The organism is Herbidospora solisilvae (assembly GCF_009901565.1).
In the GTDB taxonomy this organism is placed as follows: domain Bacteria; phylum Actinomycetota; class Actinomycetes; order Streptosporangiales; family Streptosporangiaceae; genus Herbidospora; species Herbidospora solisilvae.
The window spans coordinates 1-115343 of sequence record NZ_WXEW01000010.1; the positions used below are offsets into that span (position 1 = coordinate 1).

The following is a 115343-nucleotide window of genomic DNA, read 5'->3' on the forward strand; positions in this document are numbered from 1 at the left end:
ACGGCGGTTATGGCGGAGGGGAAACACCCGGTTACATTCCGAACCCGGAAGTTAAGCCCTCCAGCGCCGATGGTACTGCACCGGGGACGGTGTGGGAGAGTAGGACACCGCCGGACAATCTTTATACGAAAGCCCGACCAGTACTGGTCGGGCTTTCGTCATTTCCGGGCAGGTCCGCATCACCTGCGAAGACTTGCTAGGCTGGCGTAGCCGGGCCACCCTGACGAACGGGTGGCCTTCGTCGCGTCAGAGGAATACGCGACCCCTAACAGTGCCCATACCGCGCACCCGCCTCGCAGCCAGAGACGTAGATCCGTACGCGGTGGAGCAACAGAGGATCAAAGTGAACAGAGAAGACGGGCGTGACGGCGCGGGCCGTGGCGATGAGCGAAACGACCGACCGGCCGGCGGCCGGGACGGCGACAGGTATGGCCGCGGCGGTGCCGACGGCAGAGGTGGCCAGGTAGACGGCCCGAACGACCGGGGCAACCGCCCCTTCCGCGCGAACAGCCGCGGCGGCTACCGCGACCGCGACGAGGTCCGCGGCGGCGGTGGCTTCGGCGGCCGCTACGGAGTACGCGACTCCCGCCCCCCGCGGTCGTCCGGCGACCGCGACGACCGCCCCCAGCGCTCCTACGGCGACCGCGACGACCGGCGGGGCTTCCAGAACCGCGACGACCGCCCCCAGCGCCCCTTCAACGACCGTGGCGACCGTGGCGACCGCCCGCAGCGCTCGTTCGGCGACCGTGGCGACCGCCCCCAGCGGCCTTTCAACGACCGCGGTGACCGTGGCGACCGTCCGCAGCGCTCGTTCGGCGACCGTGGTGACCGCCCCCAGCGGCCCTTCAGTGACCGTGGCGACCGTCCGCAGCGGTCTTTCGGTGATCGCGGCGACCGTCCCCAGAGGTCGTTCAACGATCGGGGTGACCGCCCCCAGCGTCCCTTCCAGGACCGTGGTGACCGTCCCCAGCGCTCGTTCGGCGACCGTGGTGACCGTCCCCAGCGGCCTTTCAGTGACCGTGGCGATCGTCCCCAGCGGTCCTTCAACGATCGTGGTGACCGGCCGCAGAGGTCCTTCGGTGATCGCGGTGAGCGGCCGCAGCGTCCCTACCAGGACCGTGGCGACCGTCCCCAGCGGTCCTTCAATGACCGTGGTGACCGTCCGCAGCGGTCGTATGGCGACCGGGATGACCGCCCGCAGCGGTCCTTCGGTGACCGTGGCGACCGACCCCAGCGTCCCTTCCAGGACCGGGGTGACCGCCCGCAGCGGTCGTTCCAGGACCGGGGTGACCGTCCCCAGAGGTCCTTCAATGATCGTGGCGACCGTCCGCAGCGTCCCTACCAGGACCGCGATGACCGTCGTGGTTTCCAGGACCGGGGCGACCGGCCCCAGCGGCCTTTCCAGGATCGTGGTGAGCGGCCGCAGCGGTCCTACGGTGATCGTGACGACCGGCAGTCCCGGCCGTTCCAGGACCGGGGCGACCGTCCCCAGCGGTCCTACGGAGACCGTGACGACCGGCCGCGTCGGTCGTTCGGTGACGATCGCCCGCAGCGGTCGTACCAGAACCGGGATGACCGGCCGCAGCGGTCGTTCGGCGACCGTGACGACCGGCGGGGTTCCCAGAACCGTGACGAGCGCCCTGTTTACGGTGACCGGGATCGGTTCCGGGGTGGCGACCGCCCGCAGCGGTCGTACCAGAACCGGGACGACCGGCCCCAGCGGTCGTTCCAGGACCGCGGCGACCGTCCGCAGCGGCCTTTCCAGGACCGTGACCGCCGGCCCTCCGGCGACCGGGACGACCGGCCGCGCCGCAGCTTCCAGGACGGTGGTGACCGGCCGCAGCGGTCGTTCGGTGACGACCGGGGAGGTAGCCGTACCCGCTATGGGCGGGAGGACGAGCCGCAGCGCGAGCGCGAGGTGCTGCCCGAGCTCGAGGCGGACATCACCGCGGAGGAGCTCGACCGCGAGGCCCGTGGCGAGCTGAAGTCGCTGCCGGGTGACCTGGCCGAGCTGGTGGCCAAGCACCTGGTCGCGGCGACGCGCGCCCTGGCGGCCGAGGACGCCGAGAAGGCCTACGAGCACGCCAAGGTCGCGCGCCGGTTCGCCGGACGCATCGGCGTGGTCCGGGAGGCGGTGGGCATCGCCGCCTACCACGCGGGGCAGTACGCCGAGGCGCTCAGCGACCTGCGGGCCGCCCGGCGGATGACCGGATCTGAGGCGTTCCTCCCGATCATGGCCGACTGCGAGCGCGGCATGGGCCGGCCGGAGCGTGCGCTCGACCTGGTCAAGTCCAAGGAGGCCGAGAAGCTCGACCGGGCGGGCAAGATCGAACTGGCCATCGTCGAGTCGGGCGCCCGGCGCGACCTGGGCCAGCTCGACGCGGCCGTCGTGACCCTCCAGCGCCTGACGGAACTGCGCGACCCGCAGCCCCGCGAGTGGTCGGCCCGCCTGGCCTTCGCCTACGCCGACGCCCTCGCGGCGGCCGGCCACGCGAGCGCCGCCGCCGACTGGTTCGGCCGGGCCGCCTCCTTCGACGAGGACGGCGAGACCGACGCGGCCGAGCGCTACGCCGAACTGACCGGCGCGGTGATCGAAGACATCGAGGAAGACGAGGGCGACTTCGACGACGACTTCGCCGACGACGCCTCGGACGACGACGATCTCGACGAGGAGTCCCCCGAGACCGCCTCGGCCGAGGACGACTCCGATGAGGACGACGATCTCGACGAGGAGTCCCCGGAGAACGCCTCCGCCGACGAGGATGACGACTTCGACGACGACGAGGACCTCGACGAGGAACCCGCCGGGAAGCAGGCCGCCGCCCCGGTGAAGGCCGGGGGCGACAAGCCGGCCGAGGAGGCCGGGTTCGGTCCGGCGTTCATCGAACCGGACTACGGCGACGTCCTCGACGGTCCGGCGGACAAGCCGGAGGCCTGATCAGGTCTTCGGGCGGTCGAGCCAGTGCATGATGCCCGTCAGGTTCGGCTCGGTGCCGCTGAGCATCTCGATGTGCTCAGCGGCCTTGTCGCCGGGAGCGGGCCGGGCATAACGGTCACGGGTGCGCTGGTCGACCATCGCCACGGCGTGGTCGAGGTCGAGCAGCTCGCCCTTGGCCTGCTTGGCCAGATCGACCCAGATCAGGAGTTCCTCGGCGGATCGCTCCAGAACCGATCCGACGTCGTCGACCGGGCCGTAGTGGCTGAACAGCAGCCGCTGCGGCCCGAGCGCTTCGAAGAGGGCGATCGACGCCAACGCCGTCTCGAGGTCGAAATCCGGCGGAGGCGTGGACGGTCGGACGTCCCCGGTGTCCGGGATGTACACCCCGGCGGCGTCCCCGACGTACAGATCACCCGTCAGCGAGTCGACCAGCCCGACGTGGTGCTTCGCGTGACCGGGCGAATAATGGCTGGTCAGCCGCCTGCCGTTGCCAAGGTCGATGGCCCCGGTGTCGCCGAGCGCCCGGATCCGGGCCGCGTCGGTCGGTTTCAGCATGCCGAAGAGGGTGTCGAGCCGCTCACCCCAGACCATCCGGGCACTGGACATCAACCGGGACGGATCGGCCAGATGCCGGGCCCCTTTCTCGTGTACGACGATCTCCGCAGCCGGGAACATTCCGGCGATGTCGCCCACCCCGCCCGCGTGGTCGAGATGGATGTGCGTCACGACGACCGTCGCGAGATCACCGGCTCCGACTCCGAGTGAGTCCAACGCGTCGCGGACGACCGGCGCCGAGGTCGACGTACCCGTCTCCACCAGGCATGGTCGATCGCCAAGGATCAGATATCCGGCGGTGATTCCGGCATATCCGGCCAGCCTCGTGTCGATTTCGTACACGTCTCCGCCGAGCGGGGTCACGTTTTCCACAGCTCACCTCAGAGCGAGAACGGGTTCTCACAGAACGGGACTCGAACAGCCGGTCCAGCAGCATAGTCACCGACAGTGGTGCCCGAGAGAAGGGGATCACATGTCAGTTGATCAAATGGTGAGCGCGCCCGCCCACCACAACGAGGTCATCCTGGTCGGCCGTCTGTCCAAGGCCCCGGAGGCCCGCCGGCTGCCCAGCGGCACCGAACTGACCCAATGGCGCCTGGCCGTCCGCCGCCACACACCCGACAACGAGAAGGGCCGCGCCGACGCCATCGAATGCGTGACCTACGACCCGATGGTCCGCGACTCCCTGATGGGCCTGACCGTCGACGACGTGGTGGAGGTCCAGGGCGCGCTACGCCGCCGCTGGTGGCGCGGAGGGAGCGCCTTCGAGGTCGAGGCCCGCTCGGTGCGCTTGGCCCATCGCGCCAGTACGGGGGATGAGGAGACCCCGCCGGGGTGAGGCCGACGGCGGGTTGGGGTGGCCGGGCGATTCGATGCTGCCGCTGAGGTGTGGCGAGCCCTTCTGGCCTGCGTATCCTTACGAGCTCCGCTCGCCAGTTCGGTTCACAAGTTCGGTTCGTCGGCTGGGGGTCGCCTACCGGATCGCGGAGCGACTTCGCTCGCTGGCCGGGCCTGCGGAGCGGTTTCCTTGCCATGGTCAGCTGCGGGCGAAGCGAAGTCGCCCGTCGGATGGCCGCGGGGCGTTTCCGGGAAGTGGTTTGCCGATGAAGGGAAGCCGCCCGGCGGGTCGTCCGTGAGCGGCTCCCGCGGGCTGGTCAGCCGGTGGCGAAGGTTCTCAGGACCAGGCCGGTGGCCGGTTTCGGGCTGAACGAAGTCGACTTTCTGGGCACTCGTTCGCCCTCTTCGGCCACGGCGAAGACGTCCGACGCGTCCAGGGGGCGCATCAGGACCGCCGTGCCGTTGGACTCGCCGGCCAGGCGGACGGCGGTGGTGTGGTCGTGGTGGACGATCTGGACGTTCTGCTCGTCGTCCTCGATGCCCCACACCTTCGGGAGGAGGAACTCGTTCAGGACGGCTGTGACCAGGGAGCGCCAGCGGGGCGAACGCTCTTTCGGCATGGCCAGGTTCAGCTGGAGGGGGTCGGGGTGGGTCAGGAGGTGGGCCGTCTGGCCTGCGGTGATGACATAGGCGGGGGAGTCCGCGTCGGCCAGGGCGGCGAGGGCCTCGTCCAGGCGGGGGTGGTCGGTGACCTGCCAGGAGCCCTTGGCACGGGCGACGGCCTCACTCAGGGGCAGGCCGGGGATCACGCGGTGGATCGCCTTGAGGTCCGGAGGGTAGGCCGTCGAGTCGACCAGGTAGGCGAGGCCGCCGTCCCAGGGGCCGGGTGCGTCGTGTTCGGCCTGGAGCTCCTGGTAGGTGGCGTAGCGGTGGTGGCCGTCGGCGATCATGGCGTGGTGGTCGGCCAGGTCTTCGGCGATCTTGTCGAGGGCGCCGGGGTCAGTGATCGCCCAGAGGCGGTGCCTGGTGTGTTCGCTCAGGTTGACGTCCACCAGAGGGGGTCTGGTCGCGGCCGTCTCCTCGACGAGGGCGGTGGCGGGGCCGCCGCCGGCGTACAGGAGGAAGATGGGTTCGAGGTTGGCCTCGGTGGTGCGCATGAGGGCCAGGCGGTCTGCCACGGGGCCGGGCATGACGTTCTCGTGAGGGAGGACGGCGTCGGAGCCGACGCCCACGGCGCCGATCAGGCCGCGCTGGACGAAGGTGGGGCCGCTCTGTTCGTACACATAAAGAGCGGGTTGTTCGTCGGCGGCCAGGATTCCCTCGCTGAGCCACGCGGCCAAGGTGTGGCGGGCCTCGGTGTAGTGGCCGGGGCCGGGAAGGATCAGGCGGACCACGTTGTTCGGATGGGCGTCAGCGAGCCGCCGGGCCTCGGCGGGGGAGATGAGGTCGTAGGGCGGCGAGGTCAGAGCGCTCAGATCGTCGGCCGTGTAGCGCACGCCACGGAACGGGCGCAGCACCAGTCCCGCCCGTTCAGATCTCTCCATATCGGGCATGCTGCCATAAAGGCCCGGACTCCCCACTGCCGCGGTGCCCGGTTGGAACCGAAATCGGAAGCAGGAGGCCATTGCGTGACACGGCATGATCAGAATGGAGTGGGCGATACGTCCGGCAGCCCGTCGGGCGACGTATACGAGTGGTACCAGCGCGGCATGAAGCTCCTCCAGGAGGGCAGCCCCGCTGCCGCCGCGGCGCTCCTGGAGCGCGCGGCCGACGCCGAACCCGATGCTCGGAGCATCCGCGAGGGCCTGGCTCGGGCCCAGTTCAACTCACGCCGGTACGAGGAGGCGGCCACCAGCTTCCGCTGGATCGTGGACGCGAACCCGGCCGAAGACTACGCCTACTACGGTCTCGGTATGGCACTTTGGCGAACCGGCGACATCGAAGGCGCCCAGGAACCCCTGGCCGTCGCTGTCGCGATGCGTCCCGACGAACGACACTACGTCTCCGCCCTCACCCAGATCCGGGCGACCCTGCGCGCGAGGCGCGCGTGAACCACCTGCTCGACGCGTACGACACCCTGCTCCTCGACCTCGACGGTGTGGTCTACCTGGGACGGCACGCCGTCCCGGGCGCACCGGAGGCGCTGGCCCTGGCCCGGGAGCGGGGCGTACGCCTGGCCTACGTCACGAACAACGCCTCCCGCACCCCGGCCGCGATCGCCGAACACCTGACCCACCTGGGGGTGCCCGCGTCGCCCGACGACGTGGTGACCTCCGCGCAGGCCGCCGCCCGCCTGGTGGCCGAACACGTGCCCGCCGGGTCGGCCGTGCTCGTCGTGGGCGGGATGGGACTGCGGTCGGCCCTGCGTGCTCATGGCCTGCGGCCGGTGACGACCGCGCTGGAGGGTCCGGCGGCGGTCGTCCAGGGCATCTGGGACGGGCTCTCCTACGGGCTGCTCAGCGAGGGGACGCTGGCGGTGCGGGGCGGGGCCTGGTTCGTGGGGGCCAACCACGACAGCACGATGCCGACCGATCGGGGCGAAATGCCCGGGAACGGGTCGATGCTGAAGGTCATTCAGACCGCCACGGGGGTGAGTCCGGTGGTGGCAGGGAAACCGGAGCCTCCCCTGCATCGGGAGTCGATGATCCGCACCGAGGCGCAACGGCCGTTGATCGTGGGCGATCGGCTCGACACCGACATCGAGGGCGCCAACCGGGCCGGGGTCGACAGTCTGCTGGTGCTGACGGGGGTGGCCACGCCGCTCGACCTGCTGACGGCCGAGCCGGTCCATCGGCCCACCCACGTGTCGGCCGATCTGTCCGGGTTGCATCAGCCCGCCGCTTCCGCGCGCGCCACTCAAGACGGGTTCGCGTGCGGTGGATGGGTGGCCTCGTGGGATGGCGGGCGGTTGCGGCTGTCCGGGAGCGGGGAGTCGATCGACGCCTTGCGGGCGGCTTGCGCTGCCACGTGGGCCGGCGTGGGGGACGGGAGAGCGGAGGAGGACGCCGTCAAGCCGGCGCTTCGGGCCTTCGGCTAGAGCCTCGCGTCGGGTTGTCCGACCGGTCGAGCAGCGTCGCCTTGCCGCTGCCGGAGCGGTCGGCGCCCCGCAGCAGGATGTCGTTCCCCGAGTTTCTTCGCGGGTGGCCGTGGTGATGAGGGGGCCGCCCTTTGCCGGGGTGCCCGTCGGTTTGCCGGAACAGCGTCTGCTGAGGGCTTGGGCCGCGCTTGCTTGCCGGGCGGGAGGGCGACTTCTCGGCTTGTGGTGCTTTCTTGTGGCTTGTTGATGCGCTGAGTCGGGTCGGTTGTGTTAGCGGGTGCGGGAATGGCGTCGTATTGGCGGAGTTGCTCGGGCTGGGATTCAGTGTGAGACATCGCGTTCGCGCGGTGGCCTAACGTGGCTGCCGTGCGGGCGGCTGCGAATGGTCTCTCTCCAAAGCCGGATCCGTTTCGTTGTGGCCTTCGGGACTTCAAACCTTTCCGAAGGGCCTGTCGCCACATGGTGATCAGAATGCGTGAGGCACGGAGTTCGAGTTACGAGAACTGAATGGAAGCGACGGCGGAATTCGGGAGTCCTTGGCGCCTTGTCCTGGCGGTCAGTGGGGACTGGAGGCGTCAGAGGAGCAGCGTGGATGGCGCAGGGCCGGCTGCGGCGACCGGCCACGTGTAGCTCGGATCCGCCGCTGGAGGTGCGGCGGGGCCTGCGGTGTCATGGCCGGCGTTCGCCCGGCTGACGCTGCTGCGGCAGCGGGTCCGCTCGGCGCTGATCGGGCCCGACAACCCGTCGGTGGTGAAGACGCCGCTGGTCATCGCGAAGCCCGGCCCGGCTTTGGCCACGTGGTGCAGGAGCATCGAGTACATAGTGCTTGCAAGGTCCAGGTGCACCGATTACGTGATGCCACCCGGCCCGTCCTCTTGGGGTCTGGCCGTCATGTGTTGCTTGGTGGCGAGGCGTTGTTCGGTCGGCTGCGCAGGCCGGCTGGTTTCCGACGTGTGCACTTCGGAGCAGGGTGACGGTTCTCTTGGAGGGTCTGTTCAGCGGCGGGCCGCGATGTGAATTCCACGCGTTGTCGTCACGGCCCTCGCGTGACGGGGCCGTTGTTCAGTCGGGATCGAGAGGGCGGAGGGTCTCCAACCAGGCGGGAGAGCTGTGTTGCGGCGCTTTCGTGACCGGTGCCTGTCCAGGGTGTTGGGGACCGGTCGTCGGTGAGGTGTCCTGGGCTGTGTCGCGGACCATTCGTGAACGAGGGGGCGGGAGGTCTCCAGCCAGGTGGGGCGGTTTCGTGACCGGCGTCTCGTGCGGGTTGTCGCGGACCGGTCGTCGGTGCGGTGGTTTGGGCCGTATCGCGGACCACCGCATCGGGCGTTCGGAGGTGAGGTCGAACGGGGGTTCAGAGGAGGCGGCGGAGGCGGAGGAGGTCGCCCAGGCTCGCGTCGATTTTGACTCTGCCGCCGAAAAGGGCTCGGGCCATGTCGAGTTCGCCGTTGACGAGGGCGATGAGGTCTTCGCTGCCCAGGGTGAGTTTCACTTCGGCCGGACGGCCGTCGGCCGGGGGGATCTCGGTGAAGGGGTCGAGGCCTTCGCGGTGAATGCGGCCGTAGAAGGTGACGTTCAGGTCGGAGATGCGGCATTGGAGCCGGCGCTCGACGACATGTTTGGCGCGGTCCTCGTCGCTGATCTCGTGGAACTGCTCGCCCAATTTGTCCAATGCGGCACGGCATTCTTCGATCGTCGCCATGCGTCATCCCCCTTAAGCCAGGACCGGTCAAATGCCCATCTACCAACGGACGGTAGCGTTCAACCTGAGTACTACGCGAAATCTGACACGTGGGGGCGTGTCAGGTGACAAGGGGGTTCGCATGGTGTTCCATACGCTGCGTGGCATCGTACAGATGGCCACGTCGCTCACCGAGACGGCCACGAGCAACGCTCGCGCCGCCGTCATCGACCTGCTCGACACGGACTCGTCGCGGTCCGCGAAGTCGCGGCGGTCGTCCCGGTCGTCGTCCCGGTCGGCGCGGTCGTCGAAGGGGATCCAGGAGTACGTCCGGTCAGGGGCCGACCAGGTGCTCGGGGCGTTCGACCTCGCGCGCAAGGACGAGGTCGACCGGCTGCGGTCGCAGGTCCGCGAGCTGGAGGGACGTCTGAAACCGGCCAACCGGGCCAACGGGTCGCGCTCGCGCACGTCCACCCGCGCGAAGGCGGCCTCGGCGCGGACGTCCCGGGGGGTGTCGGCCCGGGTGTCCGGGATGGCGGCCAAGGCCGACCGGACCATCTCGGCCATCACCGGCAAGGCCGCGTCGAGCGCCAAGAAGACGACCGGCGCGAAGTCATCGGCGGCCAAGCGGACGGCCAAGGCGGCCGCCTCGGGGTCTCCGGCCCGCCGGACGTCGGCGGCCCGCTCCGGGACGGCGCGGAAGGCCACGACCGCCCGCACCGCCGCGTCGCGGTCCAGGGCCGGTCTCAACGGCGCCGCGGCGTCGTCGCGGACGGCGTCCGGATCCACGTCCGCGCGCAGGGCGTCGTCGTCCCGTTCGGGTGCGTCGGCGACGGGTTCGGTCCGTCGGGCGTCGGTCTCCCGGACGGCCGGTTCCGCCAAGACGTCGGCCGGCTCGGCTCGCCGGTCGTCGGCTTCCGCGTCTACGGGTTCCGCGCGCAGGTCGTCGGCTTCCGCGTCGGCGGGTTCCGCGCGTAAGGCGTCCGGTTCCGCGGGTAAGGCGTCGGCCTCCCGGTCCGCCTCGGCCGGTTCGGTGCGCAAGGCCTCGGCCGCTCGCAAGGGGTCCGCCGCCACTCGTACCACGGCCGCTCGCAAGAGCGCGTCCGCCGCCGGGAACCGGATCGCGACGGCCGAGAAGGCCGCCGCGCGGATCGTCAAGGCCACCGGTTCCACCCGGGGCGCGCGGGCCGAGAAGATGGCCGCGCGCATGGCGCACGCCGTCGGGACGGCGCGCACGCCGGCGCACGCCGTCTCCCGGGCGGCCTCGCACGCGGCGAGCGTCGTGGCGGCCAAGGCGCCGGCCTCGACCGCGCCCGGCAAGGGCGGGAAGAAGTCCGCGAAGAAGGCGCTCGCCAAGAAGCCGGGCAAGAAGGCCGGCAAGAAGTCGTAGCGCCGCCGGGTGGGCGGCGGGCGACGTCGTCGGCCCGGTCCGCTACCGTCAAGGCGGCGGAGCGTCTGAGGCCCGTGTTCGGGAGCCTTGTTTCGGGTGCCTCGTGAGGCGTTTCGGGCAAGGGCCGCGTATCTGACACCGGAGGGGGCGCATGACCGAGATGAACTCGGCCGGCGGTGGGGAAGCCGTCGTGCCGGTGCAGGCCGCTGTGTCCGCAGATGCCGGTTCGCCGGCTGATGTCATGGCGACCCCGACAATCAACGTGGTGCCGGCCGTTGTCCCGGCCGGCACCCGACCGCCCGGCGCCGAGGCCGATCCGGAGGCGGCGGTCCGTGCCGCCGTCGAACGGCTCGCGGAGGCGCCGGTGGCGGCTCATGTGGAGGTGTACGAGCAGGTGCTCGGCACGTTGGAGGAGACCCTTGCCGCTGTGGACGACCGCCCGTGATCGATAATCCCCCCACCACGTCCCTCGCCAGGGGTGACCGTTGAGTCAGCGCCGCCGTCTCGACAGTGAGCTGGTGCGGCGCAAGCTGGCCCGCTCGCGGGAGCAGGCCGCCCAGCTCATCGAGGCGGGCCGGGTCACCATCGGTGGCCGGCCCGCCTCCAAAGCGGCCACGCAGGTCGACACCGCCGCCCCGATCGTGGTCGCCGAGGCCCCTGAGGGGCCCGACTACGTCTCCCGGGGGGCGCACAAGCTCATCGGCGCCCTCGACGTCTTCGCCGACCTCGACGTCACGGGGCGGCGCTGCCTCGACGCGGGGGCGTCGACCGGCGGGTTCACCGACGTGCTGCTGCGGCGCGGGGCCGCCCACGTGCTGGCGGTCGACGTCGGCTATGGGCAACTCGCCTGGTCGCTGCGGACCGACGAGCGGGTCACCGTGATGGAGCGGGTGAACGTCCGCGACCTCACCCCCGAGATGGTCGGGGAGCCGCCCACGCTCGTCGTCGGCGACCTGTCGTTCATCTCGCTGCGGCTGGTGCTGCCCGCGCTGACCGCGTGCCTGGCCGAGGGCGGGGAGCTGGTCATGCTGGTCAAGCCCCAGTTCGAGGTGGGGAAGGAACGGGTGGGGGCCGGAGGGGTCGTCCGCGACCCGGAGCTGAGGGCCGAGGCGGTGCGCGACGCCGCGGCGGCGGCGGAGCGGCTGGGGCTCACGGTCAAGGGGGTGACGGCCAGTCCGCTGCCGGGTCCTTCGGGCAATGTGGAATACCTGATCCGGCTGGGGAAGGGTTCCGGTCACGAGGCGGTCGCCGACGTGGCCGCCGCCGTCGCCCGTGCCGTCGAGGAGGGGCCACGATGAGTGACAGCCGATCGGTCCTGATCACCACGCACACCGGGCGTGACGCCGCCGTCGAGAGCGCCCGGCTGGTCATCGACCGCCTGCTCAAGGAAGGGCTGAGGGTCCGGGTCCTGGCCGACGAGGCCGACGAGGTGGCCCGGTCGGGCGTCGAGGTCGTGCCGGCCGACGAGCGGGCCGCCTTCGGCGCCGAGATCATCATCGTCCTGGGCGGCGACGGAACGCTCCTGCGGGCCGCCGAGATCTCCCGGCCCACGGGCGTGCCGCTGCTGGGCGTCAACCTCGGGCACGTCGGGTTCCTCGCCGAGGCCGAGGTGGAGGACCTCCACGTCGTCGTCGACCGGGTCGTCGACGGGCGGTTCGAGGTCGAGGAGCGCATGACCCTCGACGTGACCGTCCGCAACGGCACCGTGCTGGCGCGCACGTGGGCGCTCAACGAGGCGTCGGTGGAGAAGCGCGACCGCATGCTGGAGGTCGTGGCGGAGATCGACGGGCATCCGCTGTCCCGCTGGGGCTGCGACGGCGTCATCTGCGCCACGTCGACCGGGTCGACCGCCTACGCGTTCTCCGCCGGAGGGCCCGTCGTGTGGCCTCAGGTCGAGGCGCTGCTGGTGGTGCCCAACAGCGCCCACGCGCTGTTCGCGCGGCCGCTCGTGGTGGCCCCGACGAGCTCGATCGCGATCGAGCTGCTGTCGACGACCCACGCGGGCGTGTTGTGGTGCGACGGCCGCCGCCGCTTCGACCTGCCGCCGGGCGCGCGGGTGGAGGTCCGCAAGGGCACCCATCCGGTACGCCTCGCGCGCATGCTCGGCGTCGACTCCACGGGCGTGCCGTTCACCGACCGGTTGGTCGCCAAGTTTGGCCTTCCGGTGGAGGGATGGCGCGGCCGCGCCAGGCCCGCCTGAGGTCTGAGCGACTCGAAAATCTTGGCGAGTTGCGCGTAGGATCGCTTGCGACATTGACGTTGAACGGGAGGGACCAGTGCGGCCGAGGGTCGAGGAGGTCCGCATCCGGGGACTGGGTGTCATCGACGAGGCCGTCCTCGAGTTGTCACCCGGTTTCACCGTTGTCACGGGTGAGACGGGCGCCGGCAAGACCATGGTGGTGACCGGCCTGGGGCTGCTGTTCGGCGGCCGGGCCGACCCCGCGCGGGTCCGGCCGGGGGCCGACAAGGCGACCGTCGAGGGCACGCTCATCGTCGACCCGGCCGGCCGGGCCGCCCAGCAGGTGTTCGACATCGGCGGCGAGGTCGACGGCGGTGAGCTCATCATCTCCCGCACCGTCTCCTCCGAGGGCCGGTCGCGGGCCTGGCTCGGCGGCCGCACCGTCCCGGTCGGCACGCTGACGTTCCTGGCCGACGACCTGGTGGCCGTCCACGGGCAGATGGACCAGCAGCGGCTGCTCCAGCCCGGCCGCCAGCGCGCCGCGCTCGACCGCTACGCCGGAGACGAGCTGGTCAAGCCGCTGCGCGCCTACGAGCAGGCCTACAAGCGCCACAAGCAGGTCGGCGACCTGCTCGCCGAGCTGACCGGCCGGGCCCGCGAACGCGCGCAGGAGGCCGACGTGCTGCGGTTCGGCCTGGAGGAGATCGAGAAGGTCGCCCCCCTGCCCGGCGAAGACGCCGAGCTGAAGGAGGAGGCCGAGCGCCTCACCCACGCCGACACCCTCCGCACGGCCGCGACGACCGCCCACACCGCGCTGCTGGGCGACCCGATGTCGGGGCCGGAGGCGGCGCCCGACGCGGTGTCGCTCATCGGGCAGGCGCGGTCGGCCGTCGAGTCGGCCCGCGACTACGACCCCGCGCTCGCCGGGCTGGCCGAGCGGCTGGCCGAGGCCGGCTACCTGCTCAACGACGTCGCGACCGAGCTGGCCGCCTACGCCGAGTCGGTCGAGGCCGACCCCCAGCGCCTGTCGATCGTCCACGAACGCCGCTCCCAGCTCAACGGGCTGACCCGCAAATACGGCGCCGACGTCGGCGAGGTGCTGGCCTGGGCCGAGCGGGCGGCCGTCCGCGTCGGCGAGCTCGACGGCGACGACGACCGCATCGGCGAGCTGACCCGCGAACACGAGGAGCTGACCGCCCGGCTCGGCGAGCTGGCCGGTGAGCTGACCCGCATCCGCGAGGCCGCCGCCGAACGCTTCGCGGCCGCGGTGACCGAGGAGCTGACCGCGCTGGCCATGCCCCACGCCCGGGTCGCCGTCGTCATCGATTCGAGCGGCGACTTCGGCCCGACGGGGGTCGACGAGGTCGAGTTGCGCATGGCCCCCCACCCGGCGTCCCCGCCGCTGCCGCTGAACAAGGGCGCGTCGGGGGGCGAGCTCAGCCGCGTCATGCTGGCCATCGAGGTCGTGTTCGCCGGTGCCGACCCGGTGCCGACGTTCGTCTTCGACGAGGTCGACGCGGGCGTCGGCGGCAAGGCGGCCGTGGAGATCGGGCGGCGGCTGGCCAAGCTGGCCCGCACCGCCCAGGTCATCGTGGTCACCCACCTGCCCCAGGTGGCGGCCTTCGCCGACCAGCACCTGGTGGTTGAGAAGGACAGCGACGGCAGCGTGGTGCGCAGCGGCGTGGTGACCCTCGACCGCGAGGCCCGCAAGCGCGAGCTCGCCCGCATGCTGGCCGGCATGGAGGACTCCGAGCTCGGCCGCGCCCACGCCGAGGAACTGCTGGCCACGGCGGCCGCTGCGAAGTCCGCCGGCTGACGTTCCCGCGCACAATCCGGCGCCCCCCGATGGTCCGCGGGCGCGATCCGTGTCGTGATGGGCCGCGGTTGACGTGGAGGCTCCGTCGTCGCGGCGGGCCCCTGGGCGGGTGCTTGGCGCCGGATGCGGTGCGGTGGGATGACGGCGGGCGGTGCCGGGTGGGCGGAGCCGTAACGGAAATGAAAGAGCAGCTCAGCGCCGGGCGGCGGGAGAGCGGAATCACACCCCGCCTTAATCACATATCGGAAACTTGTCGGCGAATCTCGCGAAAGTCGGCCAGGCTGGAGTCACCGCGGGTGGCGGTCGCGCGGGGGTGTGCGGCCGATCGTCCGGAAAGGCCTCCCGCGACGGGTGACATCGGTTCGTGTTCTGGGCAGAGGTGGGCATCGTGCCCGGACGAGGCCGGATGGCGACATGGGGGACGGCGGCATGAGGGCAGGGTGGCGACAAAGCTGGCGGGTGCCGGGGTGTCGGGCCTTCATGGTCGCCGCCTCTGGCAGGATGGTCCCGATGAAGGTCTCGAGCGTCAGGGTTCCAGGCCTCCGCCGCCGGAAGGTCAGTGTCCTTCCCGGGGTGACTGCGACGGCGCGGATCGACCGGCGCACCAAGAGGCTCACCAAACGCCTTCGCCCGGGGGAAGTCGCGATCATCGATCACGTCGACATCGACCGGGTCAGCGCGGAGGCCCTCGTCGCGTGTGGCGTGGCCGTGGTGGTCAACGTCGCGGCGAGCGTCTCCGGCCGTTACCCGAACCTGGGGCCGCAGATCCTGCTCGAGGCCGGGGTGACCCTGGTCGACAACGCGACGCCGGAGCTGTTCGAGAAGGTCCGTGACGGTGACACCGTCCGGATCGCCGACGGCGTCGTCTACGTCGACGACGAGATCGCCGGCAAGGGCGAGGTGATGACCGCCGAGTCGGTCGAGGCCGCGATGGTCGAGGCCCGCGCGGGGTTGTCGGTCCAGATCGAGGCGTTCACCGTCAACACCATGGAGTACGTCCGCCGCGAGCGCGACCTGCTCATCGACGGCGTCGGCGTGCCCGACGTCCGCACCAAGCTCGACGGGCGGCACGCCCTGATCGTGGTGCGCGGTTACCACTACAAGGAAGACATCGCCGCGCTGCGGCCCTACATCCGCGAATACCGGCCGGTCATGATCGGGGTCGACGGCGGCGCCGACGCGCTGCTGGAGGCCGGTTACCGGCCCGACATCATCGTCGGCGACTTCGACTCGGTCTCCGACGAGGCGCTGAGCGGCGGCGCCGAGCTCGTCGTGCACGCCTATCCCGACGGCCGGGCCCCCGGGCTCGACCGGGTGCGCAAGCTGGGGCGCGACGCCGTCGTCTTCCCGGCCGCCGCCACCAGCGAGGACATCGCGATGTTGCTGGCCGACGAGAAGGGCGCCTCGCTCATCGTCGCGGTCGGCACCCACGCCACGCTCGTCGAGTTCCTCGACAAGGGGCGCGCGGGCATGGCCAGCACCTTCCTCACCCGGCTCCGGCTGGGCAGCAAGCTCATCGACGCCAAAGGCGTCAGCAGGCTCTATCGCAGCCGCATCTCCGCGGCGTCGCTGCTTCTCCTGGTGGCCACCACGATCGTGACGATCGGCGTGGTGCTGTTCGTCTCGCCGGTCGGCAAGATCTGGCTCGACGGGGCGCAGGACGTCTGGAACGGCTTCATCTTCTGGGTGGTCGGACTCTTCTCGTGATCGATTTTCGCTATCACCTCGTCTCCATCGTGGCGATCTTCCTGGCGCTGACGGTCGGCATCGTGCTCGGCAGCACCGTCATCCAGGACCCGATCATCGAGTCGACGCAGGTGACCGCCGAGACGTTGAAGAAGGAGAACCTGACCCTTCGGGCCGAGATGGCCGCGCAGCAGGCCCGCGAAGACGGCAACAACACCTTCGTCTCCTCCGCCACCGCCGAACTGGTCGAGCGCGACCTGGCCGGCGAGCGGGTCGTGGTCGTCGAGGCCCCCGGCGCCCCCACGGCGCTGCGCGACCCGCTGCGCGAGGTGCTGGAGCTGGCCGGCGCGACCTACACGGGCCGGGTGTCGCTCACCGACGGCTTCCTGGAGCCCGAGCAGGCCGGGGTCGTCGACGGGCTGGCCACCCAGCTCGCCCCGGCCGGGGCGGCCTTCCCCGAAGGCGCCACCCCCTACGACAAGGCGGGCACCGTGCTGGCCGCCGCGCTCGTGACGAACATGCGCCCGCAGGCGGGCACGGTCAACACGGCCACCTCGACGGTGCTCTCGGCCTTCCAGGAGGGCGGGTTCATCGCGGTCTCCGGCGAACCGGCCGACCGGGCCACCCTGGCGATCGTGGTCGCGCCCGCGCTGCCCTACGAGGGCGAGACGGCCGAGACGATGAACGGGGCGATCGTTTCGGTGTCCGGCGCCCTCGACAAGGCCGGGCTCGGTACCGTCATGACCGGCACCACCGCCGCCTCGGCGACCGGCGGCGTCATCGCCGCGCTGCTCGACTCGGGCGAGGAGACCTCCCAGGTCTCCAGCGTCGACACCCTCGACCTCCCCTCGGGGCGGATCGTCGTGGTCGACGCGCTCCGGGAGCAGCTCGGCGGGCAGTCGGGCGCCTACGGGATCGGCAGCGGCGCGACCGCGTTCGAGCCGGCCCCGGCCGTGCCCGCGATCACGCCGTCCGTCACCCCCTCTGCGATTCCGTCTCCCGTGGCCTCGTCCACGGGCTGACCCGGAAGGATCCGCCGTGACTCAACGTCCCCTGCTCCTCGCCCTGGCGGGGGCGGCGCTCGGCGCGGCCGCCGCGCGGGTCGCCTACACGGCCTTCACGAAGAAGCAGCCGTTCGGCGAGGAGAAGACCTGGGCCCGCGTCAACCATCGCGGCGAGCCCGTCACGCTGCTCGAAGGCCCGGCCTTCGCGGCCGGGGCCGGGGCCGCGCTGGCGCTCACCCCCGGTCTGCCCGTCAAGGTGAAGGCGGCCGGCGTGCTGACCTCCCTGGCATGCGGCGCGCTCGGCGCCTACGACGACGTGTTCGGCACCAGCGCCTCCAAGGGCTTCAAGGGCCACCTGTCCGCCCTGCGCCGGGGACAGGTCACCAGCGGCGCGGTGAAGATCCTCGGGATCGGCGCGACCGGGCTCGCCGCCGCCGCGCTGACCCGCCGGAACGTGGCCGACATCGCCATCGACGGCCTGCTGATCGCCGGGTCGGCCAACCTGGCCAACCTGTTCGACCTGCGGCCCGGCCGGGCGATCAAGGTCGGCCTGCTGGCCGGCGCGCCGCTCGCCGGGTCCCCCCTGGCCGCCGTGCCCCTCGGCGCGGCGGCGGCGCTGCTCCCCGACGACCTGGCCGAACGCGCCATGCTCGGCGACACCGGCGCGAACGCGCTCGGCGCGCTGCTGGGTCTGGCGGCGGCGCAGCAGCTCGGGAGGCCGGGACGGCTGGCCGTGCTGGGCACCGTCGCGGCGCTGACGGCCGCCTCGGAGAAGGTGTCGTTCACCAAGGTCATCGCGGGTAATCCGGTGCTGAACCGGCTCGACATGCTCGGGCGCCGCCCGGTGCCGCCTCCGGCCGAGGTCACCCGGCCCACCCCTTGACGGCCCGGGGGGTCGCGCGCGCGGCCCTGCTCATCGGCGTCATCACGATCGCGGCGCGGGTCACCGGCTTCGCCAAGCAGCTCGTGTTCGCCAAGACGGTCGGCACGGGCTGCCTGTCGACGGCCTATTTCACGGCGAACGCCGTGCCCAACCTGATCTTCGAGGTCGTGGCCGGGGGCGCGCTGGCGGGCATGGTCGTGCCGGTGCTCGCGGGCGCGGCCGAGCGGGGCGACCGCGAGACCGCGGGCCGGATCGCGTCGGGGCTGCTGACCTGGGTCGTCGTGCTGCTGGTCCCGCTGAGCGTGCTGGCCGCGCTGTTCGCGGGTCCCATCGTGTGGCTCTTCGTGCCCGGCACGATGGACGGGTGCGACGGCGGCGACGTCGTGGTGCTCGCCGCCCGCATGCTGGTCGTCTTCGCGCCCCAAATTCTTCTGTACGGTCTGGCGGTCGTCCTCTACGGCGTGCTCCAGGCCCACCGGAGGTTCGCCGGGCCCGCCCTGGCCCCGCTCGTGTCGAGCGTCGTCGTCATCGCCGCCTATCTGGCGTTCGTCCCGCTCGGCGGCACGATCGAGGTCGCCGGGCTGCCCCGGGCGGCCGAGCTCGTCCTGTCGGTCGGCACCACCCTCGGCGTGCTCACGCTCGTGCTCACCGTGGTGGGGCCGGTCGCCCGGCTCGGCCTGCGCTGGCGGCCGGTGCTCAGCTTCCCGCCCGGCGTCGCGCCCCAGGTCAGACGGCTCGCGGTGGCTGGGCTGAGCGCCCTGCTCGCCCAGCAGGCCGCGATGGCCGTGGTCGTCCGGCTGGCCAACGAGGGCGGTGCGGGGCGGCTGGCCGCCTACAACTACGCGTGGGCGATCTACCTGGTCCCGTACGCCGTCCTCGCGGTCCCCATCGCGACCAGCGCGTTCCCCGTGTTGTCGGCCCGCTGGGAGACCGGTGACGGGCGGGGGTTCGCGGAACTGGCCGCCCGCACCACCCGCGCGGTGATCCTCATCTCCGGCCTGGCGGCGGGCGCCCTGGCCGCCGTCGCCGCGCCGGTCGCCGAGGTCTTCCTGACGACCAGGTCGCAGGTCCCGCCCGGCCAGCTCACCCTGGGCATCGTCGCGTTCGCCCCCGGCCTGGTCGGCTACGGCCTGACGGCCCACCTGTCCCGCGTCCTGTACGCGGGAGGTCACGGCCGCCCCGCCGCCCGTGACCAGGTGATCGGCTGGCTCGTGGTGATCGCCGCCCAGGTCGCCCTGGTGCTCACCCTGCCCGCCGACTGGGCGGTCGGCGCGCTGGGCCTGGGCAGCACGATCGGCATGACCACCGCGGGCGTGCTGCTGCTCCTGGCGGTCCGCCGCGCCTACGGCCCCCTCGCCGGGCTCGGCCGGGCCGCGTTCGCCTCGGTCGGCGGCGGCGTGACGGGCGCGGTGGCCGGTTCGGCCGTCGTCTGGCTGATGGGCACTCCCGGCCTGTGGGGCAGTGTGCTGGTGGCGGGCCTGGCCGGGATCGTGGCGGCCGGTTCCGGCGGCGCGGTCGCGGCCGCGATCGACCGTGACGACCTCAGGGAAGTGATCAGACGGTGAAGATCCTGCTGACCCTCGGCACCAGCGCCGGAGGAGTGGGCCGCCACGTGCGCACCCTCGCCGACGGCTTCGAGGCCCGGGGACACGAGGTGGTCGTCGCCGGTCCGGCCGAGACCCGGCGCCGGTTCGGTTTCACCCAGACCTTCGCCGAGGTCCCGGTCTCCGACCGGCCCCACCCCGTCAACGACGCCCGGACGGTGGCCGTCCTGCGCCGGATCAGGGCCGACGTCGTGCACGCCCACGGCCTGCGCGCCGGCGCCCTGGCCGCGCTGGCCCGCCCGCGCCGCCTCGTGGTCACGCTGCACAACGCGGTCACCGCCGGGGGCGCGATCGGCGCGGTCTACGCGACCCTCGAACGGGTCGTCGCCCGGCGGGCCGACGTGGTCCTCGGCGTCTCGCCCGACCTCTGCGAGCGCATGACGGCGCTCGGCGCACGGGCCGTCGCCCCGGCCGTGGTGCCCGCGCCGCCGCTGGCCGACCTGCCCGCCACCACCGAGTTCGGCGGCAGGACGGTGCTGCTGACCGTGGCGCGGCTGGCCCAGCAGAAGGGGCTGGAGGTGCTGCTCGACGCGGCGGCGGGGCCGTATTCGGAGGACGTCGTCTTCGCCGTCGCCGGGGAGGGGCCGCTGCGCGAGGCCCTCCAGGAGCGGGTGACCCGCGAGAACCTGCCGGTGACCCTGCTCGGCCCGCGCGACGACGTGGCGGCGCTGCTGAAGGCCGCGACCGCCCTGGTGGTGCCGAGCCGCTGGGAGGGACAGCCGCTGACCGTCCAGGAGGCGCTGCGGGCGGGGGTGCCCGTCGTGGGCTTCGCCGTGGGGGGTGTGCCGCTGATGACCGGCGACGCGGGACTGCTGGTGACGCCCGGCGACGCCGGGGAGCTGCGGTCGGCGCTGCTGCGGCTGCTGGCGGACGACGGCCTGGTGGACGGGCTGAGGGCCGCCGCGCTGGCCCGGGGCCGGGCGCTGCCGGGCGAGGCCGACGCGGTCGAGGCCGCCTTGAAGAACTACGGCTGAGCGGGGAATCACCCGGGCTTGTTCCGGGTTGAGAGGAATAATTCGTTCAGGAAACCTGCCCCTGGGGTTCAGAAGCCCTTGGGCATGGTCTCTATACTGTTCGCGTTGGGGGGGAGTATCCCTTCGCGACGGTCCCGTCATCACGGTGTCAGCACCCGGGGCCGTCGGTCCGTGTCTGGAGGTTTTCCAGGGGCGGGAGAGACCTCCGGCAGTGTGTTTCGTCGCGCGCCGGAGGGATTAAGGAATTGGACATTCCCGTGTGGGGTTGGGCTGCCGTCATCATCGGCCTGCTCGTGGTCATCGCCATCGACCTGTGGGTCGTCGACCGAGGGGAGCCCAGAGAGTTCTCCCTCCGTCAGGCGGGATTCTGGGTGGGTCTCTACGTCGCGCTCGCCGTGCTGTTCGGGATCGGCCTGCTGATCTTCGCGGGCCCGCAGCAGTCGGGTGAGTTCTTCGCCGGTTACATCACCGAATACAGCCTGAGCATCGACAACCTGTTCGTGTTCTTCATCATCATGTCCAGGTTCGCGGTGCCGAAGGCCTACCAGCACAAGGTGCTGACGATCGGCATCCTGATCGCGCTGGTCATGCGCGGGTTCTTCATCGTCGTCGGCGCCGCCGCCCTCAACTCCTTCCACTGGCTCTTCTACGTGTTCGGCGCGATCCTCCTCTACACCGCGTACACGATGATCCGCGACCACAACAAGAGCGAAGAGGACTTCGACGAGAACATCCTGCTGCGCTACGCGCGCCGGGCGTTCCCCACCACCCCCGACTACGTCGGCTCCAAGATGATCGTCCGGGTCGACGGCAAGAAGATGGTCACCCCGATGCTGATCGTCATGATCGCCATCGGCAGCACCGACCTGCTGTTCGCCCTCGACTCCATCCCCGCGATCTTCGGTCTGACCACCGACGCGTTCATCGTCTTCACCGCCAACGCGTTCGCCCTGATGGGTCTGCGGCAGCTCTACTTCCTGCTCGGCGGTCTGCTGCAGCGCCTGGTCTACCTCAGCTACGGCCTGGCCTTCATCCTCGCCTTCATCGGCGTGAAGCTGATCCTCGAGGCCATGCACGACGTGGTCGACTGGGCGCCGAAGATCCCGATCCAGGTCTCGCTGAGCGTCATCATCGGCACGATGGTGATCACGACGGTGGCGAGCATCATCAAGTCCCGCCGCACCCCTCCGGTCGTCGACACGGACGCCGCCCCGGAGCAGGCGGAGCGCCACTAAGGCCTCGAAACCCCTCGGGGGTGCCGTGCTTGACGCGAAAGAGGACGGTTAGGGACTGTGGCATCGGTAACATAACTGCCTAAGTCGCAAATCCGTCCTCTAGTCGCAAAAGAGTACAAAGGCTCCTAGTGTCGAACGAAATGGAAAGTCCTCGCCCGCGCATACGGCTCGCGCGCGGTGTGTCGCCGTGGCTGGCTCCGACAGCGGCCGCGGCGGCCGTTACCGCGGCGCTGACCGCTCGGTCTCCCAAGTGGGCTCTCGCGGCGGTGCCGCTGACGGCCCTCACGGGAGGGATGCTCTGGTTCTTCCGTGATCCTGACCGTTCGCCCGGCGCCGGGAGGCTGCTCTCGCCCGCCGACGGCGTCGTGCAGAGCGTCGACCCCTGGCCCGATGGCCGCACCCGCGTCGCCATCTTCATGAGCCCCCTGAACGTCCACGTCAACCGCGCCCCCGCCGCCGGGACCGTCGTCTCGGTCGAGCACGTCGCGGGGGGCTTCGTGCCCGCGTTCAACAAGGACAGCGACAAGAACGAACGTGTGGTGTGGCACTTCGACACCGCGCTCGGCGACATCGAGATGGTCCAGATCGCCGGGGCCGTCGCGCGCCGAATCGTCCCCTATCTGCAGGCCGGCGCGAAGGTCGCCCAGGGCGACCGCGTCGGGCTGATCCGGCTGGGCTCCCGGGTCGACCTCTACCTGCCCGAGGGCGTCGAGCCCGCCGTGACCGTCGGCGACAAGACCGTGGCTGGGGTGACCCGCATTGACCGCGCCTGATATCAGGGCCGGAACCTGGTCCGTCGAAGAAGAGGAAGAACCGATAGGGCCGGTCGGCAAGGCGTTCCGCCTGTCGGCGGCCGACCTGCTGTCTCTGGGCAACGCGTTGTCGGGGTTCCTGTCGGTGGTCGTGCTGGCGTACAGCGCGATCGACCAGCTGAGGATGACCGGCAAGTTCGAGCCCGACCCCCGGTTCTTCGGGACCGCCGTCGTGCTGCTGCTCGTCGGCGCGACCTGTGACCTGTTCGACGGGCTGGTGGCCCGCCGGTTCCGGGCCTCGGCGATGGGCGCCGAGCTCGACAACCTCGCCGACGTGATCAGCTTCGGCTTCGCGCCGGCGTTCATGATCGTCATCTGGGGCGGTTTCGACGCCCCGCTGCCCCTGTGGCTCGTGCTGGCCGCCGCGGCGTCGGTGCTGCTCGCGGGGGTGACCCGGCTCGCCCGGTTCGCCTGCGTGAAGACCAAGAGCGGCGACTTCATGGGCCTGCCCATCCCCATGGGCGCCATGACGATCGTCTCGATCGTGCTGCTGTTCCAGCCGACGATCTGGACGGTCCTCGGCATCTTCGCCACGTCCTACCTGATGATCAGCCGGATCGAGTACCCCAAGCCGAAGGGCAACCTGGCGGCCGTCGTGCTCGGCTGGATGATGATCAACGTGGCCTGCCTCACGATCTGGGCGGCCGGTCTGCCCGGCGGCGACCAGCTCATCCAGGTCGGCGCGATCATGCAGATCGCGATCGTGTCGGCGATCCCGCTGCGGGTGCTGATGTTCAAGCGGGCCCAGCGCAAGGAACGCCGCGCCGCCGACTCGTGACGGGGCGGCTGTTCCGGGGCGGCGCCGCCGTTGTTGAATGGGCACATGGCGACCGCCCCGCGTGAGCTGACCCGGTCCTACTTCCTCGGCAAGCTGGCGCGTGAACTCGAACAGCGCGGCTTCGACGTCACCCTTCGGCTCGATCCGCCGTCGCTGAAGGTGAGCGACCCCGAGGCCGCCCTGCTCAACGAGACCGTCGACTGCGTCTCGCTGCAGGGCGGCTGGTTCTACCGGTGGTCGTGGGGCGAGGTCGTCGAGAGCGCCGAGGAGCCCGACGCCGCCGCCACGCTCATCGCCAGGGTGCTGGGCGCGCGCTGACCTACCAGCCGCGCGCCTTCCACTCGGGCAGCGCGGGACGTTCGGCCCCGAGCGTGGTGTCCTTCCCGTGGCCGGGATAGACCCACGTCTCGTCGTCGAAGCGGTCGAAGATGCGCTCCACCACGTCGGTGTAGAGCTGGGTGAACCGCTCCGGGTCCTTCCAGGTGTTGCCCACGCCGCCCGGGAACAGCGAGTCTCCCGTGAAGACGTGGCCCGGGTAGTAGAGGGCGATCGAGCCCGGCGTGTGGCCGCGCAGGTGGATCACCTCCAGGTCGGTCACCCCGACGGTCACCCGGTCGCCGCCGTCGACGGGACGGGCCTCGACCGGCAGCGCCCCGGCGTCCTCACGGCCCGCCACCACGGTCGCGCCGGTCGCCCTGACGACCTCCTCCAGGGCGCCCCAGTGGTCGCCGTGCTGGTGGGTGGTCACGATCACGCTGATGGGCTGCCTGCCGATCAGCTCCAGGATCCTCCCGGGCTCGGCGGCGGCGTCGATCAGCATGCCGTCGCCGGTCTCCCGGCAGCGGATCAGATAGGTGTTGTTGCCGAAGTCGCCGACCTCCATCTTGGCGATGGTGATCTTCTCCAGCTCCCGGACGTCGGCCGGGCCGCCCTTGGACACGTCTCCCGTATAGGTCATGAGATCACGCTAGGCCGTCGGGGGCCGACCGGACCATCCAGGGCGGGGGAGCCGGGAAGCCGTCGGGGGTGTGCCGGCCGATCAGCCAGGCGACGAGCTCCCGCTTGGTGGCCCGCAGGTCGGGGCCGTCGGCCCCGGTGATCGTCTCGCCGGTGTCGGTCGCGGTCAGGCTCCGGTACGTCGGCTCGTCCGCCAGCGCGGGGGAGTCGCGCCACTCCCAGTGGACGTAGCGGTCGGGCCAGTCGCGCCAGGTGTAGGCGGTGCCGAGGTCGCCGTGGTGGATCTCGACCTCGCGCAGGCGGCGCATGACGATGTACCAGGCGGGGTGTTCGGGCGGGCGGGTGCCGCTGATCAGGGCGTTCCACCGGTCGTCGGGGACCGCGTCGGCGGCGGCGGCGAAGCGGGCGGTGCTCTCCTCCAGGTCGGCGAGCTGCTCCTTGGCGGGCCTGGCGTAGCCCGCCTCGATGCCGGCGTCGCGTTCGGCGGCGTCGCGGTACTGCGGGGTGACCACGCCCGTGCGGGCCCAGGTGAGCAGGTTGACCAGGGAGTCGGCGTTGCGGGCGACGTGGGTGACCACGTGGCCGCGGGTCCAGCCGGGCAGGGCCGAGGGGGCGCGCATCTCGTCGTCGGACAGGGCGGCCACGGTGGCGATCAGCCGGGCGTCGGCGGCCTGGAGCTCCGCCCGGTAGTCGTGAAGGAGGGACATGGCTTCATCCTCGTCCACGGGACAACAGGTTTGACCGCCTGCATACTCTGGATGAGCAGGGGGAGACCGGCCGGGCCGGTTTTTGTCGGTGGCGGCGGATAGCCTGCCCGACGCACACCTGTAGACCCCAACGACCATCGGGAACGCTGTGGCTGACCGTCTCGTCGTGCGTGGCGCACGCGAACACAATCTGAAGGACGTCTCTCTCGATCTCCCCCGAGACGCCCTGATCGTCTTCACCGGGCTGAGCGGCTCCGGCAAGTCCAGCCTGGCCTTCGACACGATCTTCGCCGAGGGCCAGCGGCGCTATGTCGAGTCGCTGTCGGCCTATGCCCGGCAGTTCCTCGGCCAGATGGACAAGCCCGACGTCGACTTCATCGAGGGACTGTCCCCGGCGGTCTCGATCGACCAGAAGTCGACCAGCCGCAACCCCCGCTCGACCGTCGGCACGATCACCGAGGTCTACGACTACCTGCGGCTCCTGTGGGCCCGCATCGGCAAGCCGCACTGCCCGACCTGCGGGCGGCCGATCGCCCGGCAGACCCCGCAGCAGATCGTCGACCGCGTCCTGGAGCTGGAGGAGGGCACCCGCTTCCAGGTGCTCGCGCCGGTCATCCGGGGCCGCAAGGGCGAATACGCCGAGTTGTTCCGCGAGCTCCAGACCAAGGGCTACGCCCGCGCCCGCGTCGACGGCACGATCATCCGCCTGGAAGAACCGCCGACCCTCAAGAAGTACGAGAAGCACGACATCGAGGTGATCGTCGACCGGCTGGCGGTCAAAGACTCGGCCCGCCGGCGCCTGACCGACTCGGTCGAGACCGCGCTGCAGTTGTCGGGCGGCACGATCACCCTCGACTTCGTCGACCTGGAGGCCGACGACCCCAACCGGGAGCGCTTCTACTCCGAGCACCTCTACTGCCCCTACGACGACCTGTCGTTCGAGGAGCTGGAGCCCCGGTCGTTCTCGTTCAACTCGCCGTTCGGCGCCTGCCCCGAGTGCACGGGCCTGGGCACCCGCATGGAGGTCGACCCCGAGCTGGTCGTCCCCGACCCCGAGAAGACCCTCGGCGACGGCGCGCTGACCCCGTGGGCGGGCGGCCACACCAGCGACTATTTCGAGAAGCTGATGGAGGGCCTGGGCAACGCGCTCGGGTTCGACCTCGACACCCCGTGGGAGAAGCTGACCCGCGCCCAGCAGAACGCCCTGCTCCACGGGCACAACGAGCAGGTCCACATCCGCTACAGCAACCGGTTCGGGCGCCAGCGCTCCTACTACACCGACTTCGACGGCGTGATCCCGTGGATCCAGCGCCGCCACGCCGAGTCCGAGAGCGACGCGGTGCGGGAGAAGTTCGAGGGCTACATGCGGGAGATCCCGTGCCCGGCGTGCAAGGGCCGCCGCCTCAAGCCGGTCTCGCTCGCGGTGACCGTCGGCGGGTCCTCGATCGCCGAGGTCGCGGGCCTGTCGATCGGCGAGTGCGCCAAGTTCCTGGCCGGGTTCAAGCTCTCCGAGCGCGACATGCAGATCGCCGAGCGGGTGGTCAAGGAGATCAACGCCCGCCTGGGCTTCCTGCTCGACGTGGGCCTCGACTACCTGACCCTCGACCGGGCCGCCGGCACCCTCGCCGGCGGCGAGGCCCAGCGCATCAGGCTCGCCACCCAGATCGGCTCGGGCCTGGTCGGGGTCCTCTACGTCCTCGACGAGCCCTCGATCGGGCTCCACCAGCGTGACAACATGCGCCTGCTGGAGACCCTGATCCGGCTGCGCGACATGGGCAACACCCTGATCGTCGTCGAGCACGACGAAGACACCATCGCGGCGGCCGACTGGGTGGTCGACATCGGCCCCGGCGCCGGCGAGCACGGCGGCCAGGTGGTCGTCTCGGGCACCGTCGAAGAGCTGCTGGCCAGCGAAGAGTCGCTGACCGGCGCCTACCTGTCGGGGCGGCGGGCCATCGCGGTGCCCAAGAAGCGCCGCAAGCGCGACCGCAAGCGCCAGCTCGTGGTGAAGGGCGCCCGGGAGCACAACCTCGGCGGCATCGACGTCGAGTTCCCGCTCGGCGTCTTCACCGCCGTGACCGGGGTGTCAGGGTCGGGCAAGTCGACGCTGGTCAACGACATCCTCTACAACTCCCTGGCTAAGGAGCTCCACGGCGCGAAGACCGTGCCGGGGCGGCACTCCCGGGTGACCGGGGTCGACCAGCTCGACAAGGTCGTCCACGTCGACCAGTCGCCGATCGGGCGCACCCCGCGCTCCAACCCGGCGACCTACACCGGGGTGTTCGACCACGTCCGGAAGTTGTTCGCGCAGACGACCGAGGCCAAGATCCGGGGCTACCAGCAGGGCCGGTTCAGCTTCAACGTCAAGGGCGGGCGCTGCGAGGCGTGCGCCGGCGACGGCACCATCAAGATCGAGATGAACTTCCTGCCCGACGTCTACGTCCCGTGCGAGGTCTGCCACGGCGCCCGCTACAACCGGGAGACGCTGGAGGTCCACTACAAGGGCAAGACGATCGCCGAGATCCTCGACATGCCGATCGAGGAGGCGCTCGACTTCTTCGAGGCCATCCCGGCGATCAGCCGCCACCTGCGCACCCTCAACGACGTCGGCCTCGGCTACGTCCGCCTGGGGCAGCCCGCCACCACCCTGTCGGGCGGCGAGGCCCAGCGCGTCAAGCTCGCCTCCGAGCTGCAGCGGCGCTCGACGGGCCGCACGATCTACGTGCTCGACGAGCCGACCACCGGCCTCCACTTCGAGGACATCCGGCGGCTGCTGGGCGTGCTGGAGCGGCTGGTCGACGCCGGGAACACGGTCATCGTGATCGAGCACAACCTCGACGTCATCAAGACGGCCGACTGGGTGATCGACATGGGCCCTGAGGGCGGTTCGGGCGGCGGCCGGGTGGTCGCGACCGGCACCCCGGAAGACGTCGCGCTGGTCGACGGCAGCCACACCGGGCTGTTCCTGCGGAAGATCCTCGACCTGTAAGTGCATTTCTTCATATTCCGCCGGGATCCGGTAGGTCAGGCTGAACCGAGAACGGGGTTGGCCCCGTACCTACCTATGATCGCGAAGTCCCCCAGCGGAGGATGGAAATGAACGTTGACGGCACCTCTGAGCAGGAACAGGTCACGAGCGCGCTGACGCGGCGGGGCCTGGTCTTCGCGGTGGGCGGCGCCGGGCTGGCCGCCGCCCTGACGGCGTGCACCGGCTACTCCTCCGGCGCGGCCACCAGCGCCGAGCCGCCGGGCTCGGTGCCCGCCGACCAGGCCAAGCCCGCCTGGGGCGACAACCCGCCGCCGACCGGCGACGCCCAGTCCGAGGCGCCCCCGGCCGGCGAGCCGGACGAGGAACCGGCCGACCCGCCGGCCGAGGAGGAGCCGCCCGCGCAGGCCGCCAACGCCTTCGCCAAGACGGCAGACATCCCCGAGGGCGGCGGCAAGATCTTCGAAGCCGAGAAGGTCGTCATCACCCAGCCGACGCCCGGCAACTTCAAGTGCTTCACGGCCGTCTGCACCCACGCGGGCTGCACGGTGGCCAGCATCTCGGGCGGCACCATCAACTGCCCGTGCCACGGCAGCAAGTTCAAGATCTCCGACGGGTCGGTGGCCGGCGGGCCCGCGCCGTCGCCTCTGGAGGAGAAGCAGATCACGGTCAGCGGCGACAGCATCGTCCTGGCGTAGTTGGACGGCGCGTGCTCCGCACGCGCGGCTCGGGCGTCGGGCGTGGGTGTTCTCACAGGCTCCTGAATCGGAGCGGCTGTCGAGGGCGCCGCTTGGGGTGTCGGGGGTGCTCGGTTGACGGTCGGGTGATGATCATGGAGTGGTGTGGGGGTTCGCGCGGGCCGGTCGGCCGGGGTGGTTCGTCCTGGCCGCGGGGGCGGTGCTGGGGTGGGGGGTGCTCGTCGCCTTCCGGCATGCCTGGCTGGCCGACTGGGATCTCCACGTCGCCACCCTGCGGGCGATGCTCGACGAGCCGACGGCCGGGGGGTGGACGCCGACGCCCTACGTCCTCGGGCTGGCCATGCTGGCCCGCATCTCCGGCGCCGGGCCCGAGACCGTTCTGGCGGCCGCCGGGATACTGAACGTCCTGTTGCTGCTGGTCGCGCTGCGGGCGTTCGGGCGGGAGCTCGGCGCGCGTGACTCCGTCGCCGCGCTGGCGGCGGTCTTCACGGTGGTCCTGTGGGGGGTCAGCGGGCTCGGGGCTACCGGGTTCCCGGGGCTCACCTCGTTGTCGTTCTCGTTCGCCTTCCCGTCGACGCCGGCCTTAGCGCTGATGGTGCTCACGTGGACGGTGTTCGTGCGGTTCCGGGAGAGCGGGCGCGGGCTCGTCGGGCTGGTGCTGCTGCCGCCGGCGATCCTGCTCGTCCATCCGTTCGCCGCCGTGGCGACGCTGCTCGGCGTGGTGGGCATCCTGGTGGCCCGGCGGTGGGAGTGGCGGCGGCTGGTGCTGATCGTGCCCGCGGGGGTGGGGGCGATCGCGCTCGCGCTCGCCTGGCCCTACCCCGACGTGACCGGGGTGCTGGCCGACTCTCCAGAGTTCTCGGAGGTGCACGCGCCGCTGGTGGAGGACCCGCATCTCCGGTACGGCCTCGCCCTGCTCGGCGTTCCCGCCCTCCTCTACGGGCTGCGCCGTCCGCTCGGCAGGGAACTGCTGATCATCGCCGCCCTCGGGACGGGCGTCGTCGGCGTGGCCGCGTGGGCGGGGCGCTACGAGTTCGCCCGGTTCGTTCCGGTCGTCGTGCTGACGTGCCATCTGGCGCTGGCGCGACACCTGGGGGAGCGGATGACCGGGTGGCGGCCCTACGCCGTCGTGACCGCAATCGGATGTCTCGCCGGGTTCGTGGCGGCGATGCCGCAGATGATGGAGACGCTCCCATGATGTCCTCGATCATGGAATCGGAATGTCAGCGGGGGCGGATAGTCTTTGAGGGTGGCTGATCCGGCAACCTATCGGCCCGCACCCGGATCGATCCCCGAGTCCCCCGGCGTCTACCGTTTCAGGGATCCCTCCGGCCGGGTGATCTACGTGGGCAAGGCGAAGAGCCTGCGGCAACGACTGAACTCCTACTTCGCCGACTTCGCGGGCCTCCACTTCCGCACGCAGTCGATGCTGACCACCGCGGCCCGCGTCGACTGGACGGTCGTCGGCACCGAGGTCGAGGCCCTCCAGCTCGAATACTCCTGGATCAAGGAGTTCGACCCCCACTTCAACGTCAAATACCGCGACGACAAGTCCTATCCCTATCTCGCGGTGACGATGTCCGACGAGTTCCCCCGCGTCCAGGTGATGCGCGGCGCCAAGCGCAAGGGCACCCGCTACTTCGGGCCCTACAGCCACGCCTGGGCCATCCGCGAGACCGTCGACCTGCTGCTGCGCGTCTTCCCGGTCCGCACCTGCTCGGCGGGGGTGTTCAAGCGGGCCGGGCAGATCGGGCGGCCCTGCCTGCTCGGCTACATCGACAAGTGCTCGGCGCCCTGCGTCGGCCGGGTCACCCCCGAGCAGCACCGCGCCCTGGCCGAAGACTTCTGCGACTTCATGGCGGGCAACACCACCCGCTTCATCAAGCGCATCGAACAGGAGATGCGCGAGGCCGCCGCGGTCGAGGAGTACGAACGCGCCGCCCGCCTGCGCGACGACGTCCAGGCCCTGCAGAAGGCGCTGGAGAAGCAGGCCGTGGTGCTCGGCGACGCCACCGACGCCGACGTCGTGGCGCTGGCCGAAGACGACCTCGAAGCCGCCGTCCAGGTCTTCTACGTGCGCGGCGGGCGCATCCGCGGCCAGCGCGGCTGGGTGGTCGACAAGGTCGAGGAGTCCTCGCCCGGCGACCTGGTCGAACACTTCCTGATCCAGATGTACTCCGAGGCCGAGATCCCGCGCGAGATCCTCGTCCCGGCCACCCCGCCCGACCTCGACGCCGTGGTCGAGCTGCTCTCCGAGGCCAAGGGCGCCCGCGTCCAGGTGCGGGTCCCGCAGCGCGGCGACAAGAGGGCGCTCATGGAGACCGTGGAGCGCAACGCCAAAGAGGCCCTCACCCAGCACAAACTGCGCCGCTCCAGCGACCTCACCAGCCGGAGCAAGGCCCTCCAGGAGCTCGCCGAGGGGCTCGACCTCGACCAGGCGCCGCTGCGCGTCGAGTGCTACGACGTCTCCCACATCCAGGGCACCAACGTGGTCGCCTCGATGGTCGTCTTCGAAGACGGGCTGGCCCGCAAGAGCGAATACCGGCGGTTCCAGATCAAATCCACCGAAGGCGACGTCGCGTCCATCCACGAGGTCATCACCCGGCGGTTCCGCCGCTACCTCGAAGAACGCAGCGCCACCGGCGAGCTCGGCGGCGAACCCACCGGTGAGCCGATCGACCCCGAGACCGGCCGCCCGCGCAAGTTCGCCTACCCGCCCAACCTGGTCGTGGTCGACGGCGGCCCCGCCCAGGCGGCGGCGGCCCAGCGGGCCCTCGACGAGCTCGGCATCGACGACGTGGCGGTGTGCGGCCTGGCCAAGCGGCTCGAAGAGGTCTGGCTGCCGGGCGACGACCAGCCGGTGATCCTGCCGCGATCGAGTGAGGCCCTCTACCTTCTGCAGCGGCTCCGTGACGAAGCGCATCGCTTCGCGATCACCTACCATCGTGCCAAGAGGTCCCGATCGCTCAAAGAGAGCGCTCTGGACGCGGTCCCCGGTCTCGGTCCCGCCCGGCGGCAGGCTCTTCTCCGTCACTTCGGCTCCGTGAAACGCCTAGGTGACGCGACCGCCGCCGAGATATGCGAGGTTCCCGGCATCGGGCCGGCGACGGCCGAGGCCATCGTCGCGGCGTTGAAGGGGGAGAGCGCATGAGCGACAACAAGTCCGGTGAGCCCGGGTTCGTGATCGTCACCGGCATGTCCGGCGCCGGGCGCAGCACCGCGGCCAAGGCGCTGGAGGATCTGGGCTGGTTCGTCATCGACAACCTGCCGCCCGGCCTGCTGTTCTCGCTGGCCGAGGAGGCCGGGCGGGTCAAGCTGGCCGCCGACCACGTCGCGGCGGTCGTCGACGTGCGGTCGCTGGCGTTCACCACCGACCTCAACGCGGCCATCGAGGAGCTCGACGGCCGCGGGGTCGAGGTGCGGGTGGTGTTCCTGGAGGCCAGCGACGACGAGCTGGTGCGCCGGTTCGAGAACGTCCGCCGGCCCCATCCGCTCCAGGCGGAGAACCGCCTGGTCGACGGCATCGACCGCGAGCGGGGCATCCTGCGCGAGGTCCGGGCCAACGCCGACCTGGTGATCGACACCTCCAAGCTCAACGTCCACGAACTCCGCAAGAAGATCGTCTCGTTCTTCGGCGGGGAGGACCGGCCAGGCCTTAAGGTCAACGTGGTGTCGTTCGGTTACAAATACGGCCTTCCGGTCGATGCCGACCTCGTGGTCGACTGCCGTTTCCTGCCCAACCCTCACTGGGTGCCGGAGCTGCGGCCGATGAACGGTCTCGACGTCCCGGTGAGGGAATATGTGCTCAGCCAGCCCGGCGCCAAGGAGTTCCTCGACGGCTACGAGGAGGTCTTCGGCGTGGTCGCCGCCGGCTACACCCGCGAGGGCAAGGGCTACGCCACCCTCGCCGTCGGCTGCACCGGCGGCAAGCACCGCAGCGTGGCCATGGCCGAGCAGCTCGGCGCGCGGCTGCGCGAACGCGGCATGGACGTCCAGGTCAGCCACCGCGACGTGGGTCGCGAGTGAGTGACGACGCCCCCGCGAGACCGAGGGTCGTCGCGCTCGGAGGGGGCCACGGTCTGCACGCCTCCCTCTCCGCCCTGCGCCGGGTCACCACCGACCTCACCGCGGTCGTCACGGTCGCCGACGACGGCGGCTCCAGCGGCCGGTTGCGCCGCGAGCTCGGCGTGCTGCCGCCCGGCGACCTGCGCATGGCGCTGGCCGCGCTCTGCGGCGACGACGAGTGGGGCCAGACGTGGTCCCGGGTCGTCCAGCACCGCTTCCACGGCGAGGGCGACCTGCAGGGACACGCGGTCGGCAACCTGCTGATCGTGGCGCTCTGGGAGCTCCTTGACGACCCTGTCAAGGCGCTCGAGTGGGTCGGCCGTCTCCTCGGCGCCCACGGGCGGGTGCTGCCGATGGCCTCGGTGCCGCTCGACATCCAGGCCGAGGTGGAGCTCGACGGCGCGGTCACGATCGTCCGGGGGCAGGTCGCGTGCGCGCTCACGCCCGGCCGGGTGCGGGCGATTTCGCTCGTTCCATCCGATCCGCCGGTGTCTCCCGAGGCGGTCACGGCCATCCACGAGGCCGACTGGGTGGTGCTCGGGCCCGGCTCCTGGTTCACCAGCGTGCTGCCGCATCTGAAGGTGCCCGAGCTGGCCAGGGCGCTGGCGACCACGAGCGCCCGGCGGCTGGTCATCCTCAACCTGGCTCCCCAGCCGGGGGAGACCGACGGCTTCTCGCCCGAGAACCACCTGGAGGTGCTCCGCGACCACGCGCCGTCGCTGCTGGTCGACGCCGTCGTCGCAGATCGGGGCGTGGTTCCCGAACCGGGCGAACTGGAGAAGGCCGTGGTGGCCCTCGGGGGCCGTCTGGTATTGGCCGATGTGGGCGCCTCTGACGGATCTGCCAGGCATGACGCACCACGCCTTGCCGCTGTCCTGGACGAGATTTTCCGCGAGAAGCGGTGATACCCCCTAGTCAGCGTGCGAGAGACTAACGGCCATAGTCTGTTTGGGGGAGGACACGCGCTAATGGCCATGACAGGCGTGGTAAAAGACGAGCTGAGCCGTCTGCCGGTGCTGAAGCCCTGCTGCCGCAAGGCCGAGGTGTCGACGCTGCTGAGGTTCGCCAGCGGGCTCCATCTGGTGGGCGGCCGGATCGTGATCGAGGCCGAGCTCGACACCAACGTGACGGCCCGCCGCCTGATCAAGGACATTGGCGAGGTGTTCGGCCACAAGGCCGAGGTCCTGGTGCTGGCCCCGGCGGGGCTGCGGAAGGGGTCGCGTTACGTCGTGCGCGTCTACAAGGACGGCGAGGCGCTGGCGCGGCAGACCGGCTTGATCGACAACCACGGCCGCCCGGTGCGGGGCCTGCCCCGACAGGTCGTGTCAGGAGCGACGTGCGACGCCGAGGCCGCCTGGCGGGGCGCGTTCCTGGCCCACGGCTCGCTGACCGAGCCCGGCCGGTCGATGTCGCTGGAGGTGACCTGCCCCGGCCCCGAGGCCGCGCTGGCCCTGGTCGGCTCCGCTCGCCGGCTGAAGATCCACGCCAAGGCCCGCGAGGTGCGCGGCGTCGACCGCGTGGTCGTCCGCGACGGCGACGCCATCAGCGCCCTGCTGACCCGCCTCGGCGCCCACGACAGCGTGCTGGCCTGGGAGGAGCGCCGGATGCGGCGCGAGGTCCGGGCCACCGCCAACCGCCTCGCCAACTTCGACGACGCCAACCTGCGCCGCTCGGCCCGCGCGGCCGTGGCCGCCGGGGCGCGGGTGCAGCGGGCCCTGGAGATCCTCGGCGACGACGCCCCCGAGCACCTGGTGATCGCCGGGCGGCTGCGGGTGGAGCACAAGCAGGCGTCGCTGGAGGAGCTCGGTCAGATCGCCGACCCGCCCCTGACGAAGGACGCCATCGCCGGCCGCATCCGCCGCCTGCTCGCCATGGCCGACAAGCGGGCCCAGGACCTCGGCCTGCCGACCACCGAGGCGAGCCTCACGGCCGACATGCTGAGCGGCTGAAGACCCCACATCACAGCGCAATTTTTTACAGAAAGTCGCCCCGCTTTGCGGCTTTCTTACGCTATGCCGCCCTGCGGCAGACCCACTTGGTCTAAACCAATTTGAGTCCGATAGGGTCTGCACCGAGGTTTCAGTCACGTAACGACGGACGAGGAGATCGGATCCCCGTGACCATCCGCGTAGGCATCAACGGCTTCGGCCGCATTGGCCGCAACTTCTGGCGAGCCGCCGCAGCCAGCGGCAAGGACATCGAGGTCGTCGCTGTCAACGACCTCACGGACAATGCCACGCTCGCGCACCTGCTCAAGTACGACAGCATCCTGGGCCGCCTGCCCTACGAGGTGAAGGCGACCGCTGACGAGATCATCGTCGACGGCAAGCCCATCAAGGCGTTCGCCGAGCGCGACCCGGCCAACCTTCCGTGGGGCGACCTGGGCGTCGACGTCGTCGTCGAGTCGACCGGCTTCTTCACCGACGCCAACAAGGCCAAGGTCCACGCCGAGAACGGCGCGAAGAAGGTCATCATCTCCGCTCCGGCGAAGAACGAGGACGTCACCATCGTCATGGGTGTCAACCACGACACCTACGACCCGGCGAACCACACGATCATCTCCAACGCGTCGTGCACCACCAACTGCCTGGCCCCGCTCGGCAAGGTCCTCAACGACTCCTTCGGGATCGAGAAGGGCCTCATGACGACGATCCACGCGTACACGCAGGACCAGAACCTGCAGGACGGCCCGCACGGCGACCTCCGCCGCGCCCGCGCCGCCGCGCTGAACATCGTCCCCACCTCGACCGGCGCCGCCAAGGCGATCGGCCTGGTGCTGCCCGAGCTCAAGGGCAAGCTCGACGGCTTCGCGCTGCGCGTGCCGATCCCCACGGGCTCGGCCACCGACCTGACCGTCGACCTCAAGCGCGAGGTGACCGTCGAAGAGGTCAACGCCGCGTTCAAGGCCGCCGCCGAGGGCCCGCTCAAGGGCTTCCTCACCTACACCGAGGACGAGATCGTCTCGAGCGACATCGTCACCGACCCGAGCTCCTGCATCTTCGACGCCGGCCTGACCAAGGTCTTCGGCAACCAGGTGAAGGTCATCGGCTGGTACGACAACGAGTGGGGTTACAGCAACCGCCTCGTGGACCTCATCGAGTACGTGGGTGCCTCGCTCTGATGCGTGGTCTCGACGAGCTCGACGTGAAGGGTCGGCGCGTCCTCGTGCGCGCCGACCTGAACGTTCCCCTCGACGGGGACGTGATCACCGATGACGGCCGCATCCGCGCCTCGCTCCCGACGATCCGGGAGCTGGCCGGCAAGGGTGCCAAGGTGATCGTCTGCGCTCACCTGGGCCGTCCCAAGGGCCAGGTCAAGCCGGAGTTCTCGCTGGCCCCCGTGGCGAAGCGGCTCTCCGAGCTGCTGGGCGAGCCGGTCGCCTTCGCCGCCGACGTGGTCGGCGACTCCGCCCGCGCCACCGTCGCGGCGCTGGAGGAGGGCCAGGTCGCCCTGCTGGAGAACCTGCGCTACGAGCCGGGCGAGGAGTCCAAGGACGACGCCGCCCGCGCCGAGTTCGCGGCCCGCCTGGCCATGCTCGCCGACCTCTACGTCGGCGACGGCTTCGGAGCGGTCCACCGCAAGCACGCGTCGGTCTACGACGTGCCCAGGCAGCTTCCCCACGCGGTCGGCGGCCTGATCGCCGCCGAGGTCGACGTGCTGAGGAAGCTGACCGAAGACCCGGCCCGCCCCTACGCGGTGGTGCTGGGCGGCGCGAAGGTCTCCGACAAGCTGAAGGTCATCGCCAACCTGCTGACCAAGGTCGACCGGCTGCTCATCGGCGGCGGCATGGCCTACACCTTCCTCAAGGCCCAGGGCTACGAGGTCGGCAAGTCCCTCCTGCAGGAGGAGCAGCTCGACACCGTCCGCGGGTTCCTGAACGAGGCCGCCTCGCGCGGCGTCGACCTGGTCCTGCCGGTCGACATCCTCGCCGCGACCGAGTTCGCCGAGGACGCCGAGCACGAGGTCGTCGACGCCACCGCCATCCCGGCCGACCGGGAGGGCCTGGACATCGGCCCGCGCACCCGCGAGCTGTTCGCCCAGAAGCTGGCCGACGCCGAGACCGTGTTCTGGAACGGCCCGATGGGCGTGTTCGAGTTCGAGGCCTTCTCGGGCGGCACCCGCGCCGTCGCCGAGGCGCTCGTGCGCTCCGAGGCGTTCACCGTGGTCGGCGGCGGCGACTCCGCCGCGGCGGTCCGCAAGCTCGGCCTGCCGGAAGACGGCTTCTCGCACATCTCGACCGGTGGCGGCGCCTCGCTCGAGTACCTCGAGGGCAAGGAACTGCCCGGCCTGATCGCGCTGGAGGACTGACGTGAGCCGCAAGCCGCTCATCGCCGGCAACTGGAAGATGAACAAGAACCACCTTGAGGCGATCAAGCTGGTTCAGGAACTCGCCTTCTCCCTGACCGACAAGGACTTCGACAAGGTCGAGGTCGCGGTGCTGCCCCCGTTCACCGACCTGCGCAGCGTCCAGACCCTGGTCGACGGCGACAAGCTCCGCATCGTCTACGGCGGCCAGGACCTGTCCGCCCACGACGGCGGCGCCTACACCGGGGAGATCTCCGGCGCCATGCTCGGCAAGCTCGGCTGCACCTTCGTGGCGATCGGCCACTCGGAGCGCCGGCAGTACCACGCCGAGGACGACGCCCTGGTCAACGCCAAGGTCCAGGCGGCCTACCGTCACTCGGTGACGCCGATCCTGTGCGTGGGCGAGGGCCTGCCGGTCCGCCAGGCGGGCAACCAGGTCGAGCACACCCTCGCCCAGGTCGACGGCGCCCTCAAGGGCGTCACGGCCGAGCAGGCGAAGACGATCGTGATCGCTTATGAGCCGGTGTGGGCGATCGGCACCGGCGAGGTCGCCACTCCCGACGACGCTCAGGAGGTGTGCGGCGCGATCCGCGTGCGACTCGCCGAGCTGTACGACACGGAAGTCGCCGACGCCGTCCGTATCCTTTACGGAGGCTCGGTGAAGTCTGACAACATCGCGGGGATCATGGCACAGCCCGACGTCGACGGCGCGCTCGTCGGCGGGGCCAGCCTCGACCCGGCGGAGTTCGTGAAGATCTGCCGGTTTTAGCGCAGATGTCGGCCTAGCTGGGTCATTATGGGGGTGCGACTTGACACCAGGTCGTACCCTCATAGAGCACGTTTGAATCGTCATGCCGCTCAGGCGCTATCCGGAAAAGGTCTACCGTGACTATCGGAATCTCCATCGCCCTCATTCTGTCGAGCTGCCTCATGGTGCTGCTGGTTCTGCTCCACAAGGGCAAGGGCGGCGGTCTGACGGACATGTTCGGCGGCGGCTTCGCCTCGTCGTTCGGCGGTTCGTCCGTCGTGGAGCGCAACCTTGACCGCCTCACGGTCATCACCGGCGTCGTGTGGTTCGTCTGCATCATCGCGCTCGGCCTGCTGCTCAAGCCGTAGCAGCCCCAAGCGTCACATAGGGTTCATTCTCTCCCCGTGTTCCCCGCGGGGCGATCGAGCGAGGAGTAATCCGTGGGTAGTGGCAACGCGATCCGTGGCAGTCGAGTCGGAGCCGGCCCGATGGGCGAGGCCGAGCGCGGCGAGGCGGCCCCCCGAGTGCGTGTCGCCTTCTGGTGCGCGAATCTTCACGAGACGCGTCCCAGTTTCGCCAGCGACGCGGCCGTCCCGGAGTTCTGGGACTGCCCCCGTTGCGGCCTGCCCGCGGGTCAGGACCAGGCCAACCCGCCTGCTCCGCCGCGCAACGAGCCCTACAAGACCCACCTTGCCTACGTGAAGGAGCGCCGGAGCGACAAGGACGGCGCGCAGATCCTCGCGGAGGCGCTGGAGCGGCTGCGTTCCTCCTCGCGTCCGATCTACTAGGACTCGCCGAAACGGCCCCGCTGCCCTGGCAGCGGGGCTTTTTCGTGCGTCAGAACACCTGGTCGCCGTCTATGAACGTGGCGCGGACCCTGGTGAGGGCGATCTCCTCGGCCGGCTGGGCGAAGGGGTCGCGGTCGAGCACGACCAGGTCGGCCGGGCGGCCGGGTTCGATCACGCCCGCCGGCGACCCGTTGAGCCAGGCGCTTCCCTCCGTGTACGCCGTCATGATCGTGCGCAGGTCCAGCGCCTGACCGGGGAGGAACGGCTGCGCGGAGTGCCCGGCGTGGTGGGAGCCGGGCGGCTCGACCCGGTTGACCGCGACGTGCATGCCCTCAAGGGGGTCGGCCGACGACACCGGCCAGTCGGAGCCCGCCGCCAGGCGCGCGCCGGAGGCGACCAGGTCGCCGAACGGATACTGCCACGACGACCGGGGCTCGCCCAGGTAGGGCAGGGTGAGCTCGTCCATCTGCGGGCTGTGGGCGGCCCACAGCGGCTGGAGGTTGGCCACCGCGCCGAGCTTGGCGAACCGGGGCACGTCGTCGGGGGTGATGATCTGGAGGTGGGCGACGTGGTGGCGGTTGGCGGGGTCGGTGCCCTCCAGGGAGTCGAGCACCTCCCTGACGGCGCGCTCGCCGATGGCGTGGAAGTGCACCTGGAAGCCCAGCGCGTCGAGTTCGCGGACGTAGCCCTTCAGGAGCTCCGGATCCACGTAGGAAAGGCCCGTTCCGCCGCAGTGACATCCGATCTCATCCCGGCTTTTGAGATCGGGCTGGCAGTAGGGCTCGATCACCGCCGCGGTGAAGTTCTCGGCGATGCCGTCCTGCATGATCTTGACGGCCCCGGCGCGGAACCTCTCCAGCCCCGCCGCCGAGGCGCGGCGCTCGACCAGTGACGGGATCTGCTCGGCGCCCCGCGTGCGGTCCCACCACAACGCCGCCACCACGCGGGCCTTCAGCAGGCCCCTTCCCGCCACCGACAGGTAGGTGGGGAGCTGGTCGTCGGAGCCGGCGTAGGAGCCGACGATGGCGTCCTGCCAGCCGGTGATGCCCAGGGAGAACAGGTGCCGCTGGGCGTCCAGCAGCGCGGCCTCCTGGTCGGCGGCGGTGGGGCGGGGGGTGAGCAGGCCGACCAGGTCCATCGCGCCCTCGTGCAGGACGCCGGTCGGGGTGCCGTCGGGGTCGCGTTCGATGCGGCCGTCGGCGGGGTCGGGGGTGTCCTTGGTGATGCCCGCCCGTTCCAGGGCCCGCGTGTTGACCCAGGCCGCGTGGTGGTCGCGCTGGATCAGGTAGGCCGGGCGGTCGAGGAAGTCGAGCTGCTCACGCCGGGGGAGACCGCCGGGGAAGGCGGCCATGTCCCAGCCGCCGCCCTGGATCCACTCGCGGTCGGGGTGGGCGGCGGCGTACTCGGCGATCTCCTGGAGGTAGGCGTCGAGGCCGTACACCTCCGACAGTTCGCACAACGCGCGTTCGAGGCCGGCCTGGACCGGGTGGACGTGGCTGTCGGTGAAGCCGGGCGTGAGCAGGCCGCCGGCCAGGTCGAACGGCTCCGCGGCCGGGGTGGCGACCTCGTCGGTCGCGCCCACGGCGGCGATGACTCCGTCGCGGACCAGCGCCGCTTCGGCGAAGCCGCCGGGGGTGAGGACGCGGCCTCCGTGGAACAGGGTCTCGGTCAATTCAGTGTCCTGTGATCTTGTCGGCGATTCTGGCCAGCACGGACGTGCGGGGCACGCCCCCGGACTCCCGGGCGTCGGCGAGCCGGTAGAGACGGTACATCGCGTGCACCCCCGTCCAGCGCAGGGGTTCGGGCTCCCATTTGCGCACCCTGCGGCCCACCCAGGGCAGCGCGGTCAGGTCGGTCTCGCGGCCGAGCACCAGGTCGCGCAGGGTCCGCCCGGCGAGGTTGGTCGCGGTGACGCCGTGGCCGGTGTAGCCGCCGGCCCAGCCGAGGCCGGTCGAACGGTCCAGCCCGACGGTGGCGCACCAGTCGCGCGGCACGCCCAACACCCCCGACCAGGCGTGCGCGACCCTGGTCGAGCGGGCGGCGGGGAAGAAGCCGAGCAGCAGGCTCCAGAGGGCGTCGACGGTCCAGCCGTGGGTGTGGCCCCGGTCGTCGACCCGGGAGCCGTAGAGGTAGGGGCGGCCCCGGCCGCCGAAGGCGATGCGGTCGTCGGCGGTGCGCTGGGCGTACATGTAGTAGTGGGCGAAGTCGCCGAGCAGTTCACGGCCCTGCCAGCCGACCTCGTCCCAGAAGCTCGGGGGGAGCGGCTCGGTGACGATCATGGAGCTGTTCATCGGGAGCCAGTCGCGGTGGTTGTCCTTCAGCGTCGCGGTGAACCCCTCGGTGCAGCGGAGGATCACGTCGGCGCGGACCGTGCCCCGCGCCGTCGTCACCTGGCCGGGCGCGATCCCGGTCACCTCGGTGCCCTCGTAGAGCTCCACCCCCAGGTTCTGTACGACCTCCGCCAGCCCCCTGGCCAGCTTCGCCGGCTGCACCCGCGCACAGTGAGGGCTCCAGGAGGCCGTCAGGGCGCCCTCGACCCGGATGCGCTCGCCGACCGGCACCACCGACACGTCCTCGGGGCTCCAGCCCCAGGCGTACTGCGCCTCGACCTCCTGCTCCAGGCGCAGCGCCTGCGCGGGGGTCCGGGCGACGTTGACGACGCCGCCCTTCACCACGTCGGCGTCGACGCCCTCGGCCGCGCAGACGGAGATGACCTCGTCGACGGCGGTGAACAGCTCCCGCTGGAAGGCCCGCGCGGCCTCGGCGCCGTGGGTCTTGGCGTAGCGCCGGGGGCTGCCGGGCAGCAGCCCGGCCAGCCAGCCGCCGTTGCGGCCCGAGGCGCCGAACCCGGCGAACTCCTTCTCCAGGACCACGACGTGCAGCGACGGGTCGGCCTTGACCAGGTAGTAGGCCGTCCACAGGCCCGTGTAGCCGCCCCCGACGATCGCCACGTCGGCCCGCAGGTCGCCGCCGAGGCGGCGGGCGGGCTCGGGGACGCCGAGCGCCCGATACCAGTAGGAGACGTCACCGTTGGCGAAGGAATCGGAGAGCGGAGCGTTCATAGGGGCAATCCTGCTCTATCCGTCACCGACGCCGCATCTCACGACGGAACACGTCGTCGTGGACGGTATTAAGCCCCGTTATGCGAAGTCTTAACAGAATTTGTCATGACGAAACGGATGGCACACCGTCATGTAGCAAATGCGTAACAACGCTCCCTCAGGCTGAGACGCAGCGGAGGGAGAGATGTTATGGGGTTTCTGCGGATCAGGACGACGGTCGACGAACGTCCCGGGCGGCTGGCGTCACTGGCGTCGGCGCTCGCGGCCAAGGGCGGCAACATCCTCGGCCTGTCCGTGCAACCCGACTCCGACGGCACCGTCGACGAGTTCATCGCCGACATCCCGGCCTCGGCGGACGACGTGCGGGTCGCCCTCGAGGAGGCCGGCGGCCGGCGCGTCAGGGTCGTTCCGGCGACCGCCCACGAGCTGACCGACGAGCCGACGCGGGTGCTGCTGCTGGCCGCGCGGCTGCGGGCGATGCCGTGGCGGCTCCCGGAGATCCTCGGCGACCTGCTCCGCGCCGACGACGCCCGCTGGGTGTTCGGCGCCGTGAAGGGCGAACTGCCCGACCCCACCCTGCTCGTGGTGCCGGTGGCGCAGCGCCGGTCGATCCGGCTGCGACGGACCGGCCTGCCCTTCACCATGACCGAGGCGGCCCGCGCCGCCGCGCTGGTCCGGCTGGCCCAGCCGCCGGCCGACCCCGTCTCGGCCGAGCGCGACCTCACGCTGACCGACGGGACGCGGGTGCGCGTCGAGTCACTGGCCCCGATCTACCGCGAGGCCGTACGCGACCTGCACGAACGCTGCTCCCCGGAGACCCGCAGGTTCCGTTACTTCACCGCGGCCCCCAGCCTGCCCCCGCGGGTCTTCGACCGGCTCTGCGACCGGTCGAAGGGCCACTCGCTGGTGGCCGGGCACGACGGCCAGGTGGTCGCGCTGGCCAGCCTGAACTTCGGCGCCGAGCCCGGCACCGCCGAGTTCACCCTCCTCGTCGAGGACCGCTGGCAGGGCCGCGGCCTCGGGGCCGCCCTGACCCGGATGCTGCTGGAGGAGGCCCGTGACCTGGGCCTGGCCGAAGTGCGGGCCACGCTCCTGTCCGACAACGCGCGCATGCGGAGTCTGCTGATCTCCCTCGGCGCCACGCTCGGCTACACCGAGGACCCCGGTGTGGTCGAGGCGCGGATCGCCGTGGGTGTGCTGGCGCCGGTCGTCCCGGCCTAGACCGCGCCACACGAACATTCCGGTCCGGGGCGGCTCAGGGGCCCCGGACCGGAATGATCACTTGCCCGGGTCGGGCGGCGCGCCCATCGCGTCGAGCCGCCGGTGGAGGCTTTCGAGGCTCTCCAGGATCTTCTTCATGGTGTGACGGTCCTCGCCGTGACGGCGGAGGGTGGCCTGGATCATGCGGTCGCCCGGATCGGTCAGCCGGTCGATGATGGAACGGTCCTTCGCGCCCTGGGCGGTCATGCGCCGTTCGAGCGCGTCCCCGACGACTTCGGGCGGGACCCCGCACTCGGCGAGCGCGTGCAGGGCGATCCCATCGCCCTCCCGGAGGGTGGCGAGCAGGACGTGCTCGGTGCTGACGTACCTGTCGTCGCGCCGCATGGCCTCACGGAGCGCCAGTTCGAGGATCTTCTTCGCGCGTGGGGTGAAGGGGATGTGGGCGGTCTCGCCCGGGGGTGGGGAGCCCGGCTCGCCGATGAGGCGGGCGACGGCGGCCCGTACGTGCTCGGCGTCGGCCTGGCACTCGGTGAGCGCCTGGGCGGCCAGGCCGTGGCCCTCCCTGATGAGCCCGAGCAGGATGTGCTCGGTGCCGAGGTGACGGTGGCCCAGGTGGCGGGCCTCTTCGCCGGCGAGCATGATCACTTGGCGGGCGCGGTCGGTGAAACGCTCGAACACGGGTTTCCTCCGTGTCGTTTCCGTGGGGAGTATGGGGGACTGCCCCCACTATGCGCCGGAAACGGCGGGAGCGCGAAGCGTGTAGACGTGGACCGGCCCGTGCTCGCCCCTGCGGGTCCGGGTGCGGATCATGCCCAGCTTCTCGGCCAGCCGCTGGGAGGCGGTGTTGGCGGCGTCGGTCTCGGCCACCACCTCGGGCGCGCCCCGGTCCTCGAAGGCGAACCTCACCACCAGGCGGGCCGCCTCCAAGGCCAGCCCCTTCCCCTGCCACCTCGGATCTACGCTGTAAAGGAGCTCGGCCGCGTGATCGTCGGTGGTGCGCAGCCCGCACACCCCGATCTCGTGGCCGACGACGATCGCCCACAGGCCGTAGCCGTGGGAGGCGAAGTCGTCGCGGCTGTCGCCGACGATCTCGGCCACCAGCTCCACCGGCACCAGCGCGTCGTCGAAGAGGTGCCGCCGCACGCTCGGCTCGTTCCAGTGCACCAGCAGCCAGGGGGCGTCCGACGGGGTGATCGGGCGGAGCGTCAGCCGGTCTCCGCGCAACTCGGTCATGCGGGCCAGGGTATGACCTCTCCGTGAACCGTGAAGAGGCCGCCGACCGGCTTTACGCCCTGCCCCCGGCGGAGTTCACCGCCGCGCGCAACCGGCTCGTCAAGGAGACCGGCGACAAGGAGATCGGCAAGCTGCGCAAGCCCACGGTGCTGGCGTGGGCGGTCAACCAGGTGGTGCGCTCGCACCCCGCCGAGATCGACGAGCTCCTGGCCGTGGGGGAGGAGCTGCGGGCCGCCTGGGCCTCCGGCGACGGCGACGCCCTGGCCGCGCTCGGCCCGCGCCGCTCCGCCGCCGTCGCGGCGGTCTCCCGCCTGGTGCTGAAGGCCGCCTCCGGCCGGTTGACCTCGACGGTGGAACTGGAGCAGACCCTCGACGCCGCCGTGGTCGACGCCGACGCGGCCGCCCGGGTCCGCTCCGGGCGGCTGGCGGGGGCGCTGAGCTACAGCGGCTTCGTGCCCACCGCGGTCCCGCCCTCCGCTCCGGCCCGCCGCAGGCCCGCCGCCCCCGATCCGTCGGCCCGCGCCGAGGCCGAGGCGGCCGTGGACAGGGCGCGGGACCGCCACGCGGAGTGGGCCGGCCAGCTCGCGTCCGCCGTCGCGGAGCGCGACGAGGCGCTCGACGCCGTCGCCGAGGCCGAGCGCGCCCTGACCGAGGCGCGGAGACGGGCGTCGGCGTGCGAACAGCGCTACGACGTCGTCAGGAAGGAGGAGGCCAGGGCCCGGCGGGCGCTCACCGACGCCGAGCAGGCGCTGAGACGCGCCTCTACGGGCAGATGACGACCCGCCCGGGTGGCCGCTTCGCCACCGCCTCGTAGGCGTCTCCGGCCAGTTCGAGGTCGAAGGTGAACGCGATGGGCGGCGGGCGGAAGTCGCCCGACTCCAGGTAGGAGGCGACCTGGGCGAGCCGTGCGGCGCACTGCCTGGTGCAGAGCCGCCTGGTGTCCAGGCCCATCATGCGCACCTCCCGGTGGTAGAAGTCGGGCAGGTCGATCTCGACCTTCCGCGTCCCGGTCGAGGCGATGACGAGCAGCCGGCCCCCGTGGGCCAGGCAGGCCAGCGCGGCGGGGGTGGTGACACCGCCGACGGCGTCGTACACGACCTCGGCCCCGGCGCCCCGGGTCAGCCGCCGCACCTCCCCGGGGACGTCGCCGTGCAGCAGCACGAAGTCGTCGAGGGCGGCGTCGTCCACCGGGGGCCTGCGGTCGATCCCGATGACCCGCGCGCCCCGGACGCGGCCGATCTGCGCCACCGCCGAGCCGACGGCGCCGCTGACGCCGAAGACCGCGAGCGTCTCGCCCTTCTCCAGCAGGGCGGTCTCGACGACGCCGAGCCAGCCGACGACGAAGTTGACCCCGATGACCGACGCCTCGGCGAAGGTGAGCCTCTCGGGCTTGCGGACCAGCGCCGAGACGGGCACCACGACGAGTTCGGCGTGCGACCCGTCGCGGGTGTACCCGAGGTCGCCGCCGCTGCCCCACACCTCGGCGCCGAGCCAGTCGTGCGGCCCGCCGACGACCACCCCGGCGAAGTCACGGCCGGGCACGCGGGGCAACGAGGTGCCCGGGATGTAGCCCGAGACGGTCTTCAGGTCCGACGGGGTGACCGAGGCGGCCCTGATCGAGACGAGGGCGTCGCCGCCGTTCAGCTCGGGCTCGGTGACGTCGACGACCTCCAGGACGTCGGCGGGCGAGCCGTAGCGGGCGAATCGCAGGGCGCGCATGTCACGGCCTCCTCTCCGGCGCGGCCGGGGTGAGCGTGAAGGTCCAGTCGACGGTCTGGAACGGCTCGCCGACCTCGGTCCCGTCGGGCGCGGTCCCCGGTCCGTGCTCGACGAAGTCGACGACCAGCGACCGCTTCGCCGCGAAGACGGCGTCGTGGTCGAGGTAGGGGTCGTCGCGCCGGAACAACATGGTGATCAAAGGCTGGTAGCCGTCGGCGTGCAGCCGGAAGTGCAGGTGCTCCGGCCGCATCGCCGACCGCCCGGAGGCCTCCATGATCTCCCCGCACGGCCCGTCGACCGGCACCGGGTAGAAGCGCGGCGCGATCGACCGGTACCAGAACCGCCCGTCGTCGTCGGTGGTCAGCAGGGCGCGCATGGCCGGCCGGCCGTGCAGCCGGTCCTCCTGCTGTACGTCGTAGTGCCCCTCCCCGTCGCTGTGCCAGGTGTCGACCCTCACCCCGGCGCGGGGGTCGCCGCCGGGCCCGAGGACCCGCCCGGTGACGAACATGGGCGTGCCGGGCACCCCGCCCGAGATGTCGGCCCCGTTGGGCACCTGCGGCCGTCCTTCGACGAAGAAGGGGCCGAGCAGGGTGCCGTCGGTGGCGTGCGGCCCGTGGTGCTCGTTGATCAGGTCGACCAGGACGCTCAGCCCGAGGATGTCGGAGAGCAGGACGAACTCCTGGCGGGTGGGCGTGGTGACCTGGCCGACGCGGGCCAGGAAGTCCATCGCGGTGAACCACTCGTCTTCGGTGAGCCGCGTCTCCCGGGCGAAGTCGTGCAGATGCCGGACCAGCTCGACGAACAACTCGCGGGTGCGCCGGTCGGGACAACCGTCGAAGGTGCTCTGCACCTCTTTGGTGATCGTGTCCTCTGTGAGGTCGATCGACATGGTCCCCTCCCTCGTCCGTGGACCACCTCAGACGACACTATCCGCAGGTCGGAGAGGGGTTTGCGGGCGTGGAGGCGGCCGCGTAAAAGCGCCGCAACGGCGCGGCAGAGGGGTTCTCCCGGCGTCGGGCCGCCGCAAGGCCGGGGCCGGGGCCCGGCCAAACGCGGGCCCCGTTCCGGCAAATCCCGGCTTTACCCGACCGGCGACTGGCCGGGGATCTCGGCGGCCGCCGCCCGGTCGACCAGGAACAGGGTCCGCTCCACGCCGCGGGCGCCCGCCGCCGGGGCCTCGAGCCGGTCGCACGTCAGGCCGACCCGCACCGCGGGCGCCTTCTCCGCGCCCGACGCGATCACCCACACCTCACGCGCCGCCTGGATGGCCGGGAAGGTGAGGGACACCCGCGTGGGCGGCGGCTTGGGGGAGTCGTGCACGGCCACGACCAGGCGGTCCTTCTCGTGGAGGGCCGGGTGGCCGGGGAACAGCGAGGCCACGTGGGAGTCGGGGCCCATGCCCAGCATCAGGACGTCGAACGCCACCCCGGAGCCCAGCGCCGCGGCGTACCGGTCGGCGGCCTCCTCCGGGGACAGGCCCGAGTCGGAGGCGGGCATCGGGTGCACCCGCTCCGGGTCGAGGTCGAGCACGTCGAGCAGGGCCTCGCGGGCCTGCTTCTCGTTGCGGTCGGGCGAGTCGGCCGGCACGAACCGCTCGTCGCCCCACCAGACGTCCACGGCGCGCCAGTCGACCGCGTCGCGGGCCGGGGAGGCGGCGACGGCGGCCAGGGTGGCGATGCCGATCGTGCCGCCGGTCAGCACGACCGACGCCGTCCCCCGCTCCGTCTGCACGTCGGTCAACCTCGTGATCAGCCGGGCCGCCACGGCCTGGGCCAGGACGCCCGGGTCCCGGTGGACCACGACGAAGGGGACTGCGCTCATGACGTACCTCCGATAAAAGAGAAACCGCCCGTCTCCCGGGAGGGGAGACGGGCGGTTGACGATCTTATTGTCCGGCGAGGTGCTTCAGCGCGCCGGCGTAGATCTCGTCGGGGTCGAGCCGCCGCAGCTCCTCGGCCAGCAGCTCCGACTCGCTGCGGCGGGCCAGCGCCACGTTGCGGTCGGGCTGGCCCGGCCGCGACAGCGTCGCCAGCCGCGCGTCGCCGCGCACCAGCGACAACTCGCCGCCCCTGGCCAGCGTCAGCCGCACGGCGGTCAGGCCGGGGCCCTCCGACTCGCCCACGGCGACGTCGGCGCCGAGCTTGTCGGACAACCACGACGCCAGCAGGCAGGCGCTGGGGTGGCCCGGCGTCGCCTCGACGACGCCGCCCGTGACCGGGCCCGCCGGCAGGTCGAACGCCGCCGCCAGCAGCGAACGCCACGGCGTGAGCCGCGTCCAGGCCAGGTCGGTGTCGCCCGGGACGTAACCCTCCCAGCGCGACCGGATGACCTTGGCGCCGTCGTGGGCGGTGCGGGCGTCGACGATGCGCCGGGTGGCGAGGTGCCCGATCGGGTCCTTCGCCGGGGCCGACGGCCCGTCGGCCGGCCACCAGACCACCACCGGGGTGTCGGTCAGCAGCAGCGGGCTGAGCACCGAGTCGGCGTGCCGGGTCAGCTCGCCGTAGAGGCGCAGGATGACGACCTCGCCGGGCGAGGACTCGCCGACGCGCAGCTCCGCGTCGAGCCGGTCGGGCTCGCGGGCGTCGCGGCGGATCACCACCAGGATCCTGGACGGGTGCTCGCGCGCCGCGTCGGTGGCCGCGCGCACCGCGTCGTACTGGCCCGCCTCGTCGGAGACCACCACGAGCGTGAGCACCATGCCGACGGCCGGGGCGCCCATCTGGTGGCGGAGCTTGGTCAGCGCGGAGCTGATCTTCGACGCGGTGGTCGCGGTCAGGTTGAAACTGGTCACAGCCGCCTCCAGACCCGCCCGTCGCGGGCGAGCATCTCGTCGGCGCCCGCGGGGCCCCACGTGCCGGCCGGGTAGCCCTCGGGGCGGCCGTGGGTGGCCCAGTACTCCTCGATCGGGTCGAGGATCTGCCACGACAGCTCCACCTCCCGCTGGTGCGGGAACAGCGGCGGGTCGCCGATCAGGACGTCCAGCAGCAGCCGCTCGTAGGCCTCCGGGCTGCTCTCCATGAACGACTCGCCGTAGGCGAAGTCCATGGACACGTCGCGGACCTCCATCGCCGTGCCGGGCACCTTCGACCCGAACCGCACCGTGATGCCCTCGTCGGGCTGGACGCGGATCACCAGGGCGTTCTGGCCCAGGATCTCGGTGTCGTCCTTGCTGAACGGCAGGTGCGGCGCCCGCTGGAACACCACGGCGACCTCGGTCACCCGGCGGCCCAGGCGCTTGCCCGCGCGCAGGTAGAACGGCACCCCGGCCCACCGGCGGTTGGCCACCTCGAGCTTGATGGCGGCGTAGGTGTCGGTCAGCGAGTCCTTCGGGATGCCCTCTTCCTCGAGGTAGCCGATGACCTTGTCGCCGCCCTGCCAGCCCGCGGTGTACTGGCCCCGGATCGCGCCGGTCGCCAGGTCGTCGGGCAGCCTGACCGCCTTGAGGACCTTCTCCTTCTCACGGCGCAGCGAGTTGGCGTCGAAGGACGTCGGGTCCTCCATCGCGACCAGCGCCAGGAGCTGGAGCAGGTGGTTCTGGATGACGTCACGGGCCGCGCCGATGCCGTCGTAGTAGCCCGCCCGGGACCCGATGCCGATGTCCTCGGCCATCGTGATCTGCACGTGGTCGACGAAGCTGCGGTTCCAGATGGGCTCGTAGAGGTTGTTGGCGAAGCGCAGGGCCAGGATGTTCTGGACCGTCTCCTTGCCCAGGTAGTGGTCGATCCGGAAGACCGAGCTCTCCGGGAAGACCGCGCTGGTGATGCGGTTGAGGTCCTGCGCGCTGGCCAGGTCGTGGCCGAACGGCTTCTCGATCACCACGCGGCGCCACGACCCGTCGGGGTGCTGCGCCAGACCGGTGCGCTTGAGCTGCTCGACGACCGTCGGGAAGAACTTCGGCGGGACCGACAGGTAGAAGGCGTAGTTGCCGCCCGTGCCGCGGGTCTCGTCGATCTCCTTGAGCATCATCGACAGGCAGTCGAACGCGCCGTCGTCGTGGAACTCACCCGGGCAGAAGTGGATGCCCTCGGAGATCTGCTTCCAGACCTCCTCCCGGAACGGGGTCCGGGCGTGCTCCTTCACGGCCTCGTAGGTGACGTTGGCGAAGTCCTCGTGGGCCCAGTCGCGGCGGGCGAACCCGACCAGGGAGAAGCCCGGCGGCAGCAGGCCGCGGTTGCCCAGGTCGTAGATCGCCGGCAGCAGCTTGCGCTTGGCCAGGTCGCCGGTCACGCCGAACAGCACCAGGACGCACGGCCCGGCCACGCGGGGCAGCCGCTTGTCTCTGGGGTCGCGCAGCGGGTTGGCGGCGATCGTCTCCTCATTGGTCGCCACCGCCGCGACGGCCGCGGTGGCGACCTGGGTCTCCTCCGCGAGCGCGGCGGGCTCGTTCTCAGACATGATTCGGCGCCCTCCTGTACGACGGCTCCGTTTTGATCTCATGCGCTCTCATCGGGTCAGAGCTCCTCGGCCACCGCCAGCAGGTGGGCGACGCCCGCCCGCCGGTCGGTGAGGTGGAGCCGCACGGTCGGACGGCCCCGCGACTGGAGCGCCCCCAGGTCGCCCAGCGCCTGCGCGAGCTGGAGCTCGGCCAGGCCGTAGGGCCGGCCCGGGACCTCCACGTCGTCGCCGTTGGCGCCGGTGATCTGCAGGAACACCCCGACCTGCGGGCCGCCCTTGTGGTATTGGCCGGTCGAGTGCAGGAACCGCGGGCCCCACCCGAAGGTGACGGCCCGCTCGGTGCGGTAGTCGAGCAGGTTGCGCAGCGTCGCCACGTCGGCCCTGGCCCACGCCTCGGTGGTCTGCTCGAAGTCGGCCCCGCCGAGCACCGCCGCGTCGAAGGCGGCCTCGCGGTCGAGGTACGCCATGATCGCCAGGTAGCCGTCGGAGGGGATCGCCCGCAGCAGCCACGTCAGCACGTCGGCCAGGTTGCGCGAGTCGCCGACCTCGCCGTAGACCTCGACCGGGCCGTCGACCAGCGCCGGGGCGCCGATCTGCGGGGCGGAGGCGAGGATCTTGCCGGTGTTCTCCTTCGACTCGGCCACGTTGGGCTGGTTGAAGGGGTCGATCTCCAGCACCCGGCCGGCGATCGCGGTGGCGTACTCCCAGACCAGGAACTGCGCGCCCAGCGGGCCGTCGACGTGGACGTCGCCCTCGGGGCCGATGTCGACCGCGAACTGGTCGTGGCCCTCGGCCGAGTCGGCGCCGACGACGGGCAGGATGCCCTTGCCGGACTTGCCGGTCGACTCGGCGATGAGCTGCTCGATCCAGTCGGGCAGCCCCGCGATGTCGGTCAGGGCGTCGCGCAGGATCAGCTTGTCGCGCCCGCCCAGCGCCTGGGCCCCCAGCAGGGCGCCCAGGTCGAGACCCGGGTTGCCCTCGTTCTGACCCAGCAGCGGGGCGATCTCGGCGGCGTCGTCGAGGAGCTTGACGACGTCGGCGCCGGCCAGCGCGCTCGGCACCAGGCCGAACGCGCTGAGCGCGCTGTAGCGCCCGCCCACGTTGGGGTCGGCCAGGAAGACCTGGTAACCCGCCTCGGTGGCGGACTTCTCGAGAGGTGAACCCGGGTCGGTCACGACGACGATCCGGTCGGCCGGGTCGATGCCGGCGTCGCGGAAGGCCTTCTCGTAGATGCGGCGGTGGCTGTCGGTCTCGACGGTGCCGCCGCTCTTCGACGCGACCACCACGACCGTGTTCTCCAGCCGGTCGCCCAGGGCGCGCAGCACCTGGCCGGGGTCGGTGGTGTCGAGCACGGTCAGCGGCACGTCCTCGGTCGCGCAGATGACCTCCGGCGCCAGCGACGAGCCGCCCATGCCGGCCAGCACGACGTGGTCGAGCCCTTCGGCCCGCACCCGCTCCACCAGCTTGGTCAGCTCGGGAAGCAGTTCCCGGCTCGTGGTGGGCAGGGTCAGCCAGCCGAGACGGATCGCCGCCTCGGCCTGCGCCTCCGGCCCCCACAGGGTCGCGTCGCCCGCCGCGAGGGCGGCCGGCACGCCCTCGGCCACCAGCTTGTCCTTGACGGCCGCCGCGGCCTCGGCCACGGGACCCAGGGTCACCTCTACCGCCATGAGTTATCGGGCCTTCCCCAGCTCGGTGGTGACGGTCTCCAGCAGTTCGTTCCACGACACGGCGAACTTGTCGACGCCCTCGTCCTCGAGCGCCCGCACGACGTCGTCGTAGTCGATGCCGATGTTCTTGAGGGCGGCCATGGCGTTCCAGGCGGCCTCGTAGAACGGACGGATCGTGTCGCCCGAGATACGGCCGTGGTCGGCCACGGCGTTCAGCGTCTTCTCCGGCATCGTGTTGACGGTGCCGGCGGTGACGAGCTCGTCGACGTAGAGCGTGTCGGGGTAGTCGGGGTTCTTGGTGCCCGTGGAGGCCCACAGCGGGCGCTGGGGACGCGCCCCGGCCGCGCGCAGCTCCTGCCAGCGCGGGGTGTTGACGACCTCCTCGAAGGCGGCGTAGGCGAGCCGCGCGTTGGCGACGGCGGCCTTGCCCTTGAGCTCCAGCGCCTCGGGGGTGCCGATCTTGTCGAGCCGGGCGTCGATCTCGGAGTCGACGCGGCTGACGAAGAACGACGCCACCGACTCGATCTTGGACAGGTCGAGGCCCTTGGCCTTGGCCTGCTCCAGGCCGTCGAGCCAGGCGTCCATGACCGCGCGGTAGCGCTCGAGGGAGAAGATCAGCGTGACGTTGACGCTGATGCCCTCGGCGATGGCCGCGGTGATCGCGGGCAGGCCCTCGACGGTCGCCGGGATCTTGATGAACAGGTTCTCGCGGTCGACCAGCCACCACAGGGCGCGGGCCTCGGCGATGGTCGCCTCGGTCTCGCGGGCCAGGCGCGGGTCGACCTCGATGGACACGCGGCCGTCGACGCCGGAGGTGGCGTCGTAGACCGGGCGCAGCACGTCGGCGGCCCAGCGGATGTCGAACGTGGTGATCGCGCGCACGGCCTCGTCGACCGAGACCTTGCGGACCGCCAGGTCGTGGAGCTGGGTGTCGTAGGCGTCGCCCTTGCTCAGCGCGGACGCGAAGATCGTCGGGTTGGAGGTGACGCCGGTCACGTTCTTCTCGCGGATCAGCGCCGCCAGGTTGCCGGTGCGCAGACGCTCGCGGCTGATGTCGTCGAGCCAGATCGACACGCCGAATTTGGTCAGCTTGGAGAGGTTCTCACTCATATTCAGTTTCCCGTCGTCTCGCCCTTGTCGGCGCCGGTCTTGGCGAGCGAGGCCTTCGCCGCCGCGGCCACGCGCTCCGCCGTGAGGCCGAACTGCTCGTAGAGGGTCCTGTAGGGGGCCGAGGCGCCGAAGTGCTCCAGGCTCACCACGACGCCATCGTCTCCTACGAACTCACGCCAGCCCAGCGCGATTCCCGCCTCGACGGCGACCCTCGCGTGAACATTCGGTGGCAGGACCTCCTGCCGGTAGGCGGCGTCCTGCGCGTGGAACCACTCGACGCACGGCATCGAGACGACGCGCGTCGGGATGCCCTGCTCCTCGAGGCTCTTGCGGGCGCCGAGAGCGATCTCGACCTCCGAGCCGGTGCCGATGATGACCACCTTCGGCTGCCCGTTCGAGGCGTCTTCAAGCACGTAGCCGCCCTTGGCGACCTTGCTGGCGTCGGCGGTGCCGGCGTAGACCGGCAGGTTCTGCCGGGTCAGCGCGAGCGCGGCAGGGCGGTCGTTGTGCTCCATGATGATCCGCCAAACGGCGGCGGTCTCGTTGGCGTCGGCCGGGCGGACGACGTCGAGGCCGGGGATGGCGCGCAGCGCCCACAGGTGCTCGACCGGCTGGTGGGTCGGGCCGTCTTCGCCGAGGCCGATGGAGTCGTGCGTCCACACGTAGGTGACCGGCAGCTTCATCAGCGCGGCCAGGCGCACCGCGGGGCGCATGTAGTCGCTGAAGACCAGGAAGGTGCCGCCGTAGGGGCGGGTGCCGCCGTGCAGGGCGATGCCGTTGAGGATGGCGCCCATGCCGTGCTCGCGGATGCCGAAGTGGAGGGTGCGGCCGTAGGGCCCGCCGGGGAACTCCTTGGTCTGGAACTCCTCGGGGATGAACGACGGCTCGCCCTTCATCGTGGTGTTGTTCGACTCGGCCAGGTCGGCCGAGCCGCCCCACAGCTCGGGCAGCACCGGCGCGAGGGCGCTCAGCACCTCGCCCGACGCCTTGCGGGTGGCCATGGAGCCGCCGGCCTCGAAGGTCGGCAGCGCCTCGGTCCAGCCGATGGGCAGCTCCTTGGCGCTCAGCCGGTCGAGCAGGGCGGCCCGCTCGGGGTTGGCGGCGCGCCACTCCTGGTAGCCCTTGTCCCATTCGGCGTGGGCGGCCCGGCCGCGCTCGACGACGCCGCGGGCGTGCTCCAGCACGGCCTCGGGGACGACGAACGACTCGTTCGGGTCCATGCCGAGGATCTTCTTGGTGGCGGCGATCTCGTCGGCGCCCAGCGCCGAGCCGTGGATCTTGCCGGTGTTCTGCTTGTTGGGGGCCGGCCAGCCGATGATCGTGCGCAGCCGGATGAACGAGGGGCGCTCGGTCTCGGCGCGCGCGGCCTCCAGAGCGGCGTGCAGGGCGGCGACGTCCTCCACGTAGTCGCCGGTCCGCGTCCAGTCGACGGTCTGGGTGTGCCAGCCGTAGGCCTCGTAGCGGGCCACCACGTCCTCGGAGAGGGCGATCTGGGTGTCGTCCTCGATCGAGATGTGGTTGGAGTCGAAGAGCACGGTCAGGTTGCCCAGGCGCTGGTGGCCGGCCAGGGCGCTGACCTCGTGGCTGATGCCCTCTTCGATGTCGCCCTCGGAGGCCACGCACCAGATGTGGTGGTCGAAGGGGGAGGTGCCGGGGGCGGCGTCGGGGTCGTAGAGGCCGCGCTCGCGGCGGGCCGCCATGGCCATGCCCACGGCGTTGCCGATGCCCTGGCCCAGCGGGCCGGTGGTGGTCTCGACGCCGAGCGTGTGGCCGTGCTCGGGGTGACCGGGGGTCAGGCTGTCCCAGGTGCGCAGCGCCTTGATGTCCTCGAGGCTCAGGCCGTAACCGGACAGATATAGCTGAATGTAAAGCGTAAGGCTAGAATGACCACAGGACAGTACAAATCGGTCACGGCCCACCCAGTGGGAATCGGTTGGGTCGTGTCGCATCGTCTTCTGGAACAGCAGGTAGGCGGCGGGGGCCAGGCTCATCGCCGTACCGGGGTGTCCCGAGCCCGCCTTCTCGACAGCGTCCATCGCCAGGGCGCGCACCACGTCGACGGCCTGCCGATCGAGGTCGCTCCACTCAAGACCAGCACTGCTCACTCGTTCGATCCCCTCTTTTTTCATTCACGCGGTTCAGGCGTTCCCGCCCACACGGGACCCTAACGGGTGCGGATGCGTACCGTCCGGTAAGGACCCCCCAAACGATCAGGGGGTGGGTGAGCAGCCCCGATTCAGGGACCACGGGCCCGTCCCACTACAGTGATTTCCCTAGTTCCGGCTGCTGCCCGGAGATCCCGCTCTAATCCCGAGGTTACGCGTTGACCCCGCACGTGCTGGAAGCGCCTTGACGGTGCTGATGAAGAACGAAGCGATGGCCCCCGCCGCGGTTCGCCGCGGCGCCGGCGAGGTCATCCGGGCCTATGTGGCGCTGACCAAGCCGCGGATCATCGAGCTGCTCCTGATCACCACGCTGCCGGTCATGTTCCTCGCCGCCAAGGGCCTCCCCGATCTGTGGCTCGCGATCAACACCATGGTGTTCGGCACCCTGTCGGCGGGCAGCGCCAACGCGCTGAACTGCTACATCGACCGCGACATCGACGAGGTGATGCGCCGCACGCGGCGCCGTCCGCTGGCCCGCCACCAGGTGTCCCCGAAGGGCGCGCTCACTTTTGGCGTGATTTTGGGCGCGGCTTCCACGCTGGGCCTCGGCCTGACCGTGAACTGGCTGGCCGCCGCCCTGTCCTTGGGGGCGATCCTCTTCTACGTCCTGGTCTATTCGATGTTCCTGAAGCGGCGCACGTCGCAGAACATCGTCTGGGGCGGCATCGCCGGGTGCATGCCGGTGCTGATCGGCTGGGCCGGCATCACCGGCGGCATGTCATGGGCGCCGGTCGTGCTGTTCGGCGTGGTGTTCTTCTGGACGCCGCCGCACACCTGGACCCTCGCCATGCGCTACCGCGAGGACTACGCCGCCGCGAAGGTGCCCATGCTCCCGACGGTGGCCTCGGAGGCCACGGTCGTGACGCAGGTCATCTGGTACACGTGGGCGACCGTGGCCTGCTCGCTGCTGCTCTGGCCGGTGGCCGGCACCTCGCCGTTCTACCCCGCCGTCGCGGCCGTGCTGGGCGCCGCGTGCCTGTTCGAGGTGTACGCCCTGCGCCACCGCCTGAAGCAGGGCAAGACCGGCGTGGACCTGCGCCCGATGCGGTTCTTCCACTGGTCGAACATCTACCTGGCGCTGCTGTTCCTGGCCGTGGCGATCGACTCCCTGATCGCCTGAGCGGACAGCGCGTCGAGGTTCCGTTACGCTCACGGAATGGCGAGCCGCGATCCACGATCGGTGTTGAGGGGGCGCCCGTCCTTCGGGCTCATCATCGGGCTCGTGGTGGCGGGCATCTGCGCGACCGTGTCGTTCTCGTTCGACATCCTCAACGGCGATCCGGTCGAGTTCTTCATCGCGCTGGCGGCGGCGATCGCGCCCGTCCCGCTGCTGCTGGCGGGGCTTCTGGCGCTCGACCGCATGGAGCCCGAGCCGCGCAGCAACCTGATCTTCGCGTTCATGTGGGGCGCCGGCATCGCGGTGCTGTTCGCCGGCCTGCTCAACTCGCTCAACCTGATCTACGTCGAGAACGCGCTGGGCGACCCCGAGGGCGCCCGCGACTACGTCGCCACCTTCGGCGCCCCGCTCGTCGAGGAGTCGATGAAGGGCCTGGTGCTGGTCGGGCTGCTGCGCTACCGGCGGCAGGAGCTCGACGGCCCGACCGACGGCATCATCTACGCCAGCATGGTCGGCCTGGGCTTCGCGATGTCCGAGAACGTCAGCTACTACCTGGCGGCGCTGACCGAGAACGGCCCCGAGGGCCTGGCCGCCACGGTGGTGCTGCGCGGGGTGCTCTCGCCGCTGGCCCACCCGCTGTTCACCTCGCTGATCGGGATCGCGGTGGCCTACGCCGCCCAGCCGCAGAACCGGGGCGCGCGCGGCGTGTGGATGGTGATCCTCGGCTGGATCGGCGCGATGATCCTCCACGGCCTCTGGAACGGGTTCGCCTCGTTCGCGGGCTTCAACGGGCTGATCGTGGCCTACCTGATCCTGATGGCGCTGCTGTTCGTGGAGTTGTGGGTCATCGTGCGCGACCGCAAGCGCGTGGTCGGCATGATCCAGCACTACCTGCCGCCCTATGAGCGCACCGGGCTGATCACCGCCGCCGACATCGTCATGCTCTCGTCGCTGAAGCACCGGCGCGAGGCCCGCAAGTGGGCCCGGCAGCACGGCGGGCGGCCCGGCCAGCAGGCGATGAGCGACTACCAGCTCGCCGCGACCGAGCTCGGCCTGCTCCACGAGCGCGCGGTGCGCGGCGGGGTCTCCGAGGACGACTTCCTGACCACCCAGCGGTCGCTGGCCGACCTGATGGCCCATTCGCGCGGCATGTTCCCGGTGCCGCCGCAGCAGGTCACCGTTCCGCCGCCCTGGGCGTGAAATCTTCCTGTCAAGAGGGCTTCCGGTGACAGGTTCACATGGATTCCATGTCGCCTCAGTTACAAATCTTGTGTTATTTCACATTTGATCACTACCAATGAGGGCACGCACTCTGATCACGGAGGTTCTCTGTTGCGTGCCCCCACCGCCCTCCTGAGCCTCGCCGTCGCGGCCACGCTCCTGGTTCCGACGGGTTCGGCCCTCGCCGAGCCGACCCCGCCGCCCGGGGTGACGACCCGCGACTTCGGCAACGGTCCCGAGCGCAACGAGGAGGCCGCCGGCGTCGCCGACCCGGCCGCCGCCACGTTACGCGCCCTGGCGGGCGACACGACCCCCGCGGCCGCCGCCGAGCGGCTCAAGCACTTCCCGTTCTTCCGCGACTTCAAGGACAAGGAGCGCGGCTACCCCCGCCAGACCCGCCTGCCGGTTCCCGCCGAGAACCCGGCCGACGCGTCCATCAAGCTGGGCCTGACCCCCTACCACGCCATCGCCGGGAAGCTGAACGCCCTCCAGGCCCGCAGCAACCGCGTCAGCGTCGAGGTCATCGCCCGGTCCCACCAGGGCCGCGACCTCTACCTCGTGACGGTCACCGCGCCCGAGAGCAAGCAGCAGGCCCGCGAGCAGGACGCCATCCGCGACCGGATCGAGAACGACTCGGCCAAGGCCGCCAAGGACCGCAAGCTGCCCGGCAGGTACAAGGCGCCGGTCTTCGTCAACAACAACATCCACGGCAACGAGTGGGAGGGCACCGACGCCGCCCTGCGCGTGATCGAGGAGCTGGCCCTCAGCGACGACAAGAAGATCGCCGACCTGCTGAACCGCACCCGGCTCTACTTCAACGTCACCGCCAACCCCGACGGCCGGTTCGGCAACACCCGCGCCAACGGCGCCGGCTTCGACATGAACCGCGACTTCATCACCGCCTCGCAGCCCGAGGTCCAGGCGATGCGCCAGGTCATGATCGACACCCAGCCGGTCGCCATGATCGACCTGCACGGCTACGTCAACGGCACGCTGATCGAGCCGACGACCCCGCCGCACGGCGCCAACTACGAGTACGACCTGTTCATCAAGAACACCTACGCCAACGGCCTGGCCATGGAGCAGGCGGTGCTGGGCCTCGGCTACACGCCCGAGAAGGACGGCGTGAACCCGCCGACCATCCCGTTCCGCGACGACGCCGAGGGCTGGGACGACTGGCCCCCGATCTTCACCCCGCAGTACGCCCCCTTCCAGGGCGCGGTGGCCTCGCACACCATCGAGTTCCCGATGCGGGTCAACAACGCCGACTACAACAACCTCCCGGTGGAGGAGCTGCGGCGGCGCTCGGCCATCAACACGGACATCGCGGCGGCGGTGATGCGGGCGACGTACACCTTCGTGCAGGACCGCCACGACCAGCTCATCGCCGACCAGATCGAGATGTTCCGCCGGGGCGCCGCCGGTGAGGCCTCCAAGCAGGTGCCGCTGGGCATCGTGCCCGGCTTCGGCCCCGAGGACGTCTACAACACCACCTTCCCGCGCGCCTACGTGATCCCGGCGGGCGACCGGCAGCGCTCGGCCACCGCCGCCGCGCGCCTGGTCGACCACCTGATCGCCAACGACGTGCGGGTCGAGCGGGCCAAGCGGGCCTTCACGGTCGACGGCACGCGGTACGCCGAGGGCTCCTACGTCGTCGACATGCACCAGCCCAAGCGCGGCATCGCCAACGTGATGCTGGAGCCCGGCGCCGACATCACCCCGCGCGTCGACTCCATGTACGACATCTCCGGCTGGAGCCACGCCCTGCTCTGGGGCGCGACCGTCGACTCGGTGAGCGCGCTGCGGGCCGACACCAAGACCGTGGACGGCGCCGACCTCGACGGCTCCGTGCCGTGGACGACCCGTCCGCTCTCGCTCAGGGTCACCGACGGCCGCGAGATCCAGGCCCTGAACGAGCTGATCGGCCAGGGCGTCCAGGTCACCTGGGCGGAGAACGGCACCGCCGTGATCCCCGCCTCGGCCCGCCGCCAGGCCGAGGGCCTCGCCCGCAAGTACGGCGTCACCTTCGGCGTCGCCGACCAGGCCGCCGGGGCCAAACTCGGCCAGGTCCGGGTGGCGGCCGCGGTCTCGGCCGACGAGCTGTTCACCCTGCGTGAGCTGGGCTTCCAGGTCACGCCGGTGTCGACGGCCGTGCTGAACGCCGGGTTCGACTGGAGCACCACCGACGTGCTCCTCGTCTCCAGCGGCCTCAACTACGCCCAGCTCAACGCCGGGGCCAGGGCCGCGCTCGACGCCTACCTGACGACGGGCGGCCTGGTCACCCGCGGCAGCACCGGCGCGACCTTCAACGGCGCGGCCGGCCTGCTCACCGTCACCCCGGTCGCCGGTCGCAGCGACGCCAACGGCGTGGTGAAGGTGACCTCGCCGGGCGGCCCGGTCGGCGGCGACGCCCCGGCCAACTCGTTCGTCTACTCGCCGCGCTGGTTCACCGGCCTCGGCCCGGAGGTCCGCGTCGAGCAGGCCTACGCGACCGACGGCCCGCTGGTCAGCGGCCACTGGCGGCCCAACGCCAACGGCAGCGGCGGCCAGGACGCGGCCCGTGGCCAGGCGGCCGTGGTGAGCGGCCGGGACGAGCGCGGCGCGGCCGTGGTCATGTTCGGCACCGAGCCGATGTTCCGCAACCACCCCAAGGGCCTGTTCGCCCAGGTGGCCAAGGCGGTGTACTGGTCGTCCTCCGCGGCCGACGTGAAGTGATGGGTTGATCGACCTGAGGCCGGGGCTTCTTCGGAGGTCCCGGCCTTACTCGTTCCGGTTGATCGAAACCTGCTGCGATATGGTCTCGACGCCGTCGGGCAGCGTGAGACGGTGCCCGTCGTAGTTGGGGCGGCAATCGACGTCGGCCTGCCGGTTCTCGGTGAGCTTGGCCGAACCGGCCTCATCGGCACTGACGATCATGAGGGTACGGGGGCGGGGGCCCGGCTTCTTCCGCGAGCAGTGGGCCTGGACGAGTTCAGGGCGAGTCCCTGAGCCGGAGAGCTTGACCTTGGCGAAGTAGACCTGCCGAGGGACGTCCGCACTCGGCTCCAGCCTGAGGATCAGCCAGAGATCCCGACCGGCGGGCGGCTGTACCCGCACGTCCACACAGACCCACATGTCGTCGCCCACGCCCGGCAGCCCGTCGGTGGCCGCGACACTGTCGATGACCGCGACGCCCAGCCCTCGGTCGGCCAGGGCGTCGGAGCCGCTGCGGTCCCCCTCCCGACGGTCCTCCGCGGAATGAGGGCAACGGTCAGGAGCGTTCGCCGGGCCGCCGCCGGGTTCCGGGCCGTCAGTGGGCTCCGGTGCGCCGCTCGGTTCCGGGCCATCAGTGGGTTCCGGATCGTCGCTGGATGGTGGGTCGTCGCTCGGGGCTGCACCGTCTGGTCCTCCACCCGTTTCGGGGCTGCGGGTGGCCGAAGGGGACTCGTTCACCTCAGGCGCCGCATCGGGCGGGGCCGTCGAAGACGGGGTCCCCTGCGAGGGCGTGGCTTGGGTCTTCGAAGGTCGCGGGCTCGGTTTGGGCGACTCGGAGCTGACGCGGACCGACGGTGCGGGTGTCGGGGATTCCTCCTGAGGAGATGGCTTCGGCGTCCTGGTGACAGGCGGCGGCTCGGAGGAGGAGGTCGTCGGTGGCGCCGGTTCCGGTGCGGCGTACTTGGTGATGGTGGTGAACTCGCCGTCGGCGCGGAGAACCCCGGCTGACGGACCATCGGGATCGTTGACGAAGATCATTCCGTCGTGCGCGAAGATCTCGGTGTAACCCTCGGACCCGGCGATCCGGCCGGTCACCGTCGCGGCATGCGGATCGACGATGACGATCCGGCCTGCCCCGTCGAGCGCCGCCACCCGGCCGCCGGCCTCGGCGACGCCACCGGCGAACACTGACCCCGGCTCGGGCCGGACGGCCTGGCAGTTCTCCTCGCCGATGGCGCAGATATGGAGGGCGTCCTGGACGATGACATACACGAGCCCGGTTTCGCTGCCGCCCGTCACGGCGATCTCGCGGGCGTCCGCGCTTGGGCTCAGGCGCATGGAGCTCGGCTCTCCCCGGCCGTCGGCGGGCGGCACCAGCAGCCGACCTGCCTCGGGGTCGGCGATGACGAGACGCCCGGCGTTCGCGGCCAGGACGGCCGATGCCGAGACGCTGATCGGCCGTGGCGCGGACAAGCCCCCCTCTGCACTCCATGAGCTCAGCCCTGCCGCCGACAAGTGCCAGAGGGCCGACCCGTCAGGCCCGGCAGTCCACTGTCCCGCTGAACCGTCAGGGCCGGGAAGCGGGGCGAGGGTGCGCCGGTCATACCGGAGAACCCCGCCTTCGCGGACGGCCAGCACCTCGTTTTCTGCGAGCACCAGGCGGGAGACCGCGCCCGGACGAGGGCCGGTGGCCGCCTCGGCGCGGTCGGCCTCGACCTTCACTACCGTGCCGTCTCCGGCCAGGATGTATCCGGTCGTCCCGATCTGCGCGGCCGCGCCCAGCGGCCCGCCGCCCGGGACGGGCACACCGGTCACCACCCCCGCTGAGACGCCGTCGACCAGCGTGAGCTGACCTATCGGCCGGGAGGTCAGCCACGCCAGGCCGGTGGGCATCGGAAGCCGCCCGGCGGCATATCCGGAGTCGAGCCCGAGCAGGATGACGGCCGCGAGCACTGCGAGGCCGCAGGCGGTGGCCGTGGCTTTTCTTCGCATGGTGTCGGTGCCCGATCAATTGGCGTCTCCGAGATTCTAGTCCGTTATTCACTGACCGCGAAGTGAGGAGCCGGTCACCTCTGTCGGTAATTGCACCGATGAGGAGCAGAGCGTATAAACGGGCGATGGCCGAGAATGATGAATACGGATTCCAGGAGCGATTCCAAAGAGTCGCCGATAATATTGGAGGGGTTGTCGTCGGCGCCGACGAGGAGATCCGGCTCGCCCTCATCTGCCTGTTCTCCTCCGGTCATCTGCTCCTAGAAGGCCCGCCGGGCGTCGCCAAGACGACGCTGGCCAAGGCAATCGCCCGGTCGCTGTCGGGCCTGTCGGTCCGCCGGATCCAGTTCACCCCCGACCTACTGCCTAGTGACATCGTCGGCGTCCCCATTTACCATCCCGAACTGGGCGACTTCCGTTTCCACCCGGGGGCGGTCTTCGCCAACGTCGTGATCGGCGACGAGATCAATCGCGCCTCGCCCCGGGCCCAGGCCGCCCTCCTCGAACCGATGGCCGAGCGCCAGGTGACCGTTGACGGCGTGACGCACGTCCTGCCCGACCCGTTCTTCTGCGTGGCGACCCGCAACCCGGCCGAGTACCTGGGCACCTACGGGCTTCCCGAGGCGCAACTCGACCGGTTCCAGATGCGCCTGCGCATCGGCTTTCCCCATCAGCACCATGAGATCGCGATCATCGAGGGCGGGCTCTCGGACAACGTGCCAGAACGCCTCGAAGCGGTCCTCTCGCGCGAAGAGGCCCTCGCCATGATCGACGTCGCGGCCCGGACCTACGTCGAGCCTTCCATCCTGGGCTTCGTCGCCTCCCTCGCCGCGGGCACCCGGCGCGATCGCGACGTGCGTCTCGGGGTCAGCCCGCGCGCGGCGATCGCCCTGGCAACGGCCGCGCGGGCGGCGGCCCGGGCGGCGGGGCGCGCCTATGTCACGGGCGACGACGTCAAGCGGCTGGTCGTGCCCGTGTTCGCCCACCGGCTGGCGCTGTCTTCGGAGGCGCTGCAACGGGGGAGGTCGGCCGAGCAGGTCCTGGCGCGCGTGATTGAGTCGGTGGACGCCCCCGAAGGCAGAGCCGCGTGACCCGAACCGGCAAGGCCGTGCTCCTGCTGGCCGTCATCTGCCTCGCCGCCGGTCTCCTGGCGGACTACCCCGAGATGGTCGCCACCGGGACCACGCTGGCGCTGCTCGTGGCGGCCGCGCTGCCGTGGGCGGCGGCGCCGCCGCACCTGTCGGCGGAGATCCGGTTGAGCCCGTCGATCACCTCGGCGGGTGGGACGGCCGAAGTCACGCTCGTCTTGCGCGGCGCGGTCCGGGTGCGGGAGCTCGGCCTGAACGACCTCGCGCTCGCGGTGCCGAAGTCGCGGCCCGGCGAGACCGTGGAGATCAGTGTCGTCCTGAACGACCTGCCCAGAGGCAGGCACCTGATCGGCCCGGTTCGGGTGGCCGGAGCCGACCCCCTCCGGCTGGTCGAGCGAAGCGCCGTGTACGGCACCGCGCAGATCCTCCACGTCCATCCGTACATCTGGCCGGTGCCCCCGCTCCGGGTGCCCTTCAGTCCCGACGACGACGGCGAAGCCTCTCCCTACGCGCTTCGAGGTGGCGTCATTTTCAAGGAACTGCGCCCCTACGTGGCGGGAGACGACCGCCGGCTGATCCACTGGAAGTCCTCGGCGCGTCACCGGGAACTCATGGTGCGCGAGAGCGTGATCTTCGACCGCGCCGACCACGTCGTCGTCCTCGACACCGGTGCCGACTATTACCGGGCCCAGGAGTTCGAGGAGGCGCTGAGCATCGTCGCCTCCGTCAGCGTCGCGGCGGCGCGCCACGCCCATCCCGTCCGGGTCGTGACCACGTGTGGTGCGGAAGCCGCCTCCATACGAGGGCGCGACGGCACCGTCGACCCGGGACCGGTTCTCCGGCTGCTCTCCGGCCTGTCGCTCGGCCCTGCCCCGTCGCCTTCCCCGCCGCTGGTGCCGCCCGGCGCGGCCGGTTACGTGACCGGGCGGTTGCCGGCGTCCGACCTGGTGAGCGAGGTCACCGTGATCGTGGTCGACCCCGGCCGGGCCGCGCCCGCGAGCGATTGGACGGGGCAACTCGTCGTCCGGTCGGCGGGCGACTTCGCGGCACGCTGGACCGCGATGGCGGGCGGGTGACCAGCGAACCGGACGCGCCACGACAGCGCCGGGGCGGCTGGTCACCGCCGCGGCGGGCGCATGCCGAGAGGGCGGGATCGGGCGGGCCGGTGATGCCTGTGAGGCTGCCGGGCACCGCTGTCATCCGCACGGCCGGGGGCGGCGCGCTGAGAGGCGGTCCCATGCCACCCTTGCGGCGGACGATCATCGCGGTTGTGTGCGCGGCCGGGGCCGGGGCGCAGAGCCTGGTGTACCTCCGGGTCTTCACCGACCTCCAGGTTCTGGTCCCATTAATGGTAGCGGCATTAGGTGGGGCGGCGGCCGGGCTGGTGACCCGGCGTAGTGGGCGGCTGGTCGCCCTTGCGTCGGCCTGTGCGGGGCCGTTCGTCTTGACCGGGGCGCCGGTCGCCCAGCTCGCCGAAGGGCTGTGGCTCGGCTGGATCCGCCTGCTGACCATCGGTCTGCCCGCTCCGGTCAGCGGCGACTTGGTCGCGACGCCGATCCTGATCACCGCGACCGCCGCGTTTGCCGCTACGATAACCGCGCTGCGCGGAGGTTCGGGACGGGCGCTGGTCGTCCTGGCCACCGCGTTCGGCGTCGGACTGCTGCTGAGTGCAAGCGGGCCGGGGGAGGGCGTGCCCCTGATGGGGGCAGCCGTGGTGGTCCTGGTCGTGCTGCTTCGTGTGGGTCCGGCTCCGGGGCGGCTCCGGTGGGCGGTCTGGACGGTGACGGTGGTGACTGCGGGCGCGTCTGGTCTGGTCTCCGCCGGGGGTCACGACCGGTTCGACCCCCGTACGTTGGTCGCGCCGCCCCCGCTCGATCTAGGTAACCTGGCCAACCCGCTGGCACGGGTCAGGCCCCAGGTGTGCGAAGAGGAACCGGCCGGCCTGTTCACTCTGGAGATCGACGGACCCGTCCTCGCGCGGATCAGGCTGGTCACGCTCGACCACTACGACGGCATCACCTGGACCGTCGGCGAGCGCTTCCACGTACCGGGAGTGCGGCTCGGGCGCGGCGAAGGCGACCCTTACCGCCTGCGGGTCACCGTCACGGGCCTGACCGGGCCCTTTCTCCCGCTGGCCGGGCAACCCGAACGGCTCTCCTTCACCGGAGCCGCCCCCGTCCTGGTCGAGTTCGCCGACGGCACCGACACCGTCGTGGTCGACCCGCCCCTCAGAAGCGGCGCCCGCTACGAAGTCACGGTCTCCCATGAAGCCGAGGTGCGGCCCGGCGACTTCCTCGCACTTCCTGCTGATACGGGCCCATGGCTAGCCAAGCACGCCAAGGAAATGACCGAGGGAGCCACCACGCCATGGGAGCAGGCCGTGGCGCTGGAGGAGAAGCTGAAGGCGGAACGGGCCTGCGCGGACGGAGCCCCGGCCGGGCACACGCTGCCCGCGCTGAGACGCTTCCTCCTCGACGGAGCCGGCGGCACCGTGGAACAGCACGCCGCCGCGTTCGCGCTGCTCGCCCGGTCGCTGGGGCTCCCATCACGCGTGGCGGTCGGCTACCTCCTCGGCGAGCCGGTCGGTGGCCTCCACCAGGTGCGCAACCGGGACGCCCACGCCTGGCCGGAGGTCTATTTCGAGGAGCGGGGATGGGTGCCGTTCGATGCGGCCGACGGCGACCTCACTCCGCCCCGGCCGACCGATCCGCCCCCGGTCTCGCCGCCGGAGACCCACCAGCCACCCCCGCCGCCCCTGCCCGGCGGGTCGCAGACCGGCGGTCGCCAGGTGCCGTGGATCTCCGTCGTCCTGGTGGCGACGCTGCTGGCGGTCCTCGCCCTCTGGGTCGTCGTGGTCACGGTCACCCGGCTGGTCCGGCGCCTCCTACGCGCGCGGGGAACGCCTCATCGACGGGTGCTCGGAGCCTGGCGGGAGAGCCTTGACCGCCTCGCCGAGGCGGGAGTCGTGGTGCGGCGGTCACAGACGCCGCTGGAGACGATCGGGGGGGCGCCCGTGACGACACCAAACCCCGGCAGGCTGGCCGACCTGGTCACCCGAGTCCAGTTCTCAGTCGGCGAGACGACCGCCGTAGAGGCCGAACGCGCCTGGATACTTGCACGCCGTCTGGCCAAGGATCTGAGAGACGTCCGGCCGCTGCCGCGACGGCTCCTCGCGTCTCTCGATCCCCGGTTGTTCTGGCGGTCGTGGCGGTGACTACTCGGTCCGGTTAATGAATACCCGGCTGGAGATCACGTCAACACCGGCCGGCAGGCTGACCCTCTTGACCTCGTAGGTCCGGTCGCACGTCCGGTCGCTGGTCTGATTCCTGGCCAGTTCGGCGGAGCCAGCCTCGTCGGCGCTGACGACCATCAGGGTGCGCGGCCGCGGGCCCGGCCGCGGGGTGGCGCAGGGGGACTGGACACGGACCGCGTGGACGCCGGGCTCCCGGGGGAGTCGCGCCTTGGCGAAGTAGACCGGGTTCGGGACGCCCTCGTTCTTCTCGAGGCGCAGCACCAGCCACAGGTCGTGGCCGGCCGCGGGGGCGGCCTTGATGGTCACGCAGACCCGCATGTCCGAGCCGACGCCCGGTCGGCCGTCCTCCGCAGCCACACCGTCGATCACCGCTGCGACGTCCAAGCCTTCGCGGCCTTCCACCCTGTTGTCCTTCTCCGCCAGCGGGCAAGGTCCGTCGGATTTCTTTTCCGGAGAGCCGGGATCGACGACGGGCGCCACGGTGGCCGGTGAGGTGGCCGGTGAGGGCGTCGCCGAGGTCGTCGCCGGGGCGGTAGGCGGGGTGGCGGCTCCATCGTCTTTCAGCAGCGGAGGGACCAAAGCGATCACTGCGGCCAACACCCCGGCCACAATCGTGGCTGCGGCGCCGATGAACGCGTTCCTCGTCGCGCTGCGCTCGGATGCTTTCTGACCGCCCGGCGTATTGTTGTTCGGTTCCGTCATCGGCTCCCACTTCTCATTCCGTTCGACACCTCCAGTGGACGCCGAAAAAGAAAAGATGGGTGGCCAGCGGGCTTGGCAGGATTGAATTGTTACCTGGAACTCCTATTGACCATTTCATTGTCCAGCCACGAATTGTGGAATCGAGGCGCCGAAGGGGGCTGGCGCCCGCGCCCCCCAGCGTGTTTCAATTCCGGCGGGCCCGGACCCGCGTGACGACCGTCGATCCGTCGCGCCTGGAGGGCCCCCGTTGAAGAGAAACTCCCTCACCGCCCTTGCCGTGCTCGTCCTGGTCGCCGGGGCGGCCCTGATCGTCTGGCGGATCGTGGGGAGACCCGCCGAGGCGGTGCACTTCCACCCCTCGCCCTCACCCGCCGTCGCGGCCGCCAAGTGCACCGCCGAGGTGAAGCTGATCACCACCTGGCCTGGGGGTTTTCAGGGTGAGGCCAAGATCACCAATACCGGCACCGCGCCGATCAACGACTGGTACGTCCAGTGGAACGTCCCGCTGGAGGCGAAGATCAACCAGTCGTGGAACGGCACCTGGATGCAGAGCGGCCCCTCGGTGATGATCCACGCCGAGAAGTGGAACAAGGTCCTCAAGCCGGGCGCGACCGAGGTGGCGGGCTTCAAGGGCGACGCCAAGGAGGCCCCGACCATCGCCGACGTCTACTGCGGCTGAAACGTTCAAGCGTCTTCCCAGGTCAGCGGCGGGCCCCGGGCCGTCTCCTCGACGGCCTGAGTGGGCCGGTGGCATCGTCCGGATGGTCACGCAGGTCATCGGGCCCCCTGTTCCGGGTGGGCCGTCTTTCCGGAGGGCGTACGACGCATGCCCCCGACCGAGAGGACCGCAACGTGACCCGACCCCTTATCGCCGTGGTGGCCGCCTTGGCGGCACTCGTGGCGATGGTCGTCGCATCGCCGGGGGCCCAGGCCCACGGCGCCACCACCAACCCGGCCAGCCGCACCTACGCCTGCTACGTCGACGGCCTGACCGGCGGCCAAATCATCCCGAAGAACGCCGCCTGCGCCGCCGCCGTCGCCCAGGGCGGCACCCAGCCCCTCTACGACTGGTACGGCGTGCTGCGCTCCGACGGCGCCGGCCGCACCCGGGGCTACATCCCCGACGGGCAGCTCTGCTCCGGCGGCAACCCCAAGTACGCCGCCTACGACCTGCCCAGGACCGACTGGCCCTCGACCAACCTGACCTCGGGGGCCCGGTACAACTTCGTGTACGGCGCCTGGGTGCCCCACCCCGGCGCGTTCCGCCTCTACGTCACCAAGCAGGGCTACAACCCGAGCCAGCCGCTGACCTGGTCGATGATGGAGGAGCAGCCCTTCTTCACCGCCGACCCCCAGCCCGCGCTCGACAACGGCGCCTACCGCTGGACCACCACCCTGCCGGTGCGGACCGGCCGGCACGTCATCTACGCCGTCTGGACCCGCAGCGACAGCGCCGAGACCTTCTACAGCTGCTCCGACGTGGTCTTCGGCGGCACCTCGAGCCCCACGCCCAGCCCGTCGAACCCGGGATGCGAGCCGGGCGCGCCCACTCCCGCGCCGTCGTGCCCGCCGGTCAGTCCCAGCCCGTCGTACCCCGGCGGATGCGAGCCGGGTGCGCCCACTCCCGCGCCGTCGTGCCCGCCGGTCAGCCCCAGCCCGTCCTACCCGGCCGGATGTGAGCCCGGCGCGCCGACCCCGGCGCCGTCGTGCCCGCCGGTCAGCCCCAGCCCGACGCCCAACCCCACCGGCCAGTGCACCGTGACGGCCGGCATCGCGAGCGCCTGGAACAGCGGCTTCCAGGGCAGCGTGACCATCCGCAACACCGGCTCGACCCCAATCTCCTCCTGGACGGTCACCGCGACCGTCGCCTCCGGCGCGACGGTCACCTCGGCGTGGAACGCCGCCTACACGCAGAGCGGCACGACGCTGACGTTCCGGCCGTTGTCGTGGAACACCACGATCCCGCCGGGCGGCACGATCACGATCGGCTTCCTGTCGAACTTCAGCGGCGGCGGCACCCCGGCCGTCACGGCCGGCACCTGCCGATAGACGCGTGAAGCCCGCCACGGCAGGGCGTGGCGGGCTTCCGCGGTCACGAGGTCCCGAAAATGATAACCGGCGGCCCGGTACTCCGGCCAAGCGCGGCGACGTCGCCGCAGGTGATCTATGAACGTTTCGCGAGGGCGGTGTCGAGCGAGGTCTCGTAGGGCCCGAGGAACGTCGGGTCGGACCTGAGCACGACGGCGTCGAGGAAGGCCTTGCCGGTCGCGAAGAACTCGCGGGCGGCGTAGACGTAGGTGGTCAGCGCGTACTTCCGCTGGGAGTCGTCGCCGACCCCGAAGGTGTCCAGCCCGGCCTCCCGGCACAGGGTGACCGCGCGGGGCAGGTGGAAGGTCTGGGTGACGACCGTCACGCGGGAGGCGCCGAAGATCTTCTTGGCCCGGACGCACGAGTCCCAGGTGTCGAGGCCCGCGTAGTCGAGCACGAGCGCGCCGGCCGGCACGCCCTTGGCCAGCAGGTAGTCGCGCATGACCGTGGGCTCGTCGTACTCCTTGACGTGGTTGGTGCCCGACAGCAGCAGCGCCCTGACCTTCCCGGCCCGGTAGAGCGCCGCGCCGATGTCGAGGCGGTCGCGCAGCATCGCGGTCGGCCAGTCGCCGACCACCCCGGCGCCCAGCACCAGCGCGACCGGCGCGGCCGGGACCCCGGCGGTCCAGCCGGGGTCGTTGGTGTCGGCGCGGTGGCCGTCGCTCGACAACCACGCCCAGGTCATGGGCGCCAGGGCGGCCAGGCTGGCCGCGACGGCGCCCCGGAAGACGGCTCGTTTCACGAAGGGTCAGACGCGGGTGACCGCCTTGTGGTTCGCGAACTCGGTGATCTCGCTGCGCTCCCGCAGCGTGTGCACGACGTGCAGGGTGGCGATCCACACGAGGGCCGCGCCCAGCACGTGGAACCCGACCAGCAGGGCGGGGACGGCGAGGAAGTACTGGACGTACCCGATGATCCCCTGCCCGATCTCCACGGCGAACAGGATCAGCGCGGCCTTCCTGGCCCGCTCGGGCGCCTTGGTCAGATAGAGGGCGAACAACAGCGCGAAGGTCAGCCCGACGACGACCCACACGACGTCGGCGTGGATGCGGGCCACCACCTCGATGTCGAAGTCGAACCGGCTGGCCCGCTCGTCGCCGGAGTGGGGGCCGGTGCCCGTCGTGACGACGCCCGCCACCAGCAGGACCAGCATGGCCCCGGTCAGCACCCGGCCCAGCGTGACGATCCACGGATGGACGACGGGCACGACGGGCCCGTCGCCCTCAGTCGACCGGGCGAACAGCATGTACGCCGCCGCGATCATCCCGATCGACACCAGGAAGTGCACGCTCACGGTGACCGGGTTGAGCGCGGTCCGCACCACCACCCCGCCCCAGAGGGCCTGGAAGATCACGCCGAGCGGCTGGACCAGCGCCAGCGGGATCAGCGAACGCCGCTTCAGCCTCCACGCGGCCAGGAACACCGCGATGGCGACCGCCAGCACCAGGAGGCTGAACATGCGGTTGCCGAACTCGATCGCGGTGTTGAGGGGCGAGTGGTCCGGGTGGGGGACCGGGACGAAACTGTCGGCGGTGCACCGAGGCCAGGTCGGGCAGCCGAGCCCCGACCCCGTGAGCCGCACCGCCGCGCCCGTGACGGTGATGCCCGCGTTGACCACGACCGCCGCCAGCGCCCAGGCCCGCATGTCACGGGCGGCGGGTGTCCAGATAGAGGAGAGGAGACGCTTCACGGCGTCAATGCTAGGTGGGGTGGGGGGTGGTCCCTCTTGCGGCCCAATATGTCATGTGACATGGTACAAACCGTGGACGTTCTCGTGATCGGCGCCGGGATCGTGGGCGCTTCATGCGCCTATGCCCTGATGCGTGCCGGTGTGCGGGCAACGGTAGTCGATCGCGGGGGAGTGGCGTCGGGCACCACCGGCGCCGGCGAGGGCAACATCCTGGTGTCCGACAAGGAACCGGGCCCTGAACTGGAGCTGGCCCTCCGGTCCGGCGAACTGTGGCGGGAACTCGACGAGGAGTGCGGCGGCTTCGAGTGGGAGCCGAAGGGCGGCCTCGTGGTGGCCGAGACCCCCGAGGTCCTCGACGCCCTCACGGCCTTCGCCGAAAACCAGCGTCGGCACCCCGGCCCGGCGGGTGTCGTCGCCTCGGTCGTGCCGGCCACGAGCCTTCGGGACTTCGAGCCCCACCTCGCCGACGGCCTGGCCGGGGGCGTGCACTATCCGCAGGACGCCCAGGTGCAGCCCATGCTGGCCGCCGCGCGCCTGCTGAAGGCCTCCGGGGCGCGGCTGGTCCGTACCGCCGTGGAGCGTTTTCTCGTCGCCGGAGACCGGGTGGCCGGCGTGCGCACCGGCCAGGGCGACCTCTACGCCGACGCCGTCGTCAACGCGGCCGGCACGTGGGCCGGGAGCTTCCCGCAGGCGCCGCTGCCGATCCGGCCGCGCAAGGGGTTCATCCTGGTCACGCAGCCGTTCGCGGTCCCGCCGGTGCGGCACAAGGTCTACACGGCCGCCTACGTCACCAACGTCGCCAGCGACGCCGAGGGGCTGGAGACCTCCGGCGTCATCGAGTCGACCCGGGCGGGGACCGTGCTCATCGGTGCCTCCCGGCAGCGGGTCGGCTACGACACCGCCATCGACTACAGGGTCCTCGCCAAGCTCGCGAGACAGGCGGTGGCGCTGTTCCCGGTGCTCGCGGACAGGCAGGTCATGCGGGCCTACGCGGGGTTGCGGCCCTACTCGCCGGACCATCTGCCGGTCATCGGGCCCGACCACCGGCTCCGCAACCTCTTCCACGCCTGCGGGCATGAAGGCGCCGGCATCGGCCTCGCCCCGGCGACCGCCGAGATGATCACCGCCCAGATCACCGGCGGGTCGCCGCGGGTCGATCCGGCGCCCTTCGCCCCGGGGAGGTTCGCGTGATCGAGTTCCGTTTCGAAGGACGCCCGGTCGCCGCCGAGGACGGACAGTCGATCGGCGCGGCCCTGCACGCCGCCGGGATCCGGTCGTGGCGGACCACCCGGATCGGCGGCCGTCCGCGCGGCCTGTTCTGCGCCATCGGCGCCTGCTTCGACTGCCTGCTCACCGTGAACGGCACCCCCGACCAGCGCGCCTGCCAGACGGTGGCCCGCGCGGGCGACGAGGTGACCGGATGAGCTACGACCTCGCCGTCGTCGGCGCCGGGCCCGCCGGGCTGACCGCCGCCAGGGTGGCCGCCAGGCGGGGCCTGCGCGTCGCCCTCCTCGACGCCTACGCCACGCCCGGCGGCCAGTTCCTCCGGGGGACCGCGCCGCCTCGCCTGACCGGCGTCGACGTCATGCTCGGGCAGCGGGTGTGGGCGGTGGAGAAGTCCTCCGACGGCTTCCGGGTGCACGCGTCGACGACCACGACCGCCACGACCCTGCTGGTCGCCACTGGCGCCCACGACAAGGTCGTGCCGTTCCCGGGCTGGGACCTGCCCGGCGTGCTGACCGCCGGAGGCGCGCAGGCGCTGGTGAAGGGCGAGCGGATCAGGCCCGGCGAGGAGATGGTGGTGGCCGGCACCGGGCCGTTCCTGCTGCCCGTCGCGGTCACCCTGCTCGACGCGGGGGTGCGGGTCAAGGAGGTCCTGGAGGCCAACCGGCCCTCGCCCCGGATGGCCGCCGCGCTGGCCCTGGTCCCGTCCAAGGCCAGGGAGGCGCTGGGCTACGCGAGCCGGCTGGCCGCCGCGCGGGTGCCGTACCGGACCGGGCACGCCGTGGTCGCCGCCCACGGCGAAGACTCCGTCGAGGGCGTCACCGTCGCCCGGCTCACCCCCGGCTGGCGGCCCTACGCCTGGCGCACCGTCGACTGCGACACGGTCGCCGTCGGCTACGGCTTCACCCCGCAGGTCGACCTGCTGCTCCAGCTCGGCTGCGCGGTCGCGGGCGACCACGTCGTCACCGACGACCGGCAGCGGACCTCCGTCGAGGGGGTGCTGGCGGCCGGCGAGGTCACCGGGGTCGCCGGGGCGCCGAGCGCCGTCGTCGAGGGCGCGCTGGCCGTGCACTCCCTGGTCGGCGAACCGCCGCCCCGGCTGCTCGCCGAGAAGGCGCGGCTGCGCCGCTTCGCGCGGGCCCTCGACCTGTCCTATCCGGTACGCGACGGCTGGCGTGACTGGCTCACGCCCGGCACCGTCGTCTGCCGCTGCGAGGAGGTCACCCTGCGCGCGATCGACGAGGCCCGCGACCTCGGCGCGCACGACCCCCGCACCGTCAAGCTGCTGGCCCGGCCCGGAATGGGCTGGTGCCAGGGCCGCATGTGCGGCCACGCCGTCGCCGCGCTCACCGGGCATGAGCCGGCCCCGCAGAAACGGCCGTTCGCCCAGCCGATCACCCTCGCAGACCTGACCCTGCACGATCGAGAGGACAACGCGTGATCCGACCTTGGCACGGAATCATGGTGGCCACCGCACTCCCCTTCAGGAGCGACCTGACCGTCGACTACGACGCCTTCGGCGCCCACTGCCGGCGGCTCGTCGACGAGGGTTGTGACGGCGTGGTGCCCAACGGCTCGCTGGGCGAGTACCAGACCCTGACGCCCGACGAGCGCGCCCGCGTGGTCCGGACCGCCGTCGAGGCCGTCGGCGGCGAGCGGGTGATGCCCGGCGTGGCCGCCTACGGCTCCCGCGAGGCCCTGAGCTGGGCCGAGCAGGCCCGCGACGCCGGGTGCGCGAGCGTCATGCTGCTGCCGCCCAACGCCTACCGGGCCGACGAGGGGGCCGTGTTCGAGCACTACCGGACCGTCGCCAAGGCCGGGCTGCCGATCGTCGCCTACAACAACCCGATCGACACCAAGGTCGACCTGACCCCGGCGCTGCTGGCCCGGCTGTTCGGCGAGGGCCTGATCGTGGCGGTCAAGGAGTTCACCGGCGACGTGCGGCGGGCGTACATGATCAGGGAGCTGGCGCCCGAGCTGGACCTCCTCGTGGGCTCCGACGACGTCGTGCTGGAGCTGCTGACCGCCGGGGCGAAGGGCTGGATCGCCGGGTTCCCCAACTCGGTGACCCGCAGGTGCGTCGACCTCTACCGGGCCGCCGCGGCCGGGGACCTGACCACCGCGCTGCCGCTGTACCGGGACCTGCACCCGCTGCTCAGATGGGACGCGCGGGTAGAGTTCGTGCAGGCGATCAAGTTGTCGATGGACGTGGCCGGGCTCAACGGCGGCGCCTGCCGGCCGCCCCGCCTGCCGCTCCCCGCCGACGTCGCGGCCGAGATCAGCGCCGCCACAGAGAAGGTCATGTGACGTGCGCACCCGAAGGATCTTCCACGCCGTCGACTCCCACACCGAGGGCATGCCCACCCGCGTGATCACCGGCGGCGTCGGTGTGATCCCCGGCGCGACCATGGCCGAGCGGCGGGAACACTTCATGGCCCACCTCGATCACGTCCGCACCCTCCTCATGTACGAGCCGCGCGGCCACGCCGCCATGAGCGGCGCGATCCTTCAGCCGCCGACCCGGCCCGACGCCGACTGGGGCGTGCTCTACATCGAGGTCTCCGGCTGCCTGCCGATGTGCGGCCACGGCACGATCGGCGTGGCGACGGTGCTGGTGGAGACCGGCATGGTCGAGGTCGTCGAGCCCGTCACGACGATCCGGCTCGACACCCCGGCCGGGCTGGTCACCGCGTCGGTGGCGGTGCGCGACGGCGTGGCCGAGTCGGTCACGATCGAGAACGTGCCCTCCTACGTCGAGGGTCTCGGCCGGACCGTGAAGGTCGACGGGTTCGGCGAGCTCGCCTACGACCTGGCCTACGGCGGCAACTTCTACGCCATCCTGCCGATCGAGTCGGTGGGGCTGCCGTTCGACCGGGCGTACAAGCAGCAGATCCTGGACGCCGGCCTCGCGATCATGGACGCGATCAACGAGGACGAGCCCGTCCACCCCGAGGACCCCGGCATCCGGGGCTGCCACCACGTGCAGTTCCTCGCGCCCGGGTCGACCCCGCGGCACTCGCGGCACGCGATGGCCATCCACCCCGGCTGGTTCGACCGGTCGCCGTGCGGGACCGGTACCAGCGCCCGCATGGCCCAGCTCCACGCCCGGGGCGACCTGCCCATCGATGCCGATTTCACCAACGAGTCGTTCATCGGGACGCGGTTCACCGGACGCCTCGTGCGAACGGCTGCCGTCGGAGACCGGCAGGCCGTGGTGCCCCACATCACCGGCCGCGCCTGGCTCACCGGCACCGCCCAGTACTTCCTTGATCCACGCGACCCCTTCCCGCAGGGATTCCTGCTGTGACCAGGCGGTCGCGTACCGGTCCGAACCGGTACGATCACCAGATCCGATGTCACGGATGGGAGTGGGATGGGCGCGGGAGCAGAGGGACTCGGCCTGCCGGTCGTGGGTGAGCGGCAGAGCCTGCGCGAACAGGTCGCGCAAGCCCTCAGAGACGCCTTGGTCGCGGGCGAGATGAGGCCGGGGGTCGTCTACTCCGCGCCGGTGCTCGCGGCCCAGTTCGGCGTCTCCGCGACCCCGGTCCGCGAGGCGATGCTCGACCTGGCCAAAGAGGGCCTGGTGGAGGCGGTGCGCAACAAGGGGTTCCGGGTCACCGAGATGTCCGACTCCGACCTCGACGACATCACCGAGATCCGCCGCCTCATCGAGGTGCCCACGGTGGCCCGGCTGGCCGAGTCGGGGCTCGACGCCGACTTCGAGCGGCTGCGGCCCCTGGCCCGCGAGATCGTCAGCTCCGCCGAGCGCGGCGACCTGCTCACCTACGTCAACGCCGACCTGCGTTTCCACCTCGAACTGCTGAGCCTGGCGGGCAACGCCCACCTGGTCGAGGTGGTGCGTGAACTGCGCGGCCGGGCCCGCCTCTACGGGCTGAAGGGCCTGGCCGACGCCGGGAAACTGGTCGACTCGGCCCGCGAGCACGTCGAGCTGCTCGACGCCCTGATCGAGGGCGACCGGGCGGCGGCCGAACACATCATGGGCCACCACATCCAGCACGTCCGCGGCATCTGGGCCAACAAGCCCGAGTAACTCAACCCGAGCGGGCGGCCCCGACCGAGGCCACCACGACACACCCGATCGCGGCCCACTCGCGCAGGTGCAGGACCTCCCCGAGCACGACGAGCCCCACGAGGGCGGCGACGGCCGGTTCGAGCGACATCAGGATGCCGAACACCCGCTTCGGCATCCTGCGCAGCGCCTCCAGCTCCAGCGAGTAGGGGATCACCGACGACAGCAGCCCGACGCCGAGCCCGATCAGCAGGATCGCCGGGTCGAGCAGCCCGGTGCCACCGGACACGATCCCGGGCGGGGCGATCACGAGGGTCGCGACGATCATGGCGAAGGCCAGCCCCGAGGTCCCGGGGAACCGCTGCCCGACCGACGCCGACAGCAGGATGTACGCGCCCCAGCAGACCCCCGCCCCGGCGGCGAACGCGATCCCGACCCAGTCGGCGTTCGCGGCGTCACCCCAGGGGGCGAGCAGCACGATCCCGGCGGCGGCCAGCCCCACCCACAGCAGGTCGAGCCGCCGGCGGGAGGCCGCCACGGCCACCCCCAGCGGCCCCATGAACTCGATGGCGACCGCGATGCCGATGGGCAGCCGGGCCAGGGCCTCGTAGAACGAGAGGTTCATCAGCGCGAGGATCGCCCCGAAGGCCACCCCGATCCCGACGCTCTGCCACGACAGCCCCCTGATCCGGGGCCGGACGAAGGCGACCAGCACGAGCGTCCCGGCGGCGATCCTCAGGAAGACCACGGCGGTGGGGGAGAGCTGCGCGAACAGGTTCTTGGCCAGGCCCGCGCCGATCTGCACCGACACGATGCCCAGCATCACCAGCAGCGGCGGCGGAACGGCGTCGGCGAGCCGGAACGACCCCTTGTACGCCCCCGCGTCAGCGGTCACCGTCGTCCCACCCCTCACCCGGAAATCAGCGGGTCTCACTGTAAGGGGCAAAACCCAAGATCGCTCATGATTCCGCCCTGTGAGACGGCCTGGGGAGCTACTCCCAGCGGAACCAGCGGGCCGCCGCGGCCAGGGCCAGCACGGCCCACGACAGCAGCACCAGCGTCGCGCCCACGGGGAACCCGCCTACCCCGGTCAGCACCGATCTCACCCCGTCGGTCAGGGCGGTGATCGGCAGGATCTCCAGCAGCGGTCGGATGCTCTCGGGGAAGGCCGAGACGGGCAGCACCACCCCGCCCAGCGCGAGCAGCAGCAGGTAGACCAGGTTGGCCCCGGCCAGCGTGGCCTCGGCCCGCAGGGTGCCGGCCATCAGCAGCCCGAGGCCGCTGAAGGCGGCCGTGCCCAGGACGACCAGCAGCGCCACCGTCAGCGGGTTGCCGTGGGGCGACCAGCCGAGCGCGAGCGCCACCAGCACCAGCACCACGATCTGCAGCACCTCGACCACGATCACCGCGGCGGTCTTGGCCAGCATCAGGCCGGTCCGCGACAGGGGAGTGGCCCCCAGGCGCTTCAGCACGCCGTAGCGCCGCTCGAAGCCGGTCGCGATGGCCTGACCGGTGAAGGCGGTGGAGAGCACCGCCAGGGCCAGCACGCCGGGCGCGACGAAGTCGACCCGGGGGCCCGCGACGTCGAGGAACGGCGCCTTGGAGAACCCCACGAGCAGCAGGATCGGGATGATCAGCGTCAGCAGGAGCTGCTCGCCGTTGCGCAGCGTGGCGCGCACCTCCGCGCCCGCCTGGGCGAGCACCATCTTCGGGAGCGGCGCCGCCCCGGGCGCCGGCGACAGGTCGAGGGTGGTCAACGTAGCTCCCGTCCGGTCAGCTCCAGGAAGACGTCTTCCAGGGTGCGCCGCTCGATGCTGAGGTCTTCGGTCGTCACGCCCTCGGTCGCGCACCACGCGGTCACCGTGGCCAGCAGCGACGGGTCGACCTGGCCCTCGATGATGTAGTGGCCGGCCGGGGACTCCTTGGCCGCGCTCCCGGGTGGCAGGGCGCTGAGCACCTCGTCGAGGTTGAGCCCCGGGCGGGCGCGGAACCGGAGCTGGCGCTCGGCGCCGGTCAGCTCGGCGGGCGAGCCCTCGGCGACCACGCGGCCCCGGTCGATGATCACGACGTGGTCGGACAACTTCTCGGCCTCGTCCATGTGGTGGGTGGTGAGCACCACCGACACCCCGGCCGCGCGCAGCTCGCGCACCATGTCCCAGCAGGCGTGCCGGGCCTGGGGGTCGAGGCCGGCCGTCGGTTCGTCGAGGAAGACCAGTTCGGGACGGCCGATGACGGCCGCCGCGAGCCCGAGCCGCTGCTGCTGGCCGCCGGACAGTCGCCGGTAGGGGGTGCGGGCGTGGTCGGCCAGCCCCAGCCGGTCGAGCAGGGCCGAGGGGTCGAGCGGGTGGGCGTGGAACCGCGAGACCAGCCGCAGCCACTCTCCGGCGCGGGCCGCCTGGGGCACCCCGCCCGCCTGGAGCATGATCCCGATCCGCGGCTTGAGCTCCGGGTCGTCGGGCGCGCGCCCGAGAACCCGGACCGAGCCGGAGTCGGCCGTGCGGAAGCCTTCGCAGATCTCGATCGTCGAGGTCTTCCCGGCGCCGTTGGGGCCGAGCACGGCGGTCACCTCGCCCCGGCGGCAGCGCAGGTCGAGGTGGTCGACCGCGGTCACCCGGCCGTAGCGCTTGACCAGATCGCGGACCTCGACCGCGGCGTCTTCCATGCCTTCGAGTGTAGGGAGTGAGCACCCCGCCTCCGTCCGCGACCGGGCCGGTAAAGGTCTGCTCCGGGAACGTCCACGGTCCCCGACAGGGGTGTTTGTGCATGTAAGGGTGGAATTGTCCCCATGGCTCACCACAAGGAGGGTGGCGCATGTCCGAATTCAGGAGCTATGCACCCGGCGTGCCGTGTTGGGTGGACGTGTCCACTCCCGACATCGACGCGTCCACGGACTTCTACACCGAGCTCTTCGGCTGGACGGCGGTCTTCGACGAGGAGAGCGAGGACTACGGCGGCTACGGCGTGTTCCACCTGCACGGCAAGTACGTCGCCGGGATCGGCCCCGTCTACCAGGAGGGCATGCCCGCCGCCTGGAACACCTACATCTGCACCGACGACGTCGCCAAGACCACCGAGACGGTCCGCGAGAACGGCGGCACCATCGTCACCGAGCCCGTGCAGATCATGAACGAGGGCCGGATGGCCGGCTACCTGGACCCCGCCGGGGCCTACATCTGCGCCTGGCAGCCGATCGACAAGATGGGGGCCCAACTCGCCAACGAGCCCGGCACGCTCAACTGGAGCGAGCTGATCACCCGCGACACCCTCTCGTCCACGGAGTTCTACGGCGACGTCTTCGGCTGGACGGCCGAGACCCGGCCCATGGGGGACATGGAGTACACCACCTTCGCCCAGAACGGGCACGTGCTGGCCGGGATGATGGCCATGCCCGAGGCCCTGCCGGCCGAGATCCCGTCGTACTGGCTGGCCTACCTGGGGGTCGACAACCTCGACGCCGCCGTCCAGGAGTCGGCGCGGCTGGGCGCGACGCAGATGGTGGGACCGACCGAGGTGCCCGGGATGGGGAACTTCGCGATCATCACCGACCCCGCCGGGGCGGCCGTGGGGCTCTGGGAGAGCACCCCCTAGAACGAGAGAACCGGCCGGTAAGCACCCCGGCCGGTTCTCCCCGTCATGCGGTTAGAAGGCGATGTCCTGCCAGGTCGAGACCTGGTTGGCGGGCAGCGCGTAGGGGAGGACCGCCATCCGGTCGACGGCGCCGGTCATCCGCTCGCCGCCGCCCTGGTTGGCGGCGAACAGCAGCGGCCGGGTGTTGCAGCCGTAGATGCCGGTCGAACCGGTGTTGCCGCCGCCCGCGCGGACGCCGTCGACGTAGACGTCGATCGCGCCGTTGCGGTTGAGGGTGATCACCAGGTCGATGTAGCGGCCGGTGGGCAGCGTCGCGTTGGTCGTGACGCCCTGGCCGGCGCCGATGAGGCGCAGGCGGTTGTCCGGCGTGACGTCCATCAGGACGCCGTCGGTGCCGGGGTTGCCCGAGGGCTGCGAGTCGAACAGGCGGCGGTAGCCGGAGCCGCCGATCTTCACCTCGGCGGCGAAGGTGGCCTCACGCAGGTAGCCGAGGGTCGTCGGCTGCTCGGTGCGGACGTAGTTCTGGCCGTCGAGGATCAGGCCGCCGTCGGCGTCGTAGGCCGCCGCGCCGTTGACCACGACGCCGTTGCGGCCGGAGCCCGACTGGTCGGCGATGGTCGTGCCCGAGGTCGGGTCCCAGGCGACGATGGCACGGTCGGCCGGGGGAACCGCACACGGGTTCAGGGCGGCGCCGGTGGCGGCGCTGATCGACCAGCCGGAGCCGGCCAGGGTCGCCTGGATGCGCGCCGACGTCGCCCCGGTCGAGGGACCGGCCGTGACGTTGACGGTGATCTCGCGGCTCTCGCCCGCCGGAACCGGGGCGACGGCGGTCGAGACCGGGTCGGCGGTCCAGCCGGTGGGGAGCTGGAGGGTCAGGGTGCCCGCCGGGGACGCGTTCTGGATCGCGGTGACGGTGGCCTTGACCGGGACGGTCTGACCCGCGCCGATCTCGCCCGGAGCCGAGACCGAGAGCTGGATCTCGTTGTAGAGGGTGTACGAACGGCCTTCCTCGGCGCCGAACGTGAGGGTGTCGCCGTTGCGGATCGCGTCGACCGGCTTGCCCTGGTCGTCGACGAACGAGTAACGGGCGTTGATCGCGCCGGCGCGGACCTTCAGCTCACCGGTGTCGCCGGCGGTGATGACGGCCTTGGTGAGGCTGCTGTTGGCCCACTCGACGTCGACGGTCGCGTTGCCGCGGGCGCGCAGGCCGGAGATCGACCCGTTCTTCCACACGGCCGGCAGGGCCGGGAGGACGTGGATGGTGTCCTGGTGCGACTGCAGCAGCATCTCGGTGACACCCGAGGTGGCGCCGAAGTTGCCGTCGATCTGGAACGGCGGATGGGTGTCGAACAGGTTGTCGAGGGTGCTCGACTTGAGCTGCTCGCTGAGCATCTTGTGCGAGTGGTCGCCGTCGAGCAGGCGCGCCCAGAAGTTGATCTTCCAGGCCTTCGACCAGCCGGTGCCGCCGTCGCCGCGCGCGGTCAGCGAGACCTTGGCCGCCTCACCCGCGGGGGTGCCGGCCTTGATCGCGTTGCCCGGGTGCACCGCGAACAGGTGCGAGACGTGGCGGTGGTCGTTGTTGGGGTTGTCCAGGTCTTCCTTCCACTCCTGGAGCTGGCCCCAGGAGCCGATGCGGATGCCCGGGTCGAGCTTGGCCAGGGTGTTGGTCAGCTCGGCCTGCAGCGCCGTGTCGACCTTGAGGGTCTTGGCGGCGTTCAGGGTGTTGGTGAGCAGCTCGGTGACGATCTGCTGCGACATCGAGGCGCCGGCCGTGAACTGGCCGTTCTCCGGCGAGTACGACGGGGAGACCACGAGCTTGCCGTCACGCGGGTCGGTGTGCAGGAAGTCGAGCCAGAACTCGGCCGCGCCCTTCATCACCGGGTAGGCGGTGCGCTTGAGGTACTTCTCGTCGTTGCTGAACCGGTAGTGGTCGTACATCTGCTGCGTGGTCCACGCGGCGGCCTCGGGGAACCAGAACGACTCGGGGTAGTTGTGCAGGCCCGTGAAGCCCCAGGGGTTGGTCTCGTTGTTCACGACCCAGCCGCGCGCCTTGTACATGTCGGTCGCGGTCTTGGTGCCGGGGGCGACCATCGAGGCGATGTACTCGTCGTAGGGGACCGTGGTCTCGGCGAGGTTGGTCTGCTCGGCGAGCCAGTAGTTCATCTGCAGGTTGATGTTGACGTGGTAGTCGGCGTCCCACGGCGGGTTCGTGACGTTGTTCCACACGCCCTGCAGGTTGGCCGGCAGGGACCCCTCGCGCGAGGAGGAGATCAGCAGGTAGCGGCCGTACTGGTAGAACAGGGCCTCCAGGTAGCGGTCCTGCGCCGACGAGCCGCCCGTGTAGGACGAGCGCAGCACGTTGGTGGGCACGCCCGGCGCCTGCTGGCCCAGGTTCAGCTTCACCCGGTCGAACAGCTCGTGGTAGTCGTTCAGGTGGGCCTGCTTGAGGGCCGCGTACGACATCGACGACGCCCAGTTGGCCCAGTGGCGCACCTTGTCGTGCGGGTCCTCGGTCCGGTAGGTCGGGTACTCCATCGAGTAGTCCGTGCCGGCTGAGATCACGAACCACGCGGCGTTGGCGTTGGCGACCGTGATGCGGTCGGTCCCGTCGGTCCGGGAGCCGCCCTCGGTGACGACGTTGACCTGCGACTCGAAGTTGAGCCCGTTGTTGGCCAGCTTGCCGCGGATGGTCATGCGGCCCTTGGAGACGCTGACCGTCTTGTCGTTGCGCGGCGAGGTGTGGCGGACGGTGAAGTTCACCTTGCCGGCCGCGTCGGCCGAGATGCGGCCCACGATGACGTTGTTCGGGTAGGACGCGAAGTACTCGCGCTTGTAGGTGACCCCGCCGTCCTTGTAGGTCACGGCGGCGACCGCGTCGTTCAGGTTCAGCGACCGCTTGTAGTCGGCCGGGTTCGCCGGCGCGCCCGGGAAGTCCAGGAACATGTCGCCGAAGGTCTGGTAGGACCCGAAGTTCGTCTTGCCCTGGCCGAGGCGCTGCGCCACCTGGGCCGGGGTCATCTGCTTGTTCTGGTCGATGAGCGCCTGGACCTCGGCGATCGCGGTGGGCCGCGGCGTCGTCCAGTTGCCGAAGTTGTAACCGTTGGAGCCGGGGCCGCCGGTCCAGAGGGTCTTCTCGTTGAACTGGATCTGCTCGGTGGCGACGCCACCGTAGATCATCGCGCCGAGGGCGCCGTTGCCGATCGGAAGGGCCTGCGACTCCCAGTTGGTCGCCGGCTTGTCGTACCAGAGGGTCAGATCGTCCTGCGCGGCTGCGGCCTCCTGGACCTGAGCCGTGGCGGTGCTGCCCTGCAGCACCGGCACGCCCAGAGCCATGGCCAGCCCCAGCGCCGTGGCGGCGCCGAGCAGCCGCCGTGGGGGGTGACTCACGGGTGTTCCTTATGGGTCAGGGTTGGTGATCTCACAATGAAATAGCACCGAAACTTAAGCGAAACAAGCTTTGAGATCCGATGAATTTCGCCGCAACTAAGTTGTGACCCACACCTCATTGAGTGGTCTAGTCCGATGGGTGTGCTGTTTTGATCTTCAGAAGTCGACTTGTGGGGCGTCGGTCCGGCGAGAGATCGGATCAATTTTCATCTGAGCCGGGATGAGACATCGGATCTCTACGCCCTCCAGGGGCGGTCCGGTACAGACCAGCTTCAACGGGCGGGGCATCGGCGCACCCCCGGCGACCGCGAGCCGGTCGCCGCTCAGGCGAGGGTCGCGGCGTCGATGACGAAGCGGTAGCGCACATCGGCGGCCAGGACGCGCCGGTAGGCGTCGTTGATCTGGCCGGCGGAGATGATCTCGATCTCGGCCGCGATGCCGTGCTCGGCGCAGAAGCCGAGCATCTCCTGGGTGAGGGCGATGCCGCCGATCATCGACCCGGTCACGACCCGGCGGGGCTGGGCCAGCATGAACCCGCTGGCGATGGTCAGCGGTCCGGGCGCCGCGCCGACGTTCACCAGGGCGCCGTCGAGGGCCAGCAGGCTGACGTAGGGGCTGATGTCCACGTCCCCGCTGATCGTGTTGATGATCACGTCGAAGCGGTCGGCGAGATCGGTGAGGATGCCGGGGTCGCCGGTGGCGTGATAGTGCTCGGCGCCCAGCCGCAGCGCGTCCTCCTGCTTCTTCAGCGACCGCGACAGCACGGTGACCTCCGCGCCCATGGCGTGGGCGATCTTGACGGCCACGTGGCCGAGGCCGCCCAGCCCGACGACCGCGACCTTCTTGCCCGGACCGGCGCCCCAGCGGCGCAGCGGCGCGTAGGTGGTGACGCCGGCGCACAGCAGCGGCGCCGCCGCGGCGGGGTCCAGGCCCTCGGGGATCGACAGCGTGTAGCCGGCGTCCACGACGATGTGAGTGGAGTAGCCACCCTGGGTGGTGGTGCCGTCCCGGTCGGCGCCGGCGTAGGTGGGCACCATGCCGAGGCTGCAATGCTGCTCGTCGCCGCCGCGGCAGTTGGCGCACCGGCCGCAGGAGTGCACGACGCAGCCCACCCCGACCCGGTCCCCGGCCCGGTGACGGGTCACCTCGGCGCCGGCCTGTTCGACGATTCCGACGATCTCGTGCCCGGGTACCAGCGGGAAGGGCTGGGGTCCCCAGTCGCCGTTGACAGTGTGGATGTCGGAATGGCAGATGCCGGCGAACTCGATCCTGACGAGGACGTCGCGGGGGCCGACGTCGCGCCGTTCGATGGTCATGGGGGCCAGAGGCTCGCCGGCGGCCGGGGCGGCATAGGCGTTCACGCGCATGAAGATCATTCCTTGAGTCGAGGTGGGCGAGGTGTCCGCCGCTCATCCAAAGCCCAGGCCGAGACCGGGGGAAGGCACTGGTCAGAGGTGTACTGACGGGGCACCCCAGCCATCGGGAAGGCCACCTAGCCTGGACGGCGTGGACCAGCGCAGCCAGATCCGAGACTTCCTGACCTCCCGCCGAGCCAGGATCACGCCGGCTGAGGCGGGGCTGCCCTCTTACGGCACCCGTCGCGTCCCCGGCCTGCGCCGCGCCGAGGTCGCCCAGCTCGCCGGGATGAGCGTGGAGTACTACTCCCGGCTGGAGCGCGGCGACCTGTCCGGGGTGTCGGGCCAGGTCCTCGACTCCCTGGCCCGCGCTCTGCGCCTGGACGAGGAGGAGCGTGTCCATCTGGAGGACCTGGCACGCGCCGCCGGTCCCGCTCCCCGCCGACACCGCCCCGGGACGACGGTCGTGCGGCCCGGGGTGCGGCGGCTGCTGGACTCCATGACCGACGCCCCAGCCGTGATCATGAACGGCCGCTGCGACGTTCTCGCCTTCAACGCCCTGGGCCGCGTCCTGTACGCCCCCGTGATCGAAGCCGCCCGGGGGGACACCCCCAACCTGGCCCGGTTCGTCTTCCTCGACCCACGCTCGCACGCCTTCTGGGGCGACTGGGAACGCGCCGCCGACGAGACCGTCGCCCTTCTCCAGGCCGAGGCCGGTCGCGACCCCTTCGACAAGCAGCTCACCGACCTCGTCGGCGAGTTGTCCACCCGCAGCGTGGACTTCCGCGGACGGTGGGCCCGCCACGACGTCCGCCAGTACCACAAGGGCGCCAAACCGCTCCGCCATCCCGTCGTCGGCACCCTGCACCTCTACTACGAGGCCCTCGCGCTGGCCGCGGACAATCTCACCCTCGTCGGCTACAGCGCCGAGCCCGGCAGTGATTCGCAGGACAAACTTCGCCTCCTGGCCTCCTGGGCCGCCGATTCCGGCACCCCCGCTCCGCCCCGGCCGGTTTCCGGCGTCGCGCGCCGCCGCCGAGTCGTATTCAGCGGAATTCAGGCGGGCGAGACGATGTGAACGGTGGATCTTCGTTCGACCCCGGCCCGGCCGCTGGGCATCGCCCGAGGTCAAGGGGCGGTCCGGGCGCCGAAGACTATATGCTCGACCCCGCCCTCGGCGGCGGGCCTCCGCCAATAACTTAGGTAAGCCTTACCTGGGTGACAAATTGCATTCCCCACGAATGCGGGGTTCCGTTTGTGGTGCGGGAAGGAATTACGCCACACTGATGTTGTGAAAAACGTGACCGGGATCAGCGCAGGGGAGACCACGCGGTCTTCCGGCGTGCCCTCGGAACGGGGAACCCGGGCGCGGGTCGCGCGCCTGATCCTCGAACACGGCCCGGTCACCGCCGCCGACCTCGGCGAACGGCTGGGGCTCACCCCGGCCGCCGTGCGGCGGCATCTCGACAACCTTCTCTCCGAGGGGATGATCGAGCCCCGTCAGGCACACCCGAAGGGGCAGCGGGGGCGTGGCCGTCCGGCCAAGCTCTTCGGCATCACCGATGCCGGGCGCAGCGCCTTCGAGCACGCCTACGACGACCTCGCCGGCAGCGCGCTGCGGTTCCTGGAGGAGCATCTGGGGCCCGCCGCCGTCACCGAGTTCGCCCGGCAGCAGGTCGCCGGTCTCGTCGCGAGGCTGGGCCCGGCGATGCGGCAGATCCCGGCCGAGCAGCGGGTGCGCATGCTCGCCGAGGCGCTGTCGGCCGACGGATACGCCGCCTCGTCCACCAAGACGGCGACCGGCGGGGAGCAGCTCTGCCAGCACCACTGCCCGGTCGCCCACGTCGCGGCCGCGTTCCCGCAGTTGTGCGAGGCCGAGACCGAAGCGTTCGGGCGTCTCCTGGGCACGCCCGTCCAGCGGCTGGCCACCATCGCCCACGGAGACGGAATCTGCACCACCCACGTCAGCCCCCACGCGCTGGCGCGAGCCACTCGTATAGAGAGCAAGGAGCCCGGAAGGTGACTGTCACCGACCGCCCGGAGCTGGAAGGCCTCGGGAACTACAAGTTCGGCTGGTCCGACCCCGACGCCGCCGGCGCCGTGGCGCGCCGCGGCCTGAACGAGGACGTCGTGCGGAACATCTCCGCGCTGAAGAACGAACCCGAGTGGATGCTCGACCTGCGTCTGAAGGGGCTGCGCCTGTTCGGCCGCAAGCCCATGCCGACCTGGGGTTCCGACCTCACGGGCATCGACTTCGACAACATCAAGTACTTCGTGCGGTCGACCGAGAAGCAGGCGGCGTCCTGGGACGAGCTGCCCGCCGACATCAAGAACACCTACGACAAGCTGGGCATCCCCGAGGCCGAGAAGCAGCGGCTCATCGCGGGCGTCGCGGCCCAGTACGAGTCCGAGGTGGTCTACCACAAGATCCGTGAGGACCTTGAGGAGAAGGGTGTCATCTTCGTCGACACCGACACCGGCCTGCGCGAGCACGAGGAGCTCTTCAAGGAGTACTTCGGCTCGGTGATCCCCGTCGGCGACAACAAGTTCGCCGCGCTGAACACCGCCGTGTGGTCGGGCGGCTCGTTCATCTACGTGCCGCCGAACGTCAACGTCGAGATCCCGCTCCAGGCCTACTTCCGGATCAACACCGAGAACATGGGCCAGTTCGAGCGCACGCTGATCATCGTCGACGAGAACAGCTACGTGCACTACGTCGAAGGCTGCACCGCCCCGATCTACTCCAGCGACTCGCTGCACAGCGCGGTCGTGGAGATCATCGTGAAGAAGGGCGCCCGCTGCCGTTACACGACCATCCAGAACTGGTCGAACAACGTCTACAACCTGGTCACCAAGCGCGCCGTGGCGTACGAGGGCGCGACCATGGAGTGGATCGACGGCAACATCGGGTCCAAGGTCACGATGAAGTACCCGGCCGTCTACCTGATGGGCGAGCACGCCAAGGGCGAGACCCTCTCCATCGCCTTCGCCGGCGAGGGCCAGCACCAGGACGCCGGCGCCAAGATGGTGCACCTGGCTCCGAACACGAGCAGCACCATCATCAGCAAGTCGGTGGCGCGCGGCGGTGGCCGCACCTCCTACCGGGGCCTGGTCCAGATCGAGGAGGGCGCCGCCGGATCGGCCTCCACGGTCAAGTGCGACGCCCTGCTGGTCGACCAGATCAGCCGGTCCGACACCTATCCCTATGTCGACGTCCGCGAGGACGACGTGTCCATGGGCCACGAGGCGACCGTCTCGAAGGTCTCCGAAGACCAGCTCTTCTACCTGATGAGCCGCGGTCTGAACGAGGACGAGGCCATGGCCATGATCGTGCGCGGTTTCGTCGAGCCGATCGCCCGTGAACTTCCCATGGAGTACGCCTTGGAGCTCAACCGTCTGATCGAGCTGCAGATGGAAGGAGCGGTGGGCTAACCATGGGTCTTGAGACCAAGCCGCTCGTGACCCTGCACGAGACGGCCTCCTTCGACCTGGCCGACTTCCCCGTCCCGACCGGACGCGAGGAGCAGTGGCGGTTCACGCCGCTGTCGCGGCTGAAGGGCCTGCACGACGGTACGGCCGTCAACGACGGCAACGACCGCACCGAGGTCCTGACCCCGTCCGGGGTGAGCTACGAGCTGGTCAGCCGGGAAGACCCCCGGATCGGCACGGCGGGCAAGCCGGCCGACCGGGTGGCGGCGCAGGCGTACAACGCGTTCGAGAAGGCCGGTGTCATCACCGTGCCCAAGGAGCTCGTGGCGTCGGAGCCGATCGTGGTGAACGTCCACGGGCAGGGCGGCACGGTGTTCCGCCACCTGCTCGTCGACGTCAAGCCGATGGCCGAGGCGGTCGTCGTGCTGAACTACACGGGCACCGGCGTGCAGGGGGCGAACGTCGAGTTCGTCGTCGGCGACGGCGCCAAGCTGACCGTGGTGTCGAACCAGGACTGGGACCGCGACGCCGTGCAGGTGGCGCAGTACACGACGCTGGTCGGCAGGGACGCCACCTTCAAGTCGGTCGTGGTCACCCTCGGGGGCGACCTGGTCCGCATCTCGCCGCGGGTGGCCTACACGGCGCCCGGCGGGCGGGCCGAGCTGGTCGGGCTCTACTTCGCCGACGCCGGTCAGCACCTGGAGCACCGCCTGCTGGTCGACCACAGCGTGCCCAACTGCGCCTCCGACGTCACCTACAAGGGCGGCCTCCAGGGTGACGACGCCCACACGGTCTGGATCGGCGACGTGATCATCCGCGCCGAGGCCGAGGGCACCGACACCTACGAGCTCAACCGCAACCTGCTGCTGACCGACGGCGCCCGCGCCGACTCGGTGCCGAACCTGGAGATCCTCACCGGCGAGATCGCCGGGGCGGGCCACGCGTCGGCCTCCGGCCGGCTCGACGACGAGCACATGTTCTACCTGCAGGCGCGCGGCATCCCCGCCGACGAGGCCCGCAAGCTCATCGTCCACGGCTTCTTCAACGAGCTGATCCAGCGCATCGAGGTGCCGGAGATCCAGGAGAAGGTGCTGGCCGCCGTCGAGGCGGAGCTCGCGCGATGAGCTTCGAAAAGGTCTGCAAGGTCGAGGACGTCCCCGACGAGGGCGTCATCGGCGTCGAGGTCGACGGCATCCCCGTGGCCCTCGTTCGCGAGGGCTCGGAGGTGTACGCCGTCCACGACGTCTGCTCCCACGCCGAGGTGCGCCTCAGCGAGGGAGAGGTCTACGACGGCACGCTGGAATGCTGGCTGCACGGATCGTGTTTCGACATCCGTACCGGCAAGCCCACGGGGCCGCCCGCGACCAGGCCCGTTCCCACATACCGAGTCAAGATCGAAGGCGACGACGTGTATGTCTCGCTCTCGAAGGAGTCATAACGTGTCCACGCTCCAGATCCGCGACCTGCACGTCTCCGTCGGCGACAAGGAGATCCTCAAGGGGGTCGACCTGACCGTCAGCGCCGGTGAGACCCACGCCATCATGGGCCCCAACGGCTCGGGCAAGAGCACGCTCGCCTACGCCATCGCCGGCCACCCGAAGTACACGATCACCAGCGGCAGCGTCACCCTCGACGGTGAGGACCTGCTCGACATGTCGGTCGACGAGCGCGCCCGCGCGGGCCTGTTCCTCGCGATGCAGTACCCCGTCGAGGTCCCCGGCGTGTCGGTGTCCAACTTCCTGCGCAGCGCCGTCACGGCCGTGCAGGGCGAGGCCCCCAAGCTGCGCCAGTTCGCCAAGGACCTCAAGACCGGCATGGACAACCTGGCGATCGACTCCGCCTTCGCCACCCGCAACGTCAACGAGGGGTTCTCCGGCGGCGAGAAGAAGCGCCACGAGATCCTCCAGCTGGAGCTGCTGAAGCCGAAGGTGGCCGTCCTCGACGAGACCGACTCGGGTCTCGACGTCGACGCCCTGCGCGTCGTCTCCGAGGGCGTCAACCGCTTCCGCGCCTCGGGTGACACCGGCGTGCTGCTGATCACCCACTACACCCGCATCCTGCGCTACGTGAAGCCCGACTTCGTGCACGTCTTCGCGGCCGGCCGCATCGTCGAAGAGGGCGGTCCCGAGCTCGCCGAGAGGCTGGAGAACGAGGGCTACGAGGCCTACACGAAGGTCAGTTCCTGATGTTCGACGTCGATCTCATCAGAAAGGACTTCCCGGTCCTTTCTCGTGAGCTGCCAGGAGGGCGCGCGCTCGTCTACCTGGACTCCGGCAACTCATCGCAGAAGCCGAACCAGGTGATCGAGGTCATGCGCGACCACCTGGCCAACCACTACAGCAACGTCGGCCGCGCCCACCACACGCTGGGCGCGGAGTCGACGGCCGCCTACGAGGACGCCCGCGACGCGATCGCCGCGTTCGTCGGCGCCCCGTCGCGCGACGAGATCGTCTTCACCAAGAACGCCTCCGAGGCGCTCAACCTCGTCGCGTACGCCTTCGGCAACCCGATCGCCACCGACGAGCGCTTCCGGGTCGGGCCGGGCGACGAGATCGTCATCAGCGAGATGGAGCACCACTCCAACATCGTGCCGTGGCAGCTGCTCGCCCAGCGGACCGGCGCCACGCTGCGCTGGTTCAAGGTGACCGACGAGGGCCGCCTCGACCTCGACGACCTCGACGACCTGGTCAACGAGCGCACCAAGATCGTGTCGATCGTCCACCAGTCCAACGTGCTGGGCACGGTCAACTCGGTCTCGCCGATCCTGGCCCGCGCCCGCGAGGTCGGCGCGCTGATGATGCTCGACGCGTCCCAGTCGGTGCCCCACATGCCGGTCGACGTCACCGAGCTCGGGGTCGACTTCGTGGCCTTCACCGGCCACAAGATGGTCGGCCCGTCGGGCATCGGCGTGTTGTGGGGCCGCCGGGAGCTGCTCGACGCCATGCCGCCGTTCCTCGGCGGCGGCGAGATGATCGAGGCGGTCTGGATGGACCGCTCGACCTACGCGCCCGTGCCGCACAAGTTCGAGGCCGGCACCCCGCCGATCGTCGAGGCCATCGGCCTGGGCGCGGCGGCGAACTACCTGACCGGCATCGGCATGGCCGACGTCAGGGCCCACGAGAAGACGCTGACCGGCTACGCCCTCGACGCGCTCGGCGAGGTCCCCGGCCTGAAGGTGATCGGCCCGCGCACGAACATCTCGCGGGGCGGCACGATCTCGTTCACCCTGAAGAACCTGTCGGGTGACGACATCCACCCCCACGACGTCGGGCAGATCCTCGACGACGCGTTCGGCATCGCCGTCAGAGTCGGTCACCACTGCGCCAGGCCGCTTCACCTGCGGTTCGGCATCCCCGCCACCACTCGTGCGTCGTTGTACCTTTACAACACCACGGACGAGATCGACGCCCTGGCGCGGGGGCTCCACCATGTGCAGAAGGTGTTCGGATGATCGCTGAGTCGATGTACCAGGAACTGATCCTGGAGCACTACAAGCATCCCCAGGGCCGTGGCCTGCGCGACCCGTTCGACGCCGAGGTCCACCACGTCAACCCCACCTGCGGCGACGAGATCACGCTGCGGGTGAAGGTCGACGAGGGCAAGGTCCTCGACGTCTCCTACGAGGGCCAGGGCTGCTCGATCAGCCAGGCCGCCGCCTCGGTGCTCCACGAGCTGGCCACCGGGTCGACCGTCGAGGAGAGCCTCGGCGTCGTCGACGAGTTCACCCGGCTGATGCAGGGCCGCGGCCAGGTGGAGGCCGACGAGGACGTCCTCGGCGACGCGGTCGCGTTCGCCGGGGTCGCCAAGTATCCGGCGCGGGTCAAGTGCGCCCTGTTGTCCTGGATGGCGTACAAGGACGCCGTGGTGAGGAGTGCCTGAGATGAGCAAGCCGACCGAGACCCCGACGGCCGCCCCCTACGACGGCGACCTGTCGCCCGACGAGGTCATGGAGGCCCTCCGCGACGTCGTCGACCCCGAGCTCGGCGTGAACGTCGTCGACCTCGGCCTGATCTACGGCCTCAACCTCGACGCCGCCGGCGAGGGCGAGAAGCCGGTCGCCACGATCGACATGACGCTGACCAGCGCCGCCTGCCCGCTGACCGACGTCATCGAAGACCAGGCCAACTCGGCGCTCGCCGACCTGGTCAGCGGCGTGGTCATCAACTGGGTGTGGCTGCCGCCGTGGGGTCCCGACAAGATCACCGACGACGGCCGTGACCAGCTGAGGATGCTCGGCTTCAACGTGTGATTCCCACCGGGTTTCCCGGTGTAAGATACGAGGGTTGACTTCAAAGGCCGTCCGCTTTGGGAGCGGGCGGCCGTTTGCCGCGACTGTGAACCGCGGCGACTGCACACTGCTATGCAGTTTCTCGCGCCACGATGAGATCGGCGCGTTTATCGGGCGGTGCGCAGAGATGGCACTCGGCACCTTTGGAAGGGGTGCCCTCCCCCGATGCGGCGGATTGCCGCCCCGGTTTAATTTGGCTCGTCCTTTCGCAGAAGAGACGCGCCTGCGTGCTGCGGCACGTCCCTCTCACCGAAAGGCACGACCACGTGACCATGCTCGAACCGACCATGTCCGCGACCGACTCCACCGACGAGGCCGTCAACGGCTTCGCCGCGCTGGGGCTGCCGCGCCCACTGGTCACCGGGCTCGCCCGTCAGGGCATCGAATCGCCGTTCCCCATCCAGGAAGCCTGCATCCCCGACATTCTGACCGGCCACGACGTGCTCGGCCGCGGCCAGACCGGCTCGGGCAAGACGCTCGCGTTCGGGCTGCCGATGATGGCCCGCATCGCCGGTGACCGCGCGCTGCCCAAGCGTCCGCGCGCCATCATCCTGGTCCCCACCCGTGAGCTGGCCCTCCAGGTGAACGACGCCCTGGAGCCGCTCGGCCGGGGCCTGTCGCTGCGGATGAAGACCGTCGTCGGCGGCATGTCGATGGGCCGGCAGATCGAGGCGCTGCGCCGCGGCGTCGAGGTCATCGTCGCCACGCCGGGCCGTCTCACCGACCTGATCGAGCAGGGCGAGTGCTCGCTCGAGGACGTCGAGATCAGCATTCTCGACGAGGCCGACCACATGTGCGACCTGGGCTTCTTCCCGGTCGTCAGCGCGCTGCTCGACCAGACCCCGGTCCACGGCCAGCGGCTGCTGTTCTCGGCCACCCTCGACGGCGACGTCGACCAGCTCGTCAAGCGCTTCCTCGTCGAGCCGATCACCCACTCGCTCGCCCCGGCCACCTCGCCGGTCGAGACGATGGAGCACCACCTCGTGCAGGTGAGCTGGCAGGACAAGCCGGCCGTCACCGCCGAGATCGCCAACCGCGAGGGCCGCACCATCCTGTTCGTGCGCACCCAGCACGGCGTCGACCGCGTCGTGAAGCAGCTGGCCCGCGTCGGCGTCCAGGCCGGCGGCCTGCACGGCGGCAAGCGGCAGAACCAGCGCACCCGCATCCTCGGCGAGTTCCGCGAGGGCGGCATCAAGGTGCTCGTCTGCACCGACGTCGCCGCGCGCGGCATCCACGTCGACGACGTCTCGCTCGTGCTGCACGTCGACCCGCCGGCCGACCACAAGAGCTACCTGCACCGCGGCGGGCGCACCGCGCGGGCGGGCGAGAAGGGCAGCGTCCTGACGCTGGTCATGCCCAACGAGCGCCGCTCGACCGACGCCATGGCCCGCCGGGCCGGCATCACGCCCTCCCGGCACCGCGCCGTCCCGGGCGCCCCGGTGCTGGCCGACATCGCCGGGGCCCGCGAGCCCAGCGGCGAGTCGATCCCGGTCTGGGAGCCCGACATCCGCAAGCCGCTCCGCCCCCGCTCCGGTGGCCGCGACGAGCGTCCGTCGGGTGGCCGCAAGCGCTTCGAGGGCCGTCGCCGGTACGACGGCGACCGCCCCCAGAGCCACGACGACCGTCCCCGCCGCGACTTCGGCGACGACCGTCCGCGCCGTGAGGGCGACGACCGGCCGCGCCGCGAGTTCGGGCACCGTCCGCGCTTCGCCCACGACGACCGGCCGCGCCGCGAGGGCGACGACCGGCCGCGTTTCCAGGGCGGCGACGACCGTCCGCGCCGTGAGGGCGACCGTCCCCGCCACAACGACGACCGGCCCCGTTACCGCGACGAGCGTCCCCGTTTCCAGGGCGACGACCGGCCGCGCCGGGACGCCTCCGCCCCGGCTCCGGCCCGGGGTCACTTCCGTGACGACCGGGCGCCGAGGGCGTACAACAACGACCGCGAGCGGCCCGTCCGTGACGACCGCGGCGGCGAGCCCCGCACGTTCGGCGAGGACCGCGCCCGCGGCGGCTTCCGCGGCCGGTCGGGCGGCGGCGGCTTCCGCCAGGGCCGTCCGGGTGGCCGCTTCAACGGCCGCTAGTCAGCAGTAGAGAACGCCGGTTCCCCATGCGGGGGACCGGCGTTCCGTCGTCTCACGGCAGGTCAAACGGCCGTTCCGTTCGATGGAACATCCGTGTCACGCCCTAGGTGACAGAGACAGCCGAAACGACGGGGACATGAACCATGCGCAACCCACAAGGGCTCCGCGTGCCGATCCACTTGGGCCGCGGCGCCGCCGAGGCGCTGCCCGACCAGCTCGCCGGACAGCTCCGCCAGGCCATCGACTCGGGACAGCTCGCGGCGGGGATCCGCATGCCGTCCACGCGCACCATGGCCGTGGCGCTCAAGATCTCGCGGGGGGTGGCGCTGACGGCGTACCAGATCCTGCACTCCGAGGGGTACGTCACCAGCCGCCACGGGTCGGGCACCTACGTCGCCGCGCGGGCGCGGCAGGCCGAACGGGCGCCGCTGCGCCCGCCTGCCCGGCCGAACGTCGTCGACATGCGGCCCGACCAGCCGACCGCCGACGCCTTCCCGCTGGCCGAGTGGCGGGCGGCCTGGCGCCGGGCCAGCCACCGCGTGCCCAGCGCCGCCGAGCCGCCGCCCGGCGGGCTGCCGGAGCTGCGGGCGGCCATCGCCGCCCACCTGCGCGACACCAGGGGGCTGGTGCTCGACCGGCACGAGATCGTGGTCACCACGGGCTGCGAGACGGCGCTCCAGCTCGCGGTTCCGGAGGGCCGTTCGGTCGTCGGGATCGAGGACCCGGCCCTGCCCCGCCTCAGGGAGGCCCTGGCGGGCCACAGGGGGCACGTCGTGCCCGTTCCGGTCAGTTCCACCGGACCGCAGGTTCCGGCCGGTGTGGACGCTCTGGTGCTCACGCCCGACCGCAACGAGCCGCTGGGCTACCGCCTGCCGACCGAGCACCGCCGGGCGCTCGCGGCGTGGGCGGCCGACCGGGGGACCTACCTCATCGAACCGGCCTTCGACGGCCTGTTCAACGCCAGCCTGAACCCCTGCCCGTCGCTGCTGGCGCTGGGGGACCCGGAGACCACGATCATGCTCGGCTCCTTCCGCGAGCTGCTGACGCCGGGGATGCGGCTGGCCTACCTGGTCGTGCCGCGCCACCTGGCCGACGGGGTGCGGGAACGGGCCTGCGCGGTGCCGGAGACCTGCCAGCGGGCCGCCGCCGACCTGCTGTCGACAGGCGCGGTCACCCGCCGGGTCGACCGGCTGTCGGCGATCTTCGCCCGGCGCCGGACGATGGTCCGCCAGGCGCTGACGGGGGTCCGGCGCGACACCAAGGTCATCGGCACCGAGACCGGCGCCACCGCGACCCTGCTGCTGCCCCGGGCGCTCCCGGCCCCCGCACTGGCCGAGCAGCTCCGGGCGCGGGGGGTCAGGGTGGCCACCCTCGCGGCCTTCCACCACCGGGGCGGCCGGGCCGGGAACGGGGTGGTGTTCGGCTTCGGCCACATCGAGGAGCCGGACCTGCGCCGGGCCCTGCGGATCATGGTCCGCGCCCTCTCGTCGTGACTTTCCCACACCTTCGATGGAAGCGGTCCCGGGCCGCGAAGCCGAGCGCCACTGACGGGCGTTCGGCCGGGTGAAGTGGCCCGGGGGCGACACGGGTCTCGCTCAGTGGACGCTGCCGTGTTCCAGGCGGTGACCCCCATTAGGCTTGGGCGAGTGACGACGTTCGATGAGCTCTACGACGTGCTGTCCGAGAAGGCCCGCACCCGTCCCGAAGGGTCGGGGACCGTGAAGGCGCTCGACGCCGGGGTCCACTCGATCGGCAAGAAGATCGTCGAGGAGGCCGCCGAGGTCTGGATGGCGGCGGAGTACGAATCGGCCGACCGGACCGCCGAGGAGATCTCGCAGCTGCTCTACCACCTCCAGGTGCTCATGCTGGCCCGCGGGATCGGGCTCGACGAGGTCTACAAGCATCTTTAGGGCACCCCCGGGTGCCCGGACCTCGCTCATCTCAGAGGCCATCCCGAAAGGTTCCAACCATGCTTCGCCTCGCCGTACCGAACAAGGGCGTGTTGTCCGAGGCCGCCCAGGTCATCCTGAAGGAGGCGGGTTACCGCCCCCGGAAGGACAACAAGGAGCTCGTGGTCGTCGACCCGGAGAACTCCTGCGAGTTGTTCTTCCTCCGTCCCCGTGACATCGCGGTGTACGTCGGCGAGGGCACCCTCGACGCCGGCATCACCGGCCGCGACATGCTGATCGACTCCGGCGCCCCGGCCGACGAGGTGGTGCCGCTCGGCTTCGGCCGGTCGACCTTCCGCTTCGCCGCGCCTCCCGGGGCCTTCAGCAACGTCAAAGACCTCAACGGCAAGCGGGTCGCGACCGCGTACGCCGGTCTGCTCGCCGGCTACCTGGAGGAGCAGAGCGTCGACGCCCGCGTCATCAAGCTCGACGGCGCGGTCGAGACGGCGATCCGGCTCGGCGTGGCCGACGCCGTCGCCGACGTCGTGGAGACCGGCACCACCCTGCGCAACGTCGGCCTGGAGGTGTTCGGCGACCCGATCACCACGTCCGAGGCGATCCTGATCAAGCAGGTCGGGGCGCCCGAGAACAACGGCTTCCAGCAGCTCATCCGGCGGCTGCAGGGCGTGCTCGCGGCGCGCGACTACGTGATGATCGACTACGACATCCGGGTCGAGCGCATCGACGAGGCCATCGAGGTCACTCCGGGCATGGAGGGGCCGACGGTCTCGCCGCTGCACCGCGAGGGCTGGGTGGCGGTCCGCGCGATGATCCGCCGCAAGGGCCACCAGCAGGTCATGGACAAACTGTGGGACCTCGGCGCCAAGGCGATCCTGATCACCGACATCTACGCCTGCCGGCTCTAGCCGCACGGCCGGCCGGCCGGTCCCGCTACTTCGGGACCGGCCGGTTGGCGACGTGCCTGATCAGGTCGCTGACGTGGACCGTGCCCAGGCAGCGGCCCACCTCGTCGACCACCACGAGGTCGTCGTAGACGCGCTTGGCGTCCTGCCCGGCGACCTGCATGGCCGCTATCGCCGGGGTCGTCTTGGGCACCAGCCGGGCGCTGTCGGCGATCCGGTGGGCGGGCTTCTTGGCGTGCAGGGCGTGGCCGTAGGCCCCGGCCATGTAGAGCAGGAACCGGCTGCGGTCGACCATCGACTGCGGGCGCTGGTATTCGTCGACCAGGACCACGCTGGTGATCGAGGCCTCGTTGCCGAAGGCCTGCACGACGTCCTCGGAGGTCGCGGTGATCGGCAGCGTCACGGCCGGCATCAGGAACTCCTGCACCCTCGGCCCGAGGAGCTGGGCGAGGTTCGGCGAGGTCTCGGTCGCCGGGACCGGCACGTGCACCCGCCCGTCGGCGGGCCGCCAGTCGCCCGGGGCCAGCAGCGGCCCGGTGGCCAGCCTGACCCCCCACGCGCGCACCGCCGCGAGCTGGACCTCGTCCTGCACGCCCGGCGCGAGGATGTGCGCCGCCACGCCCTTGGCCACGGTGACCAGCGCCTCGGCCACGGCCGCCCGGCGGGCGTCCTTGGGGGCGCGCTCCACCAGTTCGGGGGAGATCACGATGACGTAGGGGGAGGCGTCGGCGAGCACGTCGAGCGGGAGGTTGCGCACCCCGACGCCGCCGAAGGCGATCAGGTAACCGGCCGCGCGCAGCCCGTCGACCCCGGCCAGCAGCCGGGAGCGCTCGCCCGGGTCGAGGTCGCCCTCGATGGTCAGGATGATCTCGCGCGGCCGGCGTCCGGCCACCCGCATCGCCTCGTGCAGCGGCGCCAGCCCCGCCGAACCGGCCGAGACGGCGGCGATGGGGATGGGCAGCACGAGGGGGAGCCGCGCGTCGTGCTCGGCGGCGGCGCGGATGCCCGCCACGGTCCCGCCGACGTCGGCCCGCTCGGCGGCGGGCGTGCTCGCGCCGACCTGTATGGCGATCACCCCGCCGGTGTCGAGGTCGACGACGGGGGTGAAACTGGCGACCGGGCCGAAGGCGCTCGGCGGGCCGCCGGTGGGGTTCTGCGGCGCGGCGGCCCAGGCCGGCACGTACCCCGACACGGTGAACGGGCCGGTCGTGGAGGACTGCTCACCAGGTGAGACGGCGACCGGCGCCGGATAGGGCAAGGGAACCGACACACGACGATTCTGGTGCGCCTGCCTGCCGTCCTTGAGGCCGGTGATGCGAAATTCACCCACATTTCCCCCTACCGACAACCGTGGACGTCCGGCTCCGGGCCGCTAATCTGGGCAGCCATGAGCGCACGCCCGGCCGCCGGGGGCGGACGGTGGGTGTCGATCCCCCCGTCCCGGCTGCCCCGCTGGCTCATCAACTTCGCCGACCGCCACGGCGGGCCGCCGTCGGAGACGGGCACCCCTGAACTGGTCGTGCTCACCGCCCCGGACGGCGCCGTGGCCGAGTGCCACGTCCCGTTCGGCCCCCTGGAGGCGCACCCCGGCTCTCTCGCCGAGGGCCTGGTCTCCCACGTCTCCCGGGACCGCCGGGTGGCGGTTCTCCTCGTACGTCTCGGCGGATACGCCGCCGGGGTCTTCGAGGGCGACCGGCTCCTCGTCTCCAAGGTGGGCTCCCGGCTCGTCCACGGCAGGAGCGCCGCCGGAGGGTGGTCGCAGCAGCGGTTCGCCCGCCGCCGGGAGAAACAGGCCGACGAGGCCCTCGGGGCCGCCGCCGACGTGGCCGCCCGGGTGCTGCTTCCCGCGGTGGAGGAAGGGGTGGCGGGCTTCGTCGTCGGGGGAGACCGCAAGGCGATCGACGAGCTGCGGGGCGACCGGCGGCTGGCGCCGCTGTTCGCGCGGGAGACCGCGCCCTTCCTGACCGTCCCCGATCCCCGGCTGGCCGTGCTGGAGAAGACGCCGGAGGAGTTCCGGGCGGTCAGGATCAGGGTGGTCGATCCGCCCCACGTTTAAGAAGTCGGGGATTTCGCCGGGCCACCATACAATCGACGCATGCGCACTCCCGATTGATCACTTCCGTGTGCCCGCGATCCGAAGCCATGTCTTCCAGCTGGTTCACGGCGCGAGCCACGGCCGTCCGCGTCACGTGTTCTTCGAGCAGATTCACGGCGCGAGCCACGGCCGTCCTCCGGCCGTCCGCGTCTCGTGTTCTTCGAGGCAGATTCACGGCGCGAGCCACGGCCGTCCTCCGGCCGTCCGCGTCTCGCTACTCACGGGAGTGTCCCCCAAACCATGATCATCGCAACCGACATCGAACTGCGCGTGGGTTCGCGCCTCCTCATCGAGGGGGCGTCGTTCCGGGTCAACCCGGGCGACAAGATCGGCCTGGTCGGCCGCAACGGAGCGGGCAAGACCACGCTCACCAAGACCCTCGCCGGCGAGGGCCAGCCCGCGGGCGGCACGGTCACCATCACCGGCGCGGTCGGCTACCTGCCGCAGGACCCGCGGACCGGCGACCTCCAGGTGATCGCCCGCGACCGCATCCTGTCGGCGCGCGGCCTCGACGAGGTCATCCGCGACCTGCGCCGGGCCGAGCTCGGCATGACCTCGGCCGACCCGCGCACCCGCGACAAGGCCGTGAAGGCCTACGGCCGCCTCGAAGACCGGCTCCACGTCCTGGGCGGCTACGCCGCCGAGTCGGAGGCCGCCTCGATCGCCTCCAGCCTGGGCCTGCCCGACCGGGTGCTCGGGCAGCCGCTGGAGACCCTCTCGGGTGGTCAGCGGAGGCGGGTCGAACTGGCGCGCATTCTTTTCTCGGGATCGGAGACTCTCCTCCTCGACGAGCCGACAAACCACCTCGATGCGGACTCCATCGGCTGGCTTCGTGATTTTTTGCGTTCCCACCAGGGCGGCTTGATCATCATCAGTCACGATGTTGGTCTACTTGAAGCGACGGTAAACCGGGTGCTCCATCTCGACGCGAACCGGTGCGTGATCGACACGTACAACGTCGGCTGGAAGGCCTACCTGACGCAGCGCGAGACCGACGAGAAGCGCCGCAAGCGCGAGCGGGCCAACGCCGAGAAGCAGGCCGGGGTGCTGATGGCGCAGGCCGACAAGATGCGCGCCAAGGCCACCAAGGCCAAGGCCGCCCAGGACATGCAGCGCCGCGCCGAGCGCCTGCTGCGCGGGATCGAGCCCGAGCGCCGTTCCGACAAGGTGGCCAAGCTGCGCTTCCCGTCGCCCGCGCCCTGTGGCCGCACCCCGCTGTCGGCCGTCGACCTCTCCAAGTCCTACGGCTCCCTCGAGGTCTTCACCGACGTTGACGCCGCCGTCGACCGGGGTCACCGGGTCGTCATCCTCGGCCTCAACGGCGCCGGCAAGACCACGCTGCTGCGCATCCTGGGCGGCATCGAGAAGCCCGACACCGGCGAGGTGCGCCCCGGCCACGGCCTGAAGATCGGCTACTACGCCCAGGAGCACGAGACCCTCGACCCCGAGCGCACCGTGCTCGAGAACATGCGCTCGGCCGGGCCCGACCTCGCCGACGTCGACCTGCGCAAGGTGCTCGGCTCGTTCCTGTTCACCGGCGACGACGTCGACAAGCCCGCCGGGGTGTTGTCCGGCGGCGAGAAGACCCGGCTGGCCCTGGCCACGCTGGTGCTCTCCAGCGCCAACGTGCTGCTGCTCGACGAGCCCACCAACAACCTCGATCCGGCCTCGCGGGAACAGGTGCTGACGGCTCTGCGCTCTTACACAGGGGCGATCGTCTTGGTCACCCACGACGAAGGGGCGGTGGAGGCGCTGCAACCCGACCGGGTCATCCTGCTGCCCGACGGTGTCGAAGACGCGTGGAGCGAGGAATTTTCCGATCTCGTCGCCCTCGCCTGATCATAAATTTACCGGGTACGGATCTTTTCCCTGGGAGTAGGTAGCCGATCGAGCCGAAATGACTGATCATGGCGTGAGTAACGCTGCGGAAGTCTGGCACTACAGGAGGTACTCGTGGCCGAGACTCTGAAGAAGGGCACCCGGGTGACCGGGGCCGACCGTGAAAAACTGGCCAGCGATCTCAAGAAGCGCTATGCCGCGGGTGAGAGCATCCGCGCCCTGGCCGCTTCCACCGGCCGGTCGTACGGATTCATCCACCGCATCCTCAGCGAGTCGGGCGTGACTCTGCGGGGACGCGGCGGGGCGACCCGAGGCAAGACCAAGCGCTAGTTCCGCCTCGCCGCCGCGCGACCGCAGCCGCTCGTGTACCTCAGATCCAGAGCGGTCCGCTCCCGAGCCGACCGGCCGGGGTCGGATGACCGAACAGGGTTCGGTAGGCTCGGGCGTGACCGCCAGGAAGGGGTTGCGGGCTGTGAACGACGCTGTGGAAGCGGCACAAGGGGGGAGAGCGGAGCAGATCTCGGCGAGCGCGCTCGCTGAGGTCGGACTGCGCTACGAGGTGGACGGCGAGATCGCGACGATCACGCTGAACCGGCCGGACAAGCGGAACGCCCAGACGTTCGCCACCTGGTCGGCACTGGCCCGGATCGGGGACGACCTCCCCGAGACCGTGCGGATCGTCGTCGTGAAAGGCGAGGGGCCGTCCTTCTCCGCAGGCATCGACCTGCGACTGTTCACGCCCGGGGGAGTGCCCGGTGAGGGCTCGTTCTCCTCGGTGCTCGGTGAGGGCTTCGAGGAGCGGATCGCCCAGGCGCAGCAGGCCTTCCTGTGGTTGCGTCGTCCGGAGATCATCTCGATCGCGGCCGTCCAGGGCCACGCGATCGGGGCCGGATTCCAGCTCGCGCTCGCGTGCGACCTGCGGATCGTGGCCGACGACGTGCAGTTCTGCATGAAGGAACCGGCGCTCGGCCTGGTGCCCGACCTGACGGGGACCAAGCCGCTGGTCGATATCGTGGGGCTGCCGAGGGCCCTGGAGTTGTGCGTCACCGCCCGGAAGGTCGGGGCGGAGGAGGCGTTGCGCCTCCGGCTGGCCGAGCTGGCCGTACCGGTTGAGGAGCTGGATACGGCCGTGGCCGACCTTGCGGCGGCGCTGCTCGCCACGGAGCGGTCCGCCGCGACCGCGACGAAACGGCTGCTGCAGGGCGCGGGAAGCCGCACACTGGAGGAGCAGGCGGCCGCGGAGAGAGCCGAACAGGTGGTCCGCATCCGGTCGCTGTTCGCCTCGGGCTGATCCTGGAATCGCCCTTTCACGTAAAGGGTTTGCCACGACATGGCGATGATGGGCGGCCCGAACATGGGCTGGCAGATGATGCGGTCGATGCGGCGCGACGGCGACGTGATGAAGGAGCGTCTCGCGCCGGGCACGATCCGGCGGATCGCCCGCTACGCCGCGCCGTTCAAGTGGTCGATCGTGGCGTTCCTTGCCCTGATCACGGTCGGGTCGGTGACCGTGGTGGCCAACCCGCTGGTCGTGAAGCAGATCATCGACGTGGCCATCCCGTCGAGGGACTCGGGGCTGGTCGTCTGGCTGGCGGTGGCCATCGCGGGGCTGGCGCTGCTCGACGCCGTGCTGGGCCTGGCCGAACGCTGGTTCTCGGCCCGGATCGGCGAGGGCCTGATCTACAACCTGCGCACGGAGGTCTTCGACCACGTCCAGCGCATGCCGGTGGCGTTCTTCATGCGGGCGCAGACGGGCGCGCTGGTCTCGCGGCTCAACGGCGACGTCATCGGCGCGCAGCGGGCCATCACCAGCACGTTGTCGTCGGTCGTCTCCAACGTGGTCAGCCTGGTCGTCGTGCTGGTCACGATGCTGGCGCTGTCGTGGCAGATCACCCTGGTCGCGCTGCTCATGGTGCCGGTCTTCATCCTGCCCGCCCAGTGGGTGGGCCGCCGCATGTCGAAGTACACCCGCGAGCAGATGGAGCTCGGCGCCGAGATGAGCTCGGTGATGACCGAGCGCTTCAACGTGGCCGGCGCGATGGTCGCCAAGCTCTACGGACGCCCCGACGACGAGGCCAGGCACTTCGCCGGGCGGGCCGCCCGGGTGCGCGACATCGGCGTCACCGTCGCCATGTTCGGCACCGTGTTCCGCATCGCGCTGGGCCTCATCGCCGCGCTCGCCACCGCCCTGGTCTACGGGCTCGGCGGCGTGCTGGCGGTCGACGGATCGTTCGAGCTCGGCACGCTGGTGGCCATGTCGGCGCTGCTGATGCGGCTGTACGGCCCCCTCACCGGCCTGTCCAACGTGCACATCGACGTGATGACCGCCCTGGTCAGCTTCGACCGCGTCTTCGAGGTGCTCGACCTCAAGCCGATGGTCGCCGAGAAGCCCGACGCCCAGAGGGTGCCGGCCGGGCCGGTCACCATCGAGTTCGACGACGTCCGCTTCCGCTACCCGGGCGGGGCCGAGGTGTCGCTGGCCTCCCTGGAGTCGGTCGCCCGCCCCGACCAGGGCGAATCGGCCGAGGTGCTCAAGGGCGTCACCTTCACCGCCCGGCCGGGCCAGATGGTCGCCCTGGTCGGCCATTCGGGCGCCGGCAAGACCACCACGACCTCGCTGGTCTCCCGCCTGTACGACGTCGACGCCGGCGCGGTCCGGCTCAACGGCCTCGACGTGCGCGACGCCACGATGGAGTCGCTGCGCGACACCGTGGGCGTCGTCATGCAGGACCCGCACCTGTTCCACGACACCATCGCCGCCAACCTTCGCTACGCCCGCCCGGAGGCCACCGACGAGGAGATCTGGGAGGCCCTGCGGGCGGCCCAGATCGCCGACCTGGTCGCCACGTTGCCCGAGGGGCTCGACACGGTCGTGGGGGAGCGCGGCTACCGGTTCTCCGGCGGCGAGAAACAGCGGGTGGCGCTGGCCCGGCTGCTGCTCAAGGCCCCGCCCGTGGTGGTGCTCGACGAGGCCACCGCCCACCTCGACTCGGAGTCGGAGGTGGCCGTGCAGCAGGCCCTGAAGACGGCCCTGGCGGGCCGGACCAGCCTCGTCATCGCCCACCGGCTGTCGACCATCCGCGAGGCCGACGTGATCCTGGTCATGAACGAGGGCCGCGTCGTGGAGCTCGGGCGGCACGACGAGCTGATGGTCCTCGACGGCGCCTACGCGGAGCTCTACAAGACCCAGTTCACGAGTAGCCCAGCCGTTTGAGCTCCTCGCGGGCGACCTTGCCGACCAGTTCGGCGTCGGTGTGCGCGAGGCGGCGGCGGGCGCCCACCCGCGGGGCGCCGGTGCCGTAGAGGGCGATCGTGGAGATCTTGGCGCCGAGGAACTCGCCCACCTGGCCGAACGTCTCGGCGGGGGACTTGTGCAGGTCCTCGTACCGGATCGTCAGGAGCTGGTCGGCGGGGAGCTCCTTGCGGAGCACCGCCGACAGGCGGATCGCGGCGCGCCAGCGCAGCGCGCTCTTGCCCGCGACCGGCATCTCCTTCCAGCGCAGCTTGTGCTCGGCGTTGTTGACGCCGAGGAACGGGCTGGGGAACTCGCTGTCGTCGGACAGCATGTGGGGCTTGAACCAGGCCATCGTCGCCGGGTCGGCCAGCATGTCGGCGACGACGTCGCGGCCGTCGCGGATGACCTGGACGAACCGGGCGTCGGGGAAGGCCTGGAGCAGGACGGGAGCGCTGTAGAGCAGGTCGGGGCTGGCGTCGCCGAACCGGGTCAGCTCGGAGGCGGTCACGCACGGGCCCGCCCCGATGATGCCCCCGGCCTCCTTGCACGTGCCGGAGCACTCGCCGCACGCGCCCGGCACCACCTGCCAGGCCTCGGCCAGCACGTCGCGGATCACCCGGGGCGCCCCCGGGCTGCGCGCGATCGACGGCCGCCGCGCGAACGCGTAGACGACACGGGAAACCGCGCCCCGGCCCATCGTGAGATGCACGCCGGGCGAGCGCTTGATGGCACGGGCGAGCAGGTCCGCACCGCTGTGGGGGGCGGCGAGCACGAAGACCGGCTGACGGACCTTGACGCCGTTTACCACGAGAATGTGGGTCGGTGGTCGCATAGGTAGCGCCTAGTCTGACACTCTTTGGGGGGTGTCCGAACGTACTCCACCCCGTCTCCGGCACGGTGACACCGTGGCCGTCGTCGCGCCTTCCGGTCCGGTCGACCTCGACCGGCTCAACCGCGGCCGCCACGTGCTCACCGGCCTCGGCCTGAACGTCCGGTTCGGGCCCCGCATGCTGATCCGCCGCGGCTACCTCGCCGGGCCCGACCAGGCCCGCGCCGCCGACCTGCAGGAGGCCTGGTGCGATCCGGAGATCGCCGCCGTGGTCTGCGCGCGGGGCGGCTACGGCGCCACGCGGGTCCTCGACCACCTCGACTGGGACAAGATGGAGGCCGTCCGGCCCAAACCCCTCGTGGGGTCGAGCGACATCACCGCCCTCCACCTGGCCTTCCAGCGCCGTCTGGGGGTGGCCTCGTTGTTCGGCCCGATGCCGGCCTGCTCGACGATCAGCGACGAGGAGGGGCCGGAGCCCCGGTCGTTGTCGCACCTCAAGGCCTCGCTCATCTCCAGCCTGGAGCCCCGGCCGGTCAAGGGCGACCAGGTGCTCGTGCCGGGGTCGGCCATCGGGCCGCTGACCGGCGGCAACCTGACGTTGCTGGCGGCGCTCTGCGGCACGCCCCACCAGATGGAGGCGCGGGGCCGGATCGTCCTGCTGGAGGACGTCCGTGAGGAGCCCTACCGAATCGACCGTATGCTGACCCAGCTACTCCAGGCCGGTTGTCTCGACGGCGCGGTCGGCTTCGTCCTCGGGTCGTGGGTGGAGTGCGGGGAGGCGCTGCCGGTGCTGGTGGAACGGCTCGGACCGCTGGGAGTGCCGATCATCGCGGGACTGCCGATCGGTCACGGGACACCACAGTTCAGTGTGTGGCTGGGGGCCGATGGGGTTATTGATACCGAATCGTGCTCTCTCACCGGCCTCATCGGCAACCAGGACAAGGCACCCTGAAGCTGGCAACACGCCACGCTTGTAAGGGGATGAGCCTTGGGTCTGTTGCGGCGACTCCGCAGCCGGATTCGGCCTGACCAGCCAGTGCAGCCTGCCTCCCGGCCCGTCGAGGACGTCGATCTTGACTCCCTCCTCGCCCTGGTGGTCGAGACAATGGGCTACACCTGCGCGTTCGAGGACGACGGCGCCACCCTGATCATGGGCGGCGACGAGACGTCCCGTACCGTCAATCTGGTCGGGCTCCGCCGTGAGGCGGCCCGCAGGTCGCGGGAAGACTGGCCGATGCTGGTCTCCGAGCACCTGTCCCACGCCGTGTCGGGCGAACCGTTCGACGCGTGCAACCTGGGCCGGATCAAACCGCTGCTGCGCACCCGCCTGCACGCGGCCGACGACCCGGCCATCCCCGACCCCTCGCGCATCATCGGCCGCCACCTGAGCGCCGACCTGATCGAGGTGCTGACGATCGGCGGCCGTCCGGTCCGGCCGGAGGAGGCCTTCTGCTGGCCGATCCCGCCCGCCGAGGCGCTCGACGTCGCGCTCGACAACGCGCTGGCCGACGAGCGCATCACCGCCGAATACCTGCAGCTCGGCGGGGTGAGCGTGCGGATGATCAGCGCGCCCACGGCCGTGGCGCACCTGCGGCGGCTGCCCGGCCCGCCCGACGGGCTGCTCGTCGTGCTGCCCCATCCGGGCGCGATGGCCGTGCACCCCATCGAGGGCATCGGCGTCGTACGCGCCCTGGAGCGCATGCGCGTCTACGCCCAGCGCGAGTTCGACGACCGCGACGGCGGCCTCAGCCCCCACGTCTACTGGTGGCACCGCGACCGGCTGACCCGCATCCAGGCCGACCTGGTTCCCCAGGACGGCCAGGTCAGGCTCGTGGTGACGCCGCCCGCCGACTTCGCCCGCCTGCTGGCGCGCCTGGCCGGAGACGCCAACTGACCACCACGGGTCAGCCCAGCGCCTGGGCCGTGTGGATCAGCGGGACGTGGCTGAACGCCTGTGGGAAGTTGCCCACCAGGCGGCCCTGCACGGGGTCGTACTCCTCGGAGAGGAGGCCGACGTCGTTGCGCAGGTCGAGCAGGCGCCGGAACAGGTCGCAGGCCTCCTTGCGCAGGCCCATGCGTGCCTTGGCCTCGGCGAGCCAGAAGCTGCAGGCCAGGAACGCGCCCTCGCGGCCGGGCAGCCCGTCGACCGCGTTGTGCTCGCTGGTCGAGTAGCGCAGCACGAACCCCTCGGGCGTGGTCAGCTCGCGCTCGATCGCGTTGATGGTGCCGATCACGCGGTGGTCGTCGGGCGGCAGGAAGCCCATTGTGGGGATGAGCAGCGTCGCGGCGTCGAGCTCCGTGGAGCCGTAGTACTGGGTGAAGGTGTTGCGGTGGGGGTCGTAGGCCTTCTCGCAGATCTCCTTGTGGATCTCCTCGCGCAGCGCCCTCCACCGGTCGATCGGGCCCGAGCGGCGCTGGGCCTCCATGGTGCGGATGACGCGGTCGCAGGCGACCCAGACCATCACCTTGGAGTGGGTGAACTGGCGGCGCGGGCCGCGCACCTCCCACAGGCCCTCGTCGGGCTGTTGCCAGCCGGTCTCCAGGAAGTCCATCATCTTGCGGGTCAGCTTCCAGGCGTGGTCGTCGGGGTGGAGGCCGCCCTTGCCGGCCTGGTAGAGCGAGTTGACGACCTCGCCGTAGACGTCGAGCTGGAGCTGGTTGGCGGCGCTGTTGCCGATGCGGGCCGGCAGGGAGTTCTCGTAGCCGGGGAGCCAGTCGAGGGTCATTTCGGGGAGGCGGCGTTCGCCGGCGACGCCGTACATGATCTGGAGGTCCTGCGGACGTCCGGCGATCGCGCGCAGCAGCCACTCGCGCCAGGCCTTGGCCTCATCGATGTAGCCGCTGGTCAGCAGGGCGTCGAGGGTCATCGAGGCGTCGCGCAGCCAGCAGAACCGGTAGTCCCAGTTGCGCACGCCGCCGAGGTCCTCCGGCAGGCTGGTGGTGGCCGCGGCGACGATGCCGCCGGTGGGGGCGTAGGTCAGCCCCTTCAGCGTGATCATCGAGCGGACGACGGCGTCGCGCCACTCGCCCGCGTGGGTGCCCTTGGAGACCCAGTCCTCCCAGATCTCGCGGGTGTAGTCGAGCTCGTCGAGCGGGTCGATCATGGGCGGCGCGGGCGCATGGGAAGGGTGCCAGCTGAACACGAACGACAACTTGTCGCCCGCCTCGACCCGGAAGGTGCCCTTGTGGCGGTAGTCGCTGCCGTGCAGGTGGACCGGCGAGTGGATCCAGGCGGAGTCGGGGCCGCCCACCGCCTGGAGGCTGCCGTCGCGGCGGCGCACCCACGGCACGATCCGGCCGTAGTCGAACCGGATGCGGATCTCGCAGTTCATCTCGACCGAGCCGGCCACCCCCTCGACGACCCTGACCAGGCGGGGGTGCTCGTGGCGGATCGGCATGAAGTCGATCACCCGGGCGGTGCCGCCGGGGGTGTCCCACGTCGATTCCAGGACGAGCGTGTCGCCCCAGTAGCGGCGGCTGGAGGCCGTCTCCATCCCGGAGGCCCAGATGCGCCAGGAACCGTGGCGCTGGTTGCCCAGCAGCGCGGCGAAGCACGCGGGGGAGTCGAAACGGGGCAGGCAGAGCCAGTCGACCGAGCCGTCGCGGCCCACCAGGGCCGCCGACTGCATGTCGCCGATCAGCGCGTAGTCCTCGATCCGCATGTGATCAAGCTACCCACCGAGCCTTCATGAAGAACTGGGTGACGGGCCCGATCATCAGGGCGAACACCAGCGTGCCCACGCCGGCGACGCCGCCGAGGAGCCACCCGATCGCCAGCACGGTCAGCTCGATGACCACCCGGGCCAGCCGGATCGACAGGCCGAGCCGGTGCAGCCCGGTCATCAGCCCGTCACGCGGCCCGGGGCCGTATCCCGCGCCGATGTAGAGGGCGGTCGCGCCGCCGACGACGACCACCCCGGTCAGCAGGTAGGCCCACTGGACGAGCCAGTGACCGGGTGTGGGGGCCAGCCAGACGGTCAGGTCGAAGAACCACCCGAGCAGCAGCACGTTGCTGATCGTGCCCAGGCCCGGCCGCTGGCGCAGGGGGATCCAGAGCAGCATCACGGCCGCCCCGACGATGACGACCCACGCGCCGATGCTGAGTCCCCAGTGGCGGGACAGACCCTGATGGAAGACGTCCCAGGGGGAGCTGCCGAGGTTCGACTCGATCTGGAGGCCGGAGCCGGCGCCGTACAGGAACAGACCGGCGTAGAGCCGGACGAGCCGCATAGAGGTGGGATGAGTGGATGTTTGTACCATAATGCCCTCAGTGTGGCGAAGGTCCTGGTCGGGAAAACAGAGCCAATCGCCGAAATTGGTCTTAAGCTGGCCGGCGTGACGCGCACCATCGCTCCCGAGCAGCTCGCCCGCCTGCTCGCCGTCCCGGCCGGCGCCCGCCCCTACTACCGGGCGCTGGCCGAGGCGCTGCGGGGCAGGATGCACGACGGCGCGATCCCGGTCGGGGTGCGCCTGCCGGCCGAACGCCACCTCGCCGCCGCGCTCGGCGTCAGCCGGACCACCGTGACCGCCGCCTACGACCTGCTCAAGGACCACGGCTACGTCACCGCCCGGCAGGGCTCCGGCAGCACGACCGCCCTCCCCGTCGGCGGCGACACCCCCTGGACGATCCCGATCCCCGGCGACGGCATGATCCCCCTGCACGTCGCCTCGATGCCGGCCGCCTCCCAGGTCGCCCCCGCCGTGGCGGCGGCCGCCGCGAGCTACCACCGCCACCTGCTCGGCATCGGCTACGAGCCGGTCGGCCTGCCCGTCCTGCGCGAGGAGGTGGCCCGGCGCTACACCGAACGCGGCGTCGCCACCCGGCCGGAGCAGATCCTCATCACCCCCGGCGCCCAGCAGGCCATGCACCTGCTGTTCGCCCTGCTGGTCAGGCCCGGCGACCCGGTGCTGCTGGAGTCGCCGACCTACGCCCACGCGATCCAGTCGGTACGGCTCCACGGCGCCAGGGTGGTGGCGGCGGGGGAGCTGATGGAGAGCTCGCTGCGGCAGGCGAAGGTCGCCTACGTGCTGCCCGACTTCCACAACCCCACCGGCACGCTGATGGACGCCGCCCGCCGGGCCGCGCTCGTGGCCGCCGCGCGCCGCCACGACGTCACGTTGATCTGCGACGAGACCTGGGGCGAGGTGGCCGTCGACGACGTGGTCATGCCGCCGCCGCTGGCCCGCTGGGACACCGACAACCGGGTGATCACGATCGGGTCGGCGTCGAAGTTGTGGTGGGGCGGGCTCCGGGTCGGGTGGTTGCGCGGCACGGCGGAGCTGGTGGAGCGGCTGTCGGTGCTGCGGTCGGGCGTCGACCTGGCCACGGCGGTGTTCGACCAGCTCGTGGTGGCCGAGCTGTTCCCCCGGGTGGAGGAGTCCCGGGCCGAGCGCCGCGCCTGGCTGGCGACCTCCCGCGACGCCCTGACGGCGGCGCTGGCCGAGCACCTGCCCGGCTGGACCTATCCCCGGCCGGTCGGCGGCGGGTCGATCTGGGCGAAGCTCGACGTCCCGTCGGCGGCCCCGGTGGTCCAGGCGGCCGCCGCGAACGGGGTCAGGCTCGCGCCCGGACGGTGGTTCGGCGTCGACGGCGCCTGCGAGGGCTACCTGCGGCTCTCCTACTGCCATCCGCCCCACATGCTGGCCGACGCGGTCGCCAGGATCGCCGCCGCCCGGCCGGGGCAGGCGCCGCCGGCCGACACCCGGCTCACGCTGAGTCTGTGACGCCCCGTGCCAGCGGCGCCCGCCAGCCCCGCCGCATCGCCAGGAACCGCAGGCCGAAGGCCAGCACGGCGGCGGCCAGGACGGCCAGCGGGCCGCGTACACCGAACTCGAAGAGCGCGGCGAGCGTGAACGCGCCCACGAACGCGGGCACCGCGTAGAGCTGGCGGTCGTAGAGCAGCGTGGGCCGCTGGCCCGACAGGACGTCGCGCAGCACGCCCCCGCCGACCGCCGTGACCACCCCGAGCAGTACCGCGTGCAGCGGCGACAGGCCGAACAGCAGCGCCTTCTCGGTGCCGGTCGCGCAGAACAGGCCCAGCCCGGCCGCGTCGAAGATCAGGATGCTCGGCAGCAGCCGTGTCACCTGCGGGTGCCAGAAGAACACGATCCCCGCCGCCACCAGCGGGACCAGCACGTAACCGGCGTCGTGCAGCGCGGCCGGCTGCACGCCCAGGAACACGTCGCGCAGGATCCCGCCGCCCACCGCGGTGAAGAACGCCAGCACCGCCATGCCCACGACGTCGAGGCGGGTGCGGACCCCGGCGAGCGCGCCGGAGATGGCGAAGACGAAGATCCCGGTGAGGTCGAGCACCCATGTCACCAGGACATCTTGTCAGGGTTGACTTACCGATGATGTGATGCGGGTCACTCTGTCCAGCATCCCCCTGAGGAGACGCGGAATGGTTCTTGAGGAGCGGGCGGCGATCGAGGAGAGCATCGCCGGTCGGACCATCTGTTCTCAGCTCGACGAGACCGCCGAGGCCCACCCCGACCTACCCGCCTATTCCGACCCCGTCGAGGGCGGCTGGTCCACCCTGACCTACCGGGAGGCCCGGCAGCGGGTGCTGGAGATCGCCGCCGGGTTCGCCGCACTGGGCGTCGATCCGGGCGACTCGGTGGCCCTCATGATGGTCAACCGCAGCGAGCACGTGCTCGCCGACCTCGGGGCCGTGCACGCGGGGGCGATCCCGTGCTCGGTGTACGCCACCTTCGCGCCCGACCAGGTCGCCTATGTGGCCAACGACGTCGGCGCCAAGGTCGCCGTGCTGGGCGGCCCGGCCGAGCTGGCCCGGTGGGCGCCGGTCCTCGACCAGGTGCCCGGCCTGGAGAAGATCATCCTGTTGGAGGGCGCGACCGGCGACCAGCTCTCGTGGGCCGACTTCCTGGCGATGGGCGCCGAGGCGCTGGCCGCCGACCCCCAGTCGGTCGAGGAGCGCTGGCGCTCGGTCACCCCCGACGACACCCTCACCGTCCTCTACACCTCGGGCACCACCGGCATGCCGAAGGGCGTCCCGCTCACCCACCGCAACGTGCTCTTCGAGGTCGGCGCGACCGACCGGATGACCTCGCTGCCCACCCAGGGCACCCAGATCTCCTACCTGACCTACGCCCACATCGCCGAGCGGGTGCTGAGCCTCTACCTGCCCCTGTTCAAGGTCTCCCACGTGCACTTCTGCACCGACCTGGCCAACCTCGGGCCGACCCTCGCCGCGGTCAAGCCGGTGTTGTTCTTCGGCGTGCCGCGTGTCTGGGAGAAGATGATGGCCAAGCTCTCCGCGCTGCTGGCCATGTCGCCGGAGGACCAGCAGGAGAACGCGCGCAAGGCCATGGCCGCCGGGCTCGCCTGGGTCGAGGCGGGTCAGGTCGGCCACACGATGACGCCGGAGGTCCAGGCCGCGTACGAGGCCGCCGACGCCGCGCTGCTGTCGATCATCCGCGGCATGATCGGCTTCGACAACGCGGGCTGGCTGGCCACCGCGGCGGCGCCGATGCCGCTGGAGGTGCAGCGTTTCTTCGCCGGCCTCGGGCTCAAGGTGCTCGACGTCTACGGCATGACCGAGACCACCGGGGCGTTCACCGCCAACAGCCCCGACGCCTATCGGCTCGGCACGGTCGGCCGCCCCGAACCGGGCGTCGAGGTGCGGATCGCCGACGACGGGGAGATCCTCACCCGCAGCCCGCTGAACACGTCGGGCTACCTCAACCGCCCCGAGGCCACCGCCGACCTGTTCGACGACGAGGGCTGGCTGCACACCGGCGACGTCGGCTCGCTCGACGAGCACGGCTTCGTCCGCATCGTCGACCGCAAGAAGGAGCTCATCATCACCGCCGGGGGCGAGAACATCTCCCCGGCCAACATCGAGAACTACCTGAAGGAGCACGCCCTCATCGGCCAGGCCCTCGCCTTCGGCGACGGCAGGCCCTACCCGGTCGCGATCCTCACCCTCGACGGGGAGATCGCCCCCGGCTGGGCGCAGGCCAACGGCATCACCTTCACCGACCTGGCCGACCTGGCCCGGCACCCCGACGTGCTGAAGACCGTCGAGGCGGCGGTCGAGGCCGCCAACGAGAAGCTGGCCCGGGTGCAGCAGGTCAAGCGCTGGCGGCTGCTGCCGGTCGAGTGGACGGCCGAGACCGAGGAGCTCACCCCGAGCCTGAAGCTCAAGCGCCGGGTCATCCACGCGAAGTACGCGGAGATCATCGAGGAGATGTACCGTCAGTGATCATCTGACCTCGACGCGCGAGCAACCGTTCCCGTTGCCAAGTTGTGATCACTTTTTCTTCGGCAGACCCGCAACTTTTGGCGGAGATTTCCCGTCTATGACGTAGGCGCGCTTCATGCCGGAAGCGCGCGTTGTAACGGGGAGAGGAAGCACCCTCTTATGATCAAGCGCATCGCCACCGCGCTGGTGGCGGCCGCTGCGATGAGCGCCTCGGCGCTCGTCTCCGCGGCCCCCGCCTTAGCGGACCCGGGTCACGGGCACGGTCACCACGACGGGCCCAACCCGAGAATCACGAATGTCTGGGTCAACCCCGGCCAGGTTGTCCTCAAGGGCAAGTGGGACTCCGAGGTCGTGTCGATCACCGTCAAGGGCGTGGACATCAAGCACGCCAAGATCGTGGTCGACCACAAGGGTAGCTGGGGCCGAGACGACTGGGACGGCCCCAGCTGGGACGACAAGTCGGCGGACAGCACCACCGCCGACGGGTCGGAGGAGAAGAAGGCGCCGTGGAAGCCCGTGTGGTTCTCCACCTCCGAGAGCGTGAAGATCGACACGAAGGACCCGAAGGGGTTCTACGCCGTCAAGGTCTACGCTCGCGGGTTCGACGGCAAGCTCTACACCAGCTCTTCCGGCTTCACGGTCAAGCACCTCAGCTATGACCCGCCGAAGCCGCCGAAGGGCCCCAAGGCCACGCGGATCGTCGACTTCAACGCCGGCCCCGAGCCGGTGAAGAAGGGCCGCTACGTCACCCTGACCGGGCAGCTCCAGGTCGCCCAGTGCTACGGCGACTGGTACTACGACTACAAGAAGCACGACCGCGCCTATGTCGAACTCGACGGTAGCGTCAAGCCCGTCGACGACGGCTGGAGCGGCTGCTACGACTCTCGCGACTACTGGCACGGCTGGTACAAGCTGGGCTGGCAGGACATCGACGTCTACTTCCTCCCTGCGGGTTCGCACAAGTGGAAGTACGTGAAGACCATCGACACCAACCCGAACGGGTCGTTCTACACCAAGGTCAAGGCCTGGGGCAGCGGCACGTGGGGCGTCCGGTACGACGGTCGTCACGGCTTCGGCTCTTCTGAGGCGAGCGACTACGTGAAGGTCGTCAAGTAGTTTCCTCTACGAGCCCGGGCCTCCCCTCCACGGAGGCCCGGGCTTCCCCGTTTCGGGGGGCGAAACTTTGCGGTCGACCGGTGAAACTTTCTTCGGAGCGCGCAGGTCAGCGACCGGCCTCGCCGTTGATCGTTGGCAGGGCTTACCAGGCCTCGTATGGTTCCGCAATGTCCAGACACGTTAGGCACGTCATCGCCGCGGCGATCCTGCTCCTCGGAGTGATGATCGCCCTGCCGGCCCGGGCCGCCGTGGTCGGCGGCTTCGACTTCGACCGGGCCCAGGTGTCGGTCACCGGGCTCCAGGTCCCGTGGGGGTTCGCCTTCCTCCCCGACGGGAGCGCCCTGGTCACCGAACGCAACACCGGCCGCGTCATGCAGGTGCGGCCCGGCCAGACCCCAGTCGCCGTGGCGACAATCAGCGGCGTGTCCGCCTCGGGCGAGAGCGGCCTGCTCGGCATCGCCGTCTCCCCGACCTACGCCCAGGACCAGTGGGTCTACGTCTACTTCACCACCGCCTCCGACAACCGCCTGGCCCGCTTCCGCCTGAGCGCGCCCTCGACCCAGAACGTCCTGCTGTCGGGCATCCCGCGCGCGACGGTCCACGACGGCGGGCGCATCGCCTTCGGGCCCGACGGCATGCTCTACCTGGCCACCGGCGACGCCGGGACCACGTCCAACGCCCAGAACATGAGCTCGCCCGCCGGGAAGATCCTGCGCATGAACCCCGACGG

Annotated in this window: 104 protein-coding genes and 1 rRNA gene (1 of these 105 running past the window's edge); 72 read left to right on the plus strand and 33 right to left on the minus strand. The window is 71.0% G+C overall.

The features are described from left to right. Positions 1–116: ribosomal RNA gene (rrf, locus tag GT755_RS30575) — 5S ribosomal RNA — on the plus strand. A gap of 149 nt (positions 117–265) precedes the next feature. Here rrf and GT755_RS30580 read toward each other — a convergent pair. Continuing rightward, positions 266–2026, minus strand: a complete 1761-nt coding sequence (locus tag GT755_RS30580; RefSeq protein WP_161483062.1) for a hypothetical protein — start codon at positions 2024–2026, stop codon at positions 266–268. On the opposite strand from GT755_RS30580, the gene GT755_RS30585 reads away from it, so the two are divergent. Then, the gene (locus GT755_RS30585) at positions 1919–2938 is read left to right on the plus strand and encodes a tetratricopeptide repeat protein (protein ID WP_328794576.1); all 1020 of its coding nucleotides are present in this window, start codon (positions 1919–1921) and stop codon (positions 2936–2938) included. The two genes, GT755_RS30580 and GT755_RS30585, sit on opposite strands and share 108 nt — an antisense overlap. Here GT755_RS30585 and GT755_RS30590 read toward each other — a convergent pair whose 3' ends face one another. Further along, entirely contained in the window at positions 2939–3865 is a 927-nt protein-coding gene (locus GT755_RS30590; RefSeq protein ID WP_161483063.1) for an MBL fold metallo-hydrolase, read from the minus strand. It lies immediately after the preceding gene. A gap of 100 nt (positions 3866–3965) precedes the next feature. Here GT755_RS30590 and GT755_RS30595 point away from each other — a divergent pair, with 100 nt between their 5' ends. Next, positions 3966–4331 carry a single-stranded DNA-binding protein gene (locus tag GT755_RS30595; RefSeq protein ID WP_161483064.1) on the plus strand — a complete coding sequence of 122 codons (366 nt, stop codon included), beginning with the start codon at positions 3966–3968 and terminating at the stop codon, positions 4329–4331. A gap of 316 nt (positions 4332–4647) precedes the next feature. Here the strand turns inward: GT755_RS30595 and GT755_RS30600 are convergent, their stop codons facing one another. Further along, positions 4648–5874 carry a DUF1015 family protein gene (locus GT755_RS30600; RefSeq protein WP_235967799.1) on the minus strand — a complete coding sequence of 409 codons (1227 nt, stop codon included), beginning with the start codon at positions 5872–5874 and terminating at the stop codon, positions 4648–4650. Positions 5875–6039: 165 nt separating this feature from the next. On the opposite strand from GT755_RS30600, the gene GT755_RS30605 reads away from it, so the two are divergent. Continuing rightward, positions 6040–6381 (plus strand): tetratricopeptide repeat protein, encoded by a 342-nt coding sequence (locus tag GT755_RS30605; RefSeq protein ID WP_156045452.1) that lies wholly within the window; start codon positions 6040–6042, stop codon positions 6379–6381. Beyond that, positions 6378–7367: an HAD-IIA family hydrolase gene (locus GT755_RS30610; RefSeq protein WP_161483066.1), complete on the plus strand. Its 990-nt coding sequence runs from the start codon at positions 6378–6380 to the stop codon at positions 7365–7367. The genes GT755_RS30605 and GT755_RS30610 overlap by 4 nt, the downstream gene beginning before the upstream one ends. 575 nt (positions 7368–7942) lie before the next feature. Here the strand turns inward: GT755_RS30610 and GT755_RS30615 are convergent. Both GT755_RS30615 and GT755_RS30620 read right to left on the minus strand, forming a co-directional pair. Further along, on the minus strand, positions 7943–8179 hold the full coding sequence (locus GT755_RS30615) for a hypothetical protein (protein WP_161483067.1): 237 nt from the start codon (positions 8177–8179) through the stop codon (positions 7943–7945). A gap of 539 nt (positions 8180–8718) precedes the next feature. Beyond that, on the minus strand, positions 8719–9066 hold the full coding sequence (locus GT755_RS30620; protein WP_161483068.1) for an SCP2 sterol-binding domain-containing protein: 348 nt from the start codon (positions 9064–9066) through the stop codon (positions 8719–8721). A 121-nt stretch (positions 9067–9187) separates the two neighbouring features. Here GT755_RS30620 and GT755_RS30625 point away from each other — a divergent pair, with 121 nt between their 5' ends. The 14 genes from GT755_RS30625 to GT755_RS30690 all read left to right on the plus strand — a co-directional run bounded on the left by GT755_RS30625 (position 9188) and on the right by GT755_RS30690 (position 23724). Beyond that, positions 9188–10435, plus strand: a complete 1248-nt coding sequence (locus GT755_RS30625) for a hypothetical protein (protein ID WP_161483069.1) — start codon at positions 9188–9190, stop codon at positions 10433–10435. A gap of 151 nt (positions 10436–10586) precedes the next feature. Beyond that, positions 10587–10880 (plus strand): hypothetical protein, encoded by a 294-nt coding sequence (locus GT755_RS30630; protein ID WP_161483070.1) that lies wholly within the window; start codon positions 10587–10589, stop codon positions 10878–10880. Positions 10881–10920: 40 nt separating this feature from the next. Further along, positions 10921–11733 (plus strand): TlyA family RNA methyltransferase, encoded by an 813-nt coding sequence (locus tag GT755_RS30635; protein WP_161483071.1) that lies wholly within the window; start codon positions 10921–10923, stop codon positions 11731–11733. Then, a complete protein-coding gene (locus GT755_RS30640; RefSeq protein ID WP_161483072.1) occupies positions 11730–12635 on the plus strand; it encodes an NAD kinase in 906 nt (301 codons plus the stop codon). Before GT755_RS30635 ends, GT755_RS30640 begins: the two co-directional genes overlap by 4 nt. A 76-nt stretch (positions 12636–12711) precedes the next feature. After that, entirely contained in the window at positions 12712–14430 is a 1719-nt protein-coding gene (gene recN / locus GT755_RS30645; RefSeq protein ID WP_161483073.1) for a DNA repair protein RecN, read from the plus strand. Between the two features lie 501 nt (positions 14431–14931). Beyond that, positions 14932–16137 carry a putative cytokinetic ring protein SteA gene (steA, locus tag GT755_RS30650; protein WP_407929440.1) on the plus strand — a complete coding sequence of 402 codons (1206 nt, stop codon included), beginning with the start codon at positions 14932–14934 and terminating at the stop codon, positions 16135–16137. Beyond that, complete coding sequence (locus tag GT755_RS30655; RefSeq protein ID WP_161483075.1) at positions 16134–17138, plus strand: copper transporter; 1005 nt, start codon at positions 16134–16136, stop codon at positions 17136–17138. The genes steA and GT755_RS30655 overlap by 4 nt, the downstream gene beginning before the upstream one ends. A gap of 16 nt (positions 17139–17154) precedes the next feature. Continuing rightward, complete coding sequence (locus GT755_RS30660; RefSeq protein WP_161483076.1) at positions 17155–18003, plus strand: hypothetical protein; 849 nt, start codon at positions 17155–17157, stop codon at positions 18001–18003. Next, positions 18000–19568 (plus strand): murein biosynthesis integral membrane protein MurJ, encoded by a 1569-nt coding sequence (gene murJ, locus GT755_RS30665; protein ID WP_161483077.1) that lies wholly within the window; start codon positions 18000–18002, stop codon positions 19566–19568. The genes GT755_RS30660 and murJ overlap by 4 nt, the downstream gene beginning before the upstream one ends. Beyond that, positions 19565–20581, plus strand: a complete 1017-nt coding sequence (locus tag GT755_RS30670) for a glycosyltransferase family 4 protein (RefSeq protein ID WP_161483078.1) — start codon at positions 19565–19567, stop codon at positions 20579–20581. The genes murJ and GT755_RS30670 overlap by 4 nt, the downstream gene beginning before the upstream one ends. 257 nt (positions 20582–20838) lie before the next feature. Beyond that, positions 20839–21816: a TerC family protein gene (locus tag GT755_RS30675; protein ID WP_328794584.1), complete on the plus strand. Its 978-nt coding sequence runs from the start codon at positions 20839–20841 to the stop codon at positions 21814–21816. Positions 21817–21956: 140 nt separating this feature from the next. Continuing rightward, entirely contained in the window at positions 21957–22589 is a 633-nt protein-coding gene (locus GT755_RS30680; RefSeq protein ID WP_161483080.1) for a phosphatidylserine decarboxylase, read from the plus strand. Continuing rightward, entirely contained in the window at positions 22576–23406 is an 831-nt protein-coding gene (gene pssA, locus GT755_RS30685) for a CDP-diacylglycerol--serine O-phosphatidyltransferase (protein ID WP_161483081.1), read from the plus strand. Before GT755_RS30680 ends, pssA begins: the two co-directional genes overlap by 14 nt. A gap of 45 nt (positions 23407–23451) precedes the next feature. Further along, positions 23452–23724 carry a hypothetical protein gene (locus GT755_RS30690; protein WP_161483082.1) on the plus strand — a complete coding sequence of 91 codons (273 nt, stop codon included), beginning with the start codon at positions 23452–23454 and terminating at the stop codon, positions 23722–23724. A 1-nt stretch (position 23725) separates the two neighbouring features. Here GT755_RS30690 and GT755_RS30695 read toward each other — a convergent pair whose 3' ends face one another. Next, complete coding sequence (locus GT755_RS30695; RefSeq protein WP_161483083.1) at positions 23726–24364, minus strand: MBL fold metallo-hydrolase; 639 nt, start codon at positions 24362–24364, stop codon at positions 23726–23728. Between the two features lie 4 nt (positions 24365–24368). Beyond that, entirely contained in the window at positions 24369–25070 is a 702-nt protein-coding gene (locus tag GT755_RS30700) for a maleylpyruvate isomerase N-terminal domain-containing protein (protein WP_161483084.1), read from the minus strand. A gap of 148 nt (positions 25071–25218) precedes the next feature. Here GT755_RS30700 and uvrA point away from each other — a divergent pair, with 148 nt between their 5' ends. The 12 genes from uvrA (at position 25219) to GT755_RS30760 (ending at position 38660) form a co-directional block, all read left to right on the plus strand. Then, complete coding sequence (uvrA, locus tag GT755_RS30705; protein WP_161483085.1) at positions 25219–28059, plus strand: excinuclease ABC subunit UvrA; 2841 nt, start codon at positions 25219–25221, stop codon at positions 28057–28059. Positions 28060–28166: 107 nt separating this feature from the next. Then, entirely contained in the window at positions 28167–28754 is a 588-nt protein-coding gene (locus GT755_RS30710) for a Rieske (2Fe-2S) protein (RefSeq protein WP_161483086.1), read from the plus strand. Positions 28755–28893: 139 nt separating this feature from the next. After that, the gene (locus GT755_RS30715; RefSeq protein ID WP_161483087.1) at positions 28894–29952 is read left to right on the plus strand and encodes a hypothetical protein; all 1059 of its coding nucleotides are present in this window, start codon (positions 28894–28896) and stop codon (positions 29950–29952) included. A gap of 51 nt (positions 29953–30003) precedes the next feature. Next, the gene (gene uvrC / locus GT755_RS30720; protein ID WP_161483088.1) at positions 30004–31905 is read left to right on the plus strand and encodes an excinuclease ABC subunit UvrC; all 1902 of its coding nucleotides are present in this window, start codon (positions 30004–30006) and stop codon (positions 31903–31905) included. Further along, positions 31902–32780 carry an RNase adapter RapZ gene (gene rapZ, locus GT755_RS30725; protein ID WP_161483089.1) on the plus strand — a complete coding sequence of 293 codons (879 nt, stop codon included), beginning with the start codon at positions 31902–31904 and terminating at the stop codon, positions 32778–32780. Before uvrC ends, rapZ begins: the two co-directional genes overlap by 4 nt. Then, positions 32777–33724 carry a gluconeogenesis factor YvcK family protein gene (locus tag GT755_RS30730; RefSeq protein WP_161483090.1) on the plus strand — a complete coding sequence of 316 codons (948 nt, stop codon included), beginning with the start codon at positions 32777–32779 and terminating at the stop codon, positions 33722–33724. The genes rapZ and GT755_RS30730 overlap by 4 nt, the downstream gene beginning before the upstream one ends. A gap of 63 nt (positions 33725–33787) precedes the next feature. After that, positions 33788–34768, plus strand: coding sequence for a DNA-binding protein WhiA (whiA, locus tag GT755_RS30735; RefSeq protein ID WP_030452232.1), 981 nt, complete (start codon positions 33788–33790; stop codon positions 34766–34768). Between the two features lie 167 nt (positions 34769–34935). Beyond that, positions 34936–35940, plus strand: a complete 1005-nt coding sequence (gene gap, locus GT755_RS30740) for a type I glyceraldehyde-3-phosphate dehydrogenase (protein ID WP_161483091.1) — start codon at positions 34936–34938, stop codon at positions 35938–35940. Next, positions 35940–37127 carry a phosphoglycerate kinase gene (locus tag GT755_RS30745; RefSeq protein WP_161483092.1) on the plus strand — a complete coding sequence of 396 codons (1188 nt, stop codon included), beginning with the start codon at positions 35940–35942 and terminating at the stop codon, positions 37125–37127. Before gap ends, GT755_RS30745 begins: the two co-directional genes overlap by 1 nt. A gap of 1 nt (position 37128) precedes the next feature. Next, positions 37129–37893 carry a triose-phosphate isomerase gene (gene tpiA, locus GT755_RS30750; RefSeq protein ID WP_161483093.1) on the plus strand — a complete coding sequence of 255 codons (765 nt, stop codon included), beginning with the start codon at positions 37129–37131 and terminating at the stop codon, positions 37891–37893. A gap of 116 nt (positions 37894–38009) precedes the next feature. After that, positions 38010–38240: a preprotein translocase subunit SecG gene (gene secG, locus GT755_RS30755; protein WP_030452236.1), complete on the plus strand. Its 231-nt coding sequence runs from the start codon at positions 38010–38012 to the stop codon at positions 38238–38240. Positions 38241–38312: 72 nt separating this feature from the next. Then, on the plus strand, positions 38313–38660 hold the full coding sequence (locus GT755_RS30760; RefSeq protein ID WP_081898407.1) for an RNA polymerase-binding protein RbpA: 348 nt from the start codon (positions 38313–38315) through the stop codon (positions 38658–38660). A gap of 49 nt (positions 38661–38709) precedes the next feature. Here GT755_RS30760 and GT755_RS30765 read toward each other — a convergent pair whose 3' ends face one another. Further along, positions 38710–40332 carry an amidohydrolase gene (locus tag GT755_RS30765; protein ID WP_161483094.1) on the minus strand — a complete coding sequence of 541 codons (1623 nt, stop codon included), beginning with the start codon at positions 40330–40332 and terminating at the stop codon, positions 38710–38712. 1 nt (position 40333) lies between these two features. Further along, the gene (locus tag GT755_RS30770; RefSeq protein WP_161483095.1) at positions 40334–41722 is read right to left on the minus strand and encodes an NAD(P)/FAD-dependent oxidoreductase; all 1389 of its coding nucleotides are present in this window, start codon (positions 41720–41722) and stop codon (positions 40334–40336) included. A 189-nt stretch (positions 41723–41911) separates the two neighbouring features. On the opposite strand from GT755_RS30770, the gene GT755_RS30775 reads away from it, so the two are divergent. Further along, positions 41912–42943 carry a GNAT family N-acetyltransferase gene (locus tag GT755_RS30775; RefSeq protein WP_161483096.1) on the plus strand — a complete coding sequence of 344 codons (1032 nt, stop codon included), beginning with the start codon at positions 41912–41914 and terminating at the stop codon, positions 42941–42943. A 57-nt stretch (positions 42944–43000) separates the two neighbouring features. Here GT755_RS30775 and GT755_RS41400 read toward each other — a convergent pair whose 3' ends face one another. Both GT755_RS41400 and GT755_RS30785 read right to left on the minus strand, forming a co-directional pair. Then, positions 43001–43621 carry a Clp protease N-terminal domain-containing protein gene (locus GT755_RS41400; protein WP_161483097.1) on the minus strand — a complete coding sequence of 207 codons (621 nt, stop codon included), beginning with the start codon at positions 43619–43621 and terminating at the stop codon, positions 43001–43003. Between the two features lie 48 nt (positions 43622–43669). Then, a complete protein-coding gene (locus GT755_RS30785) occupies positions 43670–44176 on the minus strand; it encodes a GNAT family N-acetyltransferase (protein WP_161483098.1) in 507 nt (168 codons plus the stop codon). 23 nt (positions 44177–44199) lie between these two features. Here GT755_RS30785 and GT755_RS30790 point away from each other — a divergent pair, with 23 nt between their 5' ends. Then, a complete protein-coding gene (locus GT755_RS30790) occupies positions 44200–44952 on the plus strand; it encodes a hypothetical protein (RefSeq protein WP_161483099.1) in 753 nt (250 codons plus the stop codon). Here GT755_RS30790 and GT755_RS30795 read toward each other — a convergent pair. The 8 genes from GT755_RS30795 to tkt form a co-directional block, all read right to left on the minus strand. Beyond that, positions 44939–45895, minus strand: a complete 957-nt coding sequence (locus GT755_RS30795; protein ID WP_161483100.1) for a quinone oxidoreductase family protein — start codon at positions 45893–45895, stop codon at positions 44939–44941. The genes GT755_RS30790 and GT755_RS30795 overlap by 14 nt on opposite strands. A 1-nt stretch (position 45896) precedes the next feature. Then, on the minus strand, positions 45897–46784 hold the full coding sequence (locus GT755_RS30800) for a dioxygenase family protein (protein WP_161483101.1): 888 nt from the start codon (positions 46782–46784) through the stop codon (positions 45897–45899). A gap of 191 nt (positions 46785–46975) precedes the next feature. Further along, positions 46976–47716 (minus strand): 6-phosphogluconolactonase, encoded by a 741-nt coding sequence (gene pgl / locus GT755_RS30805; RefSeq protein WP_161483102.1) that lies wholly within the window; start codon positions 47714–47716, stop codon positions 46976–46978. A gap of 64 nt (positions 47717–47780) precedes the next feature. Beyond that, the gene (locus tag GT755_RS30810) at positions 47781–48686 is read right to left on the minus strand and encodes a glucose-6-phosphate dehydrogenase assembly protein OpcA (RefSeq protein WP_161483103.1); all 906 of its coding nucleotides are present in this window, start codon (positions 48684–48686) and stop codon (positions 47781–47783) included. Next, positions 48683–50290, minus strand: coding sequence for a glucose-6-phosphate dehydrogenase (zwf, locus tag GT755_RS30815; RefSeq protein WP_161483104.1), 1608 nt, complete (start codon positions 50288–50290; stop codon positions 48683–48685). Before zwf ends, GT755_RS30810 begins: the two co-directional genes overlap by 4 nt. Before the next feature lie 56 nt (positions 50291–50346). Next, positions 50347–51957: a glucose-6-phosphate isomerase gene (locus GT755_RS30820; protein WP_161483105.1), complete on the minus strand. Its 1611-nt coding sequence runs from the start codon at positions 51955–51957 to the stop codon at positions 50347–50349. A 3-nt stretch (positions 51958–51960) separates the two neighbouring features. Next, positions 51961–53067, minus strand: a complete 1107-nt coding sequence (gene tal, locus GT755_RS30825; protein ID WP_161483106.1) for a transaldolase — start codon at positions 53065–53067, stop codon at positions 51961–51963. A 2-nt stretch (positions 53068–53069) separates the two neighbouring features. Further along, positions 53070–55196 (minus strand): transketolase, encoded by a 2127-nt coding sequence (gene tkt, locus GT755_RS30830; protein ID WP_161483107.1) that lies wholly within the window; start codon positions 55194–55196, stop codon positions 53070–53072. 232 nt (positions 55197–55428) lie between these two features. On the opposite strand from tkt, the gene GT755_RS30835 reads away from it, so the two are divergent. From GT755_RS30835 to GT755_RS30845, 3 genes are all read left to right on the plus strand, one after another. Beyond that, on the plus strand, positions 55429–56352 hold the full coding sequence (locus GT755_RS30835) for a heme o synthase (protein WP_161483108.1): 924 nt from the start codon (positions 55429–55431) through the stop codon (positions 56350–56352). A gap of 60 nt (positions 56353–56412) precedes the next feature. Further along, the gene (locus GT755_RS30840; protein WP_328794595.1) at positions 56413–57549 is read left to right on the plus strand and encodes a PrsW family intramembrane metalloprotease; all 1137 of its coding nucleotides are present in this window, start codon (positions 56413–56415) and stop codon (positions 57547–57549) included. A 132-nt stretch (positions 57550–57681) separates the two neighbouring features. After that, on the plus strand, positions 57682–60285 hold the full coding sequence (locus tag GT755_RS30845) for a M14 family zinc carboxypeptidase (RefSeq protein WP_235967800.1): 2604 nt from the start codon (positions 57682–57684) through the stop codon (positions 60283–60285). 45 nt (positions 60286–60330) lie between these two features. On the opposite strand, the gene GT755_RS30850 is transcribed toward GT755_RS30845, so the two are convergent. Continuing rightward, on the minus strand, positions 60331–62256 hold the full coding sequence (locus GT755_RS30850; protein ID WP_161483110.1) for a hypothetical protein: 1926 nt from the start codon (positions 62254–62256) through the stop codon (positions 60331–60333). A gap of 125 nt (positions 62257–62381) precedes the next feature. On the opposite strand from GT755_RS30850, the gene GT755_RS30855 reads away from it, so the two are divergent. From GT755_RS30855 to GT755_RS30865, 3 genes are all read left to right on the plus strand, one after another. Then, positions 62382–63347: an AAA family ATPase gene (locus GT755_RS30855; RefSeq protein ID WP_161483111.1), complete on the plus strand. Its 966-nt coding sequence runs from the start codon at positions 62382–62384 to the stop codon at positions 63345–63347. Then, on the plus strand, positions 63344–64420 hold the full coding sequence (locus GT755_RS30860; RefSeq protein WP_161483112.1) for a DUF58 domain-containing protein: 1077 nt from the start codon (positions 63344–63346) through the stop codon (positions 64418–64420). Before GT755_RS30855 ends, GT755_RS30860 begins: the two co-directional genes overlap by 4 nt. 161 nt (positions 64421–64581) lie before the next feature. Continuing rightward, positions 64582–66558, plus strand: coding sequence for a transglutaminase family protein (locus GT755_RS30865; protein WP_161483113.1), 1977 nt, complete (start codon positions 64582–64584; stop codon positions 66556–66558). On the opposite strand, the gene GT755_RS30870 is transcribed toward GT755_RS30865, so the two are convergent. Beyond that, positions 66559–67299, minus strand: coding sequence for a hypothetical protein (locus tag GT755_RS30870; RefSeq protein ID WP_161483114.1), 741 nt, complete (start codon positions 67297–67299; stop codon positions 66559–66561). It lies immediately after the preceding gene. 247 nt (positions 67300–67546) lie between these two features. Here GT755_RS30870 and GT755_RS30875 point away from each other — a divergent pair, with 247 nt between their 5' ends. Beyond that, the gene (locus GT755_RS30875; RefSeq protein ID WP_161483115.1) at positions 67547–67978 is read left to right on the plus strand and encodes a cellulose binding domain-containing protein; all 432 of its coding nucleotides are present in this window, start codon (positions 67547–67549) and stop codon (positions 67976–67978) included. Between the two features lie 173 nt (positions 67979–68151). Then, a complete protein-coding gene (locus tag GT755_RS30880) occupies positions 68152–69348 on the plus strand; it encodes a lytic polysaccharide monooxygenase (protein ID WP_328794599.1) in 1197 nt (398 codons plus the stop codon). A gap of 115 nt (positions 69349–69463) precedes the next feature. On the opposite strand, the gene GT755_RS30885 is transcribed toward GT755_RS30880, so the two are convergent. Continuing rightward, positions 69464–70129 (minus strand): SanA/YdcF family protein, encoded by a 666-nt coding sequence (locus tag GT755_RS30885; RefSeq protein ID WP_285586861.1) that lies wholly within the window; start codon positions 70127–70129, stop codon positions 69464–69466. 6 nt (positions 70130–70135) lie between these two features. Then, a complete protein-coding gene (locus GT755_RS30890; protein ID WP_328794601.1) occupies positions 70136–71077 on the minus strand; it encodes a COX15/CtaA family protein in 942 nt (313 codons plus the stop codon). 72 nt (positions 71078–71149) lie between these two features. Here GT755_RS30890 and GT755_RS30895 point away from each other — a divergent pair, with 72 nt between their 5' ends. From GT755_RS30895 to GT755_RS30920, 6 genes are all read left to right on the plus strand, one after another. Then, complete coding sequence (locus GT755_RS30895; RefSeq protein WP_328794603.1) at positions 71150–72268, plus strand: NAD(P)/FAD-dependent oxidoreductase; 1119 nt, start codon at positions 71150–71152, stop codon at positions 72266–72268. Further along, positions 72265–72501: a (2Fe-2S)-binding protein gene (locus tag GT755_RS30900; RefSeq protein ID WP_161483117.1), complete on the plus strand. Its 237-nt coding sequence runs from the start codon at positions 72265–72267 to the stop codon at positions 72499–72501. Before GT755_RS30895 ends, GT755_RS30900 begins: the two co-directional genes overlap by 4 nt. Next, positions 72498–73742 (plus strand): FAD-dependent oxidoreductase, encoded by a 1245-nt coding sequence (locus GT755_RS30905; protein ID WP_161483118.1) that lies wholly within the window; start codon positions 72498–72500, stop codon positions 73740–73742. Before GT755_RS30900 ends, GT755_RS30905 begins: the two co-directional genes overlap by 4 nt. Beyond that, positions 73739–74608, plus strand: coding sequence for a dihydrodipicolinate synthase family protein (locus tag GT755_RS30910; RefSeq protein WP_285586868.1), 870 nt, complete (start codon positions 73739–73741; stop codon positions 74606–74608). Before GT755_RS30905 ends, GT755_RS30910 begins: the two co-directional genes overlap by 4 nt. A gap of 1 nt (position 74609) precedes the next feature. Continuing rightward, entirely contained in the window at positions 74610–75608 is a 999-nt protein-coding gene (locus GT755_RS30915) for a proline racemase family protein (RefSeq protein WP_161483119.1), read from the plus strand. A 66-nt stretch (positions 75609–75674) separates the two neighbouring features. Beyond that, entirely contained in the window at positions 75675–76352 is a 678-nt protein-coding gene (locus tag GT755_RS30920) for a GntR family transcriptional regulator (RefSeq protein WP_161483120.1), read from the plus strand. 1 nt (position 76353) lies between these two features. Here GT755_RS30920 and GT755_RS30925 read toward each other — a convergent pair whose 3' ends face one another. The 3 genes from GT755_RS30925 to GT755_RS30935 all read right to left on the minus strand — a co-directional run bounded on the left by GT755_RS30925 (position 76354) and on the right by GT755_RS30935 (position 78993). Then, on the minus strand, positions 76354–77226 hold the full coding sequence (locus tag GT755_RS30925) for an EamA family transporter (RefSeq protein ID WP_328794604.1): 873 nt from the start codon (positions 77224–77226) through the stop codon (positions 76354–76356). A 97-nt stretch (positions 77227–77323) separates the two neighbouring features. Then, positions 77324–78088: an ABC transporter permease gene (locus tag GT755_RS30930; RefSeq protein ID WP_407929437.1), complete on the minus strand. Its 765-nt coding sequence runs from the start codon at positions 78086–78088 to the stop codon at positions 77324–77326. Next, positions 78085–78993, minus strand: a complete 909-nt coding sequence (locus GT755_RS30935) for an ABC transporter ATP-binding protein (RefSeq protein ID WP_161483121.1) — start codon at positions 78991–78993, stop codon at positions 78085–78087. Before GT755_RS30935 ends, GT755_RS30930 begins: the two co-directional genes overlap by 4 nt. A 149-nt stretch (positions 78994–79142) precedes the next feature. Here GT755_RS30935 and GT755_RS30940 point away from each other — a divergent pair, with 149 nt between their 5' ends. Then, positions 79143–79919, plus strand: coding sequence for a VOC family protein (locus tag GT755_RS30940; protein WP_161483122.1), 777 nt, complete (start codon positions 79143–79145; stop codon positions 79917–79919). Positions 79920–79970: 51 nt separating this feature from the next. Here GT755_RS30940 and GT755_RS30945 read toward each other — a convergent pair whose 3' ends face one another. Beyond that, positions 79971–83306 (minus strand): glycosyl hydrolase family 95 catalytic domain-containing protein, encoded by a 3336-nt coding sequence (locus GT755_RS30945; RefSeq protein ID WP_202610716.1) that lies wholly within the window; start codon positions 83304–83306, stop codon positions 79971–79973. A gap of 323 nt (positions 83307–83629) precedes the next feature. Further along, positions 83630–84682 (minus strand): NAD(P)-dependent alcohol dehydrogenase, encoded by a 1053-nt coding sequence (locus GT755_RS30950; protein WP_235967802.1) that lies wholly within the window; start codon positions 84680–84682, stop codon positions 83630–83632. 130 nt (positions 84683–84812) lie between these two features. On the opposite strand from GT755_RS30950, the gene GT755_RS30955 reads away from it, so the two are divergent. The 13 genes from GT755_RS30955 to hisG all read left to right on the plus strand — a co-directional run bounded on the left by GT755_RS30955 (position 84813) and on the right by hisG (position 97277). Continuing rightward, on the plus strand, positions 84813–85739 hold the full coding sequence (locus GT755_RS30955) for a helix-turn-helix transcriptional regulator (RefSeq protein ID WP_161483123.1): 927 nt from the start codon (positions 84813–84815) through the stop codon (positions 85737–85739). Positions 85740–85952: 213 nt separating this feature from the next. Then, a complete protein-coding gene (locus tag GT755_RS30960) occupies positions 85953–86684 on the plus strand; it encodes a helix-turn-helix transcriptional regulator (protein WP_051759654.1) in 732 nt (243 codons plus the stop codon). Further along, entirely contained in the window at positions 86681–88093 is a 1413-nt protein-coding gene (gene sufB, locus GT755_RS30965) for a Fe-S cluster assembly protein SufB (protein WP_030452272.1), read from the plus strand. The genes GT755_RS30960 and sufB overlap by 4 nt, the downstream gene beginning before the upstream one ends. 2 nt (positions 88094–88095) lie before the next feature. After that, positions 88096–89214: a Fe-S cluster assembly protein SufD gene (gene sufD / locus GT755_RS30970; protein ID WP_161483124.1), complete on the plus strand. Its 1119-nt coding sequence runs from the start codon at positions 88096–88098 to the stop codon at positions 89212–89214. Continuing rightward, positions 89211–89528, plus strand: a complete 318-nt coding sequence (locus tag GT755_RS30975) for a non-heme iron oxygenase ferredoxin subunit (protein ID WP_161483125.1) — start codon at positions 89211–89213, stop codon at positions 89526–89528. The genes sufD and GT755_RS30975 overlap by 4 nt, the downstream gene beginning before the upstream one ends. 1 nt (position 89529) lies before the next feature. Next, a complete protein-coding gene (sufC, locus tag GT755_RS30980; protein WP_161483126.1) occupies positions 89530–90276 on the plus strand; it encodes a Fe-S cluster assembly ATPase SufC in 747 nt (248 codons plus the stop codon). Then, on the plus strand, positions 90276–91541 hold the full coding sequence (locus tag GT755_RS30985) for a cysteine desulfurase (RefSeq protein WP_161483127.1): 1266 nt from the start codon (positions 90276–90278) through the stop codon (positions 91539–91541). The genes sufC and GT755_RS30985 overlap by 1 nt, the downstream gene beginning before the upstream one ends. Next, positions 91538–91969 (plus strand): Fe-S cluster assembly sulfur transfer protein SufU, encoded by a 432-nt coding sequence (gene sufU / locus GT755_RS30990; protein WP_030452277.1) that lies wholly within the window; start codon positions 91538–91540, stop codon positions 91967–91969. Before GT755_RS30985 ends, sufU begins: the two co-directional genes overlap by 4 nt. 1 nt (position 91970) lies before the next feature. Further along, positions 91971–92339: a metal-sulfur cluster assembly factor gene (locus GT755_RS30995; RefSeq protein WP_161483128.1), complete on the plus strand. Its 369-nt coding sequence runs from the start codon at positions 91971–91973 to the stop codon at positions 92337–92339. 311 nt (positions 92340–92650) lie between these two features. Next, positions 92651–94462 (plus strand): DEAD/DEAH box helicase, encoded by a 1812-nt coding sequence (locus tag GT755_RS31000; RefSeq protein WP_161483414.1) that lies wholly within the window; start codon positions 92651–92653, stop codon positions 94460–94462. 167 nt (positions 94463–94629) lie between these two features. After that, positions 94630–95955: an aminotransferase-like domain-containing protein gene (locus GT755_RS31005; RefSeq protein WP_161483129.1), complete on the plus strand. Its 1326-nt coding sequence runs from the start codon at positions 94630–94632 to the stop codon at positions 95953–95955. 153 nt (positions 95956–96108) lie between these two features. Further along, positions 96109–96372 (plus strand): phosphoribosyl-ATP diphosphatase, encoded by a 264-nt coding sequence (locus tag GT755_RS40130; RefSeq protein ID WP_030452281.1) that lies wholly within the window; start codon positions 96109–96111, stop codon positions 96370–96372. 59 nt (positions 96373–96431) lie between these two features. Further along, entirely contained in the window at positions 96432–97277 is an 846-nt protein-coding gene (gene hisG / locus GT755_RS31015) for an ATP phosphoribosyltransferase (protein ID WP_161483130.1), read from the plus strand. A 25-nt stretch (positions 97278–97302) separates the two neighbouring features. On the opposite strand, the gene GT755_RS31020 is transcribed toward hisG, so the two are convergent. Then, on the minus strand, positions 97303–98544 hold the full coding sequence (locus tag GT755_RS31020; RefSeq protein ID WP_328794605.1) for an EAL domain-containing protein: 1242 nt from the start codon (positions 98542–98544) through the stop codon (positions 97303–97305). Positions 98545–98661: 117 nt separating this feature from the next. Here GT755_RS31020 and GT755_RS31025 point away from each other — a divergent pair, with 117 nt between their 5' ends. From GT755_RS31025 to GT755_RS31045, 5 genes are all read left to right on the plus strand, one after another. Then, positions 98662–99330 (plus strand): acVLRF1 family peptidyl-tRNA hydrolase, encoded by a 669-nt coding sequence (locus tag GT755_RS31025; RefSeq protein WP_161483131.1) that lies wholly within the window; start codon positions 98662–98664, stop codon positions 99328–99330. A 279-nt stretch (positions 99331–99609) separates the two neighbouring features. After that, the gene (locus GT755_RS31030; RefSeq protein WP_161483132.1) at positions 99610–101208 is read left to right on the plus strand and encodes an ABC-F family ATP-binding cassette domain-containing protein; all 1599 of its coding nucleotides are present in this window, start codon (positions 99610–99612) and stop codon (positions 101206–101208) included. A 114-nt stretch (positions 101209–101322) separates the two neighbouring features. Beyond that, positions 101323–101538: a helix-turn-helix domain-containing protein gene (locus GT755_RS31035; protein WP_030452286.1), complete on the plus strand. Its 216-nt coding sequence runs from the start codon at positions 101323–101325 to the stop codon at positions 101536–101538. 142 nt (positions 101539–101680) lie between these two features. Further along, positions 101681–102499, plus strand: coding sequence for an enoyl-CoA hydratase/isomerase family protein (locus tag GT755_RS31040; protein WP_407929438.1), 819 nt, complete (start codon positions 101681–101683; stop codon positions 102497–102499). Between the two features lie 39 nt (positions 102500–102538). Further along, positions 102539–104422, plus strand: coding sequence for an ABC transporter ATP-binding protein (locus tag GT755_RS31045; RefSeq protein WP_161483134.1), 1884 nt, complete (start codon positions 102539–102541; stop codon positions 104420–104422). On the opposite strand, the gene GT755_RS31050 is transcribed toward GT755_RS31045, so the two are convergent. Next, positions 104400–105275 carry a sulfotransferase family protein gene (locus tag GT755_RS31050; RefSeq protein WP_161483135.1) on the minus strand — a complete coding sequence of 292 codons (876 nt, stop codon included), beginning with the start codon at positions 105273–105275 and terminating at the stop codon, positions 104400–104402. The two genes, GT755_RS31045 and GT755_RS31050, sit on opposite strands and share 23 nt — an antisense overlap. 73 nt (positions 105276–105348) lie before the next feature. Here GT755_RS31050 and GT755_RS41405 point away from each other — a divergent pair, with 73 nt between their 5' ends. After that, the gene (locus GT755_RS41405; protein WP_328794606.1) at positions 105349–106224 is read left to right on the plus strand and encodes a S66 peptidase family protein; all 876 of its coding nucleotides are present in this window, start codon (positions 105349–105351) and stop codon (positions 106222–106224) included. A gap of 141 nt (positions 106225–106365) precedes the next feature. Continuing rightward, positions 106366–107166 (plus strand): hypothetical protein, encoded by an 801-nt coding sequence (locus GT755_RS31060; protein ID WP_328794607.1) that lies wholly within the window; start codon positions 106366–106368, stop codon positions 107164–107166. 10 nt (positions 107167–107176) lie between these two features. Here GT755_RS31060 and GT755_RS31065 read toward each other — a convergent pair whose 3' ends face one another. After that, complete coding sequence (locus GT755_RS31065) at positions 107177–108934, minus strand: glycoside hydrolase family 15 protein (RefSeq protein WP_161483137.1); 1758 nt, start codon at positions 108932–108934, stop codon at positions 107177–107179. 4 nt (positions 108935–108938) lie between these two features. After that, a complete protein-coding gene (gene yczE, locus GT755_RS31070) occupies positions 108939–109502 on the minus strand; it encodes a membrane protein YczE (protein ID WP_235967805.1) in 564 nt (187 codons plus the stop codon). 105 nt (positions 109503–109607) lie between these two features. Here yczE and yczR point away from each other — a divergent pair, with 105 nt between their 5' ends. Next, entirely contained in the window at positions 109608–110996 is a 1389-nt protein-coding gene (gene yczR, locus GT755_RS31075) for a MocR-like transcription factor YczR (RefSeq protein ID WP_328794608.1), read from the plus strand. Here yczR and GT755_RS31080 read toward each other — a convergent pair. After that, positions 110980–111594, minus strand: a complete 615-nt coding sequence (locus GT755_RS31080) for a trimeric intracellular cation channel family protein (RefSeq protein WP_161483140.1) — start codon at positions 111592–111594, stop codon at positions 110980–110982. The two genes, yczR and GT755_RS31080, sit on opposite strands and share 17 nt — an antisense overlap. A 79-nt stretch (positions 111595–111673) precedes the next feature. Here GT755_RS31080 and GT755_RS31085 point away from each other — a divergent pair, with 79 nt between their 5' ends. From GT755_RS31085 to GT755_RS31095, 3 genes are all read left to right on the plus strand, one after another. Further along, positions 111674–113497: an AMP-dependent synthetase/ligase gene (locus GT755_RS31085; RefSeq protein ID WP_161483141.1), complete on the plus strand. Its 1824-nt coding sequence runs from the start codon at positions 111674–111676 to the stop codon at positions 113495–113497. A 159-nt stretch (positions 113498–113656) separates the two neighbouring features. After that, a complete protein-coding gene (locus GT755_RS31090; protein WP_161483142.1) occupies positions 113657–114613 on the plus strand; it encodes a hypothetical protein in 957 nt (318 codons plus the stop codon). A 167-nt stretch (positions 114614–114780) separates the two neighbouring features. Then, positions 114781–115343, plus strand: partial view of a PQQ-dependent sugar dehydrogenase gene (locus tag GT755_RS31095; RefSeq protein ID WP_161483143.1) — the start only. Its footprint extends 922 nt past the window's final position; only the first 563 of its 1485 coding nucleotides appear in the window; it begins with the start codon at positions 114781–114783; its stop codon lies off the right edge, out of view.

Coding starts and splice junctions, on each gene's coding strand:
- GT755_RS30690 (WP_161483082.1), top strand. CDS start 23,452: ATGGCGACCGCCCCGCGTGAGCTGACCCGGTCCTACTTCCTCGGCAAG.
- GT755_RS30820 (WP_161483105.1), bottom strand. CDS start 51,957: ATGGCGGTAGAGGTGACCCTGGGTCCCGTGGCCGAGGCCGCGGCGGCC.
- GT755_RS30855 (WP_161483111.1), top strand. CDS start 62,382: ATGGCCGAGAATGATGAATACGGATTCCAGGAGCGATTCCAAAGAGTC.
- GT755_RS30850 (WP_161483110.1), bottom strand. CDS start 62,256: ATGCGAAGAAAAGCCACGGCCACCGCCTGCGGCCTCGCAGTGCTCGCG.
- GT755_RS30625 (WP_161483069.1), top strand. CDS start 9,188: ATGGTGTTCCATACGCTGCGTGGCATCGTACAGATGGCCACGTCGCTC.
- GT755_RS30615 (WP_161483067.1), bottom strand. CDS start 8,179: ATGCTCCTGCACCACGTGGCCAAAGCCGGGCCGGGCTTCGCGATGACC.
- GT755_RS30995 (WP_161483128.1), top strand. CDS start 91,971: ATGAGCAAGCCGACCGAGACCCCGACGGCCGCCCCCTACGACGGCGAC.
- zwf (WP_161483104.1), bottom strand. CDS start 50,290: ATGTCTGAGAACGAGCCCGCCGCGCTCGCGGAGGAGACCCAGGTCGCC.
- GT755_RS30680 (WP_161483080.1), top strand. CDS start 21,957: ATGGAAAGTCCTCGCCCGCGCATACGGCTCGCGCGCGGTGTGTCGCCG.
- GT755_RS30630 (WP_161483070.1), top strand. CDS start 10,587: ATGACCGAGATGAACTCGGCCGGCGGTGGGGAAGCCGTCGTGCCGGTG.
- GT755_RS30975 (WP_161483125.1), top strand. CDS start 89,211: ATGAGCTTCGAAAAGGTCTGCAAGGTCGAGGACGTCCCCGACGAGGGC.
- GT755_RS30775 (WP_161483096.1), top strand. CDS start 41,912: ATGGGGTTTCTGCGGATCAGGACGACGGTCGACGAACGTCCCGGGCGG.
- GT755_RS30695 (WP_161483083.1), bottom strand. CDS start 24,364: ATGACCTATACGGGAGACGTGTCCAAGGGCGGCCCGGCCGACGTCCGG.
- rapZ (WP_161483089.1), top strand. CDS start 31,902: ATGAGCGACAACAAGTCCGGTGAGCCCGGGTTCGTGATCGTCACCGGC.
- GT755_RS30600 (WP_235967799.1), bottom strand. CDS start 5,874: ATGGAGAGATCTGAACGGGCGGGACTGGTGCTGCGCCCGTTCCGTGGC.
- GT755_RS30905 (WP_161483118.1), top strand. CDS start 72,498: ATGAGCTACGACCTCGCCGTCGTCGGCGCCGGGCCCGCCGGGCTGACC.
- GT755_RS31030 (WP_161483132.1), top strand. CDS start 99,610: ATGATCATCGCAACCGACATCGAACTGCGCGTGGGTTCGCGCCTCCTC.
- GT755_RS31025 (WP_161483131.1), top strand. CDS start 98,662: ATGAGCGCACGCCCGGCCGCCGGGGGCGGACGGTGGGTGTCGATCCCC.
- GT755_RS30920 (WP_161483120.1), top strand. CDS start 75,675: ATGGGCGCGGGAGCAGAGGGACTCGGCCTGCCGGTCGTGGGTGAGCGG.
- GT755_RS31065 (WP_161483137.1), bottom strand. CDS start 108,934: ATGCGGATCGAGGACTACGCGCTGATCGGCGACATGCAGTCGGCGGCC.
- GT755_RS30605 (WP_156045452.1), top strand. CDS start 6,040: ATGAAGCTCCTCCAGGAGGGCAGCCCCGCTGCCGCCGCGGCGCTCCTG.
- GT755_RS30785 (WP_161483098.1), bottom strand. CDS start 44,176: ATGACCGAGTTGCGCGGAGACCGGCTGACGCTCCGCCCGATCACCCCG.
- whiA (WP_030452232.1), top strand. CDS start 33,788: ATGGCCATGACAGGCGTGGTAAAAGACGAGCTGAGCCGTCTGCCGGTG.
- GT755_RS31050 (WP_161483135.1), bottom strand. CDS start 105,275: ATGCGACCACCGACCCACATTCTCGTGGTAAACGGCGTCAAGGTCCGT.
- GT755_RS30935 (WP_161483121.1), bottom strand. CDS start 78,993: ATGGAAGACGCCGCGGTCGAGGTCCGCGATCTGGTCAAGCGCTACGGC.
- sufU (WP_030452277.1), top strand. CDS start 91,538: ATGATCGCTGAGTCGATGTACCAGGAACTGATCCTGGAGCACTACAAG.
- GT755_RS30700 (WP_161483084.1), bottom strand. CDS start 25,070: ATGTCCCTCCTTCACGACTACCGGGCGGAGCTCCAGGCCGCCGACGCC.
- GT755_RS30950 (WP_235967802.1), bottom strand. CDS start 84,682: ATGATCTTCATGCGCGTGAACGCCTATGCCGCCCCGGCCGCCGGCGAG.
- tal (WP_161483106.1), bottom strand. CDS start 53,067: ATGAGTGAGAACCTCTCCAAGCTGACCAAATTCGGCGTGTCGATCTGG.
- GT755_RS31090 (WP_161483142.1), top strand. CDS start 113,657: ATGATCAAGCGCATCGCCACCGCGCTGGTGGCGGCCGCTGCGATGAGC.
- GT755_RS30710 (WP_161483086.1), top strand. CDS start 28,167: ATGAACGTTGACGGCACCTCTGAGCAGGAACAGGTCACGAGCGCGCTG.
- GT755_RS30770 (WP_161483095.1), bottom strand. CDS start 41,722: ATGAACGCTCCGCTCTCCGATTCCTTCGCCAACGGTGACGTCTCCTAC.
- GT755_RS31085 (WP_161483141.1), top strand. CDS start 111,674: ATGGTTCTTGAGGAGCGGGCGGCGATCGAGGAGAGCATCGCCGGTCGG.
- GT755_RS30595 (WP_161483064.1), top strand. CDS start 3,966: ATGTCAGTTGATCAAATGGTGAGCGCGCCCGCCCACCACAACGAGGTC.
- GT755_RS30745 (WP_161483092.1), top strand. CDS start 35,940: ATGCGTGGTCTCGACGAGCTCGACGTGAAGGGTCGGCGCGTCCTCGTG.
- sufD (WP_161483124.1), top strand. CDS start 88,096: ATGGGTCTTGAGACCAAGCCGCTCGTGACCCTGCACGAGACGGCCTCC.
- GT755_RS30865 (WP_161483113.1), top strand. CDS start 64,582: ATGCCACCCTTGCGGCGGACGATCATCGCGGTTGTGTGCGCGGCCGGG.
- hisG (WP_161483130.1), top strand. CDS start 96,432: ATGCTTCGCCTCGCCGTACCGAACAAGGGCGTGTTGTCCGAGGCCGCC.
- GT755_RS30620 (WP_161483068.1), bottom strand. CDS start 9,066: ATGGCGACGATCGAAGAATGCCGTGCCGCATTGGACAAATTGGGCGAG.
- yczE (WP_235967805.1), bottom strand. CDS start 109,502: ATGCGGCTCGTCCGGCTCTACGCCGGTCTGTTCCTGTACGGCGCCGGC.
- pgl (WP_161483102.1), bottom strand. CDS start 47,716: ATGAGCGCAGTCCCCTTCGTCGTGGTCCACCGGGACCCGGGCGTCCTG.
- GT755_RS31000 (WP_161483414.1), top strand. CDS start 92,651: ATGCTCGAACCGACCATGTCCGCGACCGACTCCACCGACGAGGCCGTC.
- GT755_RS30870 (WP_161483114.1), bottom strand. CDS start 67,299: ATGACGGAACCGAACAACAATACGCCGGGCGGTCAGAAAGCATCCGAG.
- GT755_RS30800 (WP_161483101.1), bottom strand. CDS start 46,784: ATGTCGATCGACCTCACAGAGGACACGATCACCAAAGAGGTGCAGAGC.
- GT755_RS30640 (WP_161483072.1), top strand. CDS start 11,730: ATGAGTGACAGCCGATCGGTCCTGATCACCACGCACACCGGGCGTGAC.
- GT755_RS30985 (WP_161483127.1), top strand. CDS start 90,276: ATGTTCGACGTCGATCTCATCAGAAAGGACTTCCCGGTCCTTTCTCGT.
- GT755_RS30835 (WP_161483108.1), top strand. CDS start 55,429: ATGAAGAACGAAGCGATGGCCCCCGCCGCGGTTCGCCGCGGCGCCGGC.
- GT755_RS30795 (WP_161483100.1), bottom strand. CDS start 45,895: ATGCGCGCCCTGCGATTCGCCCGCTACGGCTCGCCCGCCGACGTCCTG.
- GT755_RS31045 (WP_161483134.1), top strand. CDS start 102,539: ATGGCGATGATGGGCGGCCCGAACATGGGCTGGCAGATGATGCGGTCG.
- GT755_RS30940 (WP_161483122.1), top strand. CDS start 79,143: ATGTCCGAATTCAGGAGCTATGCACCCGGCGTGCCGTGTTGGGTGGAC.
- tkt (WP_161483107.1), bottom strand. CDS start 55,196: ATGAAAAAAGAGGGGATCGAACGAGTGAGCAGTGCTGGTCTTGAGTGG.
- steA (WP_407929440.1), top strand. CDS start 14,932: ATGGTCCCGATGAAGGTCTCGAGCGTCAGGGTTCCAGGCCTCCGCCGC.